Below are 115,343 nucleotides of genomic sequence, written 5' to 3' on the forward strand. Positions count from 1 at the left end.
GGGCGGCGGCGGCAAGAAGGCCGGGATCGTCATCGGCGCCGTCGCCATCGTCGCGGCCCTCGGCGTGGGCGCGTACTTCGTGCTCGGCTCGGGCGGCGGAACCGGCGGCCCGGAGGACGACGGCCCGCACAAGCTCACCACGCCGGCGACCGTGCTCGGCGGCGAGTACAAGAAGGGTGACGCCGCGGACAGTGGCGGATTCGACGAGAAGGACATCAAGAACGCCGAGAAGTACGGCGTCAAGGACGCCAAGGACGTCAACGCCGGCTACCAGGCCGGGGACGAGTCCAATCCGCTCGCCATGAAGATGATCAACTTCATGGGGGTCTACGGCGACATCGGCGACCCGGAGAAGGTCGTCGACGCCATGTTCGCCGAGATGAAGAAGAACGCCTCCCAGGACGAGGGGACCGAGGGGGAGGTCGTCGGCAGCCCGAAGAGCTACCAGCCGGACGGTCTGGACGGCGCGGTCCTGAAGTGCCAGGAGACGAAGGTCAGCAACAGCGACGCCGAGTCGGGGGACGCGGCCGTCGGGCCGTCGGAGTTCAGCGTGCCGGTGTGCATCTGGGGCGACCACAGCACGCTGGGCGTCGTCATCCACATCGAACTGGCCGACGCCATGGCCGGCAAGGCCGGCGACCTGGGGAAGGCCGCCGAGCTGACCGCCGAGTTCCGCGAGGACGTCCGCGTCAAGGCCTGACGCGACGCGTGCACGTGCGAAAGGGGCCCCGGCCGATGCCGGGGCCCCTTTCGCGTCGGTGTGGGGCGTCTACGCCGTCTTCTGCTCGCCCGAGCCCCGGCCGCGGGCGTCGCGCGGGATCAGGGTCGGGTTGACGTTGGAGAGGACCACGTCGGCCGTGATGACGACGCGGGCGACGTCCTTGCGGGACGGGACCTCGTACATCACGCCCTGGAGGACCTCCTCCATGATGGCGCGCAGGCCGCGGGCGCCGGTCTGGCGGAGGATGGCCTGGTCGGCGATGGCCTCCAGCGCCTCGCGCTCGAAGTCCAGCTCCACGCCGTCGAGTTCGAAGAGGCGCTGGTACTGCTTCACCAGCGCGTTGCGCGGCTCGACGAGGATCTGGAGCAGGGCCTCGCGGTCGAGGTTGTGGACGCTGGTGATGACCGGGAGCCGGCCGATGAACTCGGGGATCATGCCGAACTTGACCAGGTCCTCCGGCATGACCTCCTCGAACTGGTCCTTGGACTCCCGCTCCTGCTTGGAGATGATCGTCGCGCCGAAGCCGATGCCCTTGGCGCCCGCCCGGCCCTCGATGATCTTCTCCAGTCCGGCGAAGGCGCCGCCCACGATGAACAGCACGTTCGTCGTGTCGATCTGGATGAACTCCTGGTGCGGGTGCTTGCGGCCGCCCTGCGGCGGGACGGAGGCCGTGGTGCCCTCGAGGATCTTCAGCAGGGCCTGCTGCACGCCCTCACCGCTGACGTCACGGGTGATCGACGGGTTCTCGCTCTTCCGGGCGACCTTGTCGATCTCGTCGATGTAGATGATCCCGGTCTCGGCCTTCTTGACGTCGTAGTCGGCCGCCTGGATCAGCTTCAGCAGGATGTTCTCGACGTCCTCGCCGACGTACCCCGCCTCCGTGAGCGCCGTGGCGTCGGCGATCGCGAACGGGACGTTCAGCATGCGGGCGAGGGTCTGGGCCAGCAGGGTCTTGCCGGAGCCCGTGGGGCCCAGCAGGAGGATGTTGGACTTCGCCAGCTCGATGGCGTCGTCACGGCCCTGCGCGCCGCCGTTCTCGCCGGCCTGGACGCGCTTGTAGTGGTTGTACACGGCGACGGAGAGGGCCTTCTTGGCCGCCTCCTGCCCCACCACGTACCCCTCGAGGAACTCGTAGATCTCGCGGGGCTTGGGCAGTTCCTCCCAGCGGACCTCGCTGGTCTCGGCGAGCTCTTCCTCGATGATCTCGTTGCAGAGATCGATGCACTCGTCGCAGATGTACACACCGGGCCCTGCGATGAGCTTCTTGACCTGCTTCTGGCTCTTGCCGCAGAACGAGCACTTGAGCAGATCGCCGCCGTCACCGATGCGTGCCACGGTGTGCTTCCCCTTCGCCTGGGAGTCGCCTGGACGCGGGCGTCCGGCGGCTCCTGGTGCTGCCTTATGTCCGACGGTACCTTGCCTGGCCCCCCGTTCGGGCCCCCCTTGGCACGGTTCACTTTGACGTGGACCGTCCCAAACCGTGCCAAGGGGCGGCAGACGTTACACCCCCGTCCCGCGTCAGCGCAGGCTGGAGTTGTCCATCTTCCGGGTGGTGATGATCTGGTCGATCAGGCCGTACTCCAGCGCGTCCTCGGCCGTGAGGATCTTGTCGCGCTCGATGTCCTCGCGGATCTTGTCGAGCGGCCGGGTGGAGTGCTTGGCCAGCATCTCCTCCAGCTGGCTCCGCATCCGGAGGATCTCGTTGGCGGCGATCTCCAGGTCGGAGACCTGACCGCGGCCGGTCTCGCTGTACGGCTGGTGGATCAGCACGCGCGCGTTCGGCAGCGCCATGCGCTTGCCGGGCGTGCCGGCGGCCAGCAGGACGGCGGCGGCGGAGGCCGCCTGGCCCATGCAGACCGTCTGGATGTCCGGCTTCACGTACTGCATCGTGTCGTAGATCGCCGTGAGCGCGGTGAAGGAACCGCCGGGGCTGTTGATGTAGACCGAGATGTCCCGGTCGGGGTCCATCGACTCCAGGCACAGCAGCTGCGCCATGACGTCGTTGGCCGAGGCGTCGTCGATCTGGACGCCGAGGAAGATCACGCGCTCCTCGAAGAGCTTCGCGTACGGGTCGTACTCGCGGATGCCCTGGGAGGTGCGCTCGACGAAGCGCGGGATGACGTAGCGGGACTCGGCCGAGGGGCCGGTGTACCGGCTCTCGGAGGCGGCGGGCGTGCGGTCGTACAGGCCGCTGCCGGGGAAGCTGTTCACGGTGTCTCCTGAAAGGGGCTGAGGCGGTCGGCTGGGGCTGCTGGGGCTTGTCGATGCCGGGCCCTGGGGCCCGGGGGCGTCCACGGGGCCGTGAGGGCCCCGTGAGGCCGCTCAGGCCCCGGTGCCGCCGCCGCCCGGCATGCCGGCGGCCGTGGGGATCACGTCGTCGATGAGGCCGTACTCCTTGGCCTCGAAGGCGTCGAACCAGCGGTCGCGGTCGGAGTCGCGGGTGATCTGCTCGACCGACTGGCCGGTGTGCTGGGAGGTCAGCTCGGCCATGCGCTTCTTGGTGTGCAGCAGCCGCTCGGCGTGGATCTTGATGTCCGAGGCCGAGCCGGCCAGACCGGCGGACGGCTGGTGGATCAGGATCTCGGCGTTCGGCAGCGCGAAACGCTTGCCGGGGGTGCCGGCGCTCAGCAGGAACTGGCCCATCGAGGCCGCGAGGCCCATGGCGATGGTCACCACGTCGTTCTTGATGAACTGCATGGTGTCGTAGATCGCCATGCCGGCCGTGATGGAGCCGCCGGGGCTGTTGATGTACAGGTAGATGTCCTTGTCCGGGTCGGCGGCAAGGAGCAGCAGCTGTGCGGTGATCTTGTTGGCAATGTCGTCGTCGACCGGCTGGCCGAGGAAGATGATCCGCTCGTTGAGCAGCCGGTTGTAGACCTGGTCGCCGAGGCCACCACCGATGGAGGGCTCGCCGGCGGCGGAGGGCATCAGATTCGTCACGTATCCACCTGCTCGTCTTGCGACGGCGCCGGGCCGTCTCACGTATCCCTGCGGGGGCCCCGGCGGTTTCGCCGTGGTTTCCTGGCCCCCCGTTATTCATGGACCCTAACGCGGTGGCTCCGCCGGGGAATCCCGGTAACGGGGGTGTTCGCCGGGGGCGTAGAGGGGCGCCTGTTCGGTTTGCGGGCGGCGGAGCCGCACACCGGCGTCGCCCCGCGCTCCCGGGGACGTCGTCCCGCCGTACGGCGAAGGGCCCCGGCGTGATCGCCGGGGCCCTTCGTACGTCGGTCGCGTGGGACGCGAGGGTCAGCCCTCGGTCTTCTCCTCGGCCGCGGACTCGGTGGCCCCGGCCTGCTCGGCGCCCTCGGCCGACTCGGTGGCCTCGGCCGACTCGGTGGCCTCGTCCTCTTCCTCGTCCTCGAGGTCCACGATCTCGCCGTTGGTGTCCTTGACCGTGGCCTTCTCGACCACGGAGGCCAGGGCCTTGCCGCGGGCGACCTCGCCGACGAGGAGCGGGACCTGGCCCTGCTCGACGACGGCCTGGGCGAACTGGTCGGGGGACATGCCGGAGGAGGCGGCGCGCCGCATGAGGTGCTCGGTGAGCTCCTCCTGGTTGACGTTCAGCTTCTCCTGCTTGACGAGCTCGTCGAGCACGAACTGGGTCTTGATGCCCTTGACCGCGGCCTCGCGGGTCTCGGTCTCGAACTCCTCCTCGGTCTTGCCCTGGATCTCCAGGTACTTCGCGAGGTCGAGGCCCATCTGGCCGAGCTGGTGGTGCTCGAGGTTGTGCTTGCGGGTGTTGATCTCGTCCTCGAGCAGCTTCTCGGGGACCGGGACCTCGACCAGCTCGAGCAGCTTCTCCAGGACGCGCTCCTGGGCCTGCGTGGCCTGGTCGTACTGCTTCATGTTCTCCAGGCGCTTGCGGCTGTCCGCCTTCAGCTCCTCGAGGGTGTCGAACTCGGACGCGAGCTGGGCGAACTCGTCGTCCAGCTCCGGCAGCTCACGGGCGGCGACCTGGGACACCTTGACGGTGACCTCGGCCTCCTTGCCGGCCGCCGAGCCGCCCTTGAGCTCGGAGGTGAAGGTGGCCTCGCCACCGGCCTCCAGGCCCTTCACGGCGTCGTCGATGCCGTCCAGCAGCTCGCCGGAGCCGATGGTGTACGACACGCCGTTCGCGACGCCGTCCTCGAGGACCTCGCCGTCGACCTTGGCCTCCAGGTCGATGGTGACGACGTCGCCGTCCTCGGCGGCGCGCTCCACCGGGGAGGTGGAGGCGAAGCGCTCGCGGAGCTGCTCCACCGACTTCTCGACGTCCTCGTCGGTGACCTCGACGGCGTCGACCTCGACCTCGATGCCGGAGTAGTCCGGGATCTCGATGGCCGGGCGGATGTCGACCTCGGCGGTGAAGTTCAGCGTCTCGCCGTCCTTCAGCTCCGTGATGTCGACCTCGGGCTGGCCCAGCGGGTTCAGCTCGGCCTCGTTGACCGCGTCGGTGTAGAACTTCGGGAGGGCGTCGTTGACGGCCTCCTCCAGCACCGCACCGCGGCCGAAGCGCTGGTCGATGACCCGGGCCGGGACCTTGCCCTTGCGGAAGCCCTTCACCGTGACCTGCTGGTTGATCTTCTTGTACGCCGCGTCGAGGCTGTCCTTGAGCTCCTCGAAGGGCACCTCGACAGTGAGCCGAACCCGGGTCGGGTTCAGGGTCTCCACGGCGCTCTTCACGGTTCGGTCTCCTTGTGGCTGACTTCTCGGGTTCCGCCGGACCAGAAAGGCCCGGCCGATTCGCCGCCCGGAGGACTTCAGAGACACACAGGGCGTGCAGTTTGCATAGTAACGGCAGCGGCTACGGCACCCAAAAGGCGATCATCGCTGCATGAGGCAGGTGGCTGGTCGGGGTGGCGGGATTTGAACCCACGGCCTTCCGCTCCCAAAGCGGACGCGCTACCAAGCTGCGCCACACCCCGTCTGGTGCGACACGTAGGGTACATGCACCCGGGCGAAACGGCCGCCGCGTTTCGCGGGCGCGGCGGGGAGCCGGAGGCGGGACGGACACGGGGTGTGCGACGAGGGGGCACGACCCGCTACGATGCCTCTCAGTGCCGCGGCCACCGACGCGCGGCGCGCTCCGTGCGGGCGTAGCTCAATGGTAGAGCCCTAGTCTTCCAAACTAGCTACGCGGGTTCGATTCCCGTCGCCCGCTCCATACGGCTCAGGGCCGGGTCGGAGGATCATTCCTCCGGCCCGGCCCTGAGCGTTCTCCGGGCCCCGGCCGGTCGGTTCGGCTCCTCGATCGCCCGCGGCCCCGCGGAGAAGAGCGGAAGCCGGGCTGCCGGGGCGGACGGGTCGGGGAGTGGTTCCCGGGTCGGCCCGGATCGTTTCCGCGCGGGGGCGGGCGGGGTCAGAAGCTGATGGAGTTGATCATCCCGGCTATCGAGTCCAGGAACCGCTGGATGTCGTCGGCCATGCCGGTGGAGGCGAGGAAGAAGCCGAAGAGGATGGCGACGATCGCCGGCCCCGGCTTGATGGAGCCGCTTCTCATCAGCACCACCAAGATGATCGCCAACAGCAGCACCACGGACAGTGAAATGGCCACAACTGATCACACCCTCGGTCGGTTCCGCTTCCCCGGCCCGGGCGACGCGACCCCGCGCACCCCGCCAGAACCATCGTGCCACCAACACGGCCGCCCTATGCGGCCGCTGACGCATCATCCGTCCCGGCGTGACCGGACCCGCCCGCACGCGGCCGTCCGCACGGGCCAACGGGACGGCGTCGCACGGCAATTCGAGAGAACACCCGCACAGGGAATTCATCCGGATCGTTTCCGTCCCCACACAATGCGTTCGCAGCTCATTCGAATTGCCGCCGCAGGTTCTCCGGCGCCCCTTCGCGCGATACGGGAAAGACATAACGAAGCCGGACATACCGGCGGAGTCGCCTGCCGACCCCATGCATGGTCCGGTCCGGAATAATCACGACAAAGACACCCCGCCCGGTGTCCAAGTCCCTTATAGGCGCAGCGTGTCGGCCATCACGCCGATCACGTCGCGGACTTTCCCGAATCCGGGGTATCCGAGTCGAATACCAGGTACGACGTCGGGCGTTTTACGAAATCCCGCGGACAACGCTAGGGTGCCTCAGATGTTCCACGCTGCCTCGTCCCCCGCACACGCAGCGAGCTCACCGATCGACTCCCCGAGTCCCCGCCGGGAGGGTCAGTGACGAACTCGCAGCGACCGTACGGCAACCGCAGAACACCGCTCCCCCCTGCGCAGTCACCGGCGCCCGGAGTGCCGAGCCCGCGCGCGGAGAGCCCGGGCACGGAGAGCCGGCGCGGTGACCGGCCGGCGCCGTCCGGCAGACAGCGCGACGCGTTCTTCGACAACGCCAAGTACCTGGCGATCGTGCTGGTGGCGGTCGGGCACGCCTGGGAGCCCCTCAAGGGGGACAGCCGGGTCCTGGAGGCGGCGTACACGGTCGTGTACTCGTTCCACATGCCGGCGTTCATCATCATCTCCGGCTTCTTCTCGCGCAGCTTCGACATGCGGCCCGACCGGCTGCGCCGGCTGGTCACCGGCGTCGCCGTGCCGTACATCGTGTTCGAGACCGCCTACCCCCTGTTCCGGCGGGTCGTCGACGACGCCCCGGAGCAGGAGATCAGCCTGCTCGACCCCTGGTACCTGACCTGGTTCCTGGTCGCGCTGTTCGTGTGGCGGCTGACCACGCCGATCTGGAACGCGGTGCGGCACCCGCTGCCGCTGGCCCTCGGCATCGCCGCGCTGGCCAGTGTCACCCCCGGGATCGGGAACGATCTCGACCTGCAGCGCGTGCTGCAGTTCCTGCCGTACTTCGTGCTCGGCCTGTGCATGCGGCCGGACCACTTCCACCTGGTGCGCCGCCGGGCGGTGCGGATCGCGGCGGTGCCGGTGTTCGCGGCGGCGCTGGCCTTCGGCTGGTGGGCGGTGCCGCGGATGGACACCGCGTGGTTCTACCACCGTGACGCCGCGCAGGAGCTGGGCGCACCGTGGTGGGCCGGCCCGGTCATGGTGTTCGCGATGTTCGGCTGCTCGCTGCTGCTGACCGCCTGCTTCTTCGCCTGGGTGCCGGGCCGCCGCACGTGGTTCACGGCGCTCGGCGCGGGCACGCTGTACGGCTATCTGCTGCACGGCTTCGTGGTGAAGGCCGGCGACTACCGGGGCTGGTTCGAGCACTCCGTGCTGCATCAGCCGCTCGGCGAGATCGCCGTGAGCGTCCTGGCGGCGGTCATGGTGACGCTGCTGTGCACCGCCCCCGTACGGCGGGTGTTCCGGTGCGTGATGGAGCCGAGGATGGAGTGGGCGTTCAAGCGGGACGCCGCGGAAACGGCCCGTGCACGCGAGCCGCGGGAGAAGAGGGAGACCCGCGAGAAGGTCTCCGTCTAGCTCCGTCTAGGAGTCGCCCTCCCCCGCCACGAGACCGAGGAGTGCGCGCATCCGCGCGTACTTCTCGGTCAGCCGTGTGCGGGTCGGCCCGTCCAGTGCGGCCAGCCGGGCCGGGTCGGCGTTGTGCGCCAGGTCCGCCTCCTTCACCAGCAGCGCGCCGGGCGTGGCGAGGATCCGGGCCGCGTACGCCTCGGGGGACTCCCCGGACCGTTTGGTGACCGCGAGGACGATGTCCTTGGTCCGCCGGGTCAGCGCGGCCTCCTCCAGCCGGCGCCGCGACAGCCTGTCGTCCTCGACGGCGTCGTGCAGCCAGGCCGCCGCGATCTGCTCCTCGTCGCCGCCGCGGGCCCGTACCCCTTCGGCGACGGCCCGGAGGTGTTCGGCGTAGGGCCGGCCCGCCTTGTCGGTCTGGCCGGTGTGCGCGGCGCGGGCGACGGCCTCGATCTCGGCCAGGGACAGCGGTGTCGTCTCGGTCACCCGCCCAGTGTGCACGGGTCAGCGGGCCGCCGCGGCGGTCGGGCCCTCCCGGCATATGAGCAGCAGGGCCCGGTCGTCGTTGACGTCCTTGGCGACCGCCTCGATGAGGTGCCAGGCGGCTCCGTGGAAGCCGCCGGCGACGTAGCGGTCGGCCTCGCCGGTGAGGCGGTCGATGCCCTCCACGATGTCCCGCTCGGAGGTCTCCACCAGGCCGTCCGTGAACAGCATCAGCACGTCCCCGGGGCGCAGTGACCCCTTCACCGAGTCGAACTGGGCGCCGTCGTACACGCCGAGCAGCGGGCCGTCGGCCGCCTTCTCCTCCCAGCGTCCGCTGCCCGCGCTGAGCTGGAGGCCCGGCGGGTGCCCGGCGGAGTAGAGCTCGTAGTCGCCGGAGTCCAGGTCGAGCACCAGGTGGATGGAGGTGGCGAAGCCCTCGTCCCAGTCCTGGCGCAGCAGGTAGCCGTTGGCGGCCGGCAGGAAGGCGTGCGGCGGGAGGCTGCCGAGGAGGCCGCCGAAGGCGCCCGACAGCAGCAGGGCGCGCGAGGCGGCGTCCATGCCCTTGCCGGAGACGTCGGTGAGCACGACCTCCAGGGTGCGCCCGCCGTTGGTGCGGGCCGCGACCACGAAGTCGCCCGAGAAGGACTGTCCGCCCGCCGGGCGCAGGGCCATCTCGCGGTGCCAGCCGGCGGGGAGTTTCGGCAGCTTGCTCTGCACCCGGATGCGTTCGCGCAGGTCGAACAGCATGGTGCCGCCGCGCCGCCAGGGCACGCCCACCCGGCTGCGGAACTGGGCGACGAGCAGCCCGAAGAAGCCGCAGGCGGCGACGGTGAGGACCACGCCGGGTGTGACGCGGGCCGCGCCCTCGGTGTAGGGGCCGAGTCGCACCGACTCCACGATCAGCGCGGTCGCCGCGGCGGCGTACAGGCCGAGCAGGCTCGCCGGGCGCAGCAGCAGGCCGCCGGCGACGATCGGGAGGACCAGTGCGGAGGGAGCGCACCACACGGAGTTGGTGAGCGTCCCGGCCGCGATCAGGGGGACGGTGAGGAGCAGTCCGGCGAGCGCGACCCAGTCGGAGCCGTCCCCGCGGAAGTAGTCGACGGCGGACCGGCGCATGCCGACGCGGGCCCGGTGCCACTGCTTCTTCAACCGGGCCGTGAACGTGTCGGCCGCCGCGCGCCGCTCTCGTCCTGCTGCCATTAGTTCGGGACCCTATCCATCGGACCGGCCACTTGGCACGGGAGGTCCTGGTTGTCCCCTTGCCGGGGCCGACTTCACAGTCAACTTCACCGGACGCCGTCGTGGGGCCGCACGGGAGAAATTGTCTCGCTCGTCCTGTGCGGCCCTGGTAGGCATGGCCCATGGCGATCGAACAGACGGGCCCCGTGAACGGACTTCGCGTGCTGCATCCGGACGACTGGGACAAGTGGTACGCGAACCTGGTCCGTGCGTTCGGTGGCGGCGAGGAGGCGGACGAGGAACGCGAGCTGTGGAAGGCGCTCACCGAGCACGACCGTTCCCTGGGGGTCTGGGACGGCGACGAGTGCGTGGGGACGGCGGGCGCGTTCTCCTTCCGGCTGACCGTCCCCGGCGGTGACTCCGTGCCGGCCGCGGGCGTCACGGGCGTCAGCGTGGCCGCCACGCACCGGCGGCGCGGCGTGCTGAGGACGATGATGCGGCGCCAGCTGGACGACGTGCGGTCCTGGGGCGAGCCGCTGGCGGTGCTCACCGCCTCCGAGCCGGCGATCTACGGCCGGTTCGGGTACGGGGCGGCCACCTTCCAGCTGAACGCCGAGATCGACACGGATCGTACGCGTCTGTCGGTCCCGCCCGGTACGGACGGCGTACGGGTGCGGTACGCGGCCCCCGCCGACGTGCTCGACCGGTGCGAGGCGGTGTACGCCCGGCTCGTGCCGGGGCGGCCGGGGATGCTCGCGCGGCAGCCGGGCTGGGAGCGGCTGGGGATGCTGGACCCGGCGGGCGGCCGGGACGGGGCGTCGCCGCTGCAGGGCGTCGTCGCCGAACGGGACGGCGAGACCGTCGGGTACGCGTGGTTCCGGGTGAAGGGGGACTACGGTCCGGCGGGGCACGAGGGGTCGGTGGTCCTCAGGGCCCTGGCCGCGCTGGATCCGGCGGCCGAGGCGGCGCTGTGGCGGTTCCTGTTCGGCATCGACCTGACGTCGAGGCTGGTGGTGCGTGCCCGGCCGGTCGACGAGGCGTGGCAGTACATGGTCTCGGACATCCGCCGGTGCCGGCCGGAGACGCGGGACGCGCTGTACGTACGGCTGGTCGACGTCGGGGCGGCGCTCCAGGCGCGGACGTACCGGGCGCCGGTCGACGTCGTGTTCGAGGTGGAGGACGCCTTCTGCCCCTGGAACGCGGGGCGTTGGCGGCTGAGCGGGGACGCCAAGGGCGCGTCCTGCGAGCGTACCGGGGACCCGGCCGATCTCGCCCTGTCGGTGCGGGAGTTGGGCGCGGCCTATCTGGGCGGCGTGAGCCTCACGGCGCTCGCGGCGGCCGGCCGGGTGGACGAGTCGCGGCGGGGCGCGCTGGCGGAGGCGTCCCTGGCGTTCGGGAGCGACCCGGCGCCGTGGCTGCCGCACGGCTTCTGAGCCTCAGCGGCGCTGGCAGCCGGGGCACCAGAACAGGTTGCGGGCGGCGAGGTCGGCGGTGCGGATCTCGCCGCCGCAGATGTGGCAGGGCAGGTGGGCCCTGCGGTAGACGTACACCTCGCCGCCGTGGTCGTCGACGCGCGGCGGGCGCCCCATCGCCTCCGGGGTGTGTTCGGGGCGGACGGTGTCGATGCGGTTGTCGCGCACGCCCTCGCGCATCAGCGCGACCAGGTCGGCCCAGAGGGCGTCCCACTCGGCCGGGGTGAGGTCCCGGCCCGCGCGGTAGGGGTCGATCCGGTGCCGGAAGAGGACCTCGGCGCGGTAGACGTTGCCCACGCCCGCGATGACCTTCTGGTCCATGAGGAGGGCGGCGATCGTCGTACGGCTGCGGCCGATCCTGCGGTACGCGAGGGCCGGGTCGGCGTCCGGGCGGAGCGGGTCGGGGCCGAGGCGGTCGTGGACCGCCCGCTTCTCGTCGTCCGTGATCAGGGCGCAGGTGGCGGGGCCGCGCAGGTCGACGTAGGACGTGGCGTCGGCGAGGCGGAGCCGGACGGTGTCCGCGGGCGGCGGCGCCGGGGCCGGGCCGAAGGCGACCTTGCCGAAGAGGCCGAGGTGGATGTGGACCCACTCGGCTGGCTCAGTGTGGCCGAAGCCGAGGAACAGGTGCTTTCCGTGGGCGTCGGTGGTGTGCAGCGGCGTGCGGTCGAGGAGGGCGGCGGCGTCGGCGAACTTGCCCTGGGGGCTGGTGACGCGGAGGGGGGCGCCGGTGGCGAAGGCGGCGGCGTAGTCCGCGGCCAGCCGGTGGATGGTGTGGCCTTCCGGCACGGGGTGTCCTTCCAAGCGTGTGCCCACCGCCCGGCCGGCCGGGCGCGTGGCCCCGGTGGTGCGCGCCGCGGCGAGGGCGCCCTCCCCCGGGCCCGTGCGTCGGGGGAGGGGCTCCGACGGCGTTACCGCTGCGGGTGGTGCGGGGGGATGGGCGGGAGGTCGCCCGTCGTCTCGTAGGCGGCGAGCATGTCGATCCGGCGGATGTGGCGCTCGTCGTCGGAGAACGGGGTGCTCAGGAAGGTCTCGACGAACTTCGTCGCCTCGTCCTGGGTGTGCATGCGCGCGCCCACCGCGATCACGTTGGCGTTGTTGTGCTGGCGGCCCAGCGCCGCCGTCTCCTCGCTCCACGCCAGGGCCGCCCGTACGCCCTCGACCTTGTTCGCGGCGATCTGCTCGCCGTTGCCGGAGCCGCCGATCACGATGCCGAGGGCGCCCTCGTCCGCGGCGGTCCGCTCGGCGGCGCGGAGGCAGAAGGGCGGGTAGTCGTCCTGGGCGTCGTAGATGTGCGGGCCGCAGTCGACGGGCTCGTGGCCCGCCGCCTCGAGCCACTCGACGAGGTGGTTCTTGAGTTCGTAGCCCGCATGGTCCGAGCCGAGATACACGCGCATGGTCCGAGTGTGACACGGGGGCGCGCGGGCGGACGCGTCGGGTCGGGCTGCCGAGAACGTGAGGAGGATTACAGAACCCTCGGAAAAGCTCGGGTAAAGATGGGGAATCAAAGGTTCCGTAATCCGTTCACCTCCGTTTCACTGGACCGGCCCGTAGACCTCTGCGGAGCGCAGCTCTCCCCGGCGCAAAGGAAATCCGTTCCATGACCTCGCAGCCGACCCTGAAGACAGCCGGAAGCGGCCACGGAGGCCCCGGAGAACCCGGAGGATCCGCGAGCGGTCCCGGAGAACACGGCTCCGGGCTCCAGGCCGGGCTCAAGAACCGCCACCTGTCGATGATCGCCATCGGCGGCGTGATCGGCGCGGGCCTCTTCGTCGGCTCCAGCGCCGGCATCGCGACCGCCGGCCCCGGCATCCTGCTGTCGTACGCCCTCGTCGGCACGCTCGTGGTGCTGGTGATGCGGATGCTCGGTGAGATGTCCGCGGCCAACCCGACGTCCGGGTCCTTCTCCGCGCACGCCGACCGGGCGCTCGGTCCCTGGGCCGGGTTCACGATCGGCTGGCTCTACTGGTTCTTCTGGGTCGTCGTCCTCGCGGTCGAGGCGACCGCCGGCGCCGCGATCCTCGAAGGGTGGATGCCGGCCGTTCCGCAGTGGGGCTGGGCGCTCATCGTGATGGTGGTGCTGACCGCCACCAACCTGGTGTCCGTCGGCTCCTACGGCGAGTTCGAGTTCTGGTTCGCCGGGATCAAGGTCGTCGCCATCGGCGCGTTCATCGTCATCGGCGGACTGGCCGTCTTCGGCGTGCTGCCCGGCGTCGACAGCGACCGGGCCGGCCTGGCCAACCTCACCGACCACGGCGGCTTCCTGCCCCACGGCGCCGGCGCGATCCTCACCGGCATCCTGCTCGTCGTCTTCTCCTTCATGGGCAGCGAGATCGCCACGCTGGCCGCCGGCGAGTCGGAGGATCCGCAGCGGGCCGTCACCAAGGCGACCAACAGCATCATCTGGCGGATCGGCGTCTTCTACCTCGGCTCGATCTTCGTCGTGGTCTGTCTGCTGCCCTGGGACAGCGAGTCCATCACCGAGGACGGCTCCTACGTCGCCGCCCTGGACTCCCTCGGCATCGCGCACACCGGTCAGATCATGAACTTCATCGTGCTGACGTCCGTGCTCTCCTGCCTCAACTCCGGTCTCTACACGGCCTCCCGGATGGCCTTCTCGCTCGGCCGGCGCGGGGACGCGCCGAAGTCGTTCGCCCGGACCACGCGCCGGGGCGTGCCGCAGACCGCGATCATCGCGTCGGTGGTGTTCGGCTTCGTCGCCGTCTTCTTCAACTACAAGTTCCCCGACTCCGTCTTCCTCTTCCTCGTCAACTCCTCCGGAGCGGTCGCGCTGTTCGTCTGGCTGGTGATCTGCTTCTCGCAGCTGCGCATGCGGAAGATCATCCAGGCGGAGGCGCCGGAGAAGCTGGTCGTGCGGATGTGGCTGTACCCGTACCTGACGTGGGCCAGCGCCGCGCTGATCGTGTTCGTGCTCGGCTACATGCTGACCGACACCGAGCACGACGGGCGCACGACGGTGCTGCTGTCGCTGCTGGTCGCCGCGATCGTGCTCGTCGTCGCCGTGGTCAGGCAGCGGGTGGCGGGGCGGCGCGGCGGCGCGGACGCCGGGGCCCGCGGCGAGGCCCGGACCGGCTGACGAGGGCCCCTCGCGCTCACAACACCGCGAAGCTCCGCTCGGCCTTCTCCCACGTCCTCGGCGCCGCCGTCCCGGTCTCCGGCCGGTACCAGGTGCCGGCCCGGCACGACGCGCCGCCGGCGGTGAAGCCCGGCGGCCGGGCGTGCCGGGGAAGGCGTACTCCCGGACCGCCGCGGGACGTCGTCTCCTCCGGGCGGATCACCACGGGGTCCCGGCCCTGGCGGGCGTCGCGTTCCGAGGTCCGCCGGGTCGCGAACAGGTCGCCGCGGGCGAGGAGGACTCGGCGGCGGGTTCCTGGCCGCCGTCCGGGGACGTGCAGTAGATCCCGGCTCCCGTCCGCACGTCCCGCAGCCGGGCGGCAGGCGCAGGACGGCGAGCAGCAGGCGGCAGGCAGCAGGCGCCGGACGGCGAGCGCCGGACGGCGGGCAGCGGACGGCGGGCAGCGGACGGGCAGGCGGCAGGCAGCGGGCGGCAGGCTCCGGGCAGCAGGCGGCAGGCGGCGAGCGCCGGACGGCGGGCAGCGGGCAGCGGACGGGCAGGCGGCAGGCTCCGGGCAGCAGGCAGCGGACGGCAGGCGGCGAGCGCCGGACGGCGGGCAGCGGGCAGCGGACGGGCAGGCGGCAGGCTCCGGGCAGCAGGCAGCAGGCAGCAGGCAGCAGGCAGCAGGCAGCAGGCGGCGAGCGCGGGACGGCGGGCAGCAGGCGGCAGGCGGCAGGCGGCAGGTGCCGGGCGGTAAACGGCGGCTCCGGGCGGTGGGCGGCGGCGCCGTGCGAAGAGGCTCGCCGTCGATGCGACCGGCGAGCCTCTTTCACACGGAGCGGGCGGTCACCGCTTGTCGACGAACTTCCAGGCCGTCGGCAGCACGCCCATCGCCAGGGCCGCCTTCAGGGCGTCGCCGACGAGGAACGGAGTGAGGCCGGCCGCGATCGCGGCGGAGGCGGACATGCCGGTGGCGAGGGCCAGATAGGGCACGCCGACGGCGTAGACGACCGCCGAGCCGAGCACCATGGTGCCCGCCGTGCGCCAGGCGGAGCGGTCGGCGCCGCGGCGGGCGAGCGCGCCCACGACGACTGAGGCCAGCAGCATGCCGAGGACGTAGCCGAAGGACGGCATGCCCAGGCCCGACCCGCCCTCCGCGAACCACGGCACGCCGGCCGCGCCCACCAGCGCGTACACCGCCAGGGAGGCGAAGCCGCGGCGGGCGCCGAGGGCGGTGCCGACCAGGAGCGCCGCGAAGGTCTGGCCGGTCACCGGCACCGGGGAGCCGGGGACGGGCACCGCGATCTGGGCGGCGAGGCCGGTGAGCGCGGCGCCGCCGAACACGAGCACGGCGTCCCGGACACGGGAGGCCGGGATGAGGTCCGCGAGGACCTGTCCGGATCGGGCGGACGTGACGGTGGCGGTGCTCATGGGGTCTCCGCGAGGTGAGGGCGGTTGGGGACACCGCGACGCTATACCGGTGTCCGCGCGCCGATCACCGTCAGCGGTCGACAAAGGCGGCGCCGCGGACTTGGTGAGCTCCGGACAAAGGACGGGGAGTCGAGGGGCGCGAGGTGACGCCGGTCACTGAGGTGACGTGGTTTCGCCGACACGCCACCCGGGAACGGCGGCTGTAGGAATCCACCAAACGGTCCGGGCGGGCGCGTGGGCGCCGTCCCGCCCGTCGGCGGCGCCGCTCCGGAAGGCGGGCCGAACCGGGAGTCCCCTTCCCTTCCCGGAAGAGGAGCGGTCGGCTCGCGTCGCCGCGTCGATCCGCGACGCGCGGGAGGCGGCGCCCGACCCGATCGAGGACACGCCTCGCACTCCACGACGGCCGCCGGGCGACCCCGGTGAACGGACCATGACCCTGCGCACGTCACCTGTCCACATGCTGGTCGGCCTCCCCGCGCACCCGGGGAGGCCGACCACACTGGGCGGCGTTTTTGCCGTCTCCCGCATTGGACGAACCGCGCCATGCCCCGCACCACCGTCGAGACGCCTCCCGAGGCGGACGGCGTCTCCCTCTCGCACGGTCTGAAGCAACGCCATCTGTCGATGATCGCCCTCGGCGGGGTGATCGGCGCCGGGCTGTTCGTCGGTTCCGGGGAGGCCATCGCCGCCGCCGGCCCGTCCGTCGTCGTCGCCTACGCCCTCTCCGGCCTCCTGGTGATGCTGGTGATGCGGATGCTGGGCGAGATGTCCGCCGCGTACCCGTCGTCGGGCTCCTTCTCGGCGCACGCCGAGCGGGCGATCGGCCCCTGGGCGGGGTTCACCGCCGGCTGGTCGTTCTGGGTGCTGCTGTGCACGGCGGTCGGCCTGGAGGGCATCGGGGCCGCGAAGATCGTCACCGGCTGGCTGCCGGGCACGCCCGCGTGGGCGTGGGTGGCGCTGTTCATGGTGGTGTTCTGCGGGACGAACCTGGCGGCGGTGAAGAACTTCGGCGAGTTCGAGTTCTGGTTCGCGGCCCTCAAGGTGGGCGCGATCTCCCTGTTCCTGGTGCTCGGCGTGCTGGCGATCGCCGGTGTGCTGCCGGGCACGGACTCCCCCGGCGCCTCCCACCTCACCGACTTCCTCCCCAACGGCGGCGAGGGCCTGGTGATCGGCCTGCTCGCCTCCGTCTTCGCCTACGGCGGCCTGGAGACGGTGACCATCGCGGCGGCCGAGTCGCAGGACCCGGTCAAGGGCGTGGCGGGCGCGGTCCGTACGGCGATGTGGCGGATCGCGCTGTTCTACATCGGCTCGATGGCGGTCGTCGTCGCCCTGGTCCCGTGGGACTCCCCGGCGGTGGTCGAGGACGGCCCGTACGTCGCCGCCCTGGACCGCCTCGGCATCCCGGGCGCCGGCCGGCTGATGGACGTCGTGATCCTGGTCGCGCTGCTGTCCGCGATGAACGCCAACATCTACGGCGCCTCGCGCATCGGCTACTCGCTGGTGGAGCGCGGGCAGGGCCCGAAGGCGCTCGGCCGGGTGTCGGGCGGGGTGCCGCGGATCGCCGTACTGGCCTCCTCGGCCTTCGGCTTCCTGTGCGTGCTGCTGAGCCACTGGCGGCCGGACGACGTGTTCGCCTGGCTGCTGAACACCATCGGCGCGGTGATCCTGGTGGTCTGGATCCTCATCGCCGTCTCCCAGCTGCGGCTGCGCCGCCGGCTGGAGCGCGAGGCGCCGGAGCGGCTGACGGTGCGGATGTGGGCGTTCCCGTGGCTGACCCGGCTGGCGCTGGCCGGCATGGCGGCGGTCTTCGTCCTCATGGCCCGGGAGCCGGACACGCGGGTGCAGCTGTACTCGACGGGCGCGATGACGCTGCTCCTGGCGGCCGGGGGATACGCCTGGCAGCGGGCGCGCGCACGCGGCTGACGTGCGCCCCGACGGCCCTCGCGGGAGGACGCGGGGGCCGTCCCGCGTACCGGGCCCCCGGACAGCCCTTTCCGCTACTGGCGTGCAGTTGCAAGGAGATTGCAATAAGCGTCCTGCCCCGCGATCGTCTTCTCACCGTTCACCCGGCAGGCGGAAAGAGGGAAGCCCCCGCGAGGACAGGACTCGCGGGGGCTTCCGGTATGCGGCGATCCGGGCCATGGTTGCGCAATGGCGACACCGAGGACGAAAAGGGACTACTGCTGGACCTGCGGCGGGGACCAGCAACACCGTCGGCTGAACAAGAAGGAGGAGGACTGGCTCAAGGAACGGCTCGGCCGGTCCGGGGTCGGCGAGTTCTGGCTCTGCGTGAACGTGCTCGACCCCGACACCGGGAAGCAGTGCCGCAACCTGCGTACGGGCTTCAACAAGAAACCGTTCGCCGAGCCGATCAAGGCACCCGTGATCGAGTGATCGTCACAGGTTGCTGAAGTCCGGCCCCTTCGTCCGGGAGCGCTTGATCTCGTAGAAGCCGGGGACGGAGGCCACCGCGAGGGTGCCGTCCCACAGCCGGGCGGCCTCCTCGCCCTTGGGCGCCGGGGTGACGACCGGACCGAAGAAGGCGATCTCCTCGCCGTCGGGGCCGGGGACCGCGATGACCGGGGTGCCGACCTCCTGGCCGACCTTCTCGATGCCCTCCTCGTGGGAGGCGCGCAGCTCGGGCTCGTACGGGGTGGAGTCCCAGTGCTCCATGAGGGACTCGGGCAGGCCGACGTCCTTCAGGGCGGCGGCGACCGTCTCCTTCCCCGGACCCTCGCCCCGGTTGTGGATGCGGGTGCCGAGCGCGGTGTAGAGGTCGCCGAGCACCTCGGCGCCGTGCTCCTGCCGGGCCGCGATGACCACCCGGACCGGACCCCAGGCCTTGACCTCCAGCATCTCGCGGTACTCGGCGGGGAGCTCGTCGAGCTTGTCCTCGTTGAGGACCGCGAGGCTCATCAGGTGCCAGCGGACCTCGATGTCCCGCACCTTCTCCACCTCCAGCACCCAGCGGGAGGTCATCCAGGCCCAGGGGCACAGCGGGTCGAACCAGAAGTCGACGGGCGTGGCGGGAGACGTGTCCGGCATGTCACTCCTCGGGAGGGGAAGTTTCGTCCGGGGGAACAACGTGACCGGTCCCCGCCATTCCCGGACGGCCCGCGTCAGGAGCGCATGGCAGGATCGGTCCTGTTCATCCCTGTCGACGACGCATGAGGAGTCCGCCCGTGCCCGGTGAGAATCTGACCCGTGACGAGGCCCGGGAGCGGGCAGCCCTGCTGTCCGTCGACGGGTACGAGGTGTCCCTGGACCTGCGTTCGGCGGTCGGCGAGCACGGCGGCGGGGAGCCGCGCACCTTCCGCTCCGTCACCACCGTCCGGTTCCGCTGCGCCGAGCCGGGCGCGAGCAGCTTCGCGGACCTGATCGCGCCGGGCGTGACGAGTGCGACGCTCAACGGGCGCGACCTCGACCCCGGCCAGGTCTTCGACGGCTCGCGGATCCTGCTGGAGGACCTGGCCGCCGAGAACGAACTCGTCGTCGACGCGCAGTGCGCCTACTCCCGCACCGGCGAGGGCATGCACCGCTTCGTCGACCCCGAGGACGGCGAGGTGTACCTGTACACCCAGTACGAGCCGGCCGACTCCCGTCGCGTCTTCGCCAACTTCGAGCAGCCCGACCTCAAGGCGCCGTACCGCTTCGAGGTGCGCGCGCCCGAGGGCTGGACGGTGTGGAGCAACGGGGCCGGTGAACTCGCCGACGGCGTGTGGCGGTTCGCGGAGACCAAGCCGATCTCGACGTACATCACGTGTGTGGTGGCCGGCCCGTACCACTACGTGACCGACTCCTACGAGCGGGTCCTCGAGGACGGCACGCGGCTGGAGATCCCGCTCGGCGCGATGTGCCGCAAGGGCCTCGCCCCGCACTTCGACGCCGACGACGTGTTCCTGGTGACCAAGCAGGGCCTGGACTTCTTCCACGACCACTTCGACTACCCGTACCCGTTCGGCAAGTACGACCAGGCGTTCGTGCCCGAGTACAACCTGGGCGCGATGGAGAACCCGGGGATGGTGACCTTCCGGGAGGAGTTCATCTTCCGGGGCAAGGTGACGCGGGCGTCGTACGAGGGCCGGGCCAACGTCATCCTGCACGAGATGGCGCACATGTGGTTCGGCGACCTGGTCACCATGGAGTGGTGGGACGACCTGTGGCTGAAGGAGTCCTTCGCGGACTTCATGGGCGCGTTCTCGCTGGTCGGGGCGACCCGCTTCACCGACGGCTGGATCACCTTCGCCAACCGCCGCAAGGCGTGGGCCTACCGCGCGGACCAGCTGCCCTCCACGCACCCGATCACCGCCGACATCCGCGACCTGCAGGACGCCAAGCTCAACTTCGACGGCATCACGTACGCCAAGGGCGCCTCGGTGCTCAAGCAGCTGGTGGCGTACGTCGGTCAGGACGCGTTCCTGGAGGGCGCCCGGCGCTACTTCAAGCGGCACGCGTACGGCAACACGCGCCTCGGCGACCTGCTGTCCGTCCTCGAGGAGACCAGCGGGCGGGACATGGCCGCCTGGTCGCGGGCGTGGCTGCAGACGGCCGGCGTCAACTCCCTCACCCCGCAGGTGCTGCTGCGCGAGGACGGCAGGGTCGACGAGCTGGCGATCGTGCAGGAGGCCGCGGAGTCGCATCCCGAGCTGCGCCCGCACCGGGTGGCGGTGGGCCTGTACCGGCGCACGGACTCCGGCGCCCTGGAGCGGTACGCGCAGGCCGAGACGGACGTCGAGGGGGCGCGTACGGTCGTGACGGAGCTGGCGGGCGCGGACGCGCCGGAGCTGGTGCTGGTCAACGACGACGACCTGACGTACTGCAAGACCCGCTTCGACGAGACGTCGCTGGCCACGCTGCGCGAGCACCTGGGCGCGCTGACCGACCCGCTCGCCCGCGCCCTGTGCTGGTCGGCGCTGTGGAACATGACGCGGGACGCGCTGCTGCCGGCCCGGGAGTTCATCGCACTGGTGCTGCGGTTCGCGGGCCGCGAGTCCGACATCGGCGTGCTCCAGATGTTGCACGCGTGGGCCGAGTCGGCCGCGGTGCACTACACCGCGCCCGAGCGGCGGGAGCAGGCCGGGCGCCGGCTCGCCGAGGGCGCCTCCGCCCTGCTGTACGCCGCCGAGGCGGGCAGCGAGCACCAGCTGGCGTGGGCGCGGTTCTTCGCGCACGCGGCCGACGCGCCGGCCGACTTCGAGCTGCTGACCTCGCTGCTCGACGGCACGGTGACCCTGCCGGGCCTGGAGGTCGACCAGGAGCTGCGCTGGGCGTTCCTGGAGCCGCTGGCCGCGCACGGGGTGGCGGACGAGAAGCGGCTGGACGAGGAGCTGGCCCGGGACGACACCGCGTCCGGCAAGCGGCACCACGTGCGCTGCCTGGCCGCCCGCCCGTCGGCGGCGGTCAAGGCGCAGTGCTGGGCGCAGGTCGTGGAGTCGGACGCGCTGTCCAACGCGCTGGTGGAGGCGACGATCTCGGGCTTCGCCCAGTCGTCCCAGCGGGAGCTGCTCGCGCCGTACGCGGAGAGGTACTTCGCGGCGATCGAGCGGGTGTGGAGCGAGCGGTCGATCCAGATCGGCATGGACGTGGTGCGGGGCCTGTTCCCCTCCTTCCAGGACTCGCGCGCGACGCTGGACGCGACGGACGCGTGGCTCACGTCCCACGAGGACGCGGCCCCCGCCCTGCGCCGGCTGGTCCTGGAGGCCCGCGACGACCTGGCCCGGGCCCTGCGCGGGCAGGCCTGCGACGCGGCCGCCGCCGGCCGCTGAGGGACGGATCCGGCCCTCGGCCGGACGTTCCGCCATCGTTACAGAAGGCCCGTAACCCCTGGTCCGCTCCCGAACGGACCAGGGGTTCCCGGTATCCGCACACATGTCCTTCAGCGCGGCCTTGTCCCTGTTTGTCGACGGACGTGTAACACGGGTTCGGAGACCGGCCGGAGGCGGGAAATTGCCGGTCATGAACCACAACACCCCGCTCTCCCCCCGCCCCCTGCACCACCTCTCCACCGGCGCCGGGCGCCGGGTGCTGACCCACGCGCAGCTGCGCGCCCACGGCGTCTCGGCCGCGAAGGCAAGCGAGCAGTGCCGCCCCGGCGGGCCCTGGCTGCACCTGCTCCCGGGCGTCGTCCTGCTCCACCCCGGTCCGCCGACCAGCGAGGAGCGGCTGCACGCGGTGCTGTTGTACGCGGCACGGGAGCGGACCGCGGGCGTCCCGAGCGTCCCCGTCCAGCCCGGTACGGAGAGCCCTCCCCCGTCCCCCTACGGAGAGGCGATGATCACCGGACTGGCCGCGCTGACCCTGCACGGCTTTCCGTCCGCTCCCCCGCTGCCGTCCCTGGAGGCCTTCGACGTCCTGGTCCCGCGGCTGCGCCGGCTGCGCTCGACGGGCTGCGCCCGCATCGTCCGCACCCCCGACCTGCCCGTCCCGGAGCAGGTCACGGGCCTGCCGGTGGCCCCGGTCCCGCGCGCGCTGGCCGACGCCGTGGCGGGCCTCCAGGACGCGGGCACGGTGCGCCGGCTGCTCACGGAGGCGGTGCGCGGCGGCTTCTGCGATCCGGCGGCCGTGGTGCGCGAGCTGACCGCCGCGAAGCTGCTGAACCGGCCGCACGTGGTGGACGCGGTGGACTCGCTGCTGGCCGAGGGACGGACGCTGGCGGAGTCCCGGCTGTACCGGATGGTGCGCGACCACGGCCTGCCCGACCCGTGCTGGAACGTCGACCTGCGGCTGCCGGGCGGACCCCGCCTCGGCGGCGTGGACGCCTACTGGCCGGAGCACGCGGTGGCGGTGGAGCTGGACACCCGCGCGCCGCGCCCGGGCCGGCGGCCCGACGACGAGGCCGAGTGGTCGGAGTACGCCCGCAGGCGCGACCACCTGGAGCGCCTCGGCATCACGGTCGTCCACATCACCCCGCGCAAGCTGCGGGACGCGGCGGAGCAGCAGGCCGCGGTGGTCCGTACGGCGCTGATCGCCTCGGCCGACCGCGACCCGTCGGCGTACGTCGTGGTGCTGCCCCGGTAGGGGGCCGGGGCGGCGGCGCCGGGAGGGGAGGGGCCGCGGTCGGCCCCTCCCCTCCCGGCGCCGGGTCAGCGCTTCCTCAGCACCAGCTCGGTGTTGCGGTCCCCCGGGTCGCCGGCCAGGTCCGTGCGGGAGCCGGGGGCGTTGAAGGAGAGTTCGCGGTAGAGGGCGGCCAGGCCGGTCCGGGAGAGGTCGGTGAAGTCCGTGCGGTGCGGGGCCGAGGACTCGACGAGGGTGGTGAAGAGCGAGAGCGTGCCGTCCTCGTTGTCCACCAGCTCGACGACCCGGGCCAGTTGGGGGAAGTCGACGTGGGAGGCGGTGGAGATCTCCCAGAAGGCGCCGCCGGACCCGGTGTGCGGGGTGATCGCGTTGCGGTGGATGTGCCCGTTGACCCACGCGACCACGTTGCGGTGCCGGCCGAGGAGCGCGACGACCTCCTCGCCGGTGTGGCGCCGCTCGCCGGGTCGGGCCGGGTCGCGGTGGGTGTTGTTCATCGACGTGCTCGTGTGGTGGCTGAACACGATGGCGTACGCGTCCCGGTTCTCGGTGAGCGTCCGCTCCAGCCAGCGCAGCTGGGCCGTGCCGAGGGAGCCGTTGTAGTGGCCGCCCGGGTCGGTGGTGTCGAGGCTGATGCCGAGGACGTCGTCGGCGATGCGGAAGGCGTAGTACTGGGTGCCCGCGTCAAGGTTCTCCGCGGAGTAGCCGTGGCCCACCGGGCCGGCGCCGCGGTACGCCGGGTCCAGGTGCGCCCGGAGGTACTCGGCGGGGGTGAAGGGTGCGCGTTTCTCGTCGGGGGTGACGGAGCGCATGGAGCGGGCGTGGGCCGCCAGGAAGTCGCCGTACCGCACGCCCCTGGGGTCCTCGGCCTTCTTGATCGTCTGCTGGAGCCGGTGCGCCTCGGCCGCCGGCAGGTCCATCAGCTTCCGTCCGCCGACGGCGAGTTCGGTGAGGCGGGGGTCGCCGTGGGAGGCGTAGCAGCCGAGCGGCATCGTGTCGTGGTTGCCGACGGTGGAGTACCAGGGCAGGTCGAGGCCGGGGCTGTCCACCTCGCGGACGGCCGCCGCGAGGAAGCCGTCCAGGTGCGGGAAGCCGAGCCGCTTGTCGGCGTCGCGGAGCACGGTGTCGGGGTGCCAGTACTGCTTCAGACCGCTGTTCTGGACGCCCTCGTAGTGGCGCGGGTCCCCGGTGTTCGGGGTGACGCGGCCCCCGCTCATCACCGTCAGGAACCACTCCAGCTCCGAGCGGCAGTTGTTGTCCGTGTTGTCGCCGGTGGTCATCGCGAAGTGCAGCGGCGATCCGGTGACGGGGGCGGCGCGCAGCGCGTTGACCCGCTCCACGAGGGCGACCGCGCCCTGGACGGTCAGCGCCTCCTGGGGCCGCCAGGCGTGGACGTCCGCCGAGCGCAGGTACTCCAGGCGCAGCGGGTGCTGGGTGTCGATGATGTGCAGGTCGGTGAGGTGCACGAACGCGGCGAGCGCGGTCCGGCGGTCGTCCCGTCCGGGCCGCGGTCCGGCGAGCTCGCCGCGCACCGCCCGGCCCCAGCCCGGCCCCTCGGTGAGGCGCCGGTAGCCCGCGCCGCGGCGCGGGGCCGCGGCGGCGGCGACGGTGGTGCCGCGGGTGTACGGGGCGAGCGGGGCGGCCGGGGCCCCGCCGGAGGAGGCGGGCACGGCCTCCTCCGTGCCGGAACCGGAGGCCGCCGCGGCGGCGGCCCGGCCCTCGCCGGGCCACAGCGCGTAGCCGGCGCCGGCGGAGAGGGCCACCGCTCCGGTGGCGGCGAGGAGGGAACGACGGTGGAGTCCAGTGGAGCCGGCGACTGAGCGTATGCGCGACATGGCGCTTGTCCCCCCGGGTGCGAACGCGTCGGCAGTGGTCGCGGGGCGACCGCCGGGCGATCGTCCCGCTCGTACTGGATGCTCGGCACCGGGGATGACCCGGGCGTGAACGAGACGGCAACGCGCGACACCGATCGCCGTACGTCGGTCCCGGGCCGCTCGCGGACCGCCGCAGGCGTCGCCGGCCGCTCCCGCACCGGCCGGGGAGCGGTCACGCCGCGTTCATCTCACGGGGCAGCGGGCCCTGGCTTCAGGCGCTCTCCACCCGTCCGGCGGCCGGACGTTCCCGCCACGGCCGCAGCCCGATGTCGACCATGCGGACGCGGACCGGGTCCGCGGCGGCGTCCAGGGGGCGCCAGGCGGCGAGGTCGGTGGAGCCGCCGAGCTCGTCGCGGAGTCCGCCGCCGGTGATCCGGCCCTCGTGGACCAGCCGTACGCCGTGATGGTCGACGGAGCGGCCGAGGCGGGCGGGGAAGGTGCGGCGGGTGGAGTTCACGCCGAGCAACCCGGTGACCTCGACGCGGTAGCCGGTCTCCTCCTCGACCTCCCGCCGCACGGTGCCGTAGGGATCCTCGCCGTGCTCCATGCCGCCGCCCGGCAGCACCCACTCGGGGACGCCGACGGGGCCCGGCGACCGGGCGAGCAGGAGCTGTCCCTCGCGCACCACCACGGCGCAGGCCGCCACCCTCGGATTCCGTCGCGTCCGGGGACGTCGGCCCGGCGGCCGGCACCGCGGAACCCGCGTGGGCGACTCGTCGTCCTCCGTCCCCGCCTCCCGGCCGCCGCCGGGGTCCTGGTCGAGTCGGTCGTCCCGGCGTCGCTCAGTCGCAGGTCAGGGTGCGCGACTCGGGGAGCCCGGCGGTGATCCTGGCCCGCTCGGGGGCGATGTCCTCCTCCCCGGCGATCACCGTGTCCGGGCGGTCGCCCACGCGGGGCAGACCGACCATCACCCGGTCGCCCCCGCGGAGGCGGGGCTGCCCGGCCGGCTCCAGCACGAAGGTGATCCGGTCCGTGCTCCTCCCCTTGTAGGCGCGGGTCACCTCGAGCGTGACCCGTTCCCGGTCGGCGTCCGCCACCGGCTCCACGGCGGTGACGGTGCCCTCGGCGACGAGACGGGCGCAGGCCAGGTAGCGGGGGCTGCCGAAGGCGACACCACCGTCCTGCCCGCCGTCCTGCCCGTAGGCCTCCTTGCCGGCCGCGGAGTCCGGCGCCACCGCCGCTTCGTCGTTCGACGCCGTGCCGCCCTGCGTCACGAGCCAGCCGCCCGTCCCCACCACCAGCGTGGCGGCGGCCGCCGCGGCGAGCGTGCCGAGGGCCGCCTTCAGACGGCGGGCGCGGTGCGGGCCGCGGGAGCCTCCGGGACGCGGGGAGCGGGGCCTCGGCGGCGTGGGGGCGGGCGGCCGGCGCCGCTTCCCGTCCCCGGCGTCCCCGCCCTCCGGGAAGCGTCCCTCCGTGCCCGGCCGCCGCGCCCCCACGCCGGACTCCGGCCGCTCCCCCGGCCGGGCGGCTCCGCCCCGCCCCGCCGGGGCGCCGTTCTCCGTGCCGGCCTCCGTGCCGGCGGCGGTCTCCCCCGGGGCGGCGGCGAGCGCGTCCCCGATCAGCGCCAGCCGTTCCCGCAGCACCGCCAGGTCGGCGGCGGCGGCGTCGCGCGCGGCCAGGAACGCCGGATCCCGCCGGGCCGGCGCGGGCAGCGGCTCGTCCAGGAGCGCGGCCGTCAGGGGGTCCATGCCGTCGTACCCGGCGCCGGCGGCGTCCTCGGCCGCGTTCCCGGGGTCCCGGTCGTCGTGGGCGGTCACGTCACACCACCTCGTCCTCGTGCAGGCGGGCGCGCAGGGCGCGCACCGCCGTGTGCAGCCTGCTCTTGACCGTGCCCTCCGGGACGCCGAGCTGTTCGGCGATGGACCGCACCGGCAGGTCGGCGTAGAAACGCAGCACGACCACCTGGCGCTGCGCGTCGGGCAGCTCGTCCAGGCCGCGGGCCACGGCGAGGGAGAGCAGGCTGGTCTCCTCGCCGGACGGGGCCTGTGCCGGGCGGAGCGACGCGAGGCGCTCCCCGAGCCGCTCCTGGCGGCGCTTGGCCCGGTGCCAGTCCATGGCGAGGTTGGAGGCGACCACCGCCGCCCACGCCGAGACGTCCCGCGGCGCCTCCCGACCGCTCGCGGCGCGTTCCAGCAGCCGCAGGCGGACCTGCTGCACCCCGTCCGGCAGGTCCGCCTGCGGTACCCCGCCCAGTGCGAGCACCGCCCGCACCCGGCGTTCCTGCGCCGCGTCCAGCGGGTCGTCGTCCGTGGCGGCGTACGACGACCCGCGGCCGCGCCGGATCCTTCCGCGCAGCACTGGCCACCCCCCTCACGCTGTTTCCCCTACGACGCCGCTCCCGCCCGGAACGTTCGACCGGGTCCTCCGGGTCCGGCCGAGGCGTATGTCACACCTCCGTGTGGCCGGGACCGGACCGGGCAGGGGACCTTCCGGCCCACGGCCCCCAAAGGCTGAATTTCTGCAGTTCACAGGGGTGGCGGCCGAAGGTCCGCAACCGGTGCTCGTCGCCGGGCTGTCCACTGGGCGGGCAGGATCCGCAAAGAATTGGACAGGCGGGCCGTGGTCGGCCGCATGATGGAAGAGCCTCGGCCAGGCATTCGGATACGAATCAGGACACAGTAGGGAGTCGCCGTGAGGGTCGGAATCGTCGGAGCCACCGGTCAGGTGGGTACGGTCATGCGCAGGATCCTCAAGGAGCGGAACTTCCCGGTCACCGAGCTGCGCCTGTTCGCCTCGGCCCGTTCGGCGGGCACGGAGCTGGACGGCGTGACGGTGGAGGACGCGTCGGCCGCCGACTACAGCGGCCTGGACATCGTGCTGTTCTCCGCGGGCGGCGCGACCTCGAAGGCGCTGGCCGAGAAGGTCGCCGCGCAGGGCGCGGTCGTGATCGACAACTCCTCCGCCTGGCGCAAGGACCCCGAGGTCCCCCTCGTCGTCTCCGAGGTGAACCCGCACGCGATCGCCGACCGCCCCAAGGGCATCATCGCCAACCCGAACTGCACCACGATGGCCGCGATGCCGGTGCTGCGTCCGCTGCACGCGGAGGCGGGCCTGAAGGCACTGGTCGTCGCCACGTACCAGGCGGTGTCCGGTTCCGGTCTCGCGGGCGTCGCGGAGCTGCACGGCCAGGCGCAGAAGGTGATCGACGAGGCCGACAAGCTCACCCACGACGGCGCGGCGGTCGACTTCCCCGAGCCCGGCGTCTACCAGCGCCCCATCGCCTTCAACGTGCTGCCGCTGGCCGGCAACCTCGTCGACGACGGCCTGAACGAGACCGACGAGGAGCAGAAGCTGCGCAACGAGTCGCGCAAGATCCTGGAGATCCCCGACCTCAAGGTCTCCGGCACCTGCGTGCGCGTCCCGGTCTTCTCCGGGCACTCCCTGCAGATCAACGCCCGTTTCGCCCGCCCGATCAGCGCCGAGCGCGCGACCGAGCTGCTGGCGGACGCCCCCGGTGTCGTCCTCACCGACATCCCCACCCCGCTCCAGGCGGCCGGCCAGGACCCGTCCTACGTCGGCCGGATCCGCCCCGACGAGACGGTGGAGCACGGTCTCGCCCTGTTCGTCTCCAACGACAACCTCCGCAAGGGCGCGGCGCTGAACGCCGTACAGATCGCGGAGCTGGTGGCGGCGGAGCTGAGCGCGTGACGCCGCGGGCATGACCGAGGGGGCGCCCGCCGAACGGGCGCCCCCTCGGTGCGTTCAGAGCGCCAGGCGCCGCCGCAGCGCCACGTCGATATCGGTCATGCGCTGTCGGGGAGGGGCGCCGACCCGCTGCCGCAGACGCTCCGGCGCGACGGCGCGCACCCGCTCGCACCGCGCCTCGGAGTCCTTGGGCGGACGACTTCCGTCAGCGCGCAGGAGAACTCGGAACGACGGGATCCGTGTGGTGTTCGACGTCGGCGGCACGACACTGACGACCCCTCGGCCGTTCCGCTCGACGGACTCGTCGGCCCCGTCGTCGGACACGATCACAGCAGGCCTGACCTTGTCGGCCCCGCTGCCCCCGGCCGGCTCCAGGTCCACCGGGTGGACGTCACCACGCCTCATCGGTGATCCCGTCTCCGCTCGTCCGGCCCCAGAGGGCGGCGTCCCCGCTCGCCTCCCACTCGGCGAACGCCTCGGTGTACTCCTGCACGAGCTGCGCCTGCCTCGGCGGCTCGATCGCGGCGTGCCTCACGGCCGACCTCGACTCGGCGTCGACACGCGCGGCGTACTCGTCGACGAAGGCGACATCCTCCTGGGGCAGGCCGACACTGGTCTTCATGCGGTCGAAGGTACTCACGGTGTGAACACCTCGGCCACCCGAGTGCGGGACCGCCGGTCGGACGCGCTCCGACAGGACCGGCACAGGGGAATCCCCATGATCCGGCTCGGTCATCGCCTCATCCCGACGCCGCGTGGAAGGATGGCGCAACCCACACATATCGAGGAGATGACCGCGTGCCTGGCACAAACCTGACTCGCGAAGAGGCGCGGCAGCGGGCGAAGCTGCTGACCGTTGACTCGTACGAGATCGATCTCGACCTCTCCGGCGCGCAGGAGGGCGGCACCTACCGGTCCGTGACCACGGTGCGCTTCGACGTCGCCGAGGACGGCGACGGCGCCGAGTCCTTCATCGACCTGGTGGCTCCCGCCGTGCACGAGGTGACCCTCAACGGGGACTCCCTCGACCCCGCCGAGGTCTTCGCGGACTCCCGCATCGCCCTGCCCGGCCTGCTGAAGGGCCGCAACATCCTCCGGGTGGAGGCCGACTGCGCGTACACCAACACGGGCGAGGGCCTGCACCGGTTCGTCGACCCGGTGGACGACCAGGCGTACCTGTACACCCAGTTCGAGGTGCCCGACGCCCGCCGGGTCTTCGCGAGCTTCGAGCAGCCCGACCTGAAGGCGACCTTCCGGTTCACCGTGAAGGCGCCGGAGGGCTGGACCGTCATCTCCAACTCGCCGACGCCCGAACCGCAGGAGAACGTCTGGCGGTTCGAGCCGACCCCGCGCATCTCGTCGTACATCACGGCGCTGATCGTCGGCCCGTACCACTCCGTGCACAGCGTCTACGAGAAGGACGGCCGGTCCGTCCCGCTCGGCATCTACTGCCGCCCGTCGCTGGCCGAGTACCTGGACTCGGACGCGATCTTCGAGGTCACCCGGCAGGGCTTCGACTGGTTCCAGGAGAAGTTCGACTACGCGTACCCGTTCGAGAAGTACGACCAGTTGTTCGTACCGGAGTTCAACGCCGGCGCGATGGAGAACGCGGGCGCGGTGACCATCCGCGACCAGTACGTCTTCCGGTCGAAGGTGACCGACGCGGCGTACGAGGTGCGCGCGGAGACCATCCTGCACGAGCTGGCCCACATGTGGTTCGGCGACCTGGTCACCATGGAGTGGTGGAACGACCTGTGGCTGAACGAGTCGTTCGCCACGTACACGTCCATCGCGTGCCAGGCGGCGGCGCCGGGCTCGAAGTGGCCGCACTCGTGGACGACCTTCGCGAACTCCATGAAGACCTGGGCCTACCGCCAGGACCAGCTGCCGTCCACGCACCCGATCATGGCGGACATCCGCGACCTGGACGACGTGCTCGTCAACTTCGACGGCATCACGTACGCCAAGGGCGCGTCGGTGCTGAAGCAGCTCGTCGCGTACGTCGGTGAGGACGCGTTCTTCCGGGGCGTGCAGGCGTACTTCAAGCGCCACGCGTACGGCAACACGCGCCTGTCCGACCTGCTGGGCGCGCTGGAGGAGACCTCGGGCCGCGATCTGAGGACGTGGTCGAAGCAGTGGCTGGAGACGGCCGGCATCAACGTGCTGCGCCCGGTGATCGAGACGGACGCCGAGGGTGTCGTCACCTCCTTCGCCGTCCGCCAGGAGGCCCCGGCGCTCCCGGCGGGCGCGAAGGGCGAGCCGACGCTGCGCCCGCACCGCATCGCCATCGGCGCCTACGACCTCGACGGGGACGGCAGGCTGGTGCGCGGCGAGCGCGTCGAGCTGGACGTCGACGGCGAGCTGACGGCCGTGCCGCAGCTGGTCGGCAAGCGCCGCCCGGCGGTCGTCCTGCTGAACGACGACGACCTGTCGTACGCGAAGGTCCGGCTGGACGAGGAGTCGCTCGCCGTCGTCACCGAGCACCTCGGCGACTTCGCGGAGTCCCTCCCCCGCGCCCTGTGCTGGGCCTCCGCCTGGGACATGACCCGGGACGCGGAACTCGCCGCCCGTGACTACCTCTCGCTCGTGCTGTCGGGCATCGGCAAGGAGTCCGACATCGGTGTCGTGCAGTCGCTGCACCGTCAGGTGAAGCTGGCGATCGACCTGTACGCCGACCCGAACGCCCGCGAGACCCTGCTGGCCCGCTGGACCGACGCCACGCTGGCCCACCTGCGGTCCGCCGAGCCGGGCGGCGACCACCAACTGGCGTGGGCGCGGGCGTTCGCGGCGACGGCCCGTACGCCGGAGCAGCTGGACCTGCTGGAGGGCCTGCTGGCCGGTACGCAGACCGTCGAGGGGCTGGCCGTGGACACGGAGCTGCGCTGGTCGTTCGTGCAGCGGCTGGCGGCGGTGGGCCGGTTCGACGAGGCGGAGATCGCGGACGAGTACGAGCGGGACAGGACGGCGGCCGGTGAGCGGCACGCCGCGACCGCCCGCGCGGCCCGCCCGACCGAGGAGGCCAAGGCGGAGGCGTGGGCCTCGGTCGTGGAGTCCGACAAGCTGCCGAACGCCGTCCAGGAGGCGGTCATCGCCGGCTTCGTCCAGACCGACCAGCGCGAGCTGCTGGCGCCGTACGCGGACCGGTACTTCGAGGTGCTGGCGGACGTCTGGGCGTCCCGTTCGCACGAGATCGCCCAGCAGATCGCGGTCGGCCTCTACCCGACCGTCCAGGTCTCCGGCGAGACCCTCGACAAGACGGACGCCTGGCTGACGTCCGCCGAGCCGGGCGCGGCCCTGCGCCGCCTGGTCTCGGAGTCCCGCGCGGGCGTGGAGCGCGCCCTGCGCGCCCAGGCGGCGGACGCGGCGGCGGGGACGGTCCGGTAACGCCGGTTCTCCGCGGGGGCACCCGGCGTGTTCACACCGGGCGCCCCTCCCTCGCACCGGGCCCAAAATAAAAGAACGGTCGTTCTTGACCGATCGTTCCCCTATCGCGTACCGTCCTGGCCATGGGACGACCACGCGCCTTCGACACCGATCAGGCGATCGGCACCGCGGCCACCCTCTTCGCCGCCCACGGCTACGAGGGCACCTCCGTGGACGACCTGGTCACCGCCACCGGCATCCACCGGGGCAGCCTCTACAAGGTGTTCGGGTCGAAGCGGAGCCTGCACCTGACCGTGCTCCGCAACCACCTGGACCACGAGATCCACCCGGCCACCGCCGCCATCGCCACCCTCACCGACCCCGAGCAGGCACTGACGACGGCCATCGCCTCGTACGACAACGGACCGGCCGCCGGGCTGCTCCTGCTCGCCGCCGCCGAACGCGCGCGCCACGACCGGGAGGTCGCCGCGCTGGTCGCGGAGGGCATCGCCGCACTGGAGGACGCCCTGCGCCCCTCCCACGGCGACGCCGCCCCCCGAATGGCCTCCACCGTCCTCGGCGCCCGCCTGCGGCTGCGCGCCGCCCGGCCGACCGCTTCCAAGGAGCACTGACCATGGCCCTGATCTCCGTCGACCGCGAACGCGGCCTGCTGACCGTCGAGTTCCAGGGGCTGGACAAGCTCTGGACGTTCAAGAGCCGCCTGGAGATCCCCCTCGCCCATGTGCGCGGCGCCACCCACGACCCCGGGATGGCGCGCGAACCGAAGGGCATACGGGTCGGCGGCACGCACTTCCCTGGCGTCATCACCGCCGGCCGTTTCCGGCGTGACGGGGAGCGCCTCTTCTGGGATGTGAAGAACCCGGACAAGGCGGTCGTCGTCGAGCTCGCCGACGCCGAGACCTACGACCGCCTCGTCATCGAGGTCGACGACCCCCGCGCCACCGTCGCCCTCGTCGAGCGGTCCGTCGCCCGCGACTGAAGCACGGTTCGTCCACCGTGACCCACGCGCCGGTCAGGCGCCCCGGGACCGTTCGGTGAGGGGGCGGCCGACGATCCGCCGGAGGGCGTCGACGCGCGTGCTGAAGGCCCGGCGGCCCCGGGGGCCGAGCTCGGGACGGGCCAGGTGATCTGCCCGGCCACCGTCGCGCCGAACGCCAGCGCCATGCCCGTCAGTTGCAGCGGGGTCAGCGTCTCGCCGAGGGCCGCCCAGCCGATCACCGCAGCCGTGAGAGGGCTGAGGGGACCGAGGAAGGTGACCTGGGTGGCGGTGAGGCGGCCGATGCCCCGGAACCAGAGCCAGTACGCGATCGCCGTGTTGGCCAGGGCGAGGTAGAGGTAGCCGCCGACCGCCGGGGCGTCCAGGGCGGGGGGCGCGCCCTCGGCCAGGACGGCGACGGGCGCGATCAGCAGGCCGCCGGCCGTCAGCTGCCAGCCCGTCAGGGCGAGCGGGCCGACGCCCTCCGGGCGGCCCCAGCGCTTGGTGAGAACGGTGCCGGCGGACATCGAGGCGGTGGAGGCGAGGGCCGCGAGGACGCCCGGCGGATCCAGTGCGCCCGCCGCCTTCAGGACCACCAGGCTGACGCCGGACGCGGCCGCGAACCCGGTGATCACGTTCCGCGCCGTCGGCCGCTGTCCCAGCAGCAGCGCCGAGAGGCCGACCACGAACAGCGGCCCGGCCGAGCCGACCACCGCCGCCATGCCGCCGGGCAGCCGGTACGCGGAGAGGAACAGCAGCGGGAAGAAGGCGCCGATGTTGAGCGCGCCCAGCGCGGTCGCCTTCCACCACCAGGCTCCGCGCGGCAGCACCCGGACGAGTGCGAGCAGGACGAGACCGGCGGGCAGGGCGCGCACCAGGCCGGTGAACAGCGGGCGGTCGGGCGGGAGGAACTCCGTGGTCACGGCGTAGGTGGTGCCCCAGGAGACGGGGGCGAGGGCGGTGAGCGCGATGAGGGTGGCGCGGTTCGCGGCCATGACGGGCACACCTCTTCCGGGTAGGTCAATGGCAAGTAGCTTAACAGCAAGCTACTTGCCATCAAGCTACTTGCCGTCGAGTTACTTTCTTGCGGGTGACCCGCTTCCGGCGGATACTCCTGCCATGACCGCAGAGCAGCGCCCCGAGGACCCCGTCGACGCGATCATCGAGCAGTGGGCGCGGGTGCGGCCCGACCTCGACACCACCGGCATGGAGGTCTTCGGGCGCGTCTTCCGGCTCGCGCGGGCCATGGGCGACCGGATGGAGAAGGCCTACGCCGCGTACGGGATCTCGCGCGGCGAGTTCGACGTCCTCGCCACCCTGCGCCGTGCCGGGGAGCCCTACACCCTCTCCCCCCGCCGGCTCTCGGCCACGTTGATGCTCACCACCGGCGGGATGACGGGCCGCCTCGACAAACTGGAGCGCGCGGGACTGCTGCGCCGCTCCCCCGACCCGCACGACCGCCGCGGCCTCCGGGTGACGCTCACCGAGGAAGGGCTGCGTCTGATCGACACGGCGGTCGGCGCCGGCCTCGCCGCCCAGTCCGAGGCGCTGTCCGCCCTGGACGGGGAACGGGCGGCGCACCTGGCCGGCCTGCTGCGGGAACTGCTGCTCGCGACGGAGAGGTAGCAGGCGGGGCGGCCCGCCGCCCGTCGGCCGCCGTGCGCGGCGAGGGGCGGGAAGCGGGAGGGGAGCGCGTCGGGGTCGAGTCGGAGCCGGTCGTACGGGCGCGGGCGGCCGAGCGGGCGGCCGACCGCCTCCGGTTCGTCGGCGGGGCCGCACACCTGGAGCTGTTCGAGGATGCGGGCGTGCGGGACGAAGGCGCGGGAGGGGTCGCCGGCGGCGGAGGCGCGCTTCCCGGCCACGGTCACGGTACGGGCGGCGCCGCCCGCCAGGGCCTCCTCGACGCCGCCCGTGAGGAGGGCGCGCCGCGACGGAACGCGCGAGGGCGCGTGCCGGCAGCGCGAAGGGCGCCGGCTCCGCGTACGGCGGTGACGGCGCCCTCGGAAGGCGGTGAGCCCCGGGTCAGGCCTTGGCTTCGGCCTTGGTGCTGATGTTGGAGCTGGTCGGGTCCTTCTTCTTGTGCGACTTGTCGCCGACCATCACCAGGGCGGCGATGATCACGAACAGCGCGATCGGGGCCACGACGTAGAGGCCCAGCGTCTCGATGACGCTCAGGCCCGTGCCGGGGTCGTCGCCGTCGTCGCGGGTGAGCGCGAGCGCGGGGGACGACATGAGCAGCATCATCAGCGTCGTACCGGCTGCCAGGGCGCCGGCGCGCAGGGCGTTCTTCTTGTCCACGGTGCCAAACTATCCAACGCCGTCGGGCTTCGCGCGCGCGGGGTGCCTTATGACGCGACCGCGGGCGGTCGCGCCTCCCCCAGTGCCTCGAGGGCCTGGGAGGTACCCCCAGGGCGGCACAGGTGGGCGCGGGGGCACCCCGCAAGCGCCGGGTCGCGCGAACACCCCCCGACCGGCCTGGACACCGCCCGACGCGTCACCCCCTCAGCACCTCCATCAGCGCCCGGAGTCTCGCCGACGCCGTCAGCTCCTCCAGGGTCACCGGCCTTCCCCGCGCGTCCGCGATCGGCAGCCGCCAGTTCGGGTACTGGTCCCAGGTGCCGGGCAGGTTCTGCGGGCGCCGGTCGCCGACGCCGTCGGGGAGCCAGAGCCCGACCATCCGCGCCGGCGTCCGCAGCAGGTACCGGTGGACGGCCCGGATCTCGGCCTCCTCGGAGGCGCCCGCCTCCATCAGCCCCAGCCGCACGAACAGCTCCCGCCACTCCGCCGTGTCGGCCGCCGCCTCCGCCCGCTCCTCCGCCGCCGGGCGCGTGAGCAGCCCCAGGCCGTCCCGGAGCTCCACGTGTTCACCGCTGAGCCGGGCGGCCGTGGGCGGCAGGTCGTGGGTGGTGGCCGTGGCCAGGCAGTCCGCGCGCCAGGCGTCCGGCGGCAGCGGGCGGCGGTCGCCGTCCCAGTCCCGTTCGAACCACAGCACCGACGTGCCGTACACGCCCCGTTCGCGCAGCGCCTCGCGCACGCCGGGCTCGACGGTGCCCAGGTCCTCGCCGATCACCGTCGCCCCGGCCCGGGACGCCTCCAGGACGAGGACGGCGAGCATCGCCTCGGCGTCGTAGCGGACGTAGGTGCCCTCCGTGGGCGGGTGGCCCTCGGGGACCCACCAGAGCCGGAACAGGCCCATGACGTGGTCGACGCGCAGGGCGCCCGCGTACCGGAACAGGCCCCGCAGCAGGGCGCGGAAGGGGGCGTACCCGGAGCCGGCGAGCCGGTCGGGGCGCCAGGGCGGCAGGCCCCAGTCCTGACCGCGCGCGTTGAAGGCGTCCGGGGGCGCGCCGACGGACATGCCGGCCGCGAAGTACTCCTGCTGCGCCCAGGCGTCGGCGCCGCCGGGGTGGACGCCGACGGCGAGGTCGTGGACGATCCCGACCGGCATCCCGGCCTCGCGGGCGGCCCGCTGGGCGGCGGTGAGCTGGGCGTCGGTGAGCCAGACGAGCCGGGAGTGGAAGTCGACGCGGTCCGCCAGCTCGCGCCGGGCACGGGCGGTCCCGGGCGAGCGCGGGTCGCGCAGCGGGGCGGGCCAGCGGTGCCAGTCGGCGCCGTGGACCTCGGCGAGCGCGCACCAGGTGGCGTGGTCCTCCAGGGCCCGGCCCTGTCCGGTGCGGAAGTCGTCGTAGGCGGCGCGGCGGCCGGGTCCGAGCGGGACCCGGTGCACCAGTTCCAGGGCCTCCCGCTTGGCCTCCCACACGGCGTCCCGGTCGATCAGCGCGCCCTTCTCCAGCACCGCCTCGCGCAGCCGTCCGGCCCGCTCCAGCAGGGCGCGCACGCGGCCCTGGTCGTCGACGTACGCGAACTCGGGGACGTCCTCGATCCGCAGGTGGACGGGGTCGGGGAAGCGGCGGGAGGAGGGGCGGTAGGGGGAGGGGTCGGTCGGCGGGCCGGGGACGGCCGCGTGCAGGGGGTTGACCTGGACGAATCCGGCGCCGAGGGCGCGCCCGGCCCAGCCGGCGAGTTCGCCGAGGTCGGTGAGGTCGCCCATGCCCCAGGAGCGGCGGGAGAGCAGCGAGTAGAGCTGGACCAGGAGTCCGTACGAGCGTCCGGGCGGCGCGGGCAGCCCGGCCGGGGCGACGATCAGGTGGGCGCGCGCGGTGCGGCCGTCGGGGGCGGTGGCGGTCACCTCGTGCACGCCGGGCGGGAGGTGGTCGGCGGACGCGCGGGTCCCGCCCTGTTCGGTGACCACGTGCAGCCGGGTGCCCTCGGGGAGGGCGGCCAGGGCGGCGGGGGTGCGGGTGTCCCAGCCGACCACGGTGGGGGGCAGCAGCCGCTCGCCGAGTTCGCGTTCGCGGGCGGCGAGGGCGGCGCGGACGGCCTTCGGGGTCGTCGCGTCCACGCCGAGGGCGGCCAGCGCGAGGGTGACGGCGGTGGCCGAGGCCGCGACCGTGCGGTCCGGGGCGGGGCGGTAGGAGGTGGCGACGCCGTGGAGGGCGGCGAGCCGGGCCAGGTCCTCGGAAGGGGGCTCGGCCGGCCGTGGCGCGCCCACCCTAGGGCTCCGGGCTGTACTGGGCCGGGAAGGCGTCGAGTCCGGAGGAGTCCGAGGAGTCCAGGAAGGCGTCGGACTCGCTGGTCAGGGGGGAGGCGTCGGCGAGCGGCGGTTCGCTGGTGAGGGGTTCGGCGTCGGGCAGCGGGGGTTCGCTGGTCAACGGGACCTCGGCGCAGGACCCTTCCGCGCTGAAGACGCAGAAGTGGAGCTCCTCGACGTCGGCGGAGGGCTCCGCCGCGGGTTTGGACGGGGCGGGGGAAGGAACGTAGGCGGGTGCAGCCACAGATGGCCTCCTCGTCGGGCACGGCGCGGATCACGCGGGGCGTGCGGGTCGTGCGGGTTGTCTGGCAGCCCTACCCCGTGGGCGCGGCGCCAGACGCGCAAAGCCTTCCAACGTGATCCTGGTCATATTCTCTCCACTCCCTCCCCTTTCCACGGTGGGACAAATACGCCACATCGTCCACTCTCATTGACACGTTCACCGCAGAAATGGTGGGCTCGGGTTCTCCGGTAACGGAATGGACACGGCCGCACCGGCCACCGGGCCGGGCGGCCCGTCGAGCAACCAGGAGGGCCCTGTGCAGCTGCGGCGTGGGAGGACGGCGAACGCCAGGAGGGCCGCCCTCGCCCTCGCCGTCCTCACCGGAACCCTGGGCGCCGGGCCGCTGGGCGCCGTGCCCGTCGCGGTGGCCGCGCCGCCCGCGCCGGGCGCCACCACGGCCCCGGCCGCCGACACGGCGCGCACGGCGGAGCCGTCCGTGTGGCCGCGGCCCCACTCGCTGCGCGCGAACGGCGCCCCGGTCCCGGTGACCGAGGAGGTCGCCCTGGTCACGGACGCGACGGCCGACGCGTACGCCCTCGACGCGCTCCGCGCGCTGCTGCGGGAAGCGGGCGCACGCCGGTTCACCGCCCCCGGCGCACCGGTGCCCGAGGGGGCGCTCGTGGTGCGCGTGGGCCGGGAACGCGCTTCGGCCGACCCCCGGCACGCCCTGCCCGCCGGGGGGTACGCGCTGACCGTCGGCAAGGGCGCCGTCTCCCTCTCCGGCGCGGACGGCGACGGCCAGTTCCACGCCGTGCAGACACTGCGCCAGCTGCTGCGCCCGGACGGCGCCACGCTCACCGCGGCCGTCGTCCGCGACTGGCCCGGCACCGCCGTGCGCGGCATCACCGAGGGCTTCTACGGCGTCCCGTGGACGCACGGGCAGCGGCTGGCCCAGCTGGACTTCATGGGCCGCACCAAGCAGAACCGGTACCTCTACGCGCCCGGCGAGGACCTCCACCGGCAGGCCCGCTGGCGCGAGCCGTACCCGGCGGAGCGGCGGGCGGAGTTCCGGGAGCTGGCCGAGCGGGCGCGCGGCAACCACGTCACGCTCGGCTGGGCGGTGGCGCCGGGGCAGGCGATGTGCTTCGCCTCGGACGACGACCTGCGGGCGCTGACCCGCAAGCTCGACGCGATGTGGGCGCTGGGCTTCCGCGCCTTCCAGCTGCAGTTCCAGGACGTGAGCTACAGCGAGTGGCACTGCGGGGCGGACGCCGACCGGTTCGGGTCGGGACCCGGCGCCGCCGCCCGCGCCCAGGCGCACGTGGCGAACGCGGTGGCCCGGCACCTGGCGGAGCGTCACCCGGGCTCCGTCGCCCTGTCCCTGATGCCCACCGAGTTCTACGAGGAGGGCTCGACGGCGTACCGGCGGGCCCTGGCGGAGGAACTGGACGCGGGCGTCGAGGTGGCGTGGACCGGGGTCGGGGTGGTGCCGCGCACCATCACGGGCGGCCAGCTGGCCGAGGCGCGGGAGGTGTTCGGGCACCCGCTGGTGACCATGGACAACTACCCGGTGAACGACTACGCCCCCGACCGGCTCTTCCTCGGCCCCTACCAGGGCCGCGAGCCGGCCGTCGCCGCGGGCTCGGCCGCGCTGCTCGCCAACGCGATGGAGCAGCCCGAGGCGTCCCGCGTCCCGCTGTTCACCGCCGCCGACTTCGCCTGGAACCCGCGCGACTACCGCCCCCAGGAGTCCTGGCGGGCCGCGATCGCCGACCTCGCCGGCGGTGACGCCCGGCGCGGGGAGGCCCTGAGCGCGCTCGCCGGGAACACCGCGTCCTCGGTGCTGGGCGGCGAGGAGTCGGCGTACCTGCGGCCGCTGATGGAGGCGTTCTGGCGGACCCGTGCGACCGCCCGCGGGACGGCCGAGACGCGGGAGGCCGGGCGGCTGCGGGCGGCCTTCGCCGTCCTGCGCGAGCTGCCCGAGCGGCTGTCCGGGACCGGGCTCGCCGCGGAGACCGGCCCGTGGTCCCAGCGGCTGGCCCGGTACGGCGAGGCGGGCGCCACCGCCCTGGACCTGCTCCGCGCGCAGCAGGGCGGGGACGCGGGCGCCGCCTGGACGGCGTACCGGCGGCTGGGCGAGCAGCGGGCGCGGCTCGCGTCCTCACGGGCGACGGTCGGCGAGGGCGTGCTGGACCCGTTCCTGAGCCGGGCGCGGAAGACGTACGAGAGCTGGGCGGGCATCGACCGCGAGCCGCCGGCGCGGCCCGGCGGCGACCGCGTCCTCGACCTGCCGCGCGCCCGCGCGATGGACGCCGTGACGGTGCTCACCGAGCCCGGCACGGAAGGGACGGTGGAGGTCCGGGTGCCCGGTGAGGGGTGGCGCCGCCTCGGCGCGCTGTCCTCGACGGGCGCCACCGAGCTGCGGCCCGGCGACGATCCGGTGGACTCCGTCCGGGTCACCGGCGCCGACGCCTCCCGGGTGCGGCACCTGGTCCCCTGGTACGCGGACGCGCCCGCCGCCTCCCTGGGGCTGTCCGAGGACCGTGCGGACACCGACATCGGCGGCGCCCGGCGGCTGACGGTCTCGGTCGGCTCGCTGCGCCCCGACGAGGTGCGCGGCAAGTTGACCGTGACGGCGCCGAAGGGGGTCGGGGTCCGGGTGCCGAAGGACGCGCTGACCGCCCCGCGCGGCACGCCGGTGGAGGTGCCGGTCGAGGTGACCGTGGCGCCGGGCACGCCGACCGGTTCGTACGAGGTGCGGCTCGGCTTCGGCGGGGCGACCCGCACGCTGACGGTCCACGCCGTCCCGCGCACCGCCGGCCCGGACCTGGCCCGCGCCGGGCGGGCGAGCTCCTCGGCCGACGAGACGCCCGACTTCCCGGCCGCGGCGGCGAACGACGGCGACCCGGAGACACGCTGGTCGTCGCCGGTCGAGGACGACGCCTGGTGGCAGGTCGAGCTGGAGCGCCCGGTGCGGCTGGGAAAGGTCGCGCTGCACTGGCAGGAGGCGCACCCGTCGGCGTACCGCGTGGAGGTGTCGGCGGACGGCCGCACCTGGCGCACGGCGGCGACGGTGCGGGACGGCCGCGAGGGCCGGGAGACCGTCCGCATGGACGAGCCCGGCGTCCGCCACATCCGCGTCCAGGGCGAGAAGCGCGCCACGCGGTACGGCTACTCGCTGTGGTCGGTGGAGGCGTACGCGGTCGCCCGGTGACCGGGCCCGCCACCGTCGTGCACACCGCCGTGAACCGGGAGCGCCTGAGCCGTCGATAGACGGGGTGTGAGACTGTTCCGCCCCGTGGGGGGCCACCGGGAGAAGGACGGGGGTGACTCCGACGCGGCGCTGCTCGAGGCGGTCGCGGGCGGGGACCCCGCGGCGATGGCCGCGCTGTACGACCGGCACGCGGGGTGGCTGCACGCCCGGCTGAGCCGGCGCTGCTCCGATCCCGAGACCGTGCGGGAGGTGCTCCAGGACACGTTCGTCACGGTGTGGCGTGCGGCGGACGCGCACCGCGGCGAGCAGGCCGGCGGCTGGCTGTGGACCATCGCCGCGCGGCGCCTGGTCGACGCGTTCCGGGCGCAGGAGCGGGCCGCGCGGCTGCGCACGGCGCCGATGGAGGAGGCGTGGGACGGCGGCGCGCCGGCCGGGGCCGCGTCGCCCTCCGCCGAGGACCGGGTGCTGGCGGGCCTGGAGTACGGGGACGTGGGCACCGCCCTCGACCGGATCTCGCCCGAGCTGCGGGAGGTGCTGCGCGCCACGGTCGTCGACGGGCTGAGCACCCGGGAGACCGCGCGGCTGCTGGGCATCCCTGAGGGGACCGTCAAGTCCCGTGCGACGCGCGCCCGGGCCGAGCTCCGGGCCGTCCTCGCCCGGATGAGCCCGTCGCCGATGGGAGGCCCGGCATGAACGACTGGCACGCGTCCGACCACCTCATGACCCGCTACGCCGACGGCTCCCTGCCGGAGTCGGACGCCTGGTCGCTGGAGACGCACCTGGAGCGCTGCGGCGGCTGCGCGGTGCGGGTCTCGCGGGCGGTGCGCGCGACGGCGGCGGAAGCGGTCCTGGCCGAGGTCCGCGAGGCGGTCCTGGCCGAGGCGCCCGCGGCGGCGCCCGCGCCGGCGCCCGAGCGCCCCGCCGCGGCCCGGGCACACCGGTGGCCGTCCACCGGTTCGAGGGCCGTGCGCGTGCTGTGGGCCCTGGGGCCTGCCGTACGCGGCGCCTGGCTGCCCGCCGTGCTGCTCGTCGCCGTCGGCGCCGTCGCGCTCGCCCACGGGGGCGGCTTCGCCCACGCACGGCCCTGGCTGCTGGCCCTCGCCCCGGTCGTGCCGGTCGCCGGGGTCGCCCTGTCCTACGGGCCGCACGCCGACCCGATGCACGAGATCACCGCGGCCACGCCCGCGGCCGGGCTGCGGCTGGTCCTGACGCGCACGGCCGCCGTACTGGCGGTGAGCCTGCCGCTGCTGACCCTCGCCGGGGCGCTGCTGCCGTCCACGGGCGCCCCGAACGCCGCCGCCTGGCTGCTGCCCGGTCTCGCGCTGACCCTCGCCTCCCTGGCCCTCGCCGGATACGTCGGCCTGCGCGCCGCCACGGCCGTGACCGGCGGCGCCTGGCTGTGCGCCGTCCTCGGTCCGGTGCTCACCGCACCGGGCGGGCTCACCCGTGAGCTGGGCCTGCGGCTGTCCTCGTACCTCGGCGGCGCCCCGGCGCAGGGCGGCTGGGCGGCCGCGGCCGTCCTGTCCGCCGCGCTGCTGGCCGCGCGCCGCCCCGCCTTCCACTTCCTGGAGAAGAGTTGAGCCCGGTTTCGCACCTCGCCTCCCGTCCCTCGCCCGGAGAACCGGCCGCCGCCGTCCGGACCGCCGGCCTGCGCGTCCGGCACCGCAGGACCGTCGCCCTGGACTCGGTGGACCTGGACTTCGGCCCCGGCGTGCACGGTCTGCTCGGGCCGAACGGAGCCGGCAAGACCTCCCTGATCCGTGTCCTCGCCACGGTCGCCGAGCCGTCCGGGGGCCGGGTGGAGATCCTCGGCCACGACATCCGCGACCACCGGCGGCGCGGCGAGGTCCGCCGCGGCCTGGGCTACCTGCCGCAGGACTTCGGCTACTACCCGGGCTTCACGGTGCGGGAGTTCGTCGCCTACGTGGCCTGGCTGAAGGAGATGCCCGCGGACGGCGTCCCGGCCGCGGTCGAGCGGGCCGTCGCCCGCGTCGGCCTGGCCGACCGCATCGACGCGAAGGTGCGCCGCCTGTCCGGCGGCATGATCCGGCGGGTCGGCATCGCGCAGGCCGTCGTGAACGAGCCGCCGGTGCTGCTCCTCGACGAGCCGACCGCCGGCCTGGACCCGGAGCAGCGGGTGGAGTTCCGCGAGCTGCTGCGCGAACTGGGCGTCTCGTCCACCGTCATCGTCTCCACGCACCTGGTGGAGGACGTGGCGGCGGCCTGTACGGAGGTCACCCTGGTCGACGCGGGCCGGGTCGCCTACCGGGGGACGCCGCCGTCGCTCGCCGCGCTCGGCGAGTCGGAGGGCGGCCCCGGCGACCACCCGATCGAGCGCGGCTACACGGCGGCGCTGCGGGCGCACCGCGCGTCGGCTCCAGGGGGAGCGCTCCGATGACCCTCCTGACGGAACGGGCCCCGCGGCAGCGGGTCCGGCGGCCCGGGCACCCGCTGCGGGCGGAGGCCGTGCGCGGTTTCGCCCCCTGGGCCGGAGCGGCGATGCTGCTCACGCTCGGGGTGGCGCTGGCGGTCGGGTCGGAGCGGTGGCAGGGCGGCTGGGCGGAGACCCGTGACCAGACGCACGCGGCGGCGATGCTGCTCGGCGTTCCGCTGGCCCTGGCGGCCGGCTGCTGGCAGGGCGGCCGGGAACGCAGGCGCGGCACGGGTGAGCTGCTGGCGACGGCCGTGCGCGGCCGGACGGCGGCGTTCCTCGCGTCGGCGCTGCCGGTCGCGCTGTGGCTGGCCGCCGGATACGCCGTCGCGACCGCGCTCGCGCTGCTCGCCACCTGGTACCGCGCCATGGGGGACCGGCCCCACCTGGGCACGCCGCTGGGGGACGCCGCCGTCCTGGTGTGCGCCGCGCTGACCGGGCAGGTCGTGGGCCGCCTGGTGGCCTGGCGGCCGGCGGCGCCGCTGCTGGCAGCGGCCGGATACGTCGTGCTCGGCGTCGCCGGACACGACCGCCGGGGATCCGCTCGATACCTGTCGCCCTTCGTCGAGACCTCGTCCACCTCGGTGCCGGTGTGGTGGCAGCCCTGGGCGACGGTGGCGTGGGCGGGCGGTCTCGCGGCCGCCGCGGTCCTCGCGTACACCGCGCGCCGTCGGGCGGTCGCCCTGCTGCCGCTGGTGGCCGCGGCCGCCGCCGGCACGCTGCTCGTCCAGACCGGCGACGGTCTGTGGCACACCGCTCCGCTCGCCCGGCGCCAGGTGTGCGACACCTCCACCACCCCGCAGATCTGCGTGAACGCCCGCTACAAGGAGCTGCTCCCCCAGGTCACCGAGGCCCTGTCCGGGATGACGGGCCGGCTGGAGGGCGTGGAGAACCTGCCGGTGCGCTTCGAGGACCTGCCGGGCCGGCCGGGGCCGGACGAGGTGGAGCTGCCGATGATCACACCGATCGGCTGGTCGGTCGTACGGGGGCGGCTCACCGATCCCGAGGAGTACGCGTGGGCGGCGGGGATGACGCTGCAGGGCCGCGGGGACTGTGACGAGGTGCCACGACGGGTGGCCCGGGCGGACGACGCCGTCGAGCACTACCTGGCCCCCAGCCCGCTGCGGCGGCAGTTCGACGAGCAGTACGCACGGGGCGACGCGGCCGAACGCGCCGCACTCCGGGAGCGGCTCGCGGCGCGCGAGCGGCTGGCGTCGATGGGGGACGAGGAGCGCCGCGCGTGGCTGTCGGCGTACTTCGCGACGCGGGACGAGTGCGGCCGGAACGGGGTGCCCGAACTGTGACGCACGGCTTCCTCCTGTACGCCCGTTCGCGTGTCCTGCCGCGCACCGTGCTGGCGCTCGCCGGGACCGCCGCGGCCGCGGTCCTGGGCGCCCGGAACCTGGACGCGTACCTGGACCCGTCCCGGCAGGTCCCGGTGGTCGCGCTGGCCCCGCTGTTCGCGGCGGCGGTGATCGGCACGAGCTTGCACAGCGCGTCCGACGAGCTGGACCGCACCGCCGTACGCCCCTGGTGGCGCCGGCGCCTGGTCCATCTGCCGGCGCTGACCGGCTGCGCCGCGCTGCTGCTGGCGGCGACCGTGTACGGGCACCCCTCCCCGTTCGGCCCCGCGGCCATGGTCCGCAACACCCTGGGGTGCGTGGGCCTCACCGCGGGCGCGGCCGCCCTGCTGGGGGCCCGGCTGAGCTGGCTGCCGGTCTTCGGGTACGTCAGTGCCGTGTACCTGGGGTCGGCGAACGCGCGCGGCCGTGCGGTCCCGGTGTGGGCGTGGCCGGTGCAGCCCGCCGCGCAGCACACCGCCTGGGTGAGCGCCGTCGTGCTCCTGGTGGCGGGCACGGCGCTGTACGTCGCGCGCGGGGCACGGCCGGAGGGGCGGCGCGACTGACGTGCCGCGCGGGAGCTCGCCACGGCCCCGGGGGAACGGGGGTCCCCCGGGGCCGGGCGGCCCGGACCGGAGCCGCCACCGTGCTCGTCAACAGCAGCCGCACCGCCATGCACCGCACCCTGCTGAAGATCAGACGCCTGCTCGAAGCACAGGGCATCACCATCGCGCCGGCCACCACCCCACCAGCCGCCCTGACGGCCCTCCAAGCCCAAGTCGCCACCCGAAGCAGCAGCCCCAACAGCAAGATCAAAACGGCAGGTCAATGATCGGCAAGCCCTTGGGTCCAGCTCGGCGACAGCCCGTTGGGCTCTCCGTACGACACTGGCCGACCGGTGAAGGCATCCAGGAGGACGCGGTCATCGAGCGGCTTCCGCAGTTCCACCTTCACGCTCTGTTCGATCATGTCGGTGCGGCAGGGACCGCTCCGTGCCCCTGCGATGGAGGCGTACAGCACTACGCTCTCGTCCGTCTCGAGCACCTTCACGACGGGGCCGTCGTCGCAGGCTCCGTGCGTGGCCTTCACCGTGAGGGACTGGCCGTCCATCGCAGTCCCGGCCAGCCGGGCGACACGCCTGAGACCGCCGGCAGACCCTTGCCGAGCCGCTTCGACCGGCGGCTTGGGAAGCTTTGACGGGGTGACGGCGACACGCTTGAGCGGGGCGTCGTAGCCCTCGAGCGTGAACAACCAGGCGGGAACGGTCGCCGTGCCTCGGCTCGTGGTGATCGTCGTTTCGCCGAGCCTCGCTCCCGTCACGGTCAGCCGGGGTCCCTCACTGCGGCCCAGGGCAAACGACCGGTACGCCTTCTTCGCCCCCATCAGGGGACGGCTCAGGGTGTCTCCGCTCGCCCACTCCACCTTCCCGGGCACGGTCGCGGTGGTCGGCAGATCTCCACGCAAGACGAAGTTCTCGGTCTCGTAGGCCCGCTCGTCCGCCTCGGTGAGCCAGCCGGATTCCGGCGTCTGCACCGCGTCGGACATCGGGTGGTAACCCTGGCTCCAGGCAGTCGCGGCCGCGGACCCCTGCCACGCGTCGGCCACTTCACGAGCGCGCCTCTCCTGCTTCTGCGGCGACCGACTGTTCGCATGGTCGTCGTCGGCGCCCCGATCATCGCCGCAACCGGCAAGGAGGCAGACACCCAGGAGGGGCGCGAGCAGCAGGCTGGCGAGACGCTTCGCTTGCGTGTTCATGGAGTTCCCTTGGACGTCGCCGACGACGGATTCCCTGCTGAAAAGCATGGCGCTGATACTGATCAGCTCCTTGCGCCAGCCCCGGTTCACACCTTCGACGCGGAGGGGGGCATCCGGGTTCACTCACGACCTCTCGCGCCGCCTGCGTTTTTCCCGTCCACACCGCAGGCGGCGAGGGAAGGCGCGCGTGCCTGACAGGCCTTCAGCCCCTCCCAGGAGAGCACGAGGTACACCGTCTCGATGACCGCCCGGACCCGGCCGGCCGACATGGCCTTCTCCGGCATCGCCGGTGAGGCCCGCGAGGTCCTGCCCGGCGCCCGGCTGCGCCGCCGGCTCTTCTGGCGCTACACGCTCTCGTGGCGGCTCCCCTGAGCGGGCAGCCGCCCCAACTCGCCCGCGAACCGCGCCCAGGCCTGCGGCGCGAGGCGGAGTATCGGGGCGTCGGCGGAGTCCCTGGTGATCACCCTGTTCGCCCTCGCCGTCGGCACCGCCGAGTCGCTCTCCACCCGCCGCCGGGGCCTGGCCGCGCAGGCCGCCTCCGGAGTGCCGCGCGCGGTACTGCACCGGGCACTGCTCCTGGAGACCGCGCTGCCGCTCGCCCCGGCCCTGCTGCTGGCGGGCACCGGCGGTATGACGGTCGGCACCGGCTACGCCGCGCTCACCGGGGCGGGCTCCTGGCCGTGGACGGCCCTGCTGGTCCCGCTCGCGGTCTGCGCGACCTGCCTCCTGGCTGCGGCCACCGCCCTCCCCCTGCTGGGCCGCACGATCCAGCCGGCGGAACTGCGGTACGCGTGAGAGGGCCTCGGTGCGTGCCATCGGGTTCGGCAGTCCAGGCGATGGTCCTGACGCATCCGCCGGTGAAGCCGTGGACGGTACAGCCCAGGCCGGACCTGGTGCCGCCTCACCTCGGCAGAAAGTACGCTGCCGATCATGAGTACTGAATTAGTGCAGGCGTGGCAACGTATCGAGACGTGGCTCGCGGAGAATGCGCCTGGCTCTCATCGCTCTCTGAGAGCCCCTGCCGCAGAACTCGATATCGCCCGGGCACGCGCATACGTACCGGTCCACGAGGACCTGGAGTCACTGCTCAGAATCCATGACGGGACTGAGACCCATGAGGTCGACGGGGACGAAGAAGGCGAAGTGAATCCCGCGGCCTGGCTACCGGAAGGAAGCGAGTGGCTTCCACTGGACCGGATGCTCAGTCTGCCGGCTGTCGCCCTGGCCGACCTGGGCAGGCCCGCCTGGGCTCCCTGGGCCGCTCCGGGGGACGGCCACGACGGGTTCGCCGTCGAGGGCTCCTCGGGGCACGTCACACGCTTTCCCGACGACGGCCTGGCCCCGCTGGAGCCCACACCCTCCCATGTCACGTCCCTCGCCGCGTATCTCACGGCCTTCGCGGAGGCCCTCGAGTCGGGCACGGGGCCGCTGATCACGCCCCGCAGCAGGCCCGGCATCGCCCTCGGCTGCCTGCTGTGGGAGGACCCGGAGCGGGTGTCCCTCGATGAGGCACCCTGGCATCCCCTGCATCCTTGAACCCGGACCCGACCCTCGGGCCCGCACCGTGAATGACGGGTGGGGTGCGGCACCGAGTGGTGCCGCACCCCCCTTGTCAGCACGGGAGGATCCTCACGGTCCGACGCGGGTGTTCCCGTCGCCCGGGCTCACTTCTCCATCCGGCACTTGACCTCGAGTGCGGACGTGTCGCAGCCCGCGAACCATTCGTTGCCCGGATCGACCCAGAACGCGTCCTTGTCCAGCATGCGCATCGAGGACAGGAACGGTTCGGTTCCGATCGCCATCCGGTTCATCGAGCCACCGTTGACGGCATTGGACATCGAGGAACGGCCACATGTCTCCTCCCAGGTGGGCGGGTCGTAGCGGGTGTCGTCGACCAGGTGCTCCGAGCCGTCGTCCGCCTTCACCGCCGCCGTCTGCACACATTCACCGCCGCCGTTCGCGCCGGCCGGCATCACTCCGCCAACCGTCTCGGGCATACCCGGGGACTGGTACGTCGCAGCGAACGGGTACTCGTCGCAGGAGATCGAGTCCGTCCTCCCGGAGGGGAGGAACTCACTGTGCAGGAAGGTGAAGGGGTGATTGAGGAAGCGCTTCTTCGGCACCGATCCGTCGACCCGCTTCGAGCCGCTCCTGGGGCACATCACCTTGTCCCGGGAATCGTTCTTATTGTACCCGGCGGCCTTCCCGCCCGGCCGGGAGGGAACCTCCTCTTTGCCCCGGGGGCCCGGGATGTAGTTCAGCGGGTAGTCCGGGCTCGCGCCGAGGCTCTTGTACTTGGCTTTGTTCTGGATCAGCCACGCGTGCGCCGAAGCGGCAGGGTATGCCGCGGCGTTGAACTTGTACCCGGGCACGTAGTCGGGCAGGACGCAGCCGTGCGTCGCGTACACCTTGTCGCACCGGACGCTGACGGACCCCGTCGCCCCTTCGACGATCTCCCATGAGCCGCCCTTCCCGGGGTCCACGAGTTCCTGCTCCGAGGTGAAGAGCCAGGCGAAGTCCACCGGGAAGTTCTTCGACAGGTCGATGTCCTTCTTGCCGGACTCGTTCTGCAGCGACCCGTTCCACTTGTGGGTCACATTGCCGGAGACCACGTCGGTGTCGCTGTTTCCGTCCCAGACGGGCTCCTCGTCCCCTGCCCAGGTGATGTCCGTCTCCTGCTCCACGCACCCGCCGGTGTCCTCGCCGCAGCGTGCCTTGGTACCGAGGAACTTGATGGAATCCCCGCCGAAGAACGGAAAGTAGCCGGAAGCCGGTTTCGTGTTGAGCGGGGTCATCTGGACCCACACCTCGACAAGTCCGCTGTCGCTGGTCCTGTCCACCTGGACCTGCAGCATGACCTCGACCTGCGTCATGAACTTCTGCAGGCCACCGGAGCTCGGATCGACCGCCGTCAGAGTCCAGGTCTCGAGCTTGCAGGCTGCGTCGCGCGTGAAGACGGAGCGCTGGTTCGGCTTGTCCGGATCACAGATGGACTTGTCCGAGATGACGGGCCCGGTGGTCTGAGTCGTCATCGTCCCGCCGTCCTCCCGGGCGGCGGCGACTTTGCGCCAGGCCTTGGAACGCTGGGCGAGCGGCGTGACCTTGACGGACACCTTTCCGCTTCCCCCGCTCTCGAAGGTCCGTGAGGAAGCGCCGTCCGATCCGTTCCGTGCCGCGGTCGGGTCAGCCGGCAGGTCGATCGGGCTGTTGTTGTGCGCGGGGTCCGCCGCGGTCCGGTCCGGCGGGGGCAGCGCGATGTCGACCCGCTGCGCCCGGTTGTAGTCACGGTTACCGGCCGTGAACCCGTAGTCCTTGATCGGGCCGGCGTTGCCCGCCCGGTCCACGGTGCGGGTCTGCACCGCGTGGTTGCCGTCCGCCGAGGGCGTGACCGCGTAGGTGGCGTCCGGAGCCAAGGCGCCGGCCGACATCGTCGCGGTGGTGGTGCGCACCGAGGACCAACCGTAGTCCTCCGGGTCGTCGGAGAACGGGTCGAGGCGGTAGCGCACCTCGTAGGCGTCCGGCGTACCCGTGGTGACGTCGAAGGTGCCCGTGACGCCGGCCCCGCCGCCGCCCCAGTTCTCCGGGTAGGTGGCCGAGGTGATGCTCTGCGGCTCGCCCGGCGCCGTGGTGTCGACGACGAACTGGGTCCAGGGGGACCAGTTGAGGTTGTAGTGGGTGCCGTCGTAGGCGTTGGTGCGGAACTTGTAGGTCCTGCCGTCCCGGAGCTGGCCGGCGGGGACGGTGACTCTGACCGGCTTGCCCTGCTCGCCGTATTCGGAGACCAGCAGGCCCTCGCCGTTCGGGGTGGTGATGGGGGTGTTGGTGGCGGCGTCGTAGACCTGGAAGGTGGCGTTGACGGTGTCGCCGTTCTGGTCGGTGAAGGTGTCCCGCAGGGTGGGGGTGGTGGTGTTGACCGCCCATACGCCCGCGTAGGACTTGAAGGGCGCACCGGCCTGCCGGTTCGTGCCGTCCGAGGGACGGTAGTTGTAGGTCACGGACAGCTTCGGCTGGTTCGAGGCGGCATTACCGGAGTTGACGCGCTTCCACGCCTTGACGTCGTCGGTGGCGGCGCGCAGGCCCATGTGGCCGCGTGTGGCCTTGGCCGAGGCCCAGGTCTGGACGAGGGCGTCGACGTCGGCGTTGATCCAGCCGTCCGGCTGGATGCCGGCGCAGTCCGGGTTGCCACGGGTCTGTGCGGAGGAGTGGTACTGGGTCCAGGTCGGCTGGTCCGTCCACCGTGACGCGGTCGACGGCGCGCTGGTGTTCCCGATGGTCCAGCTCTGGGTGGAACAGTCGGTGTTGCCGGAGTGGAAGTTCCACAGGGCCAGGTTCGTGTCGACGATCAATGCGTCCTGGATCGGCGTAGTGTTCCACGTGATGAAGGACCGCGCGGTGCGCGGGGTGCCGTCGGCGTTCTTGGTCTCCGGGTTGCCGAAGTCCAGTTCGACGTCGTTGGACCAGTCGACGGTTTCGCCCTGCTGCACGTAGGTGTCGAAGGTGGCGGCCAGGGCGGAGGTGGAGGGATCGACGGTGACCGGGTACTGGGTCTTGGGGTCGTTGAGGAAGTCCTCGCCGGGGGTGATGACCAGGTCAATGCGGCCGTTGCCCTTGTCGAGGACCTTCATGTCGACGCGGGCCCGGCGGGTGTGCTCACCGGACGCCTTGTCGACAGAGGCGTCCCACATGACCGGCGCGGGCATGGTGGCCCGTGCGGCGCCGGTCATGGCGTCGGTGAAGGTGACGGACCCGTCGTCGTTCGCCTTCGCCTTCAGGCCCTTGGCCTTGACCGGCAGGGTGTAGGAGTAGGCGCCGTCCGGTCGCTGGTGGATCTCGACGAACTGCTCGAAGCCGGTACGGGTGGCCTCCACGACCAGATCGGCGCCGGGCACCGCCTGCCGGTAGCGGGCGGTGGTGCCGTCGAGGTCAGGCTCTGGCAGGCCACCCTTCCACTGCAGGGTCACGCTCTCGTCGCCGGTACCGAGTGTGATCAGGTCCCGCGCGTCGGCCTTCCGAGCGGCGGCGAGCGAGGCGGGGACGGTGCCGCCCTTGCCGGCCAGGCGCAGGCCGCCCGGGTGCTCCTTCGCCTTCACCGACCCATCGGCGGCCTTCGTCCACGTGGCGTCGACGGTGCGCCACGTGCCGCCGCGCCAGACCCTCTCGGGGCCGGGCGTCATCTCGGTGGTGAGTGTTCCGTCGGGGTTGGCGACGGTGACCGAGTCGGCAGTCGTCTCGTCGGTCACGACGACTTTCTTGCCGGTCTCCTTCGCCTGAAGGATCGCCCATGCCTTCGAGCCCTTGGCGTGGGCGGCGGCCCACGCCAGGTCGCCCTGGAGGATCTCGGCCTTGGACGGCTGGGTGGCTTCGGCAGAGGCGGGCGTGTCCTCGGGGGCAGGGGCCGCCGCGGCCTGCCCGGTCAAGGCGACGCCGGCCTGGGCGGTCAGTAACAGCGCGGTGGCTGCCGCGAGTCGCGTGAAGCGTCTGCTTCTGTACCTGTGTCCTGACGCAGACGGTTGTGCGGGGGGATACACGATGTGTCCTGTCCTTCCCGAGCGCAGGGCGAACTTCTGTGCGAAATCGCACCGATGAAGAACCCTAGGAAGGAAGATCACTTGTACTGCAGGGGCTTTCAGGACAGCCACGGTCATGGACGAACGACAACGGCCGGGAACCGTGGAGGGCACTGAACGACCGGATTGCAAACGTAAGTTGAATCACACCCTCCGCATGATCCCGCCTGATACTGAGCGGACTGATCACGCCAGCCCCGAAGACTGCGCGCTCTGTCGTCGACGGGAGGAACCGAAGGCGTGGCTCGGCACCGGTGGCGCCGACACCCGGTATCGGCCTCAAGCACCACCCCACGTGGGCGGTGCTTCTTCGACTCGACGCCCGGCAGTCCGTGGACACATGGCCATGTGCGCAAGCACACCGGGAGTGGCAGGCGCGCCGGGGACAGCGGAATGGCGTGGCTGATCACCATGGGTGGTTACTGGAGCCGGGTGTGCGTGTTCCCGTGACGGCCGCCTTCGTCGCGGCTGACTTTCGCGGGCAATGCAGCGTCAGGAGACGGCGATGTCGGCGTGGCAGCCCTGACGGAACACGCTGATCGTGAGGGAGGGCGGTCGGCATGGTCGAGCATCGGGGAGTGGTGCGTCGAGGCGGCATGGAGGCGAATCACGGCGTGGCGGGCGCGCGGAGCGTTGACATGACACCACTGCCGCACCGAGCCCTCCAGGCGCTCGACCGGTTCACCGCCGTCCACCCCTGGGACCACAACGCCCACCACCACCGGTGGATCCTGCGGGCAGCTCCCCCGCAGGTTCGGCCGTGCACTGGACGCCGGCTCCGACAGCGGCGACCTGGCCCGGCTTCCCGCCACACGCGCCGATGAGGTCCGGGGCGTCGACTCCGACCCGGTGATCACCTCACGGGCGCGCGCTGACTCCTGAGGCAACGCCGGTGTCCTTCGCGGTCGCGGACGCTCTGACGGGGATCCCCGCCGGACCTCACGACGTCATCACCTGCGTCGTCCCCCTTCACCATCCGCCGTTCGCCGAGGGCCTCACCGTTTCCCGGCGGCACTCTGGTCGTCGTGGGCCTCTTCCGGCCTCAAACCGCCATGGACCATCTGCTCGGCGCAGCCGCCACTCCGCTGAACGCCGCCACCGGGTGGCTCAAGAGCAAGGGCCGTGGAGCGCCCCGGCCCGTCTCGATGACCGCCTGGACCCGGTCGGCCGACATGGCCTTCTCCGACATCGCCGGCGAGGCCCGCGAGGTCCTTGCCCGGCGCCCGGCTGCGCCGTCGGCTCTTCTGGCGCTACACGCTCTCGTGGCGGCTTCCCTGAGCGGGCAGCCGCCCCAACTCGCCCGCGAACCGCGCCCAGGCCTGCGGCGCGAGGCGGAGTATCGGGCCGTCGGCCGAGTCCTTGGAGTCGCGGACGACGACGGTCTCCGGGACGTTGAGGGCGACCTCGACGCACTCGCCGGAGGTGTTGCTGTAACTGGACTTCACGAAGACGAACTCGGACACCGGTCAAATCTCCCGTCGGATGGCTTCGATGAGCTGGATGGAGTCTCGCTGGGCAAGGCTCCGTCGTGCCGTGCGGTCGAAGAGATCGCCGTAGGTGCTGCTCGCCGCTTCGTTCTCCACCCACACGCTGGACGCGATGGTGTCGGCCTGGACCACGTCCACCGCCTCGTCCTCGTTGAACGACAAGATGGTGAACGGGCCCGTGACACACGGGTGACCGCCGGCGTGGAACGGCAGAACCTGAAGGCGTACGTTCTCCAGCTCGGCGATCTCCAGGAGCCGTTCCAACTGCCCGCGCATGGTCACGGAACCACCGATCAACTGCCGCAACGCCGCCTCCCAGACGACGGCGTACACCTTGAGTGGACGCTCCCCCGTCAGACGGTCCTGCCGGCGCATCCGGATGTCGACGACCCGTTCGATCTCCGCGGGGTCCTCCCAAGGGCCGACGCCCTCACTGACCGCCAGTGCTCGCGCGTACTCCGGAGTCTGGAACAGACCCGGCACCAGCGAGAGCTGCCATGTACGCACACGACTGGCCGCGTCCTCCATGGCGATGTACTCGGTCAGCGCGCCAGGGTGGGGGGAGTCCTGCCACCATCCCTTCGCCTTGCGCCTCTCACGGTCGAGCCTGGCCAGTTCCAGCAACCGGGTCACGGCTCTCCCGTCCGCCAGACCGTAGAACTCGCACAGCGCACGGATGTCCGGATCGCGCATCGGCACCCAGCCGCGCTCCATCTTGACGATCTTCGAGTTGGTCGCGCTGATGACCTCGGCGGCCTGCTGCTGCGTCTTGGCCGCGGCGTCCCGCAAGCGCAGGAGTTCACCGCCGAGCCTGCGCCCGAGCACGGTTGACGTCCGGTTCCCGAGTTGCGTGGTTCGAGTCACCCCCACATGGTGCCGGACCCGACACACGGCGATGCATGGAGACAAGTGTCTCCGATCCAGTTGCACCGAACGCAATCCGACCACTACTTTGAGTGCCCAGCCGCTCACTCTGCGGTCCGCACTCGGCGGAAGCGCACCGTCCTGCCCCGCGCAGGCACGGCAGAGACACCGCCGCCCCACACCCGGAGGCATCTCTCCATGGCAGAACCCATGCCCTTGCCCGTACCGCTCCTCCACGAGGACCGGCTCGACCACACCCCCACCCAGCGCAGCGTCCCCCTCGCCCGGCGCCGGGCCGCGCGGCTCGTCGCCGAGTGGGGGCAGCCGGAAATCGCCGGCGACGTCGCCCTCGTCGTGTCGGAGCTGATGACCAACGCCCTGCTGCACGGCAGCGTCCGGGGACGGCTCATCCGTGTCCGCGTCACCCTCGGTGACCGCATCCTGCGGGTCGAGGTGAGCGACCCGCGCGGTGAGCGTCCGCCGAGGCCGCGTCCGGCCGGGGACGACGCCGCCGATCAGTTCGGACGGGGGCTTCTCCTGGTCGGGGCGGTCGCCGCGCGGTGGGGCTGGGAGCCGCGGACCGTCGGCAAGACGGTGTACGCCGAGTGGGACCTCCCCGGCCGGACGCCGCCCACGCCGGAGCCCGTGCCCGCCGGTCCGCCCCCCGTGTTCGCCGCCGGGGCGGCGAAAGGCACGCCCGCGCCCCAGGACCCGCCAAAGACGGCGTGAACACGCGGTGCCGACGTGCTCGCGCCTTCGCGGGGCGCCCCGGAGCGGAGCCCTCAGCGCACGAGGGCCCGGACCGGCGGCGTCAGGCGGAGAGGCCGTCGATGCGGGCCAGCGCGTCGTCCGCGCCGTACGGCTGCAGGTACGGCAGCCAGCGCGGGTCCCGGTGGCCGGTGCCGATGATGCGCCAGGCCAGACCGGTGGGCGGAGCGGGTTTGTGGCGCAGGCGCCAGCCCAGCTCGAACAGATGACGGTCGGCCTTCACGTGGTTGCAGCGGCGGCACGAGGCCACCACGTTGTCCCAGACGTGCTTGCCCCCGCGACTGCGCGGGATGACGTGGTCGACGCTGGTCGCGACGCCACCGCAGTACATGCACCGGCCCCCGTCACGGGCGAACAGCGCCCTGCGGGTCAGAGGAACGGGCCCCCGGTAGGGAACCCGCACGAAACGCTTGAGCCGGACCACGCTGGGTGCGGGGACGGTGACGGTCGCGCTGTGCAGATGGGCGCCGGTCTCCTCGAGGCAGACTGCCTTGTTCTCGAGGACGAGCACGAGCGCGCGGCGGAGCGGTACGACGCCGAGCGGCTCGTACGACGCGTTGAGGACCAGGACATGCGGCACGGACGGCCTCCTTGTACGCCGGCGGCGCGTGGCTCGCGCCGGGACGATCCGTAGTCAGTCTCCCCTCATGCCTGGTGGACGCGCCACCATGTCCCGGTAACGGGCTGGGAGTGTTTTCGACCACATCCCGATTCATCCCCGGGGCCGGGGCCTGTTCAAGCGCGGGTGAGGCCGGTCTCTTCTTCCCGCATGCCGCCGATCCGCTCACGATGCCCCGTTAGTGTGGTGGTTCTGCCCGCACCGGTGACCCATTCGTGACCTTGAAGATATTGACCGTCGCACCGGGGGCAGACATGCGCCTGGAGGTACCCGCCGTGTCCTTGTCCGCCGTCCCGTCGGCCGCCGACCCGTCACCGACGCCCTCCGAGTCCGGGGCGCCCCGGGTGCCCACGCTCCAGGACGCGCAGGAGACCGCCGGCAACGCCGCCGGCTGGGTCGAGGAGAACTGGTCGACGTGGCTCGCGATCGGACTCAGGGTCCTGCTGATCCTGGTGATCGCGATGGTGCTGAGAATCGTGGTGCGGCGGGCGATCACCAAGATGGTCGACCGCATGTCCCGCACCGGCCAGGCGGTGAACCCCACCGGTCTCAGCAGTCTGCTGGTCAACGCCGAGCGGCGCCGGCAGCGTTCCCAGGCGATCGGCTCGGTGCTGCGCTCGGTGGCGTCGTTCCTGATCCTGGGCACGGCCGCGCTGATGATCCTCGGCACGTTCCAGATCAACCTGGCCCCGCTGCTGGCCTCGGCGGGTGTCGCGGGCGTGGCGATCGGTTTCGGCGCGCGCAACCTGGTGACGGACTTCCTCTCCGGCGTCTTCATGATCCTGGAGGACCAGTACGGCGTCGGCGACACGATCGACGCGGGCGTGGCCTCGGGCGAGGTGATCGAGGTCGGGCTGCGGGTGACCAAGCTGCGCGGCGACAACGGCGAGATCTGGTACGTCCGCAACGGCGAGGTCAAGCGCATCGGCAACCTCTCCCAGGGCTGGGCGACCGCGGGCGTCGACGTCACGGTCCGTGCCGACGAGGACCTGGACCGGGTGAAGGCCACGCTGAGCGAGGTCGCCGAGAAGATGGGCAAGGAGGAGCCCTGGAACGAGCTCCTGTGGAGCCCGATCGAGGTGCTCGGCCTGGACTCGGTGCTGCTGGACTCGATGGTGGTCCGCCTGTCCGCGAAGACCATGCCGGGCAAGTCCCTGACCGTGGAGCGGGAACTGCGCTGGCGCGTCAAGCGGGCCTTCGACGCGACGGGCATCCGCATCGTCGGCGGGGCCACGGCCGCGGAGGACGTGGAGGCCTCCGACCCCACGGCGGGCGTCGCGCCTCCGTCGGTCTACTCGAGCACGATCTCCCCGCAGTCCGTGGCGGCGTCCCCGCTGCCCCCGCCCAGCACCACGAAGTAACCGCAGGCCCCGAAGGGCGGCGCCCGGAACTCCCCGGGCGCCGCCCTTCCCCGTCCCTCCCTCGGCGCTCCTCCGTCACGCGGGAACCGAACTGATTTCCCGGGCGTGTTCGTGGGCAGGGTGGGGGCGGAATGCCCGGGGGTCGCGCCGCGACCGGATCAAGATCGCGCCAAGGCCGGTGCGCATGTCGGTCCCGGCGGCGATACTTGCCCGAGGGATGGCCATGGGGGAGGTCACATGACACACACGCCGAACGGCACGGCGCCGCCCGGCACCGCCACGCCCGCACCCGTGCCCACGCTGCCGGCGGTGCCTCCCCAGCCCGTCCCCGCCGCCCCCACCGGCGCCGCGCCCCCGCCTCGGGCCCGCCGCACCGCCTTCGCCGAGGGCGTCGACCGCCTCCGCGGGGCCGCCACCACCGAACCCGGCCGCCTCCGCGCCATCGGCGCGGTCCTCGCGGTCCTCGTCGTCGCCTTCGGCGCGGTGACCGCCTGGCAGACGACCGACCGGGCCGCGGCCGCCGACGACGTCCTCACCAGCAGTCGGCCCCTCAGCTCGGACGCCGCCGACATCTACCGCTCCCTCGCCGACGCCAACACCGCCGCGGCCGGCAACTTCCTGGCCGGCGGTCAGGAGACCGCCGCCTCCAGGGACCGCTACGAGGACGACATCCGCACCGCCGCCGCGAAGCTCGTCAACGCCGCGGCCAACTCGGACCCCGGCTCCCCCTCCGCGAAGACGATCACCGGGCTCAACCGCCTGCTCCCCGAGTACAAGGGCCTGGTCGAACGCGCCCGCACCTACAACCGCCAGGGCTACCCCGTCGGCGGCGCCTACCTGCGGTACGCGAACGAGAAGATGCAGCAGGAGATGCTCCCGGCCGCGGAGGACCTCTACACCAGGGAGAACCAGCGCCTGCGCGACGACTACGCGGACGCGACCCCCTACCCCTGGCCCGCCCTCGCCCTCGGCGTCCTCGCCCTCGCCGCCCTCGCCTGGGCCATGCGCCGCACCTACCTGCGCACCCACAGGGTCCTCAACCACGGCCTGGTGGCCGCGACGGCGGCGACCACCGTCGTCCTCCTCTGGCTGACGGCCGGTCACACCCTCGCCCGGTCCGGCCTCCACGACTCCTACGACCACGGCGTCCGCTCGCTCGACGTGCTGCACGACGCCCGTATCGCCTCCCTGAAGGCGAGGGGCAACGAGAACCTGACCCTGGTGGCCCGCGGCGCCGAGACGACGAAGGTGGGCGACGAGACGTTCGACGCCTACGACCACGCCTTCGGCCGCGAGATGGGCGCCCTCGCCGAAGGGCTGGCCCGGGCGCAGCGCCTCGCTGACGACGCCGGCGGCGCACGGCCGGTCTCCTCCGCGTCGGGCGCCATGACGGAGTGGAGGAAGCGCCACGCCGCGGCCCGCGAGCAGGACGAGAACGGCAACTACCAGCAGGCGCTGGACATGGTGATCGGCGCGAAGGGCGCGGCCGGCGAGTGCTTCGACAGCGTCGACGAGAACCTGGCCACGGCGCTCGAGCACGAGGAGGACGAGTTCGAGCGGGCGGCCGGCGACGGCCGGGACGCGCTGACCGGCCTGCCCTCCGGCGCGGCCCTCCTCTCCGTGCTGGGCGCGGCCGGCGCGGTGCTGGGCATCGGCCGCAGGCTGTCGGAGTACCGATGAACGGACGCGTGAACGAGCCGGAGGGGGCCATGACGACGATCGCACGACACCTGCGGGCCCGCCTGAAGGGCTGGGGCGGCGTGGGCGCGATGGCGACCGCCTGCGCCCTGGCACTGGTCTTCGCGCTGGCGCTGACCTGTGCCGGCGCCCCGGCCGGCGCCCCCTCGAGGACCACCGGCCAGACCGTGTCCCACTCCGCGCGGGCCCAGGCGGACGAGGACTGCACGGCCCCCGAGAAGCAGACGCTGTCCCCGTCGGACGCCGACGGACCCACGATCGAGGAGATCAGGAACCGCCGGGGGGAGAAGCGCAAACTGGTCGTGGGGGTCGACCAGAACAGCTACCGCTGGGGCTACCGCGACCCCAACAGCGGGAAGAGCGGCGCCCTCGAGGGCTTCGACATCGACCTGGTGCACCGCATAGCCGAGGACATACTCGGCGACCGGGACGCGGTCCAGTTCAAGGCGATCCCGACCGACCAGCGCATACCGGCGATCAAGGCGGGCCGGGTCGACATGGTCGTCCGCACGATGACGATCACCTGCGCCCGCATCGAGGACGTGGCGTTCTCCGCGCCGTACTTCAGGACGGGCCAGCAGGTCCTGGCCCCGAGGTCCTCACCGGTCGAGGGGTACGACGAGACGCTCGCGGACCAGGAGATCTGCACGGCGGCGGGCTCGACCGCGCACGCGAAGCTGGAGGCGGACAAGGAGGCGGGCAGGCTGCCGGCGTCCACCGACATCCGCACCACCGTCCCCAACCAGCTGGACTGCCTGGTGCGGCTGCAGCTCGGCGAGGTCGACGCGGTGGTCACCGACGGCGCGCTCGCGGCCAGCCAGGCCGCGCAGGATCCGACGGTCCAGCTCAAGGGCGGGGCCTTCACGACCGAGTACTACGGCGTGGCGATGAAGAAGGACGCGGACGACCTGGTGCGCCGGGTCAACCGGATCCTGGTCGACTTCCGGGAGGACACCACGGACGGCTGGCAGGACGCGTACACCGAGTGGCTCTCGGCCACGCTGGGCGACGACTCCTCCCGGTCGCGGCCCCCGGCCCCGGAGTACCTGCGCGAGAGCTGATCACGGACCGGCCCCGGCCGGGCACTCCCCCAACCGCCGACGACCCCCCAGCGAGAGGTGACCGATGGCCGACACGGATCCCAGCGGGCCGGTGATGGACCGGGACGAGGTGGACCGTGCGCTGGCGCGGCTCGGCGCGGAGCACGAGGCGATCGAGACCTCGCTCCTCGCCCTGCAGGACCACGCGGGCCGAAGGCTCCTGGAGGGCGCGCGGCTCACCGGCGTCACCGCGGAGCGCTGGGCGGTCACGGAGGCGTCGATCACCCTGCTGTGGACGTACTTCGACGCGTACGCCGGCGCGCTGCGCAGGGCCCGGGACATCCGGTCCCGCCGCCGCTGGTCCAGCCGTGAGGACCTGGTGGAGCTGACGGAGCTGCTGCGCGGCGACGCGGTGACCGTGGCGGGCGGCGCCGCGGCGGCCCTCGGCGCCGCCCCCGGCAGACTCGGCGAACGCTGTTCGCTGGCCGCCCTGGTCGACCGCATGAACGAGCTGTACGCGTCCTCGCTGGACGTGGTCGTCGCCGCCGACGCGGTGTGGTCGGCGCTGCCCGCCCGGATCGATCTGCTCGCCGCCGAGCTCCAGCGCACCGGCCGGCTCGCGCACTCGGTCGGCGTGCGCCCGGGCGAGCACCCGGCGGGCGACGACCTGGAGCGGATCACCCGCACGCTGACGAAGCTGCGCGAGCAGGTGGTGTCCGACCCGCTGGCGTACTGGAAGCGGGCGGAGGGCAGTTCGGCGCCCGGCGGCGGACGGCCCGACACCACGGTCTACGACCGCGAGGCGCGTGCGCTGGAGGACGTGCGCCGGGAGATCGACGCGGTGCTGACGGTCCGCCAGGACGCGGAGAAACGCATCGTCAGACTGCGGGACGTGCTGTCCCGCGCCGACCGCACCCTCGCCGAGGCCCGCACCGCGCGCGGCGAGGTGCTGGCGAAGATCGCCGCGACGGAGGTGCCGGTGGTCGGCGGACCGCCGACCGCGTTGCAGGAGCAGCTGTCGACGGCCGCCGAGTACCGCAGGCACGCCCAGTGGCACCGCCTGTCCCCGCTCCTGGAGTCCCTCGAGCAGAAGGCCGAGGACGAACTGCTGCGCGCCCGCGAGTCGCTGACCGCGGTGACGGCGCCGCTGGCGGTCCGTGCCGAGCTGCGCGGGCGGCTGGACGCGTACAGGGCGAAGGTGGCCCGGCACGGCCTGGCGGAGGACCCCCTCCTGGTGGAGCGGTACGAGAAGGCGCGCCGCATGCTGTGGAGCGCGCCCTGCGACCTGCGCGCCGCCGGCCGGGCGGTGCTGCGCTACCAGCAGGCGGCCGCGGAGGCCCTCGGCACGGCACCGCGGGTACCGGGCCAGGGCGTGCCCGACGACCGGAGGGGGCCCGGCGCGTGAGCGAGGAGGGGGAGGCCGCGTCATGAGCGAACCGGAGAACCGGGCGGTCGGGGCCGGGTGCCAGCGCCCCGAGTGCGGCGGCGCGTACGAGGACGTCGGCGGCGGCGAGCTGTACTGCGACACCTGCGGCCTGGCCCCGGTGGTGTCGCCGACCGGCATGGTCGGCTCGGCCCCGACCGGCATCACGGCGGGCGGCCGCGGATCGCGCGGCTCGGCGGGCAGCAAAGGCTCCGGCGGCCGCGGTTCCCGCACGTCGTCCCAGTCGTCGCGGTCCCGCCGTTCGGTCTCCGGACGGCTCTCCCGCCCGCTGTCGGGCCGGACCGCGGGCCGCTCGGTGTCGGTGCGCGGTTCCGGCGCGGGCGCCGGCTCCTCCGGCCGGGGCCGCCTCGGCGCCGGTCTTGTCGAGGTGCCGCCGATCCCGCGCCCCGATCCGCGGGCGATGGTGCGGAAGAACCCGGAGGTGCCCGAGCGGAAGCGGTTCTGCTCGCGTTCGGACTGCGGGGCGCCGGTGGGCCGGGCCCGCGGCGGCCGGCCGGGGCGCACGGAGGGCTTCTGCACCAAGTGCGGCCACCCGTACTCGTTCGTCCCGAAGCTGCGGGGCGGCGACGTCGTGCACGGCCAGTACGAGGTGGTCGGCTGTCTGGCGCACGGCGGCCTCGGCTGGATCTACCTCGCCGTGGACCGGGCGGTCTCGGACCGCTGGGTGGTGCTGAAGGGCCTGCTGGACACGGGCGACCAGGACGCGATGGCGGCGGCGATCTCCGAGCGGCGCTTCCTCGCCGAGATCGAGCACGCCAACATCGTGCGGATCTACAACTTCGTGGAGCACCTCGACCAGCGCACCGGCTCCCTCGACGGCTACATCGTCATGGAGTACCTGGGCGGCAAGTCGCTGAAGGAGATCGCCAACGGCCGCCGCACACCGGAGGGCAGACGCGATCCGCTGCCGGTGGAGCAGGCCTGCGCGTACGGCATCGAGGCCCTCGAGGCGCTCGGCCACCTGCACAGCCGGAACCTGCTGTACTGCGACTTCAAGGTCGACAACGCGATCCAGACCGAGGACCAGCTGAAGCTGATCGACATGGGCGCGGTGCGCCGGACGGACGACGAGGAGTCGGCCATCTACGGCACGATCGGCTACCAGGCGCCCGAGGTCGCCGACGTCGGGCCGTCGGTGGCGTCGGACCTGTACACGGTGGCCCGCACGCTCGCCGTCCTCACGTTCGACTTCCAGGGCTACACGAACGTCCACGTGGACTCGCTGCCCGACCCGGACGGCATCGAGGTCTTCCAACGGTACGAGTCCTTCTACCGCTTCCTGGTCCGTGCCACCGATCCGGACCCGGCCCGCCGGTTCGCCTCCGCGCAGGAGATGACCGAGCAGCTGACGGGCGTGCTGCGCGAGGTGGTCTCCCTGCGGTCGGGCCGCGCCCGCCCCGCGCCGTCCACCCTCTTCGGCCCGGAACTGCGGGTGACGGACACGGAGTTGTTCCCCGCGCTGAACGGTGACGTCTCCCGCCTCGGCGCCCGCCCGGACCGCGCCCGCAAGAGGGCGCGGCACGTGCTCCCGCCCGCCGCCGGCGCCCCCGCCGCGGTCAGACCCGTCGACTGCCCGGCCGCCGCGCTCGCGCTGCCCGTGCCGCACGTCCACCCCGCCGACCCCAACGCCGGTTTCCTCGCGGGCCTGCTGACGTCCGCGCCCGGTGAGCTGATCAACGCGCTCGCCGCCGCGCCGGCCCCGTCGGTGGAGACCCGGCTGCGCGAGATCCGCGCCCGGCTGGAGACCGGCGAGTGGTCCGCCGCGCTGGCGGCGCTGGGCGCGCTGGAGGAGCAGGACCCCGACGACTGGCGGGTGGTCTGGTACCGGGGGGTCGCCTCGCTCGTCACCGGCGACCACGAGGGCGCCGCGCTCGCCTTCGACGCGGTCTACGACGCGTTCCCCGGCGAGATCGCGCCGAAGCTGGCGCTCGGCGTGTGCGCGGAGGTGCTGGGCCAGCCGGACAACGCCGCCGAGTACTACCGCCTGGTGTGGTCGACCGACCCGAGCCATGTGAGCGCCGCGTTCGGGCTGGCCCGGGTGCGCTGGGCGACCGGGGACCGCGGCGGCGCCGTACGGACGCTGGTGTCGGTGCCGGAGTCCTCCATCCACTACACGGCCGCGCGGGTGGCGTCCGTCCGGGCGCGACTGCGCGGGCGTGCGCCCGCCGCCGGTGACGTACCGTTCCTGGACGACCTGACCGCTGCCGCGGGGCAGGTCGAGGCCTTGGAGGCGTACGGTCTGGACCCGGCACGACGCGAGCTGTTGTCGGCCGAAATCCTCGGCTGCGGGCTGGACTGGGTACTCTCCGGGGGCCAGGGTTCCGCCCCTCCCGCCGCCGGGGGACGGACGCTGCTCGGCAGCGGTCTGGACGAGCGGGGCCTCCGTTTCGGCCTGGAGCGTTCGTACCGCACGCTGGCCCGGCTGGCGCGCAGCGGCGAGGAGAGGATCGACCTGGTGGAACGTGCCAATCGTTACCGCCCCCGGACGTGGGTGTAGTTGATGTCGCAGATGCCTCAGCAGGCCGCTCTGACGAAGTGCCCGAGCTGCGAGGAACCCCTCGAGTCGGGTGACCGTTTCTGCGGTGCGTGCGGATACGACCTGTCCGTGGTCCCCGCGCGGCCGCGGGACGAGCCGACGATCGCCTTGAACGGCTCGGTGCCGTCGCAGGCCCCGCCCGGCGCGGGCGGCTCTCCCGTGCCCGACGCCTCGGCCGGCCGTGGAACACCGGCCCAGGGCGCCCCCGTACCACCGCCCGCGGCCCCTGTGTCACCGCCCCCGGCCCAGGGTGCCCCCGTACCGCCGCCCGGCACCCAAGTGCCGCCGCCCGCCGAGCAGGTGACGCCCGCACCTCCGCCTGCGGCACCCGGCGTCCCTGTGCCGCCGCCCGCCGCCCAGGGCGCCCCCGCCCCCTCGTCCCGGACCGAAGTCGCCCGCGGGTCAGGGGTCTCGGCGGAGGGTGCCGTACCGCCTCCCCCGGCCGCGGCGGCCCCCGCGCCGTCGTCCGGGGTGCGCTTCGACCGGCGTGCGCAGCCGGAGGAGGGGGCCGCTGCCGTCGGCCGGCCGGCCGCGCAGCCCGACGAGTACCCGCTCCAGGCGCCGGACCCGCGGGTGGCGGCCGAACAACGGCCGGCCGCCGACGGCGACGCGGCGGTGTGCGTGGCCTGCCGTGCGGGCCGGGTCGACGACGACGGCTACTGCGAGAACTGCGGCCACGCCCAGCCACGCGAACGGGACCACATGGAACAGGAATGCGGGCCCGTGGCCGCGGTCAGCGACCGCGGTCTGCGCCACCACCGCAACGAGGACGCCTTCACCGTCGGCGCCACGGCGCTGCCCGACGGCTCCCCCGTCTCGGTGGCGATCGTCTGCGACGGCGTCTCCTCCGCGACCCGCCCCGACGAGGCGTCGCTCGCCGCCTCCCGCGCGGCGGGCGAGTCCCTGCTGGCGGCCCTGCCGCGCGGCACGCACCCGCAAGCGGCGATGCACGACGCGATCGTCGCCGCCGCCGACGCGGTCAACGCGCTGGCCGACGAGCCCGAGGCGGCCCGTGAGCACGCCCCGCACCAGAACGCCCCGGCGTGCACGATCGTCGGCGCCGTGGTGACGGCCGGCCTGCTGGTCGTCGGCTGGGTCGGCGACAGCCGCGTCTACTGGGTCCCGGTCGACCGCTCCGCCCCGGCGGCCCGGCTCACCGAGGACGACTCGTGGGCCGCCCAGATGGTCGCCGCGGGCCTGATGGGCGAGGCCGAGGCGTACGCCGACCACCGCGCGCACGCGATCACCGGCTGGCTCGGCGCCGACGCGTACGAACTGGAGCCGCACACCGCCTCGTTCAAGCCGGACCGGCCCGGTGTGGTCGTGGTCTGCACGGACGGCCTGTGGAACTACGCGGAGTCGGCCGACGAGATGGCCGGGGTCGTGCCCGCGGACGCGGCCGTACGGCCGCTGCACGCCGCCCGGGTGCTGGTCGGTCACGCCCTCGACGGCGGGGGCCACGACAACGTAACAGTGGCCCTCGTGCCGTTCCCGGCCGTCCCGCAGGGGGCAGGATCGGCCTGAGGCCGCTTGCGGGACGCCTCGCACGGGGAAGCCTCGACGGACCGGAGGGGACCGGTCCGTCATCCGTCGTCGCCCCGCGCCGCCGGGGCAGCCAAGGGGGAGCGAACCAGGCATGGCCAATTTCTCGAAATCGAACGTGCCGCAGTTCTCGGTGGACGTGTACCAGAACGAGTACCTGCCGGAGGGCGGACGCGAGGTCAACGCCGTCGTCACGGTGACCGCGACCGGCGGCGGCACCATCGGCGGCGCGGTGGCGGCGCCCCACCTCTACTCGCCCGGTGAGGGGCCGTCGGCGGCGGTGGTCCTCATGGTCGACTGCTCGGGCTCGATGGACTACCCGCCGACCAAGATGCGCAACGCCCGCGACGCGACGGCCGCGGCGATCGACGCCCTGCGCGACGGCGTGGAGTTCGCGGTGGTCGGCGGCACGCACGTGGCCGAGGAGGTGTACCCGGGCGGCGGCCGTCTGGCGGTCGCCGGCGTCGGCACGCGGGAGCGGGCCAAGCAGGCGCTGCGGAAGCTGAGCGCGGGCGGCGGCACGGCGATCGGCACCTGGCTGCGGCTGGCCGACCGGCTGCTGGCGTCGGCGGACGTGGCGATCCGGCACGGCATCCTGCTCACCGACGGCCGCAACGAGCACGAGTCGCCGCAGGACCTGAAGGCGGCCCTGGACGCCTGCGCCGGGCGGTTCACCTGCGACGCCCGCGGTGTGGGCACCGACTGGGAGGTGAAAGAAGTCACAGCCGTCGCCTCCGCCCTCCTCGGCACCGCCGACATCGTCGCCGATCCGGCCGGTCTCGCCGCCGACTTCACGCGGATGATGGAGACGGCGATGGGCAAGGAGGTCGCGGACGTCTCGCTGCGGCTGTGGACCCCGGTCGGCACGACGGTGAGGTTCGTCAAGCAGGTCGCGCCGACGGTCGAGGAGCTGACCGGCCGCCGCACGGAGGCGGGTCCGCGCGCGGGCGACTACCCGCTGGGTTCCTGGGGGGACGAGTCCCGCGACTATCACGTCTGCGTCGAGGTGCCGTCCGCGGGCATCGGGCGGGAGATGCTGGCGGCCCGGGTGTCGCTGGTGATCCCGCAGCCGTCCGACGGCGGCGTGCGCGGCCTCGGGGCGCAGGGTCTGGTCCGTGCCGTGTGGACGGACGACGTGGCCGCCTCGACGGCGATCAACCCCCAGGTCGCCCACTACACCGGGCAGGCGGAACTGGCGGAAGTCATCCGACGGGGTCTGGATCTGCGCAAAGAAGGGAATATCGGCGGAGCGACGGCCAAACTGGGCAGGGCCGTCCAGCTCGCGAACGCGTCCGGCAACGCGGATACTGCGAAACTGCTTGCGAAGGTGGTGGACGTGGTCGATGCCGCGACCGGTACTGTGCGACTGAAGACGAAGGTCGAGGAGGCCGACGAGATGACGCTCGAGACTCGGTCGACGAAGACCGTTCGTGTGAAGAAGTGATCCGTAAGCAGTCGAGCCCGACCCCTCGGGGTGGGAGAAACCGGCCGGAACCGGCCGGACAAGGAGAGGGGGAAGCGCCGACATGCCGACCTGCCCGAACGGACACCAGTCGGGTTCCGACGACTGGTGCGAGGTGTGCGGTCACCGCATGGCGGGTGCCGTGCCCCCACCTCCTCCCCCGCCGCCCGCACCCGGCGGCGGCTACGGCTTCCCGCCGCCCGGCGGCCCCGCCGGCGGTCCTGGCGGCCCCGGTGGTTTCGGCGGTGGTCCCGGTGGCGGCCGGACGGAGCTGTGCCCGCAGTGCCGTACGCCGCGCGAGGGCGCGGCGCCGTTCTGCGAGGAGTGCCGGTGGAACTTCCTGACGAACACGGCGACCTCGTACACCCCGGCCGCCCCGCGTCCGCCGGCCCCCGGCCCGGGGCCGGGTGGTCCCTTCCAGCAGCCGCCCGGCGGACCGTCGTACGGCGGCGGTGACGCGTACGACTACCAGGGCTCGCGTCCCTCGCAGATGAACCGTCCCGCCGAGCCGATCCCGCCGGGCCCGCCCGGCTTCGGCGGCGACCCCTCGCGCCCCGTACCGCCCCCGCCCGGACCTGGTGGTCCTGGTGGCTTCGGCGGCCCGAACGGTCCCGGCGGACCTGGCGGCCAGAACGGGCCCGGCGGATCCGGTGGACCTAGTGGTCCCGGCGGCTTCGGTGGCCCGGGAGGACCGAACGGCCCCGGCGGCCCGAACGGTCCTGGTGGACCCGGCGGCTTCGGCGGGCCCGGTGGCTTCGGCGGCCCGAACGGTCCCGGTGGCCCCGGCGGACCTGGCGGACCTGGTGGTCCCGGCGGCTTCGGCGGACCTGGCGGACCTGGTGGTCCCGGCGGCTTCGGCGGACCTGGCGGACCGAACGGTCCCGGCGGTCCCGGCGGCCCCGGCGGCCCCGGCGGCCCCGGCGGTCCCGGCGGCCCCGGCGGCCCTGGCGGTCCGAACGGCCCCGGCGGCCCGCAGGCGTTCCGGTCCGGGCCGTCGGCCCCGTCCGGGTTCCCGCAGGAGACGACCGGCCGCCCTCAGCCGGGCGGACCGCCCTTCGGCGGCGCTGACGACGACTGGGTGATCCCCCCGCCGGCCGACGGCCCCGGTGGCCCCGGCCCCGGCCCCGGCCCCGGCCCCGGCCCCGGCGGTCCGAACGGCCCCGGTCGGCGCGGCGGTTACGGCTACCCGCAGCCCGGTGCGACCCAGGCGCCGCCCGGACCCGGCGGCTTCCCGCAGCAGCCCCGGCAGCCGCAGGGCCCGACGACCTGGACCGCGACCATCGGCCCGGACCGCGAGTACTTCATGGCGATGATGCAGCGCTCCGGCCCCGAGGCCGCGGGCCTGAATCTGCCCGCGTACTCGCCCGAGCAGCAGCGCACGCTCACCGGCAACCAGATCACCATCGGGCGCCGCCGCCACTCCACCGGCGACACCCCCGACATCGATCTGTCGACCCCGCCGGAGGACCCGGGCGTCTCCCACCAGCACGCGGTGCTGGTGCAGCAGCCGGACGGCACGTGGGCGGTCGTCGACCAGAACTCGACGAACGGCACGACGGTCAACGGCTCGGACGAGCCGATCCAGCCGTTCGTCCCGGTTCCGCTCCAGGACGGCGACCGGGTCCACGTGGGCGCCTGGACGACGATCACCATCCACCGGGGCTGAGCACGGCCCTAGGCGGCGGGCACCGGCCAGACGTGCGGCCCTCCGGGGTCGTCCAGCCAGGCCCGGTCGCCCTCGGCGTCGGCCGTGAGGCCGTAGCGTTCGCGCTGCGGCCTGCCCTCGCGCTCCCAGAGGCCGTACGCCTCCCGCGGGCCGAGGGCGCCGGCGGTCAGCGCCGGCAGGAACCGGAACAGATCGCTCCCCCGGGCCGCGGCCGGCAGCCCTTCCAGGTCGGGCCGTTCCCGCCACGACCGCTCCGTGCCGCGCAGCGGGACGAAGTAGGCGGGCGTGTGCAGGAAGCGCCCCTCGGCGTGCCCGGCGTCGCGCACGGTGAGCGCGACCAGGCCGGTGGCGAACGGGGCGAGGATCCGGCCGCCCGGGCGGCACTGGGCGAGCCAGGCGCGCGGGACGGCCGGCAGCGCGCAGGTCGCGATGATCCGGTCGAAGGGGGCGCGCGCGGGTACCCCGCGCGCGCCGTCGCCGGTGACGACGACCGGACGGTGCCCGGCGGCGTCGAGGTGCCGGCGGGCCGACTCGGTGAGGTCCGGGTCGAGGTCGACCGTGGTGACCAGGTCGTCGTCGCCGAGCCGGTGGGCGAGCAGGGCAGCGTTGTAGCCGCTGCCGGTGCCGATCTCCAGGACCCTCTGTCCGTCCCGGAGGTCCAGGCCGGCCGGCATCAGCGCCATGAGGGAGGGCTGGCTGCTGGAGGAGAGCAGCTCGCCGTCGCGCAGCCGGATCGCCAGCGGGGCGTCCTCGTACGCGCCGCGCAGCCACCGCTCGCGCGCCTGCGGAGCGGGGTCCTCGCCCCACCGGCGCTCGTAGCCGCCGACGACGCCCACCCAGTAGGACGGCACGAACAGGTGGCGCGGCACGGCGGCGAACGCCTCCCGCCACACCGGGTCGGCGTCGAACGCCCCGCTCGCCCCGATCTCGCGCACGAGCGCGGCCCGCAGCTCACCGTCCTGCCCGCTCATGCCTCCACGGTAGGCCGGTCCTAGGCCTCCGGTCCTATGCCGTCGCGTCTGAGACCATGGACGGCGTGACAGAGATTCGGCGCGGCACGCTTCAGGAGCAGACCTTCTACGAGCAGGTCGGCGGGGAAGAGACCTTCCGCCGGCTCGTCCACCGTTTCTACGTGGGAGTCGCCGACGACCCGCTGCTGCGGCCCATGTACCCCGAGGAGGACCTGGGCCCGGCCGAGGAGCGGCTCACGCTGTTCCTCATGCAGTACTGGGGCGGTCCGACCACGTACAGCCAGAACCGCGGCCACCCCCGGCTGCGGATGCGCCACGTCCCGTTCAAGGTCGACCGGGCGGCGCACGACGCGTGGCTGAAGCACATGCGCGACGCCGTGGACGAACTGGGCCTGTCCGAGGAACACGAACAGACCCTGTGGAAGTACATGACGTACGCGGCGGCGTCGATGATCAACAGCGAGGGCTGACCTCCCCGGTGTCCGGCCGGGCCGGAAGGAAGTGTTCCGACCGCATTCCGAAGACGCGTCGCCGGAATGCGGTCACAATCCGGTCAAGCCCGTACTCCAAGCGCTTTCCCGTGACCGGTCGCCTCTGACAACATCACGCGGAGGTCCGGACAACCACGGGGGGGCGGGTGGCGGCCGAAGGGGGGTCGGCGAGGTTCGTCCTCGCCCGCGCACGGGCCCATCGGCCGCTCCTCGCGGCCGCCCTGCTCACGGTCCTGCTGACCACGGCGGTCCTGGCCGCCCTCACGGCCTACTCCGCGTCGATCGGCGACGCCGCCCTGCGCCGGGCCCTGACGGACCCGCGCGACGCCGCCGACACCGCGCTCGTCGTCGAGGCCGACGTCCCCGCGGACCGTCGCGCCGCGGCCGACGCCGCCGTGCGCGAGGGCGCCGGGAACGCCTTCGACGGGCTCCCCGTGACCCTGCGCACCCTGACCCGCTCCGGCCCGTACGCCCTGCCCCGCTCCCTGCGCCCGCCGGACGGGCGCGCCGGTGCGGACGACCCCGGCCTGACGCACTTCGCGGCGCTGGACCGCACCCAGGTGCGGATCACCGAGGGGCGGATGCCCCGGGCGGCCGACGGCACGACGGTCGAGGCCGCCCTGCCGGAGACCGCCGCCCGCGCCCTCGGCCTGGAACCGGGCACCCGCTTCACCCTGACCGACCGGCTGGACGGGCGGGCGGCGAAGGTGCGGATCACCGGTCTGTACCGGCCGGTGGACCCCCTCGCGCCCTACTGGCGGCTGGACGATCTGAAGGGCCGCGGCGTCGTCGAGGTCGACTTCACCACGTACGGCCCCCTGCTCGCCCACCCCTCGGCGCTCGCCGACGGCCGGGTCGGCGCCGGTACGACGGGCTGGCTGGCCTCGGCCGACTTCTCGACGGTGGGCACGGACCGGATCGACGCGCTGCGCGAGGCGGTGCGGCGCGGCGCCTCCGCCCTGTCCGGGGACGGGGTGCCGGGCGGCACGGCGACGGCGACGAGCGCGCTGCCCACCGTGCTGGACGGGGTCGAGCGCTCCCTGCTCGTCTCCCGCTCGACCCTGCTGGTCGTCGCCCTGCAACTGGTCCTCCTGGCCGGCTGCACCCTGCTGCTGACGGCCCGGCTGCTGAGCGCCGAACGCGCGGCCGAGACCCGGCTGCTGCGGGCGCGCGGCGGTTCCCGGGCCCAGGCGGCCCGGCTCGCCGCGCTGGAGGCGCTGCTGCTGGCCGTGCCCGCGGCGGCCTGCGCCCCGCTGCTGGCGGGCCCGCTCGCCGGACTGCTCACCGGACGGGGCCCCCTGGACCGGATCGGGCTGGACCTGGACACCTCCGTCGGTACGGTCGCCGGACGCGGCACGGTGTGGCTGGTGGCCGCGGGGGTGGCCCTGGGCTGCGCGTCGGCCGTCACGGTTCCCGCGCTCACCTCCTCCTTCGCGGCCGGCCGCGCCAGGCACCTGCCCGGTGCGGTGCGCGCGGGCGCGGACCTGGGACTGCTGGTGGTGGCCGCCGTCGCGTACTGGCAGCTCAGCCGCCGGCCCTCCGGTGTCGTCGGCCGCGACCTCGACGTCGATCCGCTGCTCGTCACGGCCCCGGCGCTGGCGCTGCTGGCCGGCACGGTGCTGACGCTGCGTCTGCTGCCACCGGTGGCGCGGCTGGCCGAGCGCCGGGCGGTCCGCGGCCGCGGACTGCCGGGGGCGTTGGCGGGCTGGCAGCTCGGCCGCCGCCCGGCGCGCGGCGCGGGCCCGGTGCTGCTGCTGGTGCTCGCCGTGGCGCTGGGCGCGCTGGCGATCGGCCAGGGTTCCTCCTGGGAACGCTCGCAGGACGACCAGGCGGACTTCCGGGCCGGCGCCCCGGTACGGGTGCTGGCCGCCGGGGAGGCCGGGCTGGGCCGCACCCAGGCCTACGCGGCCGTCCCCGGCGTGAGCGCGGCCGCTCCGGCGTACCGCGCGCCGGTCACGCTGTCCGGCAACCGGACGGCGACCGTGCTGGCGCTGGACACCGCGCACGCGGCCGGGTCCGTCCTGATCCGCCCCGACCTGGCCTCCTCACCGGTGGACGCGCTCCTGGACGGCCTGGCGCCGAAGGGCGGGGCGGTGGGCGTGCGGGTCCCGGCGGACACCGCGCGCCTGGCGCTGGCGGCCCGGGTCCGGGGTGCGGGGGCACACACGGCGATCGAGGTCAGGGCCGTCCTGGAGGACCGCCACGGAACGCCGTACAAGCTCACCTTCGGCCGGCTCCCCGCCGACGGCCGGATCCACACGCTCGTCCTCGACCTGTCCGCCGTCGCCGAGACGCCCCCGGGCGCGCTGACGCTGACCGGACTGCGGCTCGACCTGCCCCAGCCGGTCGGGCGGGCCGAGGAGCACCGCTTCACCGTGGCCTCGCTGACCGCCGCGGACACCGGCGGCCGGACCCGGCCGCTGACTCTGCCCGACGGCTCCGCCGGCTGGGCCCCGTCCTCGCGGATCGGCGGCACGGCGTCGTCCTCCGGCGCCGGGTCCGGCCCGACCCGGCCGCGGCCGGCCGCCGGCTCCCCGCCGACCTTCGTCTACGGCACCGGCCACGTGCCGCGAGGCGGCGCCTGGGCGATCCCGCCGCTCACCGTCCGGCTGCAGCTGTCGCAGCCGAGGACGTCCGAGGTCGCCGGTGTGGCCACCGACCGTTACCTGGCCTCGACCGGCGCCCGCACGGGGCAGCGCGTGGACGTGACGGTCGGCGGTTCCACCGTGCCGGTGCGGATCGTCCGGTCGGTGCGGGAGCTGCCGTCCGCGTCGGCCGGGGGGACGGGTGACGGCGGGGCCCTGCTGCTCGATCTGCGGTCGGTCAACCGGGTACTCCAGGCCCGCCACGGTGAGAGCGTCCTCCCCACCGAGTGGTGGCTGCGGACCGCTCCGGGCGCCTCGGCCCGGGTGGCCGCGGCGCTGCGCGACCGGCCCGACGTCGAGCCGTCCCAGGTGGTGGTGCGGGACGAGATCGCCGCACGGCTGCGCGACGACCCGTTCGGCGCGGGCCCCGAGGCGGCGTTCACGGCGGCGGCCTTCGCCGCGGCGGCGCTGGCGGCGGTCGGGTTCGCGGTGAGCGCGGCCGGGGCGCTGCGGGAACGGTCCGCCGAGTTCGCGGTGCTGCGCGCCCTGGGCGCGTCACGCCGGCGGCTGGCCCGCGTGGTGGTCGTCGAGCACGGGGTGCTGGTCGGTCTGGCGCTGTCGGTGGGGGCGCTGCTCGGCACGGTGCTGGCGCGGGCCGTGATCCCGCTGATCACGCTGACCCCGGAGGCCTCCCGGCCGGTGCCCCAGGTGCTGGTGGAGCTGCCGGCCGGGCGGGTGGCCGTCCTGCTGGCCGCCGTGGCCGCGGCGCCGCTGCTGGTCACGGTCGTGCTGGCGGCGCGCCGCGCGGACCCGGTGACGTCGCTGCGGGAACGGGGAGGTGAGTGAGGTGAGCGTGCGGTCCCCGAGGCCGCGGGCGGTCGCCCCCTGGGTGCGCACCCGCATACGGACCGCCCCCGGCGCCGCGCTGGCCCTGGCGCTGCTGGTGGCGGTGACCGCGTTCCTGGCCGCCGCGCTGCCGCGCGCCGTCGACCGGTACGGCGACGCGGGCCTGCACCGGGCCCTGCGGTCGGCCGAACCCGGCCGCACCACGGTGCTGCTGGTCGCCCCGCGGCCCGGCTCCGACCTGTCCCCGCGGGAACGCGAGGCGGCCGTCCGCGCGGACGCGATGCGCGCGGACCACTCCGAGATCCTCCGTCTGGCCCCGCGTTCCCTCTCCGTCGACCCGGACCAGTCCTCCTACGGGGTGCGCACCGCCCAGGAGCAGGTGATGGACGAGCCGTGGCTGCCCCGGCCGGACGGCCTGCCCCCGCGGCTCACGTTCGTCGCGCAGAGCGGGCTCGGCGACCACTCCCGCCCGCTCGAGGGCCGGCTGCCCGAGGCCCCGGGCGCCGTCACCGCGGCGACGGAGAGCGTCGAGGGGGCCGTCACCGCCGACACGGCCAGGGACCTGGACATCGAGGTGGGGTCCGTCCTGGACGTCCCCGGCGTGGAGCGTCCGCCGCTCAGGATCCGGATCACCGGCATCGTCGAGCCGCGCGAGCCCCGCGGCGCGTACTGGTCCACCGACCCCCTGCTGCGCACCCCGGGCCTGACCGTCCTGCCCGGCGACCCGGATCTCCGGCAGTACTGGCTGGGGTCGGTGCTGCTCCCGCCGGACGCCGCCCCGGCGCTGCTCGGCACCGCCGCGGAGCCCTGGCGCTACTGGCAGCTGGCCCCGGCCGTCACCGCCCTGCACGGCTACGACGCGCCCCGCCTGCGGTCCGCCGTCGCGACCCTGGAGTCCGGTCCGGCCCTCCAGCGGGTGCGCGCGGCCACCTCGTCCGACGTCGTCGCGCGCACCGAGCTGGACGACGTGCTCGCCGAGTACACCACGCTGCGTTCCGCCATCGGCCCGGTGGTCTCCGTCGCCGCCCTCGGCACCGGCACGGTCGCCGCCGTGGTCCTGCTGATGGCGGGCGGACTGGCCGCGGACCGGCGCCGCGGCGAGCTCACGCTGCTGCGCGCCCGCGGCGGGTCCCTGCGCGGCGTCGCCGGCCGGCTGCTCGCCGAGACGGCGGTGGTCGCCGTGCCCGCGGCCGCCCTCGGCCTGGCGGCCGCCCACCTCGCGGTCCGCGACGCCCGGCCGGGGTACGCCGTGGCCGCCGCGGGCGCCGTCGCCCTCCTCGGCTGCCTGGCCCTGCCCCTGCGGGCCCTCGCCGCACACCGGTCCGTACGCGTGCACGGCGCCCGCGAGGACGTCGCCTCGGCACGCACGTCCCGGCGCCGCACGGTCGTCGAGGTCACCCTGCTCGTGCTGGCGGTGGGCGCCGTGGTGGCGCTGCGCACGCGCGGCACGTCGGACGGGACGGCGGACGGGACGACGGACTCCGGCGACCACCTGGTCTCCCTGGCGCCGGTGCTGGTGGGGACGATCGCCGCCTTCGTGCTGGTACGGCTGTACCCGCTGCCGTTGCGCGGGCTGGCCCGCCCGGCGAGGCGGCTGCGGGGCGCGGTCGGCCATCTGTCCCTGGCCCGCGCGGGCCGCGCCTCCGGCTCCCCGGTACTGCCCCTGCTGGGGCTGCTGACCGCGCTGACCACCGCCGCCTTCGGCGGGTCCGTGCTCACCGGGGTGGCCGACGCCCGGGAGCGCGCGGCCGTGCTCACCGTCGGCGCCGACGCCCGGATCGAGTCGTCCACCCCCCTGCCGTCCGACCTGCCCGACCAAGTCCGCCGCGCACCCGGCGTACGGGAGGTCACCGCCCTGGGCGTCGTCAGGTTCGCCCGGCCCGGGAGCGACGAGCGGACGGTGCCGGTGGCCGGCGTCGACCCGGCCGGGTACGCCGCCCTCACCCGGCACACCGGGATCGGCGCCTTCGACCGGAAGGCGCTCGAGGCGTCCGGGACGTCGAAGGCGCTGCCCGCCCTGGCCTCGCCCGGGGTCGCCGAGCGCCACGGCGCCCGGCCCTTCCCCGTCCGCATGGAGGACGGCAGTTCCGTCACCGTGCGGATCGCGCTGGTGCGCGAGCGGACCCCCGCGGTCGTCGGCAGGGAGTTCCTGGTCGTGGACCGGTCGGGGCTCTCCGCCCGGTCCGCGCGGACGACCCTGCTGCTGGTGACCGGCGACCGCCCGGACGGGGCCGCGCTGCGCGCGGCGGCGGGCGGCGCGGCCCCGGTCCAGCTCCGCGCCGAGGAACGCGCCGGCTACGTCGACTCGCCCCTCCAGTCCGGCGCCGAGCGCGTGTACGCGGCGGCGGTGGCGGCGGGCGCCGGCTACGCCGTCCTCGCGCTGCTGCTGACGCTGGTGCGCGCGGCCCCCGAACGGGCGGCGCTGCTCGCCCGGCTGCGCACGATGGGCCTCACCCGCGCCCAGGGACGCCGTCTGCTCGTCCTCGAGTCCCTGCCGCAGGCGCTGCTCGCCGCGCTGGGCGGGGTCCTCACCGCATGGGCCACCGTCCGGCTGCTCGCCCCCGGCATCGACCTGACCGCCGTCGCCCTGCCCGCCACCGCGTCGCCGGCGGGGCGGGCGGTGCTGCGCACCGATCCGGTGTCGCTGCTGGTACCGGCTCTGGCGGTCGTGGTGCTGACCGTCGGGGTCGCGGTGACACAGGCCTGGTGGACGGGGCGCGCGGGGGCGGTGCGGGAGCTGAGAGCGGGGGACGCCCGGTGAGACCGGACGGCGCAGGACGAGCACCCGAAGGCCCCGCCGCGTACCGGACGCCCGCGGCCGCGACCGATCGACTCCCTTCCAGGAGGCCCCGATGACCTCGAACCCCACGCTCGCCGAGCTGGCCGACCGCGTCACCGCCGACCGCGACCGCCCGGCCTACGGCCATGACGCGCTCATCACCTGCGACCGGCTGGTCCGCGTCTTCACCGCGGACGGGGTGGAGGTGCAGGCGCTCCAGGGGCTCGACCTCCTGGTGCGCGAGGGCGAGTTGATGGCGCTCGTGGGCGCGTCCGGCAGCGGCAAGTCGACCCTGATGAACATCCTGGCCGGCCTGGACGCCCCCACGGCCGGCGCGGCCCGCGTGGCCGGCCGCGACCTGCTCACGATGACCGCCGGGGACCGCCTCGCCTACCGCCGTGAGGTCGTCGGCTTCGTCTGGCAGCAGACCTCCCGCAACCTGCTGCCCTATCTGACCGCGGCGCAGAACGTCACCCTGCCGATGCGGCTCGCCGGCCGCCGCGGCCGGTCCCGGTCCGCACGCCGGGCCGACGCCGCACGCGCGCTGGAACTGCTGGAGCTGCTGGAGGTCGCCGACTGCCGGGGCCGCCGCCCGCACGAGATGTCCGGCGGCCAGCAGCAGCGCGTCGCCATCGCCGTGGCCCTCTCGAACGATCCGTCGGTGCTGCTCGCCGACGAGCCCACCGGCGAACTCGACTCGCACACCGCGGAGCAGATCTTCACCGCGTTCCGCACCGCGAACGAACGGCTCGGCACGACCGTCGTGATCGTCACCCACGACCAGGCGGTGGCGGGCGAGGTCCGCCGCACGGTCGCCATCCGCGACGGCCGCACCTCCACCGAGGTGCTGCGCCGCAGCGAGGTCGACGCGGCCACCGGTCACGAGACCGTCGTCGCCCGCGAGTACGCCATGCTCGACCGCGCCGGACGCCTCCAGCTGCCGGCCGAGTACACGAAGGCGCTGCGCATGCGTGACCGCGTCGCGCTGGAACTGGAACCCGACCACATCGCCGTCCGCCCGGACGACAGCGAAGGGCGGTGAGCGCGGAGGTCTCAGCCCACGCTGAGGCCCAGTGCCCCGAGCCCCGCCCGGCGCACCGCGACCGACCCGTACGGCGTGCGCAGCCGGAGCCACGGCCCGGAGGAGAACAGTCCCTGTTCGCCGCCCCGCAGGAACCCCAGCGACTGGGCGGCGTGCACCGCCCGCACCGGAAGCCCGGTCTCCGCGACCGTGCGGGACCAGATCTCCCGCCCGATCCGGTCGAGCTCGGCCCGCGTGCGCCGCTCGGGCGCCAGTTCCTCCGTACGGGAGCGGAACTCCGCGACCGACGCGGCGACGAGCCCGCGCAGCTCCTCGGGCGCAGGCAGTCCGGGCTCGGCCCGCCAGCCGCCGCGCGGCGGCAGCACCCCGGCCCACGGCGGCCCGGTCACCGCGCCCGGCACGGCGGCCGTGGCGGCGGACTCGTCCACCGACTCCAGCAGCTCACCGGCGGACACGGTCACGTCCAGCGTGACGTCCAGCCCGTTCTCGTACGGCTTCGCCAGCCGTGCGGCGCGGACGGCGAGCACCTCGAAGGAGGGGGGCCGGCCGAAGACGGCGAGCGCCGTGCCGGCCGCCTGCAACCGCACCGCGGCGGAACGGTCGTAGCGCAGCAGCCGGGAGAGGAAGGCCGCGAGATCCGCGGCCTCCCCCTCGTCGGCGAGGTGGAGCACCGTCATGCGGCGACGGCCTCCTCCTCTTCGTCGGCGGTGTCGTCCGTGTACTCCTGGAGGAACTCGCGCTCCTCCTCGGTGATGCGGCGCGGACGCTGCGCCTCGAAGTCGAACGGCACGATCACCGTCGACGCGCGGACGTAGACGAGGTCGTCGTCCTTCACCTCGTAGGCGAGGGTGAAGGAGGCGGCCCTGATCTCGGTGACCCACAGCTCGATGTCGACCGGGTGGTGCCGGTGGACGAGCTGCCGCTTGTAGTCGATCTCGTGGCGCGCCACCACGGACCCCTGCTGGAAGTCCTTCTCCGGGCGGAACAGGAAGTCGATACGGGCTTCCTCCAGGTAGCGGAGGAAGACCACGTTGTTGACGTGGCCGTACGCGTCCATGTCCGCCCAGCGCAGCGGGCAGCGGTAGATGTGCCGCAAGAGATCAGCCCCGGGTCAGCTTCTTGTAGGTGGCGCGGTGCGGACGCGCGGCGTCCGGGCCGAGCCGCTCGACCTTGTTCTTCTCGTACGACTCGAAGTTGCCCTCGAACCAGAACCACTTGGAGTCGCCCTCGTAGGCGAGGATGTGCGTGGCGACCCGGTCCAGGAACCACCGGTCGTGGGAGACGACCACGGCGCACCCGGGGAACTCGAGGAGGGCGTTCTCGAGGCTGCCGAGGGTCTCGACGTCGAGGTCGTTGGTCGGCTCGTCGAGGAGCAGCAGGTTGCCGCCCTGCTTGAGGGTGAGCGCGAGGTTCAGCCGGTTGCGCTCACCGCCGGAGAGCACCCCGGCCGGCTTCTGCTGGTCCGGCCCCTTGAACCCGAAGGCGGAGACGTAGGCCCGCGAGGGCATCTCGACCTGGCCGACGTTGATGTAGTCGAGCTCGTCGGAGACGACGGCCCACAGCGTCTTCTTCGGGTCGATGTTCTCCCGGCTCTGGTCGACGTACGAGATCTTGACGGTCTCGCCGACCTTGATGGACCCGGAGTCGGGCTCCTCGATCCCCTGGATCATCTTGAACAGCGTGGTCTTGCCGGCGCCGTTCGGTCCGATGACCCCGACGATGCCGTTGCGCGGCAGCGTGAAGCTGAGGCCGTCGATGAGCACCTTCTCGCCGAAGGCCTTGCTGAGGTTGTCGACCTCGACGACCACGTTGCCCAGGCGCGGGCCCGGCGGGATCTGGATCTCCTCGAAGTCCAGCTTCCGCATCTTGTCGGCCTCGGCCGCCATCTCCTCGTAGCGGGCCAGACGCGCCTTGGACTTGGCCTGCCGCCCCTTGGCGTTGGACCGCACCCACTCGAGCTCGTCCTTGAGCCGCTTCTGCCGCTTGGCGTCCTTCTGGCCCTCGACCTTGAGGCGGGTGGCCTTGGTCTCCAGGTACTTGGAGTAGTTGCCCTCGTAACCGTGCAGCCGGCCGCGGTCGACCTCGCAGATCCACCCGGCGACGTTGTCCAGGAAGTACCGGTCGTGGGTGACGGCCACGACGGTGCCCTCGTACTTGGCGAGGTGCTGCTCCAGCCAGTTCACCGACTCGGCGTCGAGGTGGTTGGTGGGCTCGTCGAGCAGCAGCAGGTCGGGGGCCTCGAGGAGCAGCTTGCACAGCGCCACGCGGCGCTTCTCGCCACCGGAGAGGTTGGCGACCGGCCAGTCGCCGGGCGGGCAGCCCAGGGCGTCCATGGCCTGCTCCAGCTGGGCGTCGAGGTCCCAGGCGTTGGCGTGGTCGAGCTGCTCCTGCAGCTTGCCCATCTCGTCCATGAGCGCGTCGGTGTACTCGGTCGCCATCTGCTCGGCGATCTCGTTGAACCGGTCGAGCTTGCCCTTGACCTCGGCGACGCCCTCCTGGACGTTCTCCAGGACGGTCTTGTCCTCGTTCAGCGGGGGCTCCTGGAGCAGGATGCCCACGGTGTAACCGGGGGTGAGGAAAGCGTCACCGTTCGACGGCTGTTCCAGCCCCGCCATGATCTTCAGAACCGTCGACTTACCGGCGCCGTTCGGACCGACGACACCGATCTTCGCCCCCGGCAGGAAGCTCAGGGTGACGTCGTCGAGGATCACCTTGTCGCCGTGCGCTTTGCGCGCCTTGCGCATGGTGTAGATGTACTCAGCCAAGAGAAACCGTCCGGCAGCTTGAAATCTGGCAGTGGGCAGATACACCCCATCTTGCCGTACGGCCGCCCCTGCGCGGAAACGCGTCCGGTCCGGGGACCCCGACCCGGCCTTTCCCGGATGGCGCCTGAGCCTCGCCCGTCACTGTCGGTCACCGCCGTTCGGCCTCGGGCACCCTCGCACGACCCGGGAACGGCCCGGCCCGAGGATGCGGCTCCCCCCGCCGTACGGGGCTGCCGTGCCGTCGCGACCGGCGCAGCGCAGCGTCCTCTCCTCTTCCACGACGTCGATTTCACCGACCGCGGATGGTGCCGCCCGTGAGGGCCAGGAAAGTTTCCTGCATGGAACTTTCTTCCGCGCAAGCCCGGCGCGCGACCTGCGAGAAGCCTGGATACAACCCTTACGGTCCGTCGTGAGTCGGAGACGCTGCGGTGAGGTGAGGGCCTTCGTGCGGCCATGTCACAGGGATGGCATACGATGCGCGCGACCTTCATGAAGATCACATAAGAGGATGTACACGTCATGGCAATCCGTGCTCCGCATCGCTCCCTTCGCGGCATATCCGCCGTTGTCGCCCTGCTCGCGATCGGCGCGGTGGGATGCTCGGACGTCTCCGAGGCCGTCGACAGCGCCAAGGACGGCGCGAAGAAGGTGGCCCGCCAGCGCTCGGTGTTCTCACTGGACGTCGGCGACTGCTACAACCCGAACGGCAAGGCCGAGGGGACGGCGTACTCCGTCGAGATCGTGCCCTGCGACGAGGCGCACGAGGGTCAGGTCGTCGGCGAGTTCGCGATCGACGAGGGCGACGAGTACCCCGGCGACGACGGGGTCTCGACGATCGCGGACAACCGCTGCCCGGTCGAGGCGCAGAAGTACTCCCCGGACACCTGGGCGCTCCCCGAGGGCGCCGCCCTCTTCTACTACACCCCGACCAAGGAGAGCTGGGCGACGGGCGACCGCGCGGTGAGCTGCACCTACACCTCGGAGAAGGGCAAGCTCAACGGCTCGCTGGCCACCGCGAAGTCCCTCAAGCCCGAGCAGGCCACGTACCTCGAGGGCTCGAACGCGGTCTACGAGGCCCTGTGGGCGAACCAGCCCGAGAAGGACACCGTCGAGGACGACCTGGCCGGCTACAAGGCACAGGCCAAGGCCGTCGCGACCGCCCTCGACACGCACGTCAAGGGCCTGGACGGCATCGAGGGCACCGAGGTCGGCAAGCTCCGCGCGACGCTGACGAAGGCGGCCGGGAACTGGAAGAAGGCCGCGAACGCCGCCGACGCCGACACGTTCTACCTCGCCTACGACCCGGCGTTCACCGACATCGACCCGAACAAGTCGGTCGCCGCCCGCAAGGAGCTGGGCCTGGCCACCACCGTCCCGGCCGACGAGGCCGAGGTCTGGGCGGGCTGACGTCCCGTCGGGCCGACGGGGCCGGGTCCGTCAAGGGCTCGGCCCCCTGCCCCTCGAGGTCATCGGCCCGGCTCGGGCCTGCCGGCCTTGGGCGACAGGCGCTTCTCCGCGGGGCCGGCCCCGCGGTGGCGTTCGCCGTGGTCGGTATTCAGCACCACCGCGACTTCGCGCGGGCCGCGACGACCTCTCCATGGAGGAGGCCGTCGTCCGGGCCCGTCACGTCGAGGGAGGCGGTGGTGCCTCCCACCGACTTGGTGAGACAACCGGGCGCCGCGTCGTCCGCGGTCCCGGTCCGCGGCCGCCGACCGTCGGCGCGGGCCGTCTCCCCGCAGCACCACAGGACGTTCTTCGACGAAGCGGTCGTCGTCGCACCCCCGGTAACGGTCCTTCCCGTCCACGCCTTTTGGGGCCGTGTCCAGGACCTCCTCGCCGGCCGGCGCCTCGGCGAGCCGGTCCGCCTCCTCGCCACAGCCGTGGGCGGTCAGGAAGTACAGCGCGGGCGGCCCCGTCGGCGGCGGTCCCGAAACGGCCACGGCGGCGACCGGTCGGTTTCCCCTCCCCGTCCCCCTCGTGCCGCCGGACGTCAGCGCACCGGGGAAAGGGCGCTCAGCCCTCGGAGGGGGTGTTCCCGCGGCGGGTGACGACCAGTCCCGCCCCACCGAGGACGACCAGGGCGATGGCGGTGCCGGCGATCCACGGGGTGGCGCCGGAGGAGCCGGTCGCCGCGAGGTTGGTGTCGGCGGGGGCGCCGGCGACGGGGGCCGGGCTCGGACCGGTGAGGGTGTGGGTGGTGGTGCCGATCTCGGCGGCCCGGGTGAGGCAGTCGAGCATGCCGGTGAACCGCTGCTCGAAGCCGTCCGGCCCCTCGACCGTGAAGTCGTACGGCCGGTCCTCGCTCAGCGGAACCGTCACCGTCCGGGACGCGCCGCCCGCGACGGTGTGCTCCGCACCCGCCAGTTCGAAGGTGAACGGCTCGTCGTCCTGGTTGGTGACGGTGACGTCCACACCGCCCTTGGCGCAGTTCTCACGGGCGGTCAGCGCGGGTATCGCGCCTTCGAGCGCCCAGGTGGCGCTCGCCGTCGCCGAGACGGTCGACTCGCTGGACCCGGCCAGGATCTGCGTCTGGCTCCGGCTCTCGGAGACGAAGGCGCGGCCGACCGGCACCGTCGTCGAGGCCTGCGCGGTCAGTTCGGCGGTGTCCGCCGCCGCGTCCTCGGGCACCTCGAAGAAGATCCGGCCGCCGTCGGCCGCGGTGGTGACGGGCTCGCCGTCCTCGTCCACGATCCGCACCCCGCTCGTGGCGGCGTCCGCCGGCGGGGAGACGGTGACGCTGCGCGCGTCCGTGCGCACCGTCACCGGACCGATCAGCTCACCCGGGCGGCCGGAGACCGCGGGCGGGTCCAGGGCCAGCGACGCCTTCGGCTCCCCCTCGTCGCGGGCGTTCTTGTGCAGGTAGTCGGCGAGCTGCTCGGCCTGGGGGTCGACGGCGTCCACGGAGACGTCGTCGGAGTAGCGCCAGATGGCCACCTGCGTGCCGGCCGCCGCGTCCTGCTCGGTGAGCCGGCCGCGTACGCCGGCCTTCTTGGCGAGTGCCGCGAGGTCGTTCACCTGCGGGTAGGAGTTCCGCAGGATCCAGCGGATCCGGCCGGCGTCCTCGTTGACGCCGAGCGAGGTCCCGCTCCAGGCGGTCTCGTGGTACTTGGCGTCCTTCTGCGTGGGCGTCTGGATGTCGACGCAGTACGTCTGCAGCATGCCGCCGCCCTCGACGGACATCTCGAACAGTCCCGCCGACACCTGCTGATCCCCGGCGGCGCCGTGTATCACGGCCGTGCCGTAGGTCTTGAGCTCGCCTACGGTCGCGGCCGCCCCGCTGTGACCCGGTGCCGTCTCCTCGTCGGCGGCTGCCGTCCCGGCGCCGGCCAGCGCGGCTGTGGCGACGAGTCCGGACACCAGCGTCCCTGCGGCGAGACGGGCCGACCCGCGTCCGCGCGCGGGCCCCGCGGAGAACGAAGAAAACACCGAAATCCTTCCCGGGCGGGACCCGTTGACGTGGGGGGCTGACGGTCCCACCAGCAGAATCACCGGCCCCGAGAGCGCCGGGAGCCTTGCCCGGCATCCTAAGGAGGCGGCGGAGCGCGCTTGCCGATGATCGCGTCGGAGGAGTGATCCGACTCGGAATCGTTATCGCGGAAGCCGTCACGAGCAGGACTTGTCGACAAAACCACTCGGGATGTTCCGGTGCAGATCCGCCGATAAGCCTCAGTCCGGTCGGCGCCGGCGTCGGGGCCGGGTCGCTGACCTCATGTCACCATCTGCGGTTTCGGCCGCTGTTGGGGCGCGTCTCCGTACGCCGCCGCCGGATTTCCCGGTCCGCTTTCCCAGTCGGGTTCGGGTCGCGCCGTCGCGGAGGCCTGTTCCGGTCGCTGCGCGCGCCGGAAGGCGGCCGTGCCCCGGGCGAGGTCGTGGCCGATCGACACCGCGTCGATGTCCGCGGACATCCACCCCTGCTGTCCCTCGCGCGTCTCCGTGCGCACCTTCAGCCGGCCCTGCACGATCACCGGTTCGCCCACCGACAGCGACGCCGCCGCGTTGGTGGCGAGCTGCCGGTTCGCCCACACCGTGAAGAAGTTGGTGTGCCCGTCCGCCCAGGCGCTCTTCTCCCGGTCCCAGTACCGGGACGTGACCGCGACCCGGAACCTGGCCGCGGGGCCGGACGCCGTCTCCCGGTACACCGGCTGCGTCGCCACGTTGCCCACCACGCACACCATCGTCTCGTTCATCGTGTTTCCCTCCCTCGCCCGCCCGCCGGCTACGACACCGGCGCCGGGCCGGTACGCGTACGGGCCCGTCCCGTACGGCTGCCGTCCGGCAGGGCGACCGCGGACCGTCCCGCGATCGCCGCGAAGCCAGACTGCCTCCGTCGGGCCGGGCCCGCCGGGCGCTGTGGACCACCTCCGGCCTGTGGACATCCCCGCCACCCGAACGGGACGCTCCGCCCCCCGGTCCGTCTCCCCCGCGCCACCTCCCCCGCCGTCAAGCGCGGCCGGCCCCCACCCCCACGACCCGCCCGTACTGCTCCCGCACCTCCCGGTACCGCAGCAGCTCCGCCGCCACCGGATCCAGGACGCGGGCCCGGCCGCACCCCGCGGCCGCCTCCCGCAGCCGTCTCTCCGCCTCCTGCCCGTACCGCCGGGCGGGCCCCCGGGCCGCCATCCGGCAGCTCCACTCGACGAGCGGACCGCCGACGATGCCGATCACCATCAGCAGCACCGGCACCCCCAGGTTCGGCGCCATGATCCCGATGATCTGCGCCAGCAGCCACAGCCCGCCGGCGAACTGGAGGGCCGTCATCGACACCTGGGCGAGCACGGCCAGCGGCCACCACCCGGGCCGCGGCGGCCTCCCCGGCGGCAGTCCCGCGCGTACGGCCAGCTCGTCCAGCGCCTCCGGCAGGCCCTGGGAGCCGCGTACGGCCGCCTCCCGCACAGCCAGCGCCCACGGCGCCGGCAGTCCGGCGCAGGCGCGGTCGGCCACCGTGCGCACCGCCTGTTCCACGCGCTGCCGGGCCGTCGCCTCCTCGTCGGGCTGACCGCGCAGGGCGACCCGGCCGGTGGGCGGCTCGCTCCGCTCCTGGCACCAGCGCCACAGCCGCAGCCAGGGCGTGCCGCACGCGCGGTTCGCGTTGCGCAGCCAAGCGCGTTCGGCCGCCTCGCCCGTGGCGGTGGCCCCCACGGCGTCCGCGAGCCGGTCGGCGAACTCCTCGCGCGCCTCCTCGCTCAGCCCGGTGCGCCGCCCGGTGGCGTACACGGGCCACAGCCGGGCCGCCGCGACGTCCACGTCCGCGGAGATCCGCCGGGCCGGGGCCCCGCGCTCGGCCACGAACCGGGCGAGCGACTCGCGCAGATCGCCGACCCCGTCCCCGGTGAGCGCGGACAGCGCCTGCACGGTCGTACCGGGTTCGCCGTACTCCCCCAGGACGATGCCGTCCTCGTCGAGCAGTCGCCGCAGATCGTCCAGGACCTGCTCGGCGGCCTCCCCGGGCAGCCGGTCGATCTGGTTGAGGACGACGAACATGACCTCCGCGTGGGCCGCCATGGGCCGCAGATAGCGTTCGTGCAGCATGGCGTCGGCGTACTTCTCGGGGTCGACGACCCAGATGACCGCGTCGACCAGTCCCAGGACGCGGTCCACCTGCTCCCGGTGCTGGACGGCCGCCGAGTCGTGGTCGGGCAGGTCGACCAGGACCAGCCCGCGCAGCCGCTCGTCGGCGTCCGCGGTCGCCTGGAGGGGACGCCGCCTGAGCCGGGGCGGGATGCCGAGGCGTTCGATGAGACCCGCCGCACCGTCGCTCCAGCTGCACGCGATGGGCGCGGCGGTGGTCGGCCGCCGTACGCCGGTCTCCGAGACGGGCACTCCGGCCAGCGCGTTGAACAGCTGCGACTTGCCGCTGCCGGTGGCGCCCGCGATGGCGACGACGGTGTGCTGCCCGGAGAGCCGGCGCCGCGCGGTGGACTCCTCGAGGACCCGGCCCGCCCCCGCGAGGGTGCGGTTGTCGAGCCGGGCACGGGAGAGCCCCACCAGCTCGCGCAGCGCCTCGAGCCGCGACCGCAGCCACGGGTCGTACGCGAGTGGGGCCACGGTCTGCGGCACGGCCGTGCGGGCCGCCGCCGCCCCGCGCTGCTCCTCGCCCGCGCCCTCGTTCACCCGGCGCGCGATCAACCCGTCGTCCCAGGGGCTCGCGGTGTCCGTACGGGGTGGCCCTCCGGCGTCGCGGTCGGGACGCTCGGGGTCCTCAGGGTGCTCAGGGTGCTCGGTGTGGTCCTGGTCAGTGACGGCGGTCACCGGTCACCTCTCCTTCTGCAGTACGGACAACGCGGCGATGAGTTCGGCCTGGGGCTCCGCGTGCACCTCGAGCGCGTCGAGTGGGGCGAGCCGGCGTTCGCGTTCGGCGTGCATGACGCGGTCCACGTGCTCGACGAGCAGCCGTCCGCCCCGGTCGCGCAGCCGCAGCGCGCCGTGCGCGCCGATCCGCTCGGCGAGCCCCTCCCCGGCGGCCCGGCCCCGGCGGCCGCCCAGCAGGGTCGTGGCGACCAGCGCGGCGACCGTCTCGGGGTCGGGCGCGGCGCTGCGGTCCAGCCCCCGCACCTCGTCCTCGGCGTACTCCTCGAGCTCGCGCCGCCAGCGCCGTACGGCCAGTCCGATGCGGTGCTCGGCGCTCTCGGGCGCGGTGTCGCGGCCGGCGAGCTCGGGGGCGTCCGCCGCGGGTTCGCGCCGCCAGGCGTCGTCGACGCGCTCGTCGGCGGCGGCGACGGCGCACAGCAGCAGCGTGCTCAGGCTCTCCACCAGGGTGTCGAGGAGCTCGCCCGGGGTGCAGTCCAGGGGGAAGGCGCGCCACCGTCTGAGCGCGTCGCCGGCGAGGACGGCCCCGGCCTGCAGCCGGCCCCGCACGCGCGCGTGCTCGCTGTCGTACGCCCCGTCGACGGCGGCGGTGAGCCGCAGCGCGGCCGCGTACTGCGCGGCGGCGGCACCGGCCAGTCCGGGCATGCGGGTGTCGAGGGAGGCGAGGACGCCGTACGCGGTGCGGGCCATCGCGTACTGCCGGGCGGCGGGGTCCAGCGTCTGATGGACCAGCCAGGTCCGCAGCGAGGCCACGGCGGTGGCGGGCAGCAGTCCGCCGCCCCAGGCCGACTCGGGCAGCTCGGGCACGGTGAAGCGCGGTACGTGGCCGAGTCCGGCCTTGGTGAGCAGGGCGCCGTACTGCCGTGACACCTCGGAGACGACCTGGTGGGGCACGCGGTCCAGGACGGTCACCAGGGTGACGTCGTACTCCTTGGCGGTGCGCAGCATGTGCCAGGGGACGGCGTCGGCGTAGCGGGCGGCGGTGGTGACCATGACCCAGATGTCCGCGGCGCCGATGAGCTCGGCGGCGAGGACCCGGTTGTCGGAGACGAGGCTGTCGATGTCGGGCGCGTCCAGGAGGGCGAGGCCGGGCGGCAGGGTGTCGGCGGTCTCGACGCGCAGCACCCGCGCGGGGTCCTCGCCGGGCAGGAGCAGGTCGTCCGCGGGGTCCCGGTGGTGGGGCACCCACACGCGCGTGAGGTCGGGCAGCACCCTCATCCCGCTGAACCAGTGGTGGTCCTCCGGATGGCAGACGAGCACCGGCGTCCGGGTCGTGGGCCGCAGCACGCCCGCCTCGCTGACCCGGCGGCCCACCAGGGAGTTCACCAGGGTGGACTTCCCGGCCCCGGTGGACCCCCCGACGACGGCCAGCAGGGGCGCTTCGGGATCTCTCAGCCGGGGCACCAGATAGTCGTCGAGCTGCGCGAGCAGTTCGTCGCGGTTGGCACGCGCGCGTGCGGCCCCCGCCAGGGGCAGCGGGAAGCGTGCGGCGGCGACACGGTCGCGCAGGGCGGAGAGTGCGTCGAGCAGCTGGGGCCGTACGTCCAAGGTCACCACATGCGAAGAATGCCCAATTTTGGGGGAATTCTGAAGCATATGAGCATGCCTGCGCGCCGACACGACACAAGGGACGGAAGGGACGACCACGGCGCGTGCGCGCTCCAGGCATAACGAGTGCACAACACCCGGTGCGCGAGGGGCCAAAAGCGGTGCACGATTCGCACCTGCCTGCGATTATCGGGACCGCTTCACCGAACCTCCACACCGAGTCGCGGAGGCGAGGCAACAGGGACGAGGATGCGGGAGCCCTATCCTTGTCCCCGGCGACGTCACGGACGGGCCCGGCCCCGGGCACCGCGACGACAGCCACCACACCGGCCCCCGTAGCTCAGTGGATAGAGCAGGCGCCTTCTAAGCGCTTGGCCGCAGGTTCGAGTCCTGCCGGGGGCGCCACCCTCCGCCCTCCCCCTCGGGAGGGCTCTTCGCCGGTCAGAGCGCATGCCGGCCGGCACGACGAAGCCCCGGACGCCCTCTCGACGATCAAGAGCGGACTCCGGGGCCGTCCGGCTGTCCCCGGGGTCTCGCGGGTGGCCGTGTCGCACGCGTGTCGAAGTTCCCGGCCGGAGGATCAGCCGGCGCCGGGCGCCTCCGGGCCGCCACTTGCCCGGCGAGAGCCCGGGAGCTTCCCACCGGGACCGCGAGGCGATCCGGTCTGGGACCGAGACGCCTTCTCCCGGCCGGAGAAAGCCATGCGCACCGTCTGTGAACGCCCGCAGGAAGCCGAGGGGCTTCCCCGGTGGCCGGCCCAGGGCCACTACCACGTGGCCACGGACGTTCCCTCGTGGACGGCGCACCCCGACTTCCCTCGCCCGGGACCGGCGGACCACTGCACCGCGTGCATCGAACGGCTGACGGATCCGGCGGACCGGCTCTTCCGAGGGAGGCACGCCTACCTGGAGCCGCATACCTGGTCGGATCTTCAGCGGACCAGGCCGCCTCTGCCCCTCGGCTGACGTCAACGAGAGACGCCGGCCCTTTCGCTCTCGGCACGCCAAGGGCTCCGGATCGCCCACCTTGGAGTGATTACGCAGGATCTGTGGGATTCCTGGTAACCATGGAAGGGTTAGCCGCCTTTCGCCCTTCCCGGAGCCGTTCATGCGCACTGCCGTCACCGCCGTCCAGGACTCCGTGGAAGAGCGGGTTCTCACCTTCGAGGGTTTCGCGTACACGTGCCGGATCGTCCATCAGGACGTACCGCAGACGGCTCCGTTGCTGCTGCTCGGAGGCTCGTCGCAGAACCGGTACTCCTGGCAGGGCCACGAGAGGTGGCTGGCGCCGCTGTGCACGATGATCACCGTGGACCTGCCCGGATACGGCAGCTCGGACTTCCTGCCGGCCCACTACGACATCGACTTCCTCGCCGACGCCGTCCAGCACATGCTGACGGAGGTCGACATGCCCGAGGTGAACCTGTTCGGCGGCTGCTTCGGCGAGGTCGTCGGCCTCCGCTTCGCGCAGCGGCATCCGGAGTCCGTCCAGCGCATCGTCTTCGCCGGTGCCGCGGGCCGTCTCCCCGACCTCTACACCGACGCCGTACCGCGACTGTCGGACGCGCTCGGACGGAACGACATCGCGGGGGCCGCCGACGGACTGGTACGGCTGTTCATGTCGAACCCGGAGGCCGGCCGGGTCCGCAGGCACGCGGCCGTGGCGCGCCTCCTCCAGCGGCAGTTCACGACCCAGACGCCGGACGAGATCAGGAAGGCCGTCGAGCACAACACCAGGCTGGTGACGCACGGTTGTTACGCACCCCTGCCGGTCCCCCGCGTGCCGACCCTGGTGTTCACCGGCGAGTACGACACCCTGTGCACCCCGCAGATGGGGCGTGAACTGGCCGCGACGATCCCGGGGGCACGGTTCACCACCGTCACGGAGGCGGACCACCTGGTGACGGTCGAACGCCGTGAGGAGTCCGCGGACCTGATCGCCCGCTTCTGCACCGATCGCCCCATCGACGGCCTGCCGTACTGCAACGCCGTCGAGTCGCCGTGTGCCGAGCCCGTGGCCGTTCCCGCCTGACGCGGGTCATGAGGAAGGGCCGGAACCCGGCAGCGGGTTCCGGCCCTTCCTCATGACCGCGAAGATGTCAGGGCTTCTCGCCGTCGACGGCGACGCTGGTCCCGCAGGAGACCTCCGCGCCCCCGCCGGAGCAGGTCTGCTTCATGTTGTTGACGAGGTGGACCTTCCCGTACGTGCCGCTGGTGAACTCGCGCTCACCCTCGTCCGCGCAGCGCACGTTGCCCTTGCCGTCGTCGGCGCACTTCCCGGCGCTCTCGACGGCGACGGCGTGAACGGCACCGAGGCCGATCAGGGCGGAGCTCCCCAGAACTCCCACCGCCACTGCGATCTTCTTCGACTTGAACATCTACCTTTTCCTCAACGCTCGGCCCCGCCGCGACTGGACGGCGGCGCCGTTCCGGATGCCTTGACGGCCAACGAAGCGGGCAGGCCCGGAGGCCGATCGCATGCGATCGGACTCCGAGGCCTGCCCGGATCACTCAGTGGTGATCACTTGCCGCCGATGCCGAAGGCGCTCGCGCAGTGCACGGTGTTCGCCTCCTTGTTCTCCGCGTTGCCGAGGCCCAGCAGGCCGACGGCGAGGTTGATGTCGTCGACGGAGACGAGCGACTGGACCGAGTTGTCCTGGAGGCAGGTCGTGGTCTGCTCGTTGTTGAGCTCCACCTCCGGCTTGTCACCGGCGTGGCTGACGCCGGCGCCCAGGAAACCGACGCTGCCGAGCATGGCCATCACGACAGCGGCCTTCTGGTACTTGCGCATTTACCTCTCCATTCTCGATGTGACACGGTCCGGGGCGGACCGGTCGGGGACAGCCGCCGAATACAGGGCGGCCTTTGCGGCAATTGATAGCGAAACGCCGATAGGTATTCACATGGCAGAAAAAGAGACTTCGCACTGCTGTTGTGATGTCACACCATCAGCCCGGCAATTCGATGACCGAACGACGCCGGCGCGCACCGCCGTGCCGCCGGAATTACTCGCCGTCGACGACGAGCGTGTTGGCGCAGGTGAGCTCACCCTTGCCGGAGCAGGTCTGCGACGTCGCGTTGCCGACGCGGACCTTTCCGTCCTTCTCGGTGAGCCGGTGCTCACTCACCTGCACGCAGCGAAGGTGGCCCTTCTCGTTCTCGGTACAGGTGCCGGAGTTCTCGGCGCCGACGGCCTGCGCGGCACCGAGGCCGATCAGAGCGAGGCTTCCCAGGAGGCCCGCCGCCGCGATCTTCTTCGAGTGGAACATCAACCTTTTCCTTGACGGTCGTGGAACGGCCGAGGGGGCCGGGCGGGCCCGGGATCCGCAGCACATCGGCTCGGACCACGGGACCCGCCCGGTTCACCTGGCAGCGACTACTCAGCCACCGAGGCCGAGGCTGGAGGCGCAGGCAACCGAGTTGACCTCGGTGTTCTCCGCGTTGCCCAGACCCAGGAGCGCGCCGACGCCGGCGTTCACGTCGTCGATGGCGATCAGCGACTGGACCGAGTTGTCCTGGGCGCAGGTCGTCGTCTGCTTGTTGTCGAGCTCGAAGCTCGGCTTGTCGCCGGCGTGGCTGACGCCGGCGCCGAGGAAGCCGACGCTGCCGAGCATGGCCATCACGACGGCGGCCTTCTGGTACTTGCGCATTACCTCTCCGTTTCTCGAGTGGACACGGTCCGTGTTGGACCGGTCACCGAACGTCGCCAATCTAAGCAACCCGGACGGCTTTTGGACAGTCAAAACGCCCAGATGCGCATGTTCTGTTTGAACACGCAGGTCAGGGACCCCTCTTGTTACACGGATGGATGAATGGCGCGTCGGGCACGCCCCGTGTCCGCGGCGAGGACGGCCGAGAAGCGATCCGCGGGCACTTCCGCATCACCCCTTGAAAGTCGGTGTGTTGAGCGGGGAGTTCGACTGTTCGCGGAAGGGCCGCGTTCACCTGGCCGACGAGGAGGACGTGATGTCCCGTATCGCGAAGAAGGCCACGTGCGCACGTGACGGGTCACAAAGGAGCCCCGGCCTCCTGGTGCGCCGGGGCTCCTCCCGCGCCCGCGTGTCACCTCACGCGTAGCGGTACGTCTCGCCGACGTCCTCCAGCTCACCGGGGCTCACGTCCCACGGCGGCAGCTTCTCGTGGCGGGAGACGACCCGGCCGTGCTGCTCGTCGCCGGAGCCCGGCGCGGTCGCGGGCAGGTAGCGGGCCCCGCCGTGCCGGCGCTGCCAGCGGTACCACTGCAGGTCGACGAAGGCGTGGTGCAGCCAGAAGGCGGGGTCGTTGACGGAGGCGGCGGTGAGCATGACGCCGCCGATCCAGCGGTGCACCCGGTTGTGGTTGCGCCACGACGCGCTGCCCCGGCCGGTGCCCCAGCCCTCCAGCCTGTTGCGGAAGCCCTTCGTGACCGTCGAGTCCCAGGGCGCCGCGTCGTAGGCGGGGTCCTTCAGCGCCCACTCCAGATCACTCTTCGTCGGCAGGTCGATCGGATCGGCACGGCGGCCGAGGTCCCGGGTGAGGAACTCCCTGTCGGACACGCCCACCCGGAGCCTCCAGTTCCCCTCCTGGTACGCGAACGGGCCCGTCGTCACCTGGCGGTCGGAGCGGCGCCCGTTGCCGCCGAGGAGATCCGCCGTCCACGGCGTGGAGCGGGCCGTGCGATCGCGGGTCCAGTCCCAGTACGGCAGGGTCACCGAGGAGTCCACCCGGCGCAGCGCCTCCTCCAGGTCGAGCAGGAACCGGCGGTGCCAGGGCAGGAAGGAGGGCGCCATGTGGGCGGTGCGCAGTCCGCGCTCGCCGTCGGAGGCGTAGTACGCGATGTGCGTCCGCACGAACTCGTCGTACTCGCCGCGCCGTTTGACCTCGAGCAGCGCGTTCACGAAGCGGCGTTTCTCGGTCGCCGTGAGGGTGGCGGCGTCCTTACGCACGTACGCCATGCCGGCCTCCCCGGTGCTGGTGCCGCGGTTCCGTACCGGCCTCGCGCAGCCGCTCGCCGGGGGCGAGGGCGTCCGCGGCGGCACGGGCGGCGTCGAGCGGTGTCGGGTAGGAGCAGTAGTGGTCGACCATGCTCAGCCAGGTGCCGTCGGCCCGGCGCATCAGGTGCAGGGGGCGGCCGTCGAGGGTGACGTGCCAGTGGCCGTCCGCGGTCCGTACGCCTTGGATGCGGCGGCCCCGGTGCATCCGGTCGAAGGAGGCGCGGCCCGGGGCCCTTTCCGGTGCACGGAAGGCGGCGAGCAGGGGCGCCAGGGCCGCGGTGAGCGCGCCGGTGCGCAGTCCGCGTGCCACGTCCCGCCGCGTTCTGCCCCCCGGCACGGCTGACGGCTGCGTGCCTTTCGGGGTTCCGTCGATTCCGATGGCCATCGATCCAACTCCCTTGTTCGTGCTCGTACGGTTGTCCATGGAAACGAACGAAATCCGGCCCCCAGTGGAAACTGGGGGCCGGATTTCTCGGGGTGCTTTTCAGGCGTGCAGCCCCAGGTCGCCGTGGACCGGCTTGGCCTCGTTCGCCACGGCCGCCGCTTCCTTCGTCGTCGTGAGCAGCCTGGTCTCGTCGGTGTCGAGCGCCTCCGACTCCTGCAGCGGCGCCATCTCGAAGGGGACCGCGGTGCGCAGACCGGTGTCCAGTCCGGTGGACGCCAGGTCGGTGGACTCCGCGGCCTGCGCGGGCGCGGCGAAACCGGCGGCGATCAGGGTTCCGGCGAGGACGGCGGCAGCCTTCAGGGACTTCATCGTGTTCCTTTCTTCGGCGACGCGGGGACCGGCCGCCGGAGGGGAATTCTGTCGCCGTGCCTAACGATCCCCGGCCGGAGCGGAAACCGTGGAGCCGAAGATTGGCAAGTCCTCATATGAGAGTTTTTCGAGGACGGCGGAGTGTCACGAGGACGGCAGCAGCAGCACCGGGGGAAGTGCGGGGAGCGTGACGCCCGCGAGCAGCGGCGGCTGCACGGGGTCGGCCGGCGCGGGCAGGGTCGACGCCTGGGGCCCGGTGCCGAGCAGTTCGGCGACGAGGTCGTCCACCAGGGCCAGCAACTCGTCGAGCAGCGAGTCCTCCTGAGCGGTGCTCGGGTCCGCGGTGGCGCTCTCGTCCGCCTCGGTGTCCTCCTCCGCGTCCGCGGTGGTACCGGTGTCGAGCCGGAGCAGGTCGAGGAGGGCGTCGAGGACCTCCCGCAGGGTGGCCATCTCCTCGCTCGTGAGGTCGTCCTCGGTGGCGGCCGGCGCCGTGTCGTCCGTGGTCGTGGTCGTGATCGTGACCGAAGACGACGGTTCGGCCGTGGTCACCGGGTCCTCGTCGGCCGCCTTCGCCAGGGCGTCCTTCGCCGCGTCGCCCAGCTTCCTGGCCTCGGAGGCGGGCAGCCGGCCTTCGCCCTTCTCGAGCGCGGCCTCCAGCAGGCCGACGACCGGAGCGAGCCCCGGCTCGTCCGCCTCGACGGTCCTGGCCTGCGCGAGCAACGCGGCGGGGAACGCCGCGCGGTCGTGCTCGACGGCCATGGCGGCCGGGCCGGTGAGGCCGGCGAGGAGGGCGGCGCACAGTGCGCCGAGTGTGATGCGCCGGGCAGGCAGAGCGCGCATGGGGGTTCCTTTCGCGGGCTTCGGATCTTGAAGCCCACCGTGGAAGCACCCGAGGGCCCCCGCAACCGGGTGTGCGCCATTCGGTTCCCCGCTCCCCGGCCGACTCGCGTTCCGCCCGGCGGAGCCTCGGGGAAGCGGTGGGACGGGCGGGCCAACTCCTTCTCCTTCCCTGAATAGGTTTCACGATTCCAACACACTTGATGCCTTTCATCGAATTTCGAGGAGTTTGTCCGTTTGGTGACTAGAGTTGCGAACCTCCCGAGCATCCTCATGGGCGGCCGCACCGCACTCGTCCCCGCTGCTGCCACCGCCACCCTGTTCCGAAAGGCTCCGACGGTCATGCGCCAAACCCCGGGTCAGATGCTTCGCCATGCGGCGGTGGGCGTCCTCTCCCTCGCAGCGATGTGGGCATCCTGCGGCCCCGCGGCCGCCGCGCCGCTCGCGCCCTCCCCGGAGGCCGACGGCCTCGCCTTCTCCCAGCGGTACCGCGCGGTCCAGCACGGCGGCATCGTGCGGGCCGCCAACTCCTCCGCCACCTGCCGTGCCCAGGCGTCCTCGTGCCGGGACGTGCAGGCGGGCGGCCCCGGGGCGAACGGCGACTTCGACATGTTCTACGTCGACGTCGACAGCGACCCGAACACGTACAACTCCTCCCGCGCGGAGGTCCGTCTGCCCGCCGGCTCCCGGGTCACGTACGCCCGCCTGTACTGGGGCGGCAACCTGCTCGCCGGTGAGCAGAAGCCGTGGCAGGACAACGGGCGGGTGCTGATCGCCGAGCCCGGCGGGGAGTACAAGGAGCTGCTCGCCGACACGGTGGTGGGACACCGGGTGGCGGACGGCGCGGACGCCTTCCAGGCCTCGGCGGACGTGACGGAACTGGTGCGGGACAGCGCGCCGGGGCTGTACACGGTGGCGCAGGTCAACGTGGCCATGGGCAGGTCGGCGGCCGGGACCTGGGGCGGCTGGACGCTGGTGGTGGCGTACGAGAACCCGGCGGAGCCGCTGCGGCACCTCGCGCTCTGGGACGGCTTCGCCCCGCTGGGCGGCCGCTCGGGGGTCGAGATGCCGCTGAGCGGCCTGCCGTTCCCGGCGGGCGCCGGGGGCCGGGCGGGGCTGGTGGCGTACAACGGCGACCGCGGCACCACCGGCGACTCGCTCGTCCTCACCGCCGGCGGGCCCACCCCCACCGCGTTCACCGACCGGGCCAACCCCTTCGACGACGTCCTGAACTCCACCATCGCCGACCCCGGCGGCGCGTCCCCCGCGCGGGTGCCGGCGTACGCCAACACCCTCGGCTACGACTCCGACGTGTTCGACCTCGAAGGGGCCCTGCCGCGCGCCGGTGACCGGGCGGCCTTCCGGCTCACGTCCCAGCGGGACGCGGCATGGGCCGGCGTGCTCTTCGCCGCCGTCGACGCCCGGTGATGGACGCCCTCGCGCCGAGCGCCCTCAGAAGCGAGAAGACCGTGCCCGTGTACCCGTCGACCGCCTGTCACCGGCCGCGCGTCCTGCACCTCACCCAGCCGGTGGACGGCGGAGTGGCCCGTGTCGTGACGGACCTGGTGCGGGCCCAGCTCGCGGACGGCCTGGACGTCACCGCGATCTGCCCCGACAGCGCGCTCTCCGGCCGGCTGCGGTCGCTCGGCGCGCACGTGCGGCACTGGAGTGCGACGCGTTCGCCGGGCGCCTCGCTGGCGCGGGAGGTACGGCAGCTGGCCCGGCTGATCGACGAGGTGCGCCCCGATCTGGTGCACGCGCACAGCGCGAAGGCCGGGCTCGCCGGGCGGCTCGCGGTGCGCGGGCGCATCCCCACGGTGTTCCAGCCGCACGCCTGGTCGTTCGAGGCGGTGGGCGGGAGCACCGCGGCCCTCGCGCTGCGCTGGGAACGGTGGGCGGCCCGCTGGGCCTCACGGGTGGTGTGCGTGAGCGAGGCGGAACGCGCCACCGGCGTGCACGCCGGGATCACCGGCCGCTGGACCGTCGTGCCCAACGGCATCGACCCCGACCGCTTCCGCCCGGCGCCCGTCGGCCCCGTACGGGCCGGGCTCGCGCCGCTGGCCGGGCTGCGCGAGGGGGCGCCGCTCGTCGTGTGCGTGGGGCGGCTGTGCCGGCAGAAGGGGCAGGACGTCCTGCTGCGGGCCTGGGACACCGTGCTGCGCCGGGTGCCCGAGGCCCGTCTCGTGCTGGTCGGCGACGGGCCGGACCGTGACCGGCTGCGCGCGGTCGCGCCCGGATCCGTGCTGTTCGCGGGGGCCGTCGCGGACGCCTCCCTCTGGTACCAGGCCGCCGACCTCGTCGTCCTGCCGTCCCGCTGGGAGGGCATGGCGCTGGCCCCGCTGGAGGCGATGGCCTGCGGGCGGCCCGTGGTCGTCACGGACGTCGACGGCGCCCGCGAGAGCCTGCCGCCCTCCTTCGCCGCCCCGTGCGTGGTGCCGCCGGAGGACCCCCGGGCCCTGGCGGGAGCGGTCGGCGAGCTGCTGCTCGACCCGGCGCTGCGTGCGTCCCTCGGCGACCGGGGCCGCCGGCACGTGCTGTCCCTCCACGACGTGCGGCACACCGCGCGAGCGGTCGCCGACATCTACCACGACCTGCTCGGCACCCGGCCCGTCGCGACGAGGACACGCCCCTGTCGGGTGGCCGGGGACGCCGAGGCCGACCGGACGACATCGCGCGTCGAGTCCTTTGAGTACAGGGAGTCCATCCACTCGTGACCGCCGAACGCACCGTGTCCTCCCCCGGCGTGACGCCGCGGGACCACGGATTCCCCTCACCCGTCTCCGTCGTGCCGCCGCGCGGCGCCGACACCGGCCCCCGGCTGCCCGCCGCGCCGCCCCGGACGGCCTCACCGCTGCCGCTGCTCGTCGCGGACGGCGCCGCCCTCCTGCCCGCCGCGCTGGTGCTGCCCGGGGCCCAGCGCCATCCACTGCTCGTCGCCCTGCTGATCGCGGTGTCGCTGCTGCTGCGCCCGCGCGACACCCGGCCGCCGGTGCCGGGGCTCCTGGAGGAACTGCCCGCCGTGTGCGGCCGTGTCGCGGTGGCCTGGGCGGCCGGCGCGGTGCTGTGGGCGGCGTACCGGCCACAGGACGCGCTGTCCGCCGGCACCGTGCTGACCGGGCTCGCCGTGCAGGCGGCGGCGGCCTGCGCGCTGCGCGCGGTCGTGCACGGGCGGCGGCGGGCCGCGCTGCTGCGCCGCCCGCACGCCGCGCTCGTCGTCGGGCCGGCCGCGACCGCGCAGCGCGTGGCCGCCGCCGTGCTGCGCGACCCGCGGTGCGGGGTGCGGCCGGTGGGGATCGTCGCCGGGCAGTCGGACGGCGCCGAGGGCGTGCCGGTGCTGCGCACGGACGAGGAGGTCGAGCGGGCGGTCATCCAGAACGGGGTGCGGGCGGTGCTCGCCGTCCATCCCTCGGTGCGGACCGAACAGGGGCCGCTGCTGCGGTCGCTGGCCGCGTCGGGCTGCACGGTCTGGGAGGTGGACGCCGACCCGGCGCCGTACCCGGCGCGGGAGCGGCTGGCCGGGTTCTCCTGCCGGCGGCTGGACTTCGCCCCGGCGCGCGGCGGCGGCCTCGGCAAGCGGATGCTCGACGTCCTGGTCTCGGGGACGCTGCTGCTGCTGGTCAGCCCGCTGCTGCTGGTGTGCGCGGTGACGCTCCGACTGGCCGACGGGCCGGGGGTGGTGTTCCGGCAGGAGCGCATCGGCCGGAACGGGCAGCCGTTCACGCTGCTGAAGTTCCGCACCCACCGTCCGGTCGACGAGCGCGAGTCGGCGACCCGGTGGAGCGTGGCCAACGAGCACGAGATGCGCTGGTTCTGCCGCATGCTGCGGCGCACCTCGCTGGACGAGCTGCTCCAGCTGTGGAACGTGCTGCGCGGCGACATGAGCCTGGTCGGGCCCCGGCCCGAACGGCCTTACTTCGTCACTCAGTTCAGCCAGACATACCCGGGTTACGCGACCCGGCACCGGATGCGCACCGGCATCACCGGTCTGGCGCAGGTCCAGGGGCTGCGCGGCGACACCTCGATCGAGGACCGCTGCCGGTTCGACAACGCCTACATCGACGACTGGTCGCTGTGGCGGGACGTCTGCATCCTGCTGCGCACCGCGACCACGCTGGTCCGCCCGACGGGGAGCTGACGCCACGTGAGCCACGTCCTCGTCCCGCCGCCGCGCCGGGCCGCCGCCGCCCTGGGGCCGGTCCTGCCGCTGGTGGCGGTGGTCGTCCTGGCGGGCCTGCCGCCGACGGGGGACGGCGCGGGACCCGCCGACGTGGTGTCCGCGCTGGTGGTCGGATACTGCGTGATCCGGCTGCTGCGGGAACGGCGGCGCCCGCTGTCGCCCCGCGCGGCCGTGGTGCTGGGGCTGCCGGTCGTGGGACTGGCGCTCGCCGCCATGGGGGCGGCCTCGCCCCAGGCGGCGCTGGGCGGCCTGGGCCGTTATCTGCAGGTGTTCGTCCTCGTCCCGGCCACCGTGCTGGTGCTGCTCCGTGGCCGGGCCGACTTCCGGGTGCTGGCCTGGTCGTTCGTGGGGCTCGCCCTGTGGCAGGGGGCCGTCGGGGTGCACCAGTACGTCACCGGGACCGGTGCCTCGTACCAGGGCGAGCCCGTCCGGGCGGTCGGCACCTTCGGAGCCACGGACGTGATGGGCATGGCGACGGCGGTGTCGCTGGGCGTGGTGTGCGCGGCGGGGATCGCGCTGGGGCGGGCCCCGGCGCGGCAGCGGACGGCCGCCGCCGGGTGCGCCCTGCTGCTGGTGCTGCCGCTGGCGCTGTCCTTCAGCCGGGGCGCGTGGATCGCGACCGCGCTGGCGTGCACGGTGCAGCTGGTGCTGGCGGGGCTGCGGCGCGCGCTGAAGGTGGCGGCGGCCGTGGTCGCCGCGGGCGTCGTGCTGACGGGCGGGTTCGGGGTCGGTACGGCGATGCTGCAGGAGCGGATCGGCAGCATCACGGAGGTCGCCGACACGCCCGACCAGTCCGTCGTCGACCGGTACACCCTGTGGGCGGCGGCGACCGGCATGTGGCGCGAACACCCGTGGACCGGCGTGGGGCTGAAGAACTTCCCCGAGTACCGCGACGGGCACGCCACCCTGGCGCTGTCCTCGGGCAGCGACATCGCGGGCGCGGGCACGGACTACCACAAGCAGGCACTGCTGTCGCCGCACAGCATGTATCTGCTGGTGCTGAGCGAGCAGGGCCTGATCGGGCTGCTGGCGCTCGCCGGGGGCTGGCTCGCGCTGCTGGTGTGCGCGCTGCGGCGCCTGCTGCGGGCCCGCCGCCGCGGCCCCGGCCTCGACTGCGCGCTCGTCGCCGTCGGCCTGCTGCTCTGGCTGCTCACCGACTTCTTCTACGGCGACATCGGCGGTCCCTCGACCGTCCTGACCGGCGTGGCCCTGGGCCTGACGGCGTGGTGGGCCCTGTCCCGCGACGACCGGGCGGACGCCGCCCCGCGGCGGGACGGAGCGCCCGCCCGCATCGAGGAGGCCTCGACCCGATGACCGTGCTGCCTTCGCAGACTCCCGGTTCCGGCGGGCTCAGGACCGGCGACCCCCAGGCGGGCGGATCCCGGGCCGGTGCTCCCGCCTCCGACCGGCCCGCGACGGGCGCCCCTTCGGCGGACGGGCCCCGGCCCGCGGAACCCGGACCCGTCGGTCCCCCGACCGGCGCCCGCACGGTGACCGGCACCCGCACGGCGACCGGCGTCCCCGAGTCCGGCGGATCCGGGGCCGGGGGGACGAAGGGTGCGCCCGGTGACGACGTGGACGCGCCGCCCGCGGCGCGTTCCGGCGGGACGGGCGGTGACGTCGGTGAGCCGGGCGGGCTCAGGACCGGCGACCCCGCGCCCGGCGGACGCGAGCTCCGCGGGGCGCGGGGCGGCGGGTCCGGGAGCGCGGCCGGTGACGGCGGCACGTCGGGCGCGGTGTCCCGGAGGTTCCTCGCCCGGGCCGCGCTGGGGACGGCGGTGCTGTCCATCGCCGGGTCGCTGCTCGGGCTGGTGCGGGACCAGTCGCTGGCGCGGCTGTTCGGGGCCGGGAGCGACACGGACGCCTTCCTGGTGGCGTGGACCGTGCCGGAGATCGCCGCGACGCTGCTGATCGAGGACGGGCTGGCGATCGCGCTGATCCCGGCGTTCAGCATGGCGCTGGCGCGACGGGCCCGGGGCGTGCCCGGCGACCCGGTGCGCGACCTGGTCAAGGCCACCCTGCCCCGGCTGTGCCTGGCCTTCGCCGCGGTGACGGCGCTGGTCGCCGCCGGGGCCCCGTACCTGGTCCGCGTGCTGGCGCCCGGTCTGCCCGACCCCCGCCTCGCCGTCGACTGCACCCGGCTCACCGCGCTCAGCCTGCTGGCCTTCGGGCTCGCCGGGTACTGCAGCGCCGCGCTGCGGGCGCACCGCCGTTTCTTCGCGCCGGCGGCGATCTACGTCGCGTACAACTCCGGCATCGTGGCGACGATGTTCCTGCTCGGCGGGGAGTGGGGGGTGCGCTCGGCGGCCGTCGGGGTCGCGGTGGGCGGCTGCCTGATGGTGGCGGTGCAGCTGCCGTCCCTGTGGCGGCGGCTCGCGTCGCCCGCGCCCGCGCCCGCCGCGACCGGGCCGGCGGACGAGGAGCGGCCGGTGCGCCTCGCCCTGATCGCCGCCGTGCTGCTGTTCGCGCTGTGCCGCCAGTCGCAGGTCCTCGTCGAACGGTTCCTGGCGTCCTCCCTGCCCGCCGGGTCCATCTCGCACCTCAACTACGCGCAGAAGGTCGCCCAGATCCCGATGACACTGTCGCTGATGGTGTGCACCGTCACCTTCCCCGTGGTGGCACGGGCGCTCGCCGACGGCGACACCCGCCGGGCCCGCGCCCGGGTGGAACGGGACCTGGTGCTGGCGTCCTGTGTGGTGCTGGCCGGCATGTGCGCGGTGATCGCCTGCGCCCCGCAGATGATCGAACTGCTCTTCCAGCGGGGGGCGTTCACCGCGGCCGACAGCGCCGCGACGGCGAACGTCATGCGCGTGTACGCCCTCGGTCTGCTCGGCCAGACCCTCGTGGGCGCCCTCGTCCGCTGCTACTTCTCGGCGGGCCGCCCCAGCTGGTACCCGCTCGGCGTGATGGCGGCCGGCGTCGTCGTCACGTCCCTGATCGGCGCGGTGACCGTGGGCCGCTGGGGGGTGGCGGGGATCGCCGCCGCCAACGCCTTCGGCATCACCGTCACGGCCGTGCTGCTGCTGACCGGCCTGCGCACGGCCCGCCCCGGCGACACGGGCGGCCTCACGCTCGGCGTCCGCGGGGTCCTGGGCCGGCTGAGCCGGCCCGTGCTCGCCTCGGTCCTCGCCGTCGCCGCCGGGACGTCCGCCGCGAGCCTCTTCGACTCCCCGGTGGCCGCTCTCGCGGCCGGCTGTCCGGCCGTGGCCGCCGTCTTCGTGCCGCTCGCCCTGTCCGTCCCGGTCGCCCGGCGCTCCGTATCCGTATCCGCACTGCGCTCCGTACGCACCGTCACACGAAAGCTCACACATGGCCGCTCCCGTTGACTCCGTCGCCGCCGGCAGACCCTCCGCGCCCCGCCCGGGCCCCGTCCCCTGGGTGGCGATGTACCACTCGGTGGGCGACTGCTCGGACGACCCGTACCGCATCACCGTCACCCCCGGGCGGCTCGAGCGGCAGCTGGCCTGGCTGCGCCGGCGCGGACTGCGCGGCGTGTCCGTCGCCGAACTCCTCGCCGCGCGCGCCCGCGGCGAGGGCCGGGACCTGGTCGGCCTCACCTTCGACGACGGCTACACCGACTTCCTCACCGGCGCCCTGCCGCTGCTGCAGCGCTTCCGCTGCGGCGCCACCCTCTTCGTCCTGCCCGGACGGCTCGGCGGCGACAACGCCTGGGACCCGCTCGGCCCGCGCAAGCCGCTGCTGACCGCGGACGGCATCCGGCGCGCCGCCGACGGGGGCGTGGAGATCGGCTCGCACGGTCTCACCCACGTCGACCTGACCCGCGCGGACGACGCCACGCTCACCGCCGAGGTCGCCGGGAGCCGCGCCCGGATCGAGGAGCTGACCGGCGCCCCGGCCGCCGGGTTCTGCTACCCGTACGGCACGGTCGACGCGCGCGCCGTCGAGGCCGTGCGGAAGGCGGGCTACGCCTACGCCTGCGCCATCGACCCCGGCCCGCTGACCGGCCCGCACGCCCTGCCGCGCGCGCACGTCGGGCAGAACGACACGGCGTGGCGCCTGCACCTCAAGCTCCGGCTGCACCGGCTGCGCCGGCGTCCGGTGGAGGGCCTGTGATGCGGGCGCTGCACATCATCACCGGGCTCGGTGTCGGCGGCGCCGAGCAGCAGTTGCGGCTGCTGCTGCGTCACCTGCCGGTCGACTGCGACGTGGTGACGCTCACCAACCCCGGCGCGGTCGCCGACGGGCTCGGCGCCGACGGCGTGCGGGTCGTGCACCTGGGCATGGGCGGCAACCGCGACCTGGCCGCGCTCCCCCGTCTGGTCCGGGTGATCCGGGCCGGCGGCTACGACCTCGTGCACACGCACCTGTACCGGGCCTGCGTCTACGGCCGGCTCGCCGCCCGGGTCGCCGGGGTCCGCGCGGTCGTGGCGACCGAGCACTCCCTGGGCGACACCCAGATGGAGGGCCGCAGGCTGACGGCCGGCGTGCGCGCGCTGTACCTGGCGAGCGAGCGGCTCGGGTCGGCGACGGTCGCCGTCTCCCCGACGGTGGCCGACCGGCTGAAGCGCTGGGGCGTGCCCGCCCCCCGCATCGAGGTCGTCCCCAACGGCATCGACCTGGACCGCTTCCGCTTCGACCCGGAGCGACGGGAGCGCACCCGTCGGCGCCTCGGCCTGCCGGAGGGGGCGTTCGTCGTCGGCGGCGTCGGCCGGCTCGCCCGCGGCAAGCGGTTCGACGTCCTCGTCCGCGCGCTCGCCCTGCTGCCGGAGGACCACTGGCTGCTGCTGGTGGGCGGCGGCCCCGAGGAGCACGTGCTGCGCCGCACCGCCCACGAGGCCAAGGTGGCGGGGCGGGTGCTGTTCACCGGCGAGCGTCCCGTCGTCCCCGACGGCACCCCCGGCCCCGACCTGCCCTCGCTGACCTCGGCGATGGACCTGTTCGCCTCCCCGTCCGCGGAGGAGGCCTTCGGTCTGGCGGCCGTGGAGGCGCTGGCGTCCGGTCTGCCCGTGCTCTACGCCTCCTGCCCGGCGATCGAGGACCTGCCGCCCGAGGCCCGCGCCGACGCCCGGCGGGTGCGCGGCGGCCCCGCCGCGTACGCCCGCGCGATCGCCGAGGTCCGTGCGGCGGGCCCCGGACCGCGCACGGCCGGCCGGGCCGCGCACCACTACAGCATCACCCGCAGCACGGCCCGCCTCATGGACGTGTACACGGCGGCCGTGGCCGGCGCGTCGCCGTCCGCCGCACCGTGAGCCTCCGCCGCACCGCATGTCTCTGCCGTACCTTCGAGGGAGCAAGCCCGTCATGACCGACACCCCGACCCGTCGGCGCCGTCCGTCCCTGGACCGTGTCAGAAAGCTGCCGGCCTGGTCCGCGCTGGTGGCGGGCACGTTCCTCGGTGGTCTGTCCGGCGGCGTATACGGCCTGGTCACGCCCCCGGTGTACACCGCCACCAGTTACGTCGTCGCCGTGCCCACCGACAAGGCGCCCTCGGACGCGGCCCGCGGTTTCGCGCAGGCGTACGGCCGGGTCGCCACCCAGCTCGCGGTGCTCGGCGACGCGCAGGTGTGGGCCGGGGTGCCGGTGCGGACGCTGCGGGACAGCGTCCGCACGGCGACCTCGCCGGACGCGCCGATGGTCGCCGTCACGGCCACCTCCGCGCAGCCCGGACTGGCCGTCGACATGGCCGACGCGGTCTCGCGCGCGCTGACCCGGCACGCCGAGGACACCAAGGGCAGCACGCAGGTCCGGCTCGTGCAGTTCTCGCGCGCGGTGCGGCCGGGCAAGCCGTCGTCCGCGTCGTCGGGGGTGACCGCGCTGGTGGGGGCGAGCGCGGGCGGCCTGCTGGGCGGCCTGGTGCTGCTCGCCAGGCCGAGGCGGACCGGCCGGGGCGAGGGTCCGGCCCCCGCCGCCTCGGTGCCCGGCCCGGCCACCGCCGCCGATGTGCAGCGGTGACGCGGCCGGGACGGCCCCCGGGGCCTGTTGCGAACGTCCCGTCCGCCGGGCGACGCCGTGCACACCCTCCCGCCGCACCGGGCGCCGAGCCGAGTACGCCCGGTACGGGGCCCAGGGCCCGGCACGCCGGGAGCACGCACCCGACGCCGCCCGGCCCGCCCCTCGGGCGGCCGACGGGACGCCCACCACGGGCCCTAGCGGGTGCGCGACCACCAGTCGAAGCGGAAGCAGAGTTTCCCGCCGAGCCAGTACTCCACCCACCGGCCCAGGTCCAGCGGCGAGCAGTCCTCCGGCGGCAGCGGCACGCCGGGCACGGTCGGCACGGGAGAGGGCGCCGGGGTCTGCGGCGTGGTGTCCGGCTCCTCCTCGTGGGTGCGTCCGTGGAGCACGGACTTGTACACGCGGGACGACTCCGGGTTGTCGTCGCACTGCCACACGCCGTGCGGGCAGTAGTCGGTCACCGTGTTGTAGAGCGGCTTGTGCCGGTCGATCCACGCGAGCATGCGCCGCATGTACTCGGGATTGTCGCCGTTGCGGAAGAGCCCCCATTCGGGATAGGAGATCGGTTTTCCGTGGGCCTTCGCGAAATCGACGTGCGCCTGGAGTCCGTACGGCTCCTTCACCTGTTCGTCGAAGGAGTGCCCGGCCGGCTGGTCGTAGGAATCCATGCCGACGATGTCGACCGTGTCGTCGCCGGGGTAGCACCGCGTCCAGGGGACGGCGTCCCGGCCGCGGCTCGGCGTGAAGTCGAAGCGGAATTCCTGGCCCGGCACCGCGCGCATGGTCCGCACGATCCGGTTCCAGTACTTCTTCCAGGATTCCGGGTCGGGACCGCAGCGGTGGGTGTAGGTGACGCCGTTCATCTCCCAGCCGAGCACCAGGACCGTGTCCGGCACCTTCAGCTCGACCAGCCGCTCGGCGAGGGCGCGGAAGTGGTGGTCGAACTCCCCGGCCGCACCCCGCCGCAGCAGCTGCCGGACCTCGTGATCGGGGACGCCCGCCTCGTTGCGCTCCTGCAGGGGGACGTTGAGGACGAGCATCCGGTCGTCCTCGGCGTTGCGCCAGCGCGCCCACGCGTCGAGGAAGCCGACGTCCCCCTCGATGTCGCTCCAGTGGTTGCCGGGCAGGTAGGTGTGGCCGACGCGCAGCTCGGCGCCGCCCAGCCAGCGGCTGAACTGCTCCATGCGGTCCACGCCGCGGGCGTCGGAGGCGAGGAAGGCGCCGAAGGCCGGGACGTCACCGAGCGGCGCCGGCAGCGCCGGCACGGGGACCGACGGGATGTCGACGGCCGGGGCGGCGGGGACCTTCGGGACCGCGGGGACCGTGGGAACGGCCACGGGCCCGTCCGGGGCCGGCGCCGCCGGACGGGAGTCGTCGGCCGGCTCCGGCCCCGTCGTGGGACCGGCCGCCAGGGCGGCGGCCACGACGACCGCCGCCGCGCCCACGGCCATCGCGCGGGTCCGGACCCGCCTGTGCTGTGGGGCCATTGGCTGCTCCTCTTCTCGTTCACGTCCGCCTTCTGCCTGAACCAGCCGCTCTTGACGAACAGTCATGTGAATTCAGGCACAGGAAATACGGCGGTGCCAATGTCACTGCGGCTTTCGAGTGCCGGGCTCGCCCGTGCGGGTGATCCGGCGCCAGAGGAAAGTGAGTATTCGTGTCGCTGCTCGACACCCGTGTCCCCGCCGTACTGCTGCGGACCGACCGGAATCCCTTTCACCACGGAACGCTGGGGGCCGTGCGGTCACTCGGCAGGGCGGGAGTGGAGGTGCATGTCGTCGCCGATTCCACGGGAAGTCCCGTTCGTCGCTCGCGTTATGTCCACAGCATGCATTCCCCGCCGCCGCCGGGAGCATCCGCGCAGCAGATCCTCGCCGTGCTGCGCCGGGTGGCCGAACGGGTGGGGCGCCCGGCCGTGCTGATCCCGCTGGACGACGCGACCGCGATCGCCGCGGGCCGGCTGCGAGGCGACCTCGCGCCCTCCTACCTGCTGCCCGAGATGCCGGCCACGCTGTCCGAACGCGTCGCCGACAAGGCGGAACTGGCCGCCGTGTGCGCCGCCGCGGACATCCCGCACCCGCGCACCCTCGTCCCGGACAGCCCCGGGCGGGCCGTGGACGACGCCCACCGGCTCGGGCTGCCGCTGGTCGCGAAGTGGAGCCGGCCCTGGCTGCTGCCGGCCGGCGGCGGACTGCGCAGCACCCGGCTGGTGCACTCCGCGCAGCAGGCCCGGGAGCTGTACGCGCGCACCGCGGAGGCGGGCAGCCCGCTGCTGCTCCAGGAGTACCTGCCGCCGGGCGAGGACCGGGACTGGTTCTTCCACGGCTACGCCGACCGCGCGGGCGCCGTGCGCGCCGGCGGTCCGGGCCACAAGCGGCTGTCCTGGCCGCGCGGCGCGGGGCTGACCGCGGTGGGCCACTGGACGCCCAACCCCGAGGTCCGGGCGCTCGCCGAACGGCTCACCGGCGAACTCGGCTACCGCGGCGTCTTCGACCTCGACTTCCGCCGCTGCGGCACGACCGGCCGCTACCACCTCCTCGACTTCAACCCGCGCCCCGGCGCCCAGTTCCGGCTCTTCGCGGACAGCGCGGGACTGGACGTCGTACGCGCCCTGCACCTGGATCTGACCGGCCGTCCGCTGCCGGACGGGGATCCGGTGGCCGGACGGGCGTTCGTGGTGGAGAACTACGCGCCGTTCGCCGCGCTGCGCACGGCGTCCGGCGGCCGCGAACTGGCCTGGTACGCCCGGGACGACCGGGCCCCCGGATGGGCGATGTGGGCCCTGTGGGCCCGTCATGTGTCCGGCCGGCTGCGGCATCGGCTGGGCACGGCGGCGGCCGTGCCGGCGCCCCGCCCGGCCCCCCGGGAGGCCACGCCCTCCCTGACCCCTCCGATCGACGACGAGAAAGCGAGCAGCTGATGATGTACGACCTCCTGGTGGTGGGCGCCGGTCCGTACGGCCTGTCGATCGCGGCCCACGCCGCGGCCGCCGGTCTGAACCTGCGCGTGTTCGGCCGGCCCATGGCGTCCTGGCGGGACCACATGCCCGGCGGCATGTTCCTGAAGTCGGAACCGTGGGCGTCCAACCTGTCCGACCCCGGCGGACGCTGGCGGCTGGACGCGTACTGCGCCGAGCAGGGCCTGACGGCACGGCACGCGCACCCGATCCCGGTGGAGGCGTTCGCCTCGTACGGCCTGTGGTTCGCCCGCAACGCCGTGCCGGAGGTGGACGAGCGCACGGTCACCCGGGTGTCGTCCGGTCCCGACGGCTTCACGGCGGTCACCGAGGACGGGCAGGCGCTGCACGCTCGGACGGTGGCGCTGGCCATCGGGGTGATGCCGTTCATCGAGGTGCCGACGGCCCTGCGCGGGCTGCACCCCACGCTGGTGACGCACAGCAGCCACCACAGCGACCTGGGCCACTTCCAGGGCAAGGACGTCACGGTGATCGGCGGCGGCCAGGCGGCCCTGGAGACGGCGGCGCTCCTCGCCGAGCAGGGCACGCGGGTACGGGTGCTGGCGCGCGCGGAGCGGCTGCGGTGGAACGACGTGCCGCCGCCCTGGGAGCGCCCGTGGTGGCAGTCGCTCCGCTCGCCGCACAGCGGACTGGGCCCCGGCTGGCGGAACTGGTTCTACTCCGAGCGCCCCGGCCTGTACCGGCGGCTGCCGCAGTCGACCCGGTCGCGGATCGCGGCCACGGCGCTGGGCCCCGCGGGCGCGTGGTGGGTGCGGGACCGGGTGGAGCGGGCGGTGGACCTGCTGCCGGGCCAGCAGGTCACCGCGGCCGCCGCGGTGCCGGGCGGGCTGCGCCTGGACCTGACCGGCCGGGACGGCTCCCGGCGCTCCCTGGAGACCGAGCACGTCATCGCCGCCACGGGGTTCAAGGCGCACCGCGACCGGCTCGGCCTGCTCTCCGCCGAGCTGCGCGGGACGCTGGCGGCGCTGCCGGACGGTTCCCCGGTGCTCGGCCACGGCTTCGAGTCCTCGCACCCCGGGCTGTTCCTGGCGGGCCTGGTGACCGCGTCCGGCTTCGGCCCGGCCATGCGCTTCGTGCACGGCGCGACGTTCACGGCGCCGACCCTGGTCCAGGGGGTGCGCCGCCGGCTGAGGTCGACGCCGGTGCGCGGGTCGGTTCCCGTCCCGGGCGGCGGCAGCCGCAGCGGGGCGCCGTCGCCGGTGAACGGCTGACGGGCGCAGACGACGACGCGTCCCCCGGACCGGGTCGGTCCGGGGGACGCGTCGTCCCGCGGGTACGGCTGCCGGGTGGGGCGGGCCCGGCAGCCGGCGGATCAGCGGCGGGAGGCGAGACGGCCGCGACGGTAGAGCATCGCGCCGCCGGTGATCAGGACGGCGCCGGCCGCCGAGGCGGCGATCATGCCGTCGCTGCCGGTCTCGGCCAGGTGCGGCGGGTTGCCGGGCACTTCCTCCTCCTCGGCCGGGGGCTTCTCGGCCTCGTGGGCGGGAGGCGTCTTGACCTTGGTGGGCGGCGTCTCCTTCTCGGGCTCGTCCTCGCCGTAACCGTAACCACCGTCGTTGACGCAGGTGGTGCCGTAGGCGTCGTCGAACAGCGAGATGACGTCGACGCTGTTGCCGCACGCGTTCACCGGCAGGTGGAGGGGCACCTGCACGTGGTTCCCGGACAGCAGACCGGGCGAGCCCTTGGCGGCGCCCGTCGTGCGCGCGCCACCGGAGTCGCCGTACGAGGAGTCGCCGTAGGAGGACTCACCGTAGGAGGAGTCGCCGTGCGAGGTCTCGTCGCGCGAGCCGCGGTCGGACGTGTGGGAGTCGGACGTGTGGGAGCCGTTGACGCACGTGTTGTCGCCCGTCTCGTTGAACACCCCGACCACGTCGACGTCGTTGCCGCACGCGTTCACCGGCGCGTGGACCGGCGCCTGCACGTTGTTCCCGGACAGCAGACCGGGCGAGTCCTCGGCGCCGCCCACCGCGCGCGCGCCACCGGAGTCGCGCGAGCCGCGGTCGGACTTGTGGGAGCCGTGGTCGGACGTGTGGGAGCCGTTGACGCACGTGTTGTCGCCCGTCTCGTTGAACGCACCGACCACGGTGACGCCGTTGCCGCACGCGTTCACCGGCGCGTGGACCGGCGCCTGCACGTCGTTCCCGGACAGCACACCGGGAGAATCCTCGGCACTGCCCACCGCGTACGAGTCGGCGAGGGCGGGGGTTCCGTACAGGGACAGAATGCCCGTGGCGGCGGCGGCCGCCACGAACACTCCCCTGCTCAGGGTCTGTCGCAATGTGGTTGTCTTCCTGCTTGAAGAGTGGGAGCGGCCACGCGTTCTGGCCCTCCGCTGCCGCATGGCCTACTCCTTCATCAACCCGACTCGGCGGAATCGGTTGCGCAGATTCACCCGGTTGGCCCGCTCCGCACCCGGAGGGGGCCACCGGTCACGACACCACGTCCTTGCGGACGAACCCGCGGAACGCCAGCGCGAACAGCACCAGCGCGTACGTCACGGACACCGACGCGCCCTGGATCATGCCGGACCACTCCGGGGTCGGCTGGACGGCGTCCGCCCAGGCGAACTGCCAGTGCGCGGGCAGGAAGTGACGCCAGTCCCCGAGGGCGGTGACGGCGTCCAGGACGTTGCCGACGATGGTCAGGCCGACCGCGCCGCCGACCGCGCCCAGCGGGGCGTCGGTGCGGGTGGACAGCCAGAACGCGAGCCCGGCGGTGACCAGCTGCGACACGAACAGGTATGCCACGACCACCACGAGCCGCTGCGCCGCCGTGCCGGGATCGAGCGTGCCGCCGGTGGGGACGTGCAGCGGACCCCAGCCGTAGGCGGCCGTGCCGACGACGAGCGCCACCACCGGCAGCAGCACCATCGCGGCCAGGCTCAGCCCCAGTCCGACGATCAGCTTGGACCACAGCAGCCGCATCCGGGGCACCGGCGCGGCGAGCAGATAGCGCAGGGAGGACCAGCCGGCCTCCGAGGCGACCGTGTCCCCACAGAACAGGGCGACGGGGATGACCAGCAGGAAGCCCGCGGACACGAACAGGTTCACGGCGGCGAAGTTGGCGCCGGACGCGGTGGCCGTGTCCATCAGGTTCACCCGGCCGCCCGGACGGTCCGGTTCACCGCCGATCGCGAAGGCGACCATCAGCACGAACGGCAGGAGGGCGAGGATCGCGCCCATCACGAGGGTGCGGCGGCGCCCCAGCTGGCGGACCAGCTCGACCCGCAGGGGCAGGGTGCGGCCCGCGCGGTAGCCGGCGGCGACCTCGACGGGTCCGGCGCCCTCGGCGTGCCCGGTGGGCTCGGCCCGCTCGGTGAGCGTGCTCATGCGGAACCTCCGATCAGGGTGAGGAAGGCGTCTTCGAGGCGTCGGTGCGGGCCCACCGACGCCACGGGCACCTCCAGCCGGACCAGTTCGGCGACCAGGCGCGGGGCGGTGCCGCCGGCGTCGAGCCGGACCAGCAGGCCCTCGTCGGTGCGGACGGCGGAGGCGACGCCCGGCAGCGCGGCGACCTTCTCGGCGACCGGCTCGTCCACGGACTCCTCCGTCCCGACGAGCAGGGTGTCGCCGGAGCCGACGATCTCCTGCACCGGACCGGCCTGGACGAGCCGCCCGCGGTCCATCACCACGAGGTGGGTGCAGGACTGCTCGACCTCCGACAGCAGGTGGCTGGAGACGATCACCGTGCGTCCGGCGGCCGCGTACCGGATCATCACCTCGCGCATCTCGCGGATCTGCGGCGGGTCGAGTCCGTTGGTCGGTTCGTCGAGGATGAGCAGGTCCGGGAGGCCGAGCATGGCCTGGGCGAGGGCGAGGCGCTGGCGCATGCCCTGGGAGTAGGTGCGCACCGCGCGGGCGAGCGCGTCGCCGAGGCCGGCGATCTCCAGCGCCTCCTCCAGGTGGGCGTCCTTGGGCGGGCGCCCGGTGGCCCGCCAGTACAGCTCCAGGTTCTCCCGGCCGGACAGGTGCGGCAGGAAGCCCGCGCCCTCGACGAAGGCGCCGACCCGGGAGAGCACCGGGGCGCCGGGGCGAATGGCGTGGCCGAAGACGCGGATCTCGCCGCCGTCGGGCCTGATCAGGCCCATCAGCATGCGCAGGGTGGTCGTCTTGCCCGCGCCGTTCGGGCCGAGGAGGCCGAGCACCTGGCCCTTCTCGACCCGGAAGGACAGGTCCCGCACGGCGTACCGGTCCGAGGAGCGGGCGTACCGCTTGCTCAGACCGGTGATCCGGAGCGGGACGTCGGCGAGTTCCGGGTCGGGCGCCGGGGCGGTGGTGCGGCGGCGACCGGTGAGCAGCAGGGCGAGGGCGATCAGGGCGCCGGCGACCGGCAGCCACACCACCCAGGCGGGCAGCGGGGCCGCGGCGGTGGTCACGCCGGGCGCGGTGGGCACCGTGAGGTCGCTCTTCAGGGAGACGGTGTACGTCGCCGGGGCGGCCGGGGAGGCGTAGCCGAGGTCGGTGGAGGCGAGGACGAGGCGCAGGCGGTGGCCCTTGCGCACCTCGTGGTCGACGGCGGGGAGGGTGAGCGTCACGTCCTTGCCGGCCTTGGCGCCCTCGACGCGGACCGGGGCGACGAGCTGCGAGGGCAGTACCTGCTGCCGTCCGTCCGGGCCGACGTCGTACACCTTGCCGAAGAGGACGGCGTCGCCGCCGGTCGACTTCACGCGCACGGTGACGGTCGGCGATCCGGTGATCCGCAGATCGCCGGCGACCGGGGCGGACTCGAAGCGGGCGTGCTGGCCCGGGAAGTCCAGGGAGATCCCGACGCCGAGGGAGGAGAGCTGGGCGAGTCCGCCGGAGCCGCCGAGGCCGGGCAGGGAGGAGACGGCGGGCGGGTTGGCGCCGGCCGGGTTGGCGAAGCTCTGTTCGCGTCCGGTGAGGGGGAAGGAGCGGCCGCCGTCGGTCAGCCCCGGGTAGGCGTCGGCGCTCGCGCCGTTCAGCACGGCCCGTCCGTCGGTGGAGTCGACGCCCCCGGTGCGGGTGACGCGGAAGGCGGGGCCGGTGTCGGCGCCCTCGTCGTCCTTGAGGTACCGGTCGAACCAGGTGCTCACGCGCCGCTGCACGCGGTCCGTCTCCGGGTCGCCGCCGTCGTGGCCGCCCGCGATCCAGTCGACGTCGACGGGGGCGCCGTTGGCGCGGATCGCCTGCGCGGCGGCGTCGGCCTGGCCGAGCGGGAAGAGGGAGTCGGTCTGGCCCTGCAGCAGGAGCGTGGGCACGTCGATGCGGTCGGCGACGGCGGACGGCGAGCGCGCCCGGAGCAGCTCGCGCGCCTCGTCGTCCGGGAGGCCGGACTCGGCGACCCGCTGGTACATCGCGCACAGGGCGGGCTCGAACTTCTCGCAGCCGCCGCCGGAGTTGACGAAGACGCCCGCCCACAGCCTCTTGAAGACGCCGTTCGGGAAGAGCGCCTCGGCGAGGTCGAAGTAGGTGATCGCCGGGGCGATGGCGTCGACCCGGTCGTCGTACCCGGCGCCGAGCAGGGCGATGGCGCCGCCGTAGGAGCCGCCCGCCATGCCGACCCGCGGGTCGCCGTCCTCGTCGAGCTGGACCTCGGGCCGGTCCGCCAGCCAGTCGATCAGCCGGGAGACGTCGGCGACCTCGCTCTCCGGGTCGTTCAGCCCGATCCTCCCGGTCGACGCGCCGAAGCCGCGCGCGGACCAGGTGAGGACCGCGTACCCGTCGCGCGCGAGGTCCTCGGCCTGCTCCCGCACGTCGTCCTTGCTGCCGCCGAAGCCGTGCCCGAGCAGGACGGCGGGGCGGCGGCCGCCGGGCCCCGCGGTGAAGTACGAGGTGTCGATGCGCACCCCGTCGCCCGTGTTCATGACCCGGTCGGCGCGGCGGACCGCGGGCGCGTCGTCGGAGGCGACGGCGGTCCACGTACCGGCGCCGGCGAGCACGACGACGGCGGCCGCGGCGGCGATGACCCGTCGCGGCCGCGGCCACCGCGCTCCGGGCAGTCGAAGATCCATGCGTCAACCGTACGGGGTCGGCCTGTCGCCGGGACGTCGACCGCAGACCGAACCCGGGGACCTCCCGCAGGCGTACGGAACCCCCGCCGCGTACCGCGTCCGCGGTACGCGGCGGTGCTCGCACTCCGGCCGGACAGGACGCCTCCCGACATGGCGGCGGCCGCGTCACGACGTCCGTATCGGGCGTGCCGTCTCCTGGGAGATCACCTCATGCGGTGGGTCCGCGGCAGCGGACGAATTCGTCCCGGCTCACGCAACCCGCGCGAGCGCGGGGCGGTCCTACCGGGTACCGAAGCCGGTACAGCGGCCCTGCCGACGCGTAGGCGCATGGACGGAAGACGAGCCCCGAACGCTTGACCGAGGATGGGGATGACGCATTTGGACACCCAGGTGACCTGGGTCGACGCACGCGAGGGACTGCCGTGGAGCGGCGCACCGGTGGCGGTGGCGGTCACGGGCCGGTATCCGGCCGACGACGCCGAGTCCGAAACGGCGTCGGGGGAGGAGTTCTGGCTGGTGAGGCCGATGTACTTCACGGACCGGCACTTCAGCGAGGACGGGACGGAACACAGGAACTGCTTCGTCGACTCCGACGGATACGTCCACCTGCCCTACGGCCTCGCCGGCCATGACACCGTGACTCACTGGGCCGAGCTGCCCACCCTGCCGGGCAGGACGACCCACCTCGTGCTCGGGAAGGACGTGCAGCCGGCGCTCCGGGACGCGTGGAGCGCCGGCCCCGCCATCTGATCCACGGCCTGTTCCCGACCGGTGTCGCCACGGTCCGGGGTGGTTCATGCCGTCGTGCCCGGGACTGGGGGTGGCCGGGTTCCGGGCACGACGGCGGTCACATGTCGAGGATGCGGCGTACGGCATCGGTCGGGTCCACGCCCAGCATGTGAGCGACGAGGAGCGCGCCCAGGACGAGCGCGGTGCCGGCGCCGGCCTTGTTGGCGAAGCCCATGACGAACAGCGGCTACCGCTACCGACCGGGGGAGCGGTGGAATTTCCCAGGAAATGGCGACGCAGATTGTCGTGTTTACCGTGCACGGTGGTGGCATGAACCAGGACACCACCACCCAGCACATCACCGACGGAGCTCCGCTGACCGGTCGGATCGCACTCGTCGCCGGGGCCACACGCGGTGCCGGACGCGCGCTCGCCGTCGAACTCGGCCGGCTGGGCGCCACGGTCTACGTCACCGGCCGCACCACCCGTACGCACGCCAGCGAGATCGGCCGGAGCACGGAGACCATCGAGGAGACCGGCGAACTGGTGACGGCGGCTGGCGGTACCGGCATCGCGGTGCCCACCGACCACCTCGACGAGGACCAGGTACGTGCCCTCGTCGGACGCATCGAGCGCGAGCAGGGACGGCTGGACGTCCTCGTCAACGATCTGTGGGGCGGCGAGCACCTCCTCGTGAAGTCCGTGTTCGGCAAGAAGAGCTGGGAGACGCCCCTCGCCGACGGGCTGCGCATCCTGGAACTCGGAGTCCGGTCCCACGTGATCACCGCGGCGCTGGCCCTCCCGCTCCTGGTGCGCTCCGACGCCCCGCTCCACGTCGAGGTCACCGACGGCACGGCGGCGTCCAACCGCCGCTACCGTGAGAACCTCTTCTACGACCTCGCCAAGAACGCACCGATTCGGATCGCCTTCGGCTTGGGGGAGGAACTGGCGCAGTACGGGGGCACGGCCGTCGCCGTTACACCGGGCTTCATGCGCTCGGAACAGATGCTTGCCCACTTCGGTGTGAGCGAGGAGAACTGGCGGGACGCCGTCGCCCAGGAACCCGCCTTCGCCATCGCCGAGTCACCGCACTACCTCGCCCGCGGGGTCGCCGCGCTCGCCGCGGACCCGGACCGGGCGGCCCGCTGGAACAAGAAGTCCGCCTCCAGCGCGGACCTCGCCAAGGCCTACGGCGTACGCGACGTGGACGGCAGCCAGCCCGACGCCTGGGCGTACTTTGAGGACACCTTGTACGGCAGGAAGGACGGCTCGGCGGACAACTACCGCTGACACATCCCGAACCGGAACCGGAAACAGACGCCGCTGCCGCCGAACGTCACGGAAGACGGGAGCGACGGCTGCCCGAGTCCGTGCAGGACGCGGGCCTTGACCCCGGTTCCTGGACACGGGTTATGCGGCTTGCGGCAGGCCCGGCACACGGGCACGGGCATGGGCACGGGCGCGGTCACCG

General features: G+C 73.6%; 94 protein-coding genes, 3 tRNA genes and 4 pseudogenes (1 of these 101 running past the window's edge). 53 read left to right on the forward strand and 48 right to left on the reverse strand.

Annotated features, from left to right (window positions below):
• A partial coding sequence (locus ADK41_RS24795; RefSeq protein WP_053670303.1) for a hypothetical protein occupies positions 1-700 on the forward strand: 700 nt, incomplete at its 5' end.
• A 69-nt stretch (positions 701-769) separates the two neighbouring features.
• Here ADK41_RS24795 and clpX read toward each other — a convergent pair.
• From clpX to ADK41_RS24820, 5 genes are all read right to left on the reverse strand, one after another.
• Complete coding sequence (gene clpX / locus ADK41_RS24800; protein WP_030818444.1) at positions 770-2,056, reverse strand: ATP-dependent Clp protease ATP-binding subunit ClpX; 1,287 nt, start codon at positions 2,054-2,056, stop codon at positions 770-772.
• Positions 2,057-2,239: 183 nt separating this feature from the next.
• Entirely contained in the window at positions 2,240-2,932 is a 693-nt protein-coding gene (locus ADK41_RS24805) for an ATP-dependent Clp protease proteolytic subunit (RefSeq protein ID WP_030818446.1), read from the reverse strand.
• 111 nt (positions 2,933-3,043) lie between these two features.
• Positions 3,044-3,649: an ATP-dependent Clp protease proteolytic subunit gene (locus tag ADK41_RS24810; RefSeq protein ID WP_030818448.1), complete on the reverse strand. Its 606-nt coding sequence runs from the start codon at positions 3,647-3,649 to the stop codon at positions 3,044-3,046.
• Between the two features lie 318 nt (positions 3,650-3,967).
• Positions 3,968-5,383, reverse strand: a complete 1,416-nt coding sequence (gene tig / locus ADK41_RS24815) for a trigger factor (RefSeq protein WP_030818450.1) — start codon at positions 5,381-5,383, stop codon at positions 3,968-3,970.
• A gap of 165 nt (positions 5,384-5,548) precedes the next feature.
• A tRNA-Pro gene (locus tag ADK41_RS24820) sits at positions 5,549-5,625 on the reverse strand.
• Between the two features lie 165 nt (positions 5,626-5,790).
• On the opposite strand from ADK41_RS24820, the gene ADK41_RS24825 reads away from it, so the two are divergent.
• Positions 5,791-5,864, forward strand: a tRNA-Gly gene (locus tag ADK41_RS24825).
• A gap of 195 nt (positions 5,865-6,059) precedes the next feature.
• On the opposite strand, the gene ADK41_RS24830 is transcribed toward ADK41_RS24825, so the two are convergent.
• Positions 6,060-6,254, reverse strand: coding sequence for a hypothetical protein (locus ADK41_RS24830; protein WP_030818452.1), 195 nt, complete (start codon positions 6,252-6,254; stop codon positions 6,060-6,062).
• 625 nt (positions 6,255-6,879) lie between these two features.
• Between ADK41_RS24830 and ADK41_RS24835 the strand changes: the two genes are divergently transcribed.
• A complete protein-coding gene (locus tag ADK41_RS24835) occupies positions 6,880-8,082 on the forward strand; it encodes an acyltransferase family protein (RefSeq protein ID WP_037803107.1) in 1,203 nt (400 codons plus the stop codon).
• A 6-nt stretch (positions 8,083-8,088) separates the two neighbouring features.
• On the opposite strand, the gene ADK41_RS24840 is transcribed toward ADK41_RS24835, so the two are convergent.
• Positions 8,089-8,559 (reverse strand): HD domain-containing protein, encoded by a 471-nt coding sequence (locus ADK41_RS24840; protein ID WP_078661730.1) that lies wholly within the window; start codon positions 8,557-8,559, stop codon positions 8,089-8,091.
• Positions 8,560-8,577: 18 nt separating this feature from the next.
• Positions 8,578-9,756 carry a PP2C family protein-serine/threonine phosphatase gene (locus tag ADK41_RS24845; protein ID WP_030818458.1) on the reverse strand — a complete coding sequence of 393 codons (1,179 nt, stop codon included), beginning with the start codon at positions 9,754-9,756 and terminating at the stop codon, positions 8,578-8,580.
• 161 nt (positions 9,757-9,917) lie between these two features.
• Between ADK41_RS24845 and ADK41_RS24850 the strand changes: the two genes are divergently transcribed.
• Positions 9,918-11,168, forward strand: a complete 1,251-nt coding sequence (locus tag ADK41_RS24850; RefSeq protein WP_030818460.1) for a GNAT family N-acetyltransferase — start codon at positions 9,918-9,920, stop codon at positions 11,166-11,168.
• Between the two features lie 3 nt (positions 11,169-11,171).
• Here ADK41_RS24850 and ADK41_RS24855 read toward each other — a convergent pair whose 3' ends face one another.
• Both ADK41_RS24855 and ADK41_RS24860 read right to left on the reverse strand, forming a co-directional pair.
• Positions 11,172-11,993 carry an Fpg/Nei family DNA glycosylase gene (locus ADK41_RS24855; protein WP_030818462.1) on the reverse strand — a complete coding sequence of 274 codons (822 nt, stop codon included), beginning with the start codon at positions 11,991-11,993 and terminating at the stop codon, positions 11,172-11,174.
• A gap of 122 nt (positions 11,994-12,115) precedes the next feature.
• Positions 12,116-12,601, reverse strand: a complete 486-nt coding sequence (locus ADK41_RS24860; RefSeq protein ID WP_030818464.1) for a ribose-5-phosphate isomerase — start codon at positions 12,599-12,601, stop codon at positions 12,116-12,118.
• Positions 12,602-12,804: 203 nt separating this feature from the next.
• Between ADK41_RS24860 and ADK41_RS24865 the strand changes: the two genes are divergently transcribed.
• Complete coding sequence (locus ADK41_RS24865; protein ID WP_030818466.1) at positions 12,805-14,301, forward strand: amino acid permease; 1,497 nt, start codon at positions 12,805-12,807, stop codon at positions 14,299-14,301.
• Between the two features lie 825 nt (positions 14,302-15,126).
• On the opposite strand, the gene ADK41_RS24875 is transcribed toward ADK41_RS24865, so the two are convergent.
• The gene (locus ADK41_RS24875; protein WP_030818470.1) at positions 15,127-15,711 is read right to left on the reverse strand and encodes a biotin transporter BioY; all 585 of its coding nucleotides are present in this window, start codon (positions 15,709-15,711) and stop codon (positions 15,127-15,129) included.
• Positions 15,712-16,254: 543 nt separating this feature from the next.
• Between ADK41_RS24875 and ADK41_RS24880 the strand changes: the two genes are divergently transcribed.
• Positions 16,255-17,634 (forward strand): amino acid permease, encoded by a 1,380-nt coding sequence (locus ADK41_RS24880; RefSeq protein ID WP_030818472.1) that lies wholly within the window; start codon positions 16,255-16,257, stop codon positions 17,632-17,634.
• Between the two features lie 228 nt (positions 17,635-17,862).
• Positions 17,863-18,105, forward strand: coding sequence for a hypothetical protein (locus tag ADK41_RS24885; protein ID WP_030818474.1), 243 nt, complete (start codon positions 17,863-17,865; stop codon positions 18,103-18,105).
• A 3-nt stretch (positions 18,106-18,108) separates the two neighbouring features.
• Here ADK41_RS24885 and ADK41_RS24890 read toward each other — a convergent pair whose 3' ends face one another.
• On the reverse strand, positions 18,109-18,756 hold the full coding sequence (locus ADK41_RS24890; protein ID WP_030818476.1) for a DsbA family protein: 648 nt from the start codon (positions 18,754-18,756) through the stop codon (positions 18,109-18,111).
• 137 nt (positions 18,757-18,893) lie between these two features.
• On the opposite strand from ADK41_RS24890, the gene pepN (ADK41_RS24895) reads away from it, so the two are divergent.
• Together pepN (ADK41_RS24895) and ADK41_RS24900 are read left to right on the forward strand one after the other, a co-directional pair.
• Positions 18,894-21,476, forward strand: a complete 2,583-nt coding sequence (pepN, locus tag ADK41_RS24895) for an aminopeptidase N (protein WP_030818478.1) — start codon at positions 18,894-18,896, stop codon at positions 21,474-21,476.
• A 190-nt stretch (positions 21,477-21,666) separates the two neighbouring features.
• Positions 21,667-22,728 carry a hypothetical protein gene (locus tag ADK41_RS24900; RefSeq protein WP_030818480.1) on the forward strand — a complete coding sequence of 354 codons (1,062 nt, stop codon included), beginning with the start codon at positions 21,667-21,669 and terminating at the stop codon, positions 22,726-22,728.
• Between the two features lie 65 nt (positions 22,729-22,793).
• Here the strand turns inward: ADK41_RS24900 and ADK41_RS24905 are convergent, their stop codons facing one another.
• The 4 genes from ADK41_RS24905 to ADK41_RS24920 all read right to left on the reverse strand — a co-directional run bounded on the left by ADK41_RS24905 (position 22,794) and on the right by ADK41_RS24920 (position 26,894).
• Positions 22,794-24,557 (reverse strand): TIGR03767 family metallophosphoesterase, encoded by a 1,764-nt coding sequence (locus ADK41_RS24905; RefSeq protein WP_030818481.1) that lies wholly within the window; start codon positions 24,555-24,557, stop codon positions 22,794-22,796.
• 250 nt (positions 24,558-24,807) lie between these two features.
• Positions 24,808-25,242 (reverse strand): NUDIX hydrolase, encoded by a 435-nt coding sequence (locus ADK41_RS24910; protein WP_030818483.1) that lies wholly within the window; start codon positions 25,240-25,242, stop codon positions 24,808-24,810.
• Positions 25,243-25,378: 136 nt separating this feature from the next.
• Complete coding sequence (locus tag ADK41_RS24915; RefSeq protein ID WP_030818485.1) at positions 25,379-26,353, reverse strand: hypothetical protein; 975 nt, start codon at positions 26,351-26,353, stop codon at positions 25,379-25,381.
• A 1-nt stretch (position 26,354) separates the two neighbouring features.
• Positions 26,355-26,894: an RNA polymerase sigma factor gene (locus ADK41_RS24920; protein ID WP_030818487.1), complete on the reverse strand. Its 540-nt coding sequence runs from the start codon at positions 26,892-26,894 to the stop codon at positions 26,355-26,357.
• A gap of 333 nt (positions 26,895-27,227) precedes the next feature.
• Between ADK41_RS24920 and ADK41_RS24925 the strand changes: the two genes are divergently transcribed.
• Positions 27,228-28,244: an aspartate-semialdehyde dehydrogenase gene (locus ADK41_RS24925; RefSeq protein WP_030818489.1), complete on the forward strand. Its 1,017-nt coding sequence runs from the start codon at positions 27,228-27,230 to the stop codon at positions 28,242-28,244.
• Positions 28,245-28,298: 54 nt separating this feature from the next.
• On the opposite strand, the gene ADK41_RS24930 is transcribed toward ADK41_RS24925, so the two are convergent.
• Together ADK41_RS24930 and ADK41_RS24935 are read right to left on the reverse strand one after the other, a co-directional pair.
• Positions 28,299-28,646, reverse strand: a complete 348-nt coding sequence (locus ADK41_RS24930; RefSeq protein ID WP_030818491.1) for a type II toxin-antitoxin system PemK/MazF family toxin — start codon at positions 28,644-28,646, stop codon at positions 28,299-28,301.
• Positions 28,633-28,863, reverse strand: a complete 231-nt coding sequence (locus ADK41_RS24935; RefSeq protein WP_030818493.1) for a hypothetical protein — start codon at positions 28,861-28,863, stop codon at positions 28,633-28,635. Before ADK41_RS24935 ends, ADK41_RS24930 begins: the two co-directional genes overlap by 14 nt.
• Positions 28,864-29,039: 176 nt before the next feature.
• Here ADK41_RS24935 and pepN (ADK41_RS24940) point away from each other — a divergent pair, with 176 nt between their 5' ends.
• The 3 genes from pepN (ADK41_RS24940) (at position 29,040) to ADK41_RS24950 (ending at position 32,604) form a co-directional block, all read left to right on the forward strand.
• Positions 29,040-31,625, forward strand: coding sequence for an aminopeptidase N (gene pepN / locus ADK41_RS24940; protein ID WP_030818495.1), 2,586 nt, complete (start codon positions 29,040-29,042; stop codon positions 31,623-31,625).
• A gap of 122 nt (positions 31,626-31,747) precedes the next feature.
• Positions 31,748-32,236 carry a TetR/AcrR family transcriptional regulator gene (locus ADK41_RS24945; protein WP_037803111.1) on the forward strand — a complete coding sequence of 163 codons (489 nt, stop codon included), beginning with the start codon at positions 31,748-31,750 and terminating at the stop codon, positions 32,234-32,236.
• A 2-nt stretch (positions 32,237-32,238) separates the two neighbouring features.
• Positions 32,239-32,604, forward strand: coding sequence for a hypothetical protein (locus ADK41_RS24950; RefSeq protein ID WP_030818499.1), 366 nt, complete (start codon positions 32,239-32,241; stop codon positions 32,602-32,604).
• On the opposite strand, the gene ADK41_RS24955 is transcribed toward ADK41_RS24950, so the two are convergent.
• A complete protein-coding gene (locus tag ADK41_RS24955) occupies positions 32,526-33,596 on the reverse strand; it encodes an EamA family transporter (protein WP_078661739.1) in 1,071 nt (356 codons plus the stop codon). The genes ADK41_RS24950 and ADK41_RS24955 overlap by 79 nt on opposite strands.
• Positions 33,597-33,720: 124 nt before the next feature.
• Here ADK41_RS24955 and ADK41_RS24960 point away from each other — a divergent pair, with 124 nt between their 5' ends.
• On the forward strand, positions 33,721-34,227 hold the full coding sequence (locus ADK41_RS24960; RefSeq protein ID WP_030818503.1) for a MarR family winged helix-turn-helix transcriptional regulator: 507 nt from the start codon (positions 33,721-33,723) through the stop codon (positions 34,225-34,227).
• 396 nt (positions 34,228-34,623) lie between these two features.
• Here the strand turns inward: ADK41_RS24960 and ADK41_RS24965 are convergent, their stop codons facing one another.
• From ADK41_RS24965 to ADK41_RS24975, 3 genes are all read right to left on the reverse strand, one after another.
• The gene (locus tag ADK41_RS24965; RefSeq protein ID WP_030818505.1) at positions 34,624-34,899 is read right to left on the reverse strand and encodes a hypothetical protein; all 276 of its coding nucleotides are present in this window, start codon (positions 34,897-34,899) and stop codon (positions 34,624-34,626) included.
• 196 nt (positions 34,900-35,095) lie between these two features.
• The gene (gene malQ / locus ADK41_RS24970) at positions 35,096-37,153 is read right to left on the reverse strand and encodes a 4-alpha-glucanotransferase (protein ID WP_030818507.1); all 2,058 of its coding nucleotides are present in this window, start codon (positions 37,151-37,153) and stop codon (positions 35,096-35,098) included.
• 1 nt (position 37,154) lies between these two features.
• Positions 37,155-37,436, reverse strand: a complete 282-nt coding sequence (locus ADK41_RS24975; protein ID WP_030818509.1) for a hypothetical protein — start codon at positions 37,434-37,436, stop codon at positions 37,155-37,157.
• Between the two features lie 295 nt (positions 37,437-37,731).
• Between ADK41_RS24975 and ADK41_RS24980 the strand changes: the two genes are divergently transcribed.
• The 7 genes and pseudogenes from ADK41_RS24980 to ADK41_RS41770 all read left to right on the forward strand — a co-directional run.
• On the forward strand, positions 37,732-40,629 hold the full coding sequence (locus ADK41_RS24980; RefSeq protein WP_053670305.1) for a beta-N-acetylglucosaminidase domain-containing protein: 2,898 nt from the start codon (positions 37,732-37,734) through the stop codon (positions 40,627-40,629).
• Between the two features lie 66 nt (positions 40,630-40,695).
• Complete coding sequence (locus ADK41_RS24985) at positions 40,696-41,322, forward strand: RNA polymerase sigma factor (protein ID WP_199822351.1); 627 nt, start codon at positions 40,696-40,698, stop codon at positions 41,320-41,322.
• Positions 41,319-42,209: a zf-HC2 domain-containing protein gene (locus ADK41_RS24990; protein WP_030818513.1), complete on the forward strand. Its 891-nt coding sequence runs from the start codon at positions 41,319-41,321 to the stop codon at positions 42,207-42,209. The genes ADK41_RS24985 and ADK41_RS24990 overlap by 4 nt, the downstream gene beginning before the upstream one ends.
• Before the next feature lie 68 nt (positions 42,210-42,277).
• Positions 42,278-43,027, forward strand: a complete 750-nt coding sequence (locus ADK41_RS24995) for an ABC transporter ATP-binding protein (protein ID WP_030818515.1) — start codon at positions 42,278-42,280, stop codon at positions 43,025-43,027.
• Positions 43,024-44,364 (forward strand): hypothetical protein, encoded by a 1,341-nt coding sequence (locus ADK41_RS25000; RefSeq protein ID WP_030818517.1) that lies wholly within the window; start codon positions 43,024-43,026, stop codon positions 44,362-44,364. The genes ADK41_RS24995 and ADK41_RS25000 overlap by 4 nt, the downstream gene beginning before the upstream one ends.
• On the forward strand, positions 44,361-44,966 hold the full coding sequence (locus ADK41_RS25005) for a hypothetical protein (RefSeq protein WP_030818519.1): 606 nt from the start codon (positions 44,361-44,363) through the stop codon (positions 44,964-44,966). The genes ADK41_RS25000 and ADK41_RS25005 overlap by 4 nt, the downstream gene beginning before the upstream one ends.
• Positions 44,967-45,046: 80 nt before the next feature.
• Positions 45,047-45,232: pseudogene (locus ADK41_RS41770) on the forward strand (ISAzo13 family transposase); the annotation flags it as partial.
• Here the strand turns inward: ADK41_RS41770 and ADK41_RS25010 are convergent.
• Positions 45,226-46,278 (reverse strand): hypothetical protein, encoded by a 1,053-nt coding sequence (locus tag ADK41_RS25010; protein ID WP_324604859.1) that lies wholly within the window; start codon positions 46,276-46,278, stop codon positions 45,226-45,228. The pseudogene ADK41_RS41770 and the gene ADK41_RS25010 sit on opposite strands and share 7 nt — an antisense overlap.
• 111 nt (positions 46,279-46,389) lie before the next feature.
• On the opposite strand from ADK41_RS25010, the pseudogene ADK41_RS41060 reads away from it, so the two are divergent.
• The 3 genes and pseudogenes from ADK41_RS41060 to ADK41_RS25020 form a co-directional block, all read left to right on the forward strand.
• A pseudogene (locus ADK41_RS41060) lies at positions 46,390-46,527 on the forward strand (SAM-dependent methyltransferase); the annotation flags it as partial.
• A 78-nt stretch (positions 46,528-46,605) separates the two neighbouring features.
• A pseudogene (locus ADK41_RS25015) lies at positions 46,606-46,950 on the forward strand (ABC transporter permease); the annotation flags it as partial.
• A 402-nt stretch (positions 46,951-47,352) separates the two neighbouring features.
• Positions 47,353-47,691 (forward strand): hypothetical protein, encoded by a 339-nt coding sequence (locus ADK41_RS25020; RefSeq protein ID WP_030818525.1) that lies wholly within the window; start codon positions 47,353-47,355, stop codon positions 47,689-47,691.
• 128 nt (positions 47,692-47,819) lie between these two features.
• On the opposite strand, the gene ADK41_RS25025 is transcribed toward ADK41_RS25020, so the two are convergent.
• Entirely contained in the window at positions 47,820-51,572 is a 3,753-nt protein-coding gene (locus ADK41_RS25025) for a DNRLRE domain-containing protein (RefSeq protein WP_051842741.1), read from the reverse strand.
• Positions 51,573-52,360: 788 nt separating this feature from the next.
• Between ADK41_RS25025 and ADK41_RS43425 the strand changes: the two are divergent.
• A pseudogene (locus tag ADK41_RS43425) lies at positions 52,361-53,000 on the forward strand (class I SAM-dependent methyltransferase).
• On the opposite strand, the gene ADK41_RS25030 reads toward ADK41_RS43425, so the two are convergent.
• Positions 52,973-53,185 carry a DUF397 domain-containing protein gene (locus tag ADK41_RS25030; protein ID WP_030818529.1) on the reverse strand — a complete coding sequence of 71 codons (213 nt, stop codon included), beginning with the start codon at positions 53,183-53,185 and terminating at the stop codon, positions 52,973-52,975. The pseudogene ADK41_RS43425 and the gene ADK41_RS25030 sit on opposite strands and share 28 nt — an antisense overlap.
• 3 nt (positions 53,186-53,188) lie before the next feature.
• On the reverse strand, positions 53,189-54,073 hold the full coding sequence (locus ADK41_RS25035; RefSeq protein ID WP_030818530.1) for a DUF5753 domain-containing protein: 885 nt from the start codon (positions 54,071-54,073) through the stop codon (positions 53,189-53,191).
• A 198-nt stretch (positions 54,074-54,271) separates the two neighbouring features.
• On the opposite strand from ADK41_RS25035, the gene ADK41_RS25040 reads away from it, so the two are divergent.
• Positions 54,272-54,802: an ATP-binding protein gene (locus ADK41_RS25040; protein ID WP_078661733.1), complete on the forward strand. Its 531-nt coding sequence runs from the start codon at positions 54,272-54,274 to the stop codon at positions 54,800-54,802.
• An 82-nt stretch (positions 54,803-54,884) separates the two neighbouring features.
• On the opposite strand, the gene ADK41_RS25045 is transcribed toward ADK41_RS25040, so the two are convergent.
• Positions 54,885-55,421, reverse strand: coding sequence for an HNH endonuclease (locus ADK41_RS25045; RefSeq protein ID WP_030818534.1), 537 nt, complete (start codon positions 55,419-55,421; stop codon positions 54,885-54,887).
• Between the two features lie 293 nt (positions 55,422-55,714).
• Here ADK41_RS25045 and ADK41_RS25050 point away from each other — a divergent pair, with 293 nt between their 5' ends.
• The 8 genes from ADK41_RS25050 (at position 55,715) to ADK41_RS39710 (ending at position 68,209) form a co-directional block, all read left to right on the forward strand.
• Complete coding sequence (locus ADK41_RS25050) at positions 55,715-56,821, forward strand: mechanosensitive ion channel family protein (RefSeq protein WP_030818536.1); 1,107 nt, start codon at positions 55,715-55,717, stop codon at positions 56,819-56,821.
• A gap of 237 nt (positions 56,822-57,058) precedes the next feature.
• Positions 57,059-58,501, forward strand: a complete 1,443-nt coding sequence (locus tag ADK41_RS25055) for a hypothetical protein (RefSeq protein WP_030818538.1) — start codon at positions 57,059-57,061, stop codon at positions 58,499-58,501.
• A gap of 29 nt (positions 58,502-58,530) precedes the next feature.
• Positions 58,531-59,580, forward strand: a complete 1,050-nt coding sequence (locus tag ADK41_RS25060; protein WP_030818540.1) for a glutamate ABC transporter substrate-binding protein — start codon at positions 58,531-58,533, stop codon at positions 59,578-59,580.
• A 64-nt stretch (positions 59,581-59,644) separates the two neighbouring features.
• Positions 59,645-60,964 carry a hypothetical protein gene (locus ADK41_RS25065; protein ID WP_030818542.1) on the forward strand — a complete coding sequence of 440 codons (1,320 nt, stop codon included), beginning with the start codon at positions 59,645-59,647 and terminating at the stop codon, positions 60,962-60,964.
• A gap of 22 nt (positions 60,965-60,986) precedes the next feature.
• Positions 60,987-63,500 carry a serine/threonine-protein kinase gene (locus tag ADK41_RS25070; RefSeq protein WP_030818544.1) on the forward strand — a complete coding sequence of 838 codons (2,514 nt, stop codon included), beginning with the start codon at positions 60,987-60,989 and terminating at the stop codon, positions 63,498-63,500.
• Between the two features lie 3 nt (positions 63,501-63,503).
• Positions 63,504-65,063: a PP2C family serine/threonine-protein phosphatase gene (locus ADK41_RS25075; protein ID WP_030818546.1), complete on the forward strand. Its 1,560-nt coding sequence runs from the start codon at positions 63,504-63,506 to the stop codon at positions 65,061-65,063.
• A gap of 112 nt (positions 65,064-65,175) precedes the next feature.
• Positions 65,176-66,525: a vWA domain-containing protein gene (locus tag ADK41_RS25080; RefSeq protein ID WP_030818548.1), complete on the forward strand. Its 1,350-nt coding sequence runs from the start codon at positions 65,176-65,178 to the stop codon at positions 66,523-66,525.
• Between the two features lie 82 nt (positions 66,526-66,607).
• Positions 66,608-68,209 carry an FHA domain-containing protein gene (locus ADK41_RS39710; RefSeq protein WP_037803116.1) on the forward strand — a complete coding sequence of 534 codons (1,602 nt, stop codon included), beginning with the start codon at positions 66,608-66,610 and terminating at the stop codon, positions 68,207-68,209.
• 8 nt (positions 68,210-68,217) lie between these two features.
• Here ADK41_RS39710 and ADK41_RS25095 read toward each other — a convergent pair whose 3' ends face one another.
• Entirely contained in the window at positions 68,218-69,180 is a 963-nt protein-coding gene (locus ADK41_RS25095) for a methyltransferase domain-containing protein (protein WP_030818554.1), read from the reverse strand.
• Positions 69,181-69,236: 56 nt separating this feature from the next.
• Here ADK41_RS25095 and ADK41_RS25100 point away from each other — a divergent pair, with 56 nt between their 5' ends.
• The 4 genes from ADK41_RS25100 to ADK41_RS25115 all read left to right on the forward strand — a co-directional run bounded on the left by ADK41_RS25100 (position 69,237) and on the right by ADK41_RS25115 (position 76,923).
• Positions 69,237-69,650 (forward strand): globin, encoded by a 414-nt coding sequence (locus ADK41_RS25100; protein ID WP_030818556.1) that lies wholly within the window; start codon positions 69,237-69,239, stop codon positions 69,648-69,650.
• Between the two features lie 167 nt (positions 69,651-69,817).
• Positions 69,818-73,102 (forward strand): FtsX-like permease family protein, encoded by a 3,285-nt coding sequence (locus ADK41_RS25105; protein ID WP_030818558.1) that lies wholly within the window; start codon positions 69,818-69,820, stop codon positions 73,100-73,102.
• A gap of 7 nt (positions 73,103-73,109) precedes the next feature.
• Positions 73,110-75,863, forward strand: coding sequence for an FtsX-like permease family protein (locus tag ADK41_RS25110; protein WP_063756457.1), 2,754 nt, complete (start codon positions 73,110-73,112; stop codon positions 75,861-75,863).
• A 91-nt stretch (positions 75,864-75,954) separates the two neighbouring features.
• Positions 75,955-76,923: an ABC transporter ATP-binding protein gene (locus ADK41_RS25115; RefSeq protein WP_030818562.1), complete on the forward strand. Its 969-nt coding sequence runs from the start codon at positions 75,955-75,957 to the stop codon at positions 76,921-76,923.
• 11 nt (positions 76,924-76,934) lie between these two features.
• On the opposite strand, the gene ADK41_RS25120 is transcribed toward ADK41_RS25115, so the two are convergent.
• The 3 genes from ADK41_RS25120 to ettA are packed head-to-tail and all read right to left on the reverse strand — an operon-like array spanning position 76,935 to position 79,688.
• On the reverse strand, positions 76,935-77,600 hold the full coding sequence (locus ADK41_RS25120) for a hypothetical protein (protein ID WP_030818564.1): 666 nt from the start codon (positions 77,598-77,600) through the stop codon (positions 76,935-76,937).
• Positions 77,597-78,019, reverse strand: coding sequence for an acyl-CoA thioesterase (locus ADK41_RS25125; RefSeq protein WP_030818566.1), 423 nt, complete (start codon positions 78,017-78,019; stop codon positions 77,597-77,599). The genes ADK41_RS25120 and ADK41_RS25125 overlap by 4 nt, the downstream gene beginning before the upstream one ends.
• 4 nt (positions 78,020-78,023) lie before the next feature.
• A complete protein-coding gene (gene ettA, locus ADK41_RS25130) occupies positions 78,024-79,688 on the reverse strand; it encodes an energy-dependent translational throttle protein EttA (protein WP_030818568.1) in 1,665 nt (554 codons plus the stop codon).
• A 519-nt stretch (positions 79,689-80,207) separates the two neighbouring features.
• On the opposite strand from ettA, the gene ADK41_RS25135 reads away from it, so the two are divergent.
• Entirely contained in the window at positions 80,208-81,095 is an 888-nt protein-coding gene (locus tag ADK41_RS25135) for a septum formation family protein (RefSeq protein WP_030818569.1), read from the forward strand.
• A gap of 606 nt (positions 81,096-81,701) precedes the next feature.
• Here the strand turns inward: ADK41_RS25135 and ADK41_RS25140 are convergent.
• From ADK41_RS25140 to ADK41_RS25155, 4 genes are all read right to left on the reverse strand, one after another.
• Positions 81,702-83,114, reverse strand: a complete 1,413-nt coding sequence (locus ADK41_RS25140; protein WP_030818571.1) for a Cys-Gln thioester bond-forming surface protein — start codon at positions 83,112-83,114, stop codon at positions 81,702-81,704.
• A gap of 281 nt (positions 83,115-83,395) precedes the next feature.
• The gene (locus ADK41_RS25145) at positions 83,396-83,875 is read right to left on the reverse strand and encodes a single-stranded DNA-binding protein (protein ID WP_030818573.1); all 480 of its coding nucleotides are present in this window, start codon (positions 83,873-83,875) and stop codon (positions 83,396-83,398) included.
• Positions 83,876-84,128: 253 nt separating this feature from the next.
• Positions 84,129-85,937: a YfjP family GTPase gene (locus tag ADK41_RS25150; protein ID WP_030818575.1), complete on the reverse strand. Its 1,809-nt coding sequence runs from the start codon at positions 85,935-85,937 to the stop codon at positions 84,129-84,131.
• A gap of 3 nt (positions 85,938-85,940) precedes the next feature.
• Positions 85,941-87,551, reverse strand: a complete 1,611-nt coding sequence (locus ADK41_RS25155; protein WP_030818577.1) for a dynamin family protein — start codon at positions 87,549-87,551, stop codon at positions 85,941-85,943.
• A 320-nt stretch (positions 87,552-87,871) separates the two neighbouring features.
• Between ADK41_RS25155 and ADK41_RS25160 the strand changes: the two genes are divergently transcribed.
• Together ADK41_RS25160 and ADK41_RS25170 are read left to right on the forward strand one after the other, a co-directional pair.
• A tRNA-Arg gene (locus ADK41_RS25160) sits at positions 87,872-87,947 on the forward strand.
• A 702-nt stretch (positions 87,948-88,649) separates the two neighbouring features.
• Entirely contained in the window at positions 88,650-89,573 is a 924-nt protein-coding gene (locus tag ADK41_RS25170) for an alpha/beta fold hydrolase (protein WP_030818581.1), read from the forward strand.
• Between the two features lie 67 nt (positions 89,574-89,640).
• Here the strand turns inward: ADK41_RS25170 and ADK41_RS25175 are convergent, their stop codons facing one another.
• The 8 genes from ADK41_RS25175 to ADK41_RS25210 form a co-directional block, all read right to left on the reverse strand.
• Complete coding sequence (locus ADK41_RS25175; protein ID WP_030818583.1) at positions 89,641-89,919, reverse strand: hypothetical protein; 279 nt, start codon at positions 89,917-89,919, stop codon at positions 89,641-89,643.
• 143 nt (positions 89,920-90,062) lie between these two features.
• Entirely contained in the window at positions 90,063-90,332 is a 270-nt protein-coding gene (locus tag ADK41_RS25180) for a hypothetical protein (RefSeq protein ID WP_030818585.1), read from the reverse strand.
• A gap of 214 nt (positions 90,333-90,546) precedes the next feature.
• Entirely contained in the window at positions 90,547-90,810 is a 264-nt protein-coding gene (locus tag ADK41_RS25185; RefSeq protein ID WP_030818586.1) for a hypothetical protein, read from the reverse strand.
• Between the two features lie 111 nt (positions 90,811-90,921).
• Complete coding sequence (locus ADK41_RS25190) at positions 90,922-91,191, reverse strand: hypothetical protein (protein WP_030818588.1); 270 nt, start codon at positions 91,189-91,191, stop codon at positions 90,922-90,924.
• Between the two features lie 417 nt (positions 91,192-91,608).
• Positions 91,609-92,475: a tyrosinase family protein gene (locus ADK41_RS25195; RefSeq protein ID WP_030818590.1), complete on the reverse strand. Its 867-nt coding sequence runs from the start codon at positions 92,473-92,475 to the stop codon at positions 91,609-91,611.
• A complete protein-coding gene (locus ADK41_RS25200; protein ID WP_030818591.1) occupies positions 92,459-92,899 on the reverse strand; it encodes a tyrosinase family oxidase copper chaperone in 441 nt (146 codons plus the stop codon). The genes ADK41_RS25195 and ADK41_RS25200 overlap by 17 nt, the downstream gene beginning before the upstream one ends.
• Before the next feature lie 99 nt (positions 92,900-92,998).
• A complete protein-coding gene (locus tag ADK41_RS25205; protein ID WP_030818592.1) occupies positions 92,999-93,268 on the reverse strand; it encodes a hypothetical protein in 270 nt (89 codons plus the stop codon).
• A 144-nt stretch (positions 93,269-93,412) separates the two neighbouring features.
• Positions 93,413-94,108: a hypothetical protein gene (locus ADK41_RS25210; protein WP_030818593.1), complete on the reverse strand. Its 696-nt coding sequence runs from the start codon at positions 94,106-94,108 to the stop codon at positions 93,413-93,415.
• 339 nt (positions 94,109-94,447) lie between these two features.
• On the opposite strand from ADK41_RS25210, the gene ADK41_RS25215 reads away from it, so the two are divergent.
• Genes ADK41_RS25215 through ADK41_RS25250 form a run of 8 tightly spaced genes read left to right on the forward strand, consistent with a single transcriptional unit; the run spans position 94,448 to position 104,195 of the window.
• Entirely contained in the window at positions 94,448-95,533 is a 1,086-nt protein-coding gene (locus ADK41_RS25215; protein WP_030818594.1) for a hypothetical protein, read from the forward strand.
• 47 nt (positions 95,534-95,580) lie between these two features.
• A complete protein-coding gene (locus ADK41_RS25220) occupies positions 95,581-96,819 on the forward strand; it encodes a glycosyltransferase family 4 protein (RefSeq protein WP_030818596.1) in 1,239 nt (412 codons plus the stop codon).
• On the forward strand, positions 96,816-98,240 hold the full coding sequence (locus ADK41_RS25225; RefSeq protein ID WP_030818598.1) for an exopolysaccharide biosynthesis polyprenyl glycosylphosphotransferase: 1,425 nt from the start codon (positions 96,816-96,818) through the stop codon (positions 98,238-98,240). Before ADK41_RS25220 ends, ADK41_RS25225 begins: the two co-directional genes overlap by 4 nt.
• Before the next feature lie 6 nt (positions 98,241-98,246).
• Positions 98,247-99,596 (forward strand): O-antigen ligase family protein, encoded by a 1,350-nt coding sequence (locus ADK41_RS25230; protein ID WP_030818601.1) that lies wholly within the window; start codon positions 98,247-98,249, stop codon positions 99,594-99,596.
• Positions 99,593-101,608 (forward strand): murein biosynthesis integral membrane protein MurJ, encoded by a 2,016-nt coding sequence (locus tag ADK41_RS25235; protein ID WP_234318499.1) that lies wholly within the window; start codon positions 99,593-99,595, stop codon positions 101,606-101,608. The genes ADK41_RS25230 and ADK41_RS25235 overlap by 4 nt, the downstream gene beginning before the upstream one ends.
• Positions 101,592-102,356, forward strand: a complete 765-nt coding sequence (locus tag ADK41_RS25240) for a polysaccharide deacetylase family protein (RefSeq protein WP_030818605.1) — start codon at positions 101,592-101,594, stop codon at positions 102,354-102,356. Before ADK41_RS25235 ends, ADK41_RS25240 begins: the two co-directional genes overlap by 17 nt.
• A complete protein-coding gene (locus ADK41_RS25245) occupies positions 102,356-103,492 on the forward strand; it encodes a glycosyltransferase (protein WP_030818607.1) in 1,137 nt (378 codons plus the stop codon). Before ADK41_RS25240 ends, ADK41_RS25245 begins: the two co-directional genes overlap by 1 nt.
• 52 nt (positions 103,493-103,544) lie before the next feature.
• The gene (locus tag ADK41_RS25250; RefSeq protein ID WP_030818609.1) at positions 103,545-104,195 is read left to right on the forward strand and encodes an LPS biosynthesis protein; all 651 of its coding nucleotides are present in this window, start codon (positions 103,545-103,547) and stop codon (positions 104,193-104,195) included.
• A gap of 194 nt (positions 104,196-104,389) precedes the next feature.
• Here the strand turns inward: ADK41_RS25250 and ADK41_RS25255 are convergent, their stop codons facing one another.
• Positions 104,390-105,682, reverse strand: coding sequence for a glycoside hydrolase family 26 protein (locus ADK41_RS25255; protein WP_030818611.1), 1,293 nt, complete (start codon positions 105,680-105,682; stop codon positions 104,390-104,392).
• A gap of 170 nt (positions 105,683-105,852) precedes the next feature.
• On the opposite strand from ADK41_RS25255, the gene ADK41_RS25260 reads away from it, so the two are divergent.
• Positions 105,853-107,115: a hypothetical protein gene (locus ADK41_RS25260; RefSeq protein WP_030818613.1), complete on the forward strand. Its 1,263-nt coding sequence runs from the start codon at positions 105,853-105,855 to the stop codon at positions 107,113-107,115.
• Positions 107,116-107,117: 2 nt separating this feature from the next.
• Entirely contained in the window at positions 107,118-108,383 is a 1,266-nt protein-coding gene (locus tag ADK41_RS25265; RefSeq protein ID WP_030818615.1) for an NAD(P)-binding domain-containing protein, read from the forward strand.
• 101 nt (positions 108,384-108,484) lie between these two features.
• On the opposite strand, the gene ADK41_RS25270 is transcribed toward ADK41_RS25265, so the two are convergent.
• The 3 genes from ADK41_RS25270 to ADK41_RS25280 form a co-directional block, all read right to left on the reverse strand.
• Positions 108,485-109,450: a chaplin family protein gene (locus ADK41_RS25270; protein ID WP_037803126.1), complete on the reverse strand. Its 966-nt coding sequence runs from the start codon at positions 109,448-109,450 to the stop codon at positions 108,485-108,487.
• A 151-nt stretch (positions 109,451-109,601) separates the two neighbouring features.
• Positions 109,602-110,501, reverse strand: coding sequence for an ABC transporter permease (locus tag ADK41_RS25275; RefSeq protein ID WP_030818619.1), 900 nt, complete (start codon positions 110,499-110,501; stop codon positions 109,602-109,604).
• Entirely contained in the window at positions 110,498-113,143 is a 2,646-nt protein-coding gene (locus tag ADK41_RS25280) for an alpha/beta fold hydrolase (protein WP_030818621.1), read from the reverse strand. The genes ADK41_RS25275 and ADK41_RS25280 overlap by 4 nt, the downstream gene beginning before the upstream one ends.
• A gap of 369 nt (positions 113,144-113,512) precedes the next feature.
• Between ADK41_RS25280 and ADK41_RS25285 the strand changes: the two genes are divergently transcribed.
• The gene (locus tag ADK41_RS25285; RefSeq protein WP_030818623.1) at positions 113,513-113,893 is read left to right on the forward strand and encodes an AQJ64_40280 family protein; all 381 of its coding nucleotides are present in this window, start codon (positions 113,513-113,515) and stop codon (positions 113,891-113,893) included.
• A gap of 309 nt (positions 113,894-114,202) precedes the next feature.
• Positions 114,203-115,162 carry an SDR family oxidoreductase gene (locus ADK41_RS25290; RefSeq protein WP_030818625.1) on the forward strand — a complete coding sequence of 320 codons (960 nt, stop codon included), beginning with the start codon at positions 114,203-114,205 and terminating at the stop codon, positions 115,160-115,162.
• A 175-nt stretch (positions 115,163-115,337) separates the two neighbouring features.
• On the opposite strand, the gene ADK41_RS25295 is transcribed toward ADK41_RS25290, so the two are convergent.
• A protein-coding gene (locus tag ADK41_RS25295; protein WP_030818627.1) for a DUF6415 family natural product biosynthesis protein crosses the window boundary here: on the reverse strand, positions 115,338-115,343 show its 3' portion. It continues 372 nt past the right edge of the window; the window shows 6 of its 378 coding nt (coding positions 373-378); the start codon falls outside the window, past its right edge — the gene reads right to left on this strand; it ends in the stop codon at positions 115,338-115,340.

Origin of the sequence: Streptomyces caelestis (assembly GCF_001279005.1) — a bacterium.
GTDB lineage: Bacteria > Actinomycetota > Actinomycetes > Streptomycetales > Streptomycetaceae > Streptomyces > Streptomyces heliomycini.

Coding starts and splice junctions, on each gene's coding strand:
- ADK41_RS24810 (WP_030818448.1), bottom strand. CDS start 3,649: ATGCCCTCCGCCGCCGGCGAGCCCTCCATCGGTGGTGGCCTCGGCGAC.
- ADK41_RS24845 (WP_030818458.1), bottom strand. CDS start 9,756: ATGGCAGCAGGACGAGAGCGGCGCGCGGCGGCCGACACGTTCACGGCC.
- ADK41_RS24850 (WP_030818460.1), top strand. CDS start 9,918: ATGGCGATCGAACAGACGGGCCCCGTGAACGGACTTCGCGTGCTGCAT.
- ADK41_RS24860 (WP_030818464.1), bottom strand. CDS start 12,601: ATGCGCGTGTATCTCGGCTCGGACCATGCGGGCTACGAACTCAAGAAC.
- ADK41_RS24865 (WP_030818466.1), top strand. CDS start 12,805: ATGACCTCGCAGCCGACCCTGAAGACAGCCGGAAGCGGCCACGGAGGC.
- ADK41_RS24875 (WP_030818470.1), bottom strand. CDS start 15,711: ATGAGCACCGCCACCGTCACGTCCGCCCGATCCGGACAGGTCCTCGCG.
- ADK41_RS24880 (WP_030818472.1), top strand. CDS start 16,255: ATGCCCCGCACCACCGTCGAGACGCCTCCCGAGGCGGACGGCGTCTCC.
- ADK41_RS24885 (WP_030818474.1), top strand. CDS start 17,863: ATGGCGACACCGAGGACGAAAAGGGACTACTGCTGGACCTGCGGCGGG.
- ADK41_RS24890 (WP_030818476.1), bottom strand. CDS start 18,756: ATGCCGGACACGTCTCCCGCCACGCCCGTCGACTTCTGGTTCGACCCG.
- ADK41_RS24900 (WP_030818480.1), top strand. CDS start 21,667: ATGAACCACAACACCCCGCTCTCCCCCCGCCCCCTGCACCACCTCTCC.
- ADK41_RS24905 (WP_030818481.1), bottom strand. CDS start 24,557: ATGTCGCGCATACGCTCAGTCGCCGGCTCCACTGGACTCCACCGTCGT.
- ADK41_RS24930 (WP_030818491.1), bottom strand. CDS start 28,646: ATGAGGCGTGGTGACGTCCACCCGGTGGACCTGGAGCCGGCCGGGGGC.
- ADK41_RS24935 (WP_030818493.1), bottom strand. CDS start 28,863: ATGAAGACCAGTGTCGGCCTGCCCCAGGAGGATGTCGCCTTCGTCGAC.
- ADK41_RS24945 (WP_037803111.1), top strand. CDS start 31,748: ATGGGACGACCACGCGCCTTCGACACCGATCAGGCGATCGGCACCGCG.
- ADK41_RS24950 (WP_030818499.1), top strand. CDS start 32,239: ATGGCCCTGATCTCCGTCGACCGCGAACGCGGCCTGCTGACCGTCGAG.
- ADK41_RS24955 (WP_078661739.1), bottom strand. CDS start 33,596: ATGGCCGCGAACCGCGCCACCCTCATCGCGCTCACCGCCCTCGCCCCC.
- ADK41_RS24960 (WP_030818503.1), top strand. CDS start 33,721: ATGACCGCAGAGCAGCGCCCCGAGGACCCCGTCGACGCGATCATCGAG.
- ADK41_RS24990 (WP_030818513.1), top strand. CDS start 41,319: ATGAACGACTGGCACGCGTCCGACCACCTCATGACCCGCTACGCCGAC.
- ADK41_RS25000 (WP_030818517.1), top strand. CDS start 43,024: ATGACCCTCCTGACGGAACGGGCCCCGCGGCAGCGGGTCCGGCGGCCC.
- ADK41_RS25020 (WP_030818525.1), top strand. CDS start 47,353: ATGCTCAGTCTGCCGGCTGTCGCCCTGGCCGACCTGGGCAGGCCCGCC.
- ADK41_RS25040 (WP_078661733.1), top strand. CDS start 54,272: ATGGCAGAACCCATGCCCTTGCCCGTACCGCTCCTCCACGAGGACCGG.
- ADK41_RS25050 (WP_030818536.1), top strand. CDS start 55,715: ATGCGCCTGGAGGTACCCGCCGTGTCCTTGTCCGCCGTCCCGTCGGCC.
- ADK41_RS25055 (WP_030818538.1), top strand. CDS start 57,059: ATGACACACACGCCGAACGGCACGGCGCCGCCCGGCACCGCCACGCCC.
- ADK41_RS25060 (WP_030818540.1), top strand. CDS start 58,531: ATGACGACGATCGCACGACACCTGCGGGCCCGCCTGAAGGGCTGGGGC.
- ADK41_RS25065 (WP_030818542.1), top strand. CDS start 59,645: ATGGCCGACACGGATCCCAGCGGGCCGGTGATGGACCGGGACGAGGTG.
- ADK41_RS25070 (WP_030818544.1), top strand. CDS start 60,987: ATGAGCGAACCGGAGAACCGGGCGGTCGGGGCCGGGTGCCAGCGCCCC.
- ADK41_RS25075 (WP_030818546.1), top strand. CDS start 63,504: ATGTCGCAGATGCCTCAGCAGGCCGCTCTGACGAAGTGCCCGAGCTGC.
- ADK41_RS25080 (WP_030818548.1), top strand. CDS start 65,176: ATGGCCAATTTCTCGAAATCGAACGTGCCGCAGTTCTCGGTGGACGTG.
- ADK41_RS39710 (WP_037803116.1), top strand. CDS start 66,608: ATGCCGACCTGCCCGAACGGACACCAGTCGGGTTCCGACGACTGGTGC.
- ADK41_RS25095 (WP_030818554.1), bottom strand. CDS start 69,180: ATGAGCGGGCAGGACGGTGAGCTGCGGGCCGCGCTCGTGCGCGAGATC.
- ADK41_RS25100 (WP_030818556.1), top strand. CDS start 69,237: ATGGACGGCGTGACAGAGATTCGGCGCGGCACGCTTCAGGAGCAGACC.
- ADK41_RS25115 (WP_030818562.1), top strand. CDS start 75,955: ATGACCTCGAACCCCACGCTCGCCGAGCTGGCCGACCGCGTCACCGCC.
- ADK41_RS25120 (WP_030818564.1), bottom strand. CDS start 77,600: ATGACGGTGCTCCACCTCGCCGACGAGGGGGAGGCCGCGGATCTCGCG.
- ADK41_RS25135 (WP_030818569.1), top strand. CDS start 80,208: ATGGCAATCCGTGCTCCGCATCGCTCCCTTCGCGGCATATCCGCCGTT.
- ADK41_RS25145 (WP_030818573.1), bottom strand. CDS start 83,875: ATGAACGAGACGATGGTGTGCGTGGTGGGCAACGTGGCGACGCAGCCG.
- ADK41_RS25170 (WP_030818581.1), top strand. CDS start 88,650: ATGCGCACTGCCGTCACCGCCGTCCAGGACTCCGTGGAAGAGCGGGTT.
- ADK41_RS25175 (WP_030818583.1), bottom strand. CDS start 89,919: ATGTTCAAGTCGAAGAAGATCGCAGTGGCGGTGGGAGTTCTGGGGAGC.
- ADK41_RS25180 (WP_030818585.1), bottom strand. CDS start 90,332: ATGCGCAAGTACCAGAAGGCCGCTGTCGTGATGGCCATGCTCGGCAGC.
- ADK41_RS25185 (WP_030818586.1), bottom strand. CDS start 90,810: ATGTTCCACTCGAAGAAGATCGCGGCGGCGGGCCTCCTGGGAAGCCTC.
- ADK41_RS25190 (WP_030818588.1), bottom strand. CDS start 91,191: ATGCGCAAGTACCAGAAGGCCGCCGTCGTGATGGCCATGCTCGGCAGC.
- ADK41_RS25195 (WP_030818590.1), bottom strand. CDS start 92,475: ATGGCGTACGTGCGTAAGGACGCCGCCACCCTCACGGCGACCGAGAAA.
- ADK41_RS25200 (WP_030818591.1), bottom strand. CDS start 92,899: ATGGCCATCGGAATCGACGGAACCCCGAAAGGCACGCAGCCGTCAGCC.
- ADK41_RS25205 (WP_030818592.1), bottom strand. CDS start 93,268: ATGAAGTCCCTGAAGGCTGCCGCCGTCCTCGCCGGAACCCTGATCGCC.
- ADK41_RS25210 (WP_030818593.1), bottom strand. CDS start 94,108: ATGCGCGCTCTGCCTGCCCGGCGCATCACACTCGGCGCACTGTGCGCC.
- ADK41_RS25215 (WP_030818594.1), top strand. CDS start 94,448: ATGCGCCAAACCCCGGGTCAGATGCTTCGCCATGCGGCGGTGGGCGTC.
- ADK41_RS25235 (WP_234318499.1), top strand. CDS start 99,593: ATGACCGTGCTGCCTTCGCAGACTCCCGGTTCCGGCGGGCTCAGGACC.
- ADK41_RS25240 (WP_030818605.1), top strand. CDS start 101,592: ATGGCCGCTCCCGTTGACTCCGTCGCCGCCGGCAGACCCTCCGCGCCC.
- ADK41_RS25245 (WP_030818607.1), top strand. CDS start 102,356: ATGCGGGCGCTGCACATCATCACCGGGCTCGGTGTCGGCGGCGCCGAG.
- ADK41_RS25250 (WP_030818609.1), top strand. CDS start 103,545: ATGACCGACACCCCGACCCGTCGGCGCCGTCCGTCCCTGGACCGTGTC.
- ADK41_RS25255 (WP_030818611.1), bottom strand. CDS start 105,682: ATGGCCCCACAGCACAGGCGGGTCCGGACCCGCGCGATGGCCGTGGGC.
- ADK41_RS25265 (WP_030818615.1), top strand. CDS start 107,118: ATGTACGACCTCCTGGTGGTGGGCGCCGGTCCGTACGGCCTGTCGATC.
- ADK41_RS25275 (WP_030818619.1), bottom strand. CDS start 110,501: ATGAGCACGCTCACCGAGCGGGCCGAGCCCACCGGGCACGCCGAGGGC.
- ADK41_RS25280 (WP_030818621.1), bottom strand. CDS start 113,143: ATGGATCTTCGACTGCCCGGAGCGCGGTGGCCGCGGCCGCGACGGGTC.
- ADK41_RS25285 (WP_030818623.1), top strand. CDS start 113,513: ATGACGCATTTGGACACCCAGGTGACCTGGGTCGACGCACGCGAGGGA.
- ADK41_RS25290 (WP_030818625.1), top strand. CDS start 114,203: ATGAACCAGGACACCACCACCCAGCACATCACCGACGGAGCTCCGCTG.